Below are 115,343 nucleotides of genomic sequence, written 5' to 3'. Positions count from 1 at the left end.
TTGCCACCAGCTCGTCGTCGTCGAATACGTCACGCAACACGTCGGTCAACTTGGCATAGACGGCAGATTGGCTCACGGCGAAGGCATCCTTTGACGTAGGGAAAAATGAACGATGCGATGTGCTCGGTCGAGGTTGTTCGCGTGCAGGTCATCGCATTGCATCGGTCAGCGGTCCGTGGTCCGCAGCGGCACGACAACCTCGACCATCGTGCAAATGCTAGCCCGGCGATCGAATCATTAACGTGCGAAAAGCTACTTTTCCGGGAGGTGACCTGGCTGGAACGCAGGTTTCGACTCGCGAACGCGATGTCGAACGGGCACGCGGCTGCCCGCCGTTTCGCGCACGACAGGCACCGCGACGCGAGGCCGAACGTCGACTGGTCATCGGCGGCATTCGTGCTGCGATACGCTGCGAACCAGGCCGTCGATCGACACGTCAGCGCGCCCGCGTGCGCCTCACGGTGCGGCAGGATGGGTGGCCGGCGGGACCGATGCCGGTCGCTTGACGAAATAGCGGAACACGGCGATCAGCAAGACAATCGGCACGAAATTCCGTCCGCTGAACAAATTCGGAATTCGAAGAATCTCCATGATCGAAACGTAGAGCACGGCATGCGCGCAACACCAGAACCCGGCTCCGCTCCGCCAGCCTGCGTAGCTCCGTCCGAACACCCAGCCGAGGACAACCGCATCGAGCAGCCCGAACCAGCCCCATTCGTAAAAGTGAACGAAGATCCCGGAGGGATTGTTGAATTCCGGGTCGGCGTAGCTGTTCAGGAACACGGTGATGCTGTCGGTCGAGTCGAGCCACGGCTGCAACGGTGCGCCGATGATCGGAAAATGCAGCAGCCAGTCGAAAGTGAACATCGGATGGCCGCGGTCCCAGCCGAGCACGCTCAGTATCCCCGCACCGTTGTTCAGCGCCGTCGAGTAATAGAGGCCGAGACGTTCGAGCGCGAAATCGAAAAGGTTGTCGTAGATGGTGACGTAATAGGCTTCCCACGACCGGTTGTACTCGTTCGCGATGAAGAGCCCGAACAGCAACGGAATCGCGGCGTACGGCCCGAGCGTCAGCAGTCGCGAGAACCGGCCGCCGAGCCGGAACCGCACGATCATGAGCGCGCATGGCAGCGCCACCTCGATCAACGCGAGCCGCTCGGCAAAGATGAAGCTGCGCAGCAGCGTCAGCACCGCGAGCACGCCCAGGTAAACCTTGTAGCGGTTCACCCCTTTGACCGACGTCTTGAACACGTAGAAATACAACGCGACGTACGGCGCGGCTGCCTGCGTGAACGAGCTCAGGCCCGTGAAGTGCCCTTTCTGCTCGAGCATGACATACGCATTCGCTTCGCCGTGCAGGAACGCCAGCAACAACGCCGGACGCGCGAGAATCCCGCCCAGCAGCATGAGATTGCCGAACAGCGCGAGCACGAACACGAAATCGAGTACGCCGGCGGGCAACTCGGCTGGCGCGGCCGGCGGCCCCCGGCGCGACTGCGCCTCGGTCGTCGCCAGCCACGCCGTCACCACGACGACCAGCAGGAACAACGCGCCGACCAATGCGTAATAGCCGTCGAAGTAGAGCCGCGCGATCGATTTCTGATTGACCAGCAGACTCAGCGACAACATCCCGTACAACGGCAGGATGAAGATCAGCACGAGGCGGGCGGGATCTTCCCACCAGTAACCTGTGTAAGCACCTGCCTCGCGACGGACACGCGCCGCCCTGCGCGCCGTCGCCCCGCTCTGTCGCGGACGGAGCCTGCCGTCGCCCGCACGCCGCCGTCTCATGAAGCCCGTTCCATCTGTTGTCGCGATACCGCCATTCCCTTGGCGACCGCCGCGGCCTGATGCGTGTTCGTATCCGCATAGCCGTAGTCGTACCGTCCCGGCGCGCCCTTGTAATCGTTCAGGACCACGCCGCGCACGTCGATATGCGCCTGTTCGAGCCGTCGTGCGCTTTCGTCGAGTTCCGCCAGTGTCGTCACGCCGCTGCGCGCGACGAGGAACACGGTTCCCGCGAGGCGGCCGAGCACCAGCGCATCGGCCACCGGCAGCAACGGCGGGCCGTCGATCACGACCATGTCGTAGCGCGATGCGACCTGCTCGATCAGTTCGGCGAGCGCGGGCTGCAGCAGCAGCTCGCCCGGATCGGGCACGACGCTGCCCATCGCGATGAAATCGAGGCCCGGCACGATGCCGCGCTTGATCGCCTCGTCGAGCCGATGGGTGCCAGCCACCACGTCCGACAGGCCCGGTGCGCGGCTGTAGCGGAATCGTTCGTGCAGCGACCCCTTGCGCAGGTCGGCATCGATCAGCAGGACTCGCCGCTTCGCCGCGCCGACGAGCGACGCGATATTCGCGGCGACGAACGACTTGCCGACACCGGTCGTCGGCCCGGAAATCAACACGACGGGATTCGACGCGTCCGGCATCGACAGTTGCAGTGCCGCACGGAAATTGCGCAGGCTTTCGAGCGCCGCGTCCTGCACGGCGACCGACGGCACCTGCGCGCGCGCGCCACGCCGTCCGGCCTTCGGGCGCAGCTCCGCTTGCGCCGCGCCCGGGCTGTGCGGCACGGTCGCGAACACGGGCAGTCCCGTCGTCCATTCGATTTCCTCGGCATCGCCGATCGTGCCGACGATGCGCTGCCGGACGATCACGATTGCCGCGCCTGCCAGCAGGCCCACCATCAGCAGGGCGATCACGGCGACCCCGCGATGCGGGCCGATCGGCTGCTCGGCGACCTTCGCCGTATCGACGATCCGCACGGTGCCGGTCTTGCTGGCCCGCGCGAGGATCATCTGCTGGCGCGTGTTGAGCAGGTTCGTGTACAGCGCCGTGTCGACGGCCACGTCGCGCTGCAACTGCAGCACGCCCTGTTCGACGGTCGGCAGTTGCTGGATCTGCTTGCGTGTCGTGTCGAGCGAACGCTGCGCGTCGGAGAGCTGAGCATCGACGGCCACCACGGCCGGATGCTTCGGCATGAAGCGCGTCAGCAATTCCTCGCGCCGCTGCTGCAGCGTCTGCACGCGCGTCTCGATGTCGACCGACTGCTGGCGCAACGCCAGCGCCTCGTCGCTCGTATTGACCGTCCCGTGCGAGGCCCGGAACGCGTTGAAGCGGCTTTCCGCCTTTTCGAGCTGCGCCTTGAGCTGCGGCAACTGGGCGTCCATGAAGCGGATCAGCTTGTCGGCCGCCTCGGACTTGCGCTGCGTGTTCTGCGCCAGGTATGCGTCGCCGATCGCGTTCAGCACGCGGCTGTCGTGCACGGGATCGGTGCCGTCAAGCGTCACGCCGACCATGTTCGACTGCTTGCCGCGCTCCGAGATCAGCGCGTTCTTCTGCAGCCAGGCCGTCGCCTCCTCGTCGCTGTAGCGCGTCAGGTCGAAGCGTGCGCCGGGCTTGCCGGCCACACCGCGTACGAATATGTCGAGCGGCCCCTGCGGCGTCTCGACATGTAGCGGCTGCCCGATGCGGCCCTGCCATGCGGGCCCCTTGCGGCCGAACCAGCCCGTACCCTGCAGCGTGTAGGCGCCGTCGTCGCCGACGGTCAGCGCGAACCGCTTGCCGAGCAGGCGCTTCGGCACGTCGAAGGTCGGCACGTCGATGCGCTCGGTGCCGTACACATAGCCGCCCGGCAGCGGCGACGACAGCCCGTCGGCCGCGTTCACGAACCGCCAGCCGATCAGCGGCAGGTAATGCGGCCTGGCGTCGACGGCCAGATTGGTGCTGTCGATCGCGCGATCGAGCACCGCGCGGGATTTCAACACTTCGATCTCGGTCGACGCATCCGTCTTCAGGTCGAATACCGACGACGGATCACCGGTCGGCGACGTCGATTTCGAGTCAGTCGGGCTTTGCTCGACCTGGAACAGGATGTCGGTCCGGTAGACGGGGGCCGCACACAGCGCATACACGGCGCCAACGAGTGCGCCCGCGAGCGCCGTGCCAAGGATCAGGCGCCGGCCGCCGTACAGCATGCCCCAGTAGCGGCGCACCGGATAGGACGGCCGCAGGGCGGGCCCGCTGTGCGGGTCGGGCAGGGTCGAGGAAGTCATACGGCATCAGTCCCGTAGGCGCGACGCGCGGTCGCGATGACGAAATGGGTCATGAGGGTCACGGCGAAATCGCCTTGGCCGTCAGCGCACCCTGCGCGGACGACGGAATCAGCAGGTTGACGACGCGGCTCCAGCGCACCAGCGACGACGCATCGACGAACACGACATCGCGACGCTCGAGCGGAAACTGATCGGCCAGCGCGAACGACGCGGGCGAACTGCCGTCGAGGTGGTACACCCGCGGGCGGTTGTCCGGGCCACGACGCACGACGAACACCTGGCGCGCGTCCGACGTGTACTGGCTCGCGCCGCCCGTGTCGCCGAGTGCTTCGCCGAGGCTCATCCGGCCGTCGGTCAGCGTCAGCGTCGCGGGCCGCGACACCTCGCCGAGCACGAACACCTTCGCGTCGCTCGCCGCGCGCACGCGCACGAGATCGCCGTCGCGCAGCAGGATGTTCGACGGGTTCACGCCCGCGGCGATCAGCGCCGGCAGGCTCACGTTCACGGTCTTGTCGCCGCGCGTCACCGAGACCTGCGAGCGATCGGCCGTCGGGGTAAAGCCGCCCGCGCGGTCGATCGCCTCGGGCAACGTCATCGGCATGTCGTTGACGATCTGCAGACCCGGCGTGCGCACCTCGCCATCGAGATAGACACGCTTGCTGCGATAGGTCTGCACGCGCAGCGCGATCTGCGGCTTGCGCACATATTCGCCGAGACGCTTCGTCAGCAGCGCGCGCGCCTGCGCCTCGGTCAGCCCCGCCACGTGCACGAGGCCGGCATACGCGAACTGCACGTTGCCGTTTGCGTCGACCGTGTAGCCGGTCGCGACCGAACTGGCACCGACACCGTCGCCGCCCGCCGTCGTCTGCGTCGTCGGCAGGTTCAGTTCGGGGTGGTCCCATACGACGATGCCGAGCACGTCGCCGGGGCCGATCGTGTACGGCTTCGGCTTGCCGAACAGCTGGCGGATTTCCGCATCGACATCGGCCGGCCGGCTCGCATGCTGCTGCGCGACGAACGCCGGCGTGATTTCGATCAGCTCCTCGCTCGACACGTTCTGCACACCGTCGAGGCCGCCCGCGCCCGATGCATCGGCGCTCACGCGCGCATTCGCGTCACGGTCGGCAGGCGCCCGGTACGTCATGCCCGGCGACAACGCACATGCGCTCAATGCGCACGCGGCCGCCACGATCGCCATGCGCGACAGCCACGGTGCGCGACGGGTGCCGGCCATGCGTGCCTGCAACGCTCCGTGCGTCGATTCGGGTTGCGTGGTGATTGACATCGTGCCCTTCCAAAACTGTGCGGTAACCCGCCGAACGCGGCGAATTCCGGCATTACGCTTGCCGGCGCGGCTCGCATCACGGTGCCACGCCTCCCTCTACACCGCACGTCAAACCGTACGATTCGTCATGAACTGCTCTTCGTCGCTTTCGTTACTCGTCTGCATCGCCTCGGCCGGCATCGTCCGCGCCGTCGATGCGCAGACGTTGCCCGCCGTCCCGGCCAACGCGCCAACGTTCGCATCGGCGGCGGCGCTCCCGCCCGTACCGCTGCAGCGATCGGCGCAAGCCGCCGCGACAAGCGACGCCGTCGAACCCGCTGCAGCCGCCTCCGGAGTCGCGATGTCCGCTTCCGCGCGTCCCGTCGCCAGCACCGCCGTCCAGCCCGAAACGCGCGCTCGCGGCGCGCTGCGCCGGCCGCTCGTGCCGGGGCGGCCGCATCGCCCGCAAGCGGCCAGTGCACCCGCCGACGACGTATGGCGCAGCGACAGGTTGTATGCGTCGCCCTACGCGAAGTCGCCCTATGAGCAACCGGACGATCCGGACTGAAGCATCCCGGCCGGTCATGCCTCGGCATGACCGGCGATGCACCGATACGGAATTGGACACCACGGCGAACGGCACGTCTGTGAGGGACCCCACCGAACGCCGATCTTCATGCGTAGAGGGGATCGCACCCCGATGCGCCGCCGCGTGCGACGCGGCGCGCATCACGACCGGCCGACGGACACGCTCGTGTACGATCGCGCGGCCGCTTCCGGTGCGGCCGGATCGGCGACGCGCGCGACCGGCCGGATCGCGTCGCGACCGAGCGCCTGCATGCACCGGTCGATCACGATGTCCGTGCCCACCGCGCCGTACACCGCATGGTCGACCTGCGGCTCGAGGTACAGACGCACGTGACGCGAGCACCGGAACGCGCGCTCGATTGCACCGAAGTGACGCCGGACATCGTCGATGCCGGGATCAAGCGCGCCGTACACCAGCGTCGTCCATACGTTGCGCTGCGCAAGCTCGTGCATCACGCCGCGCGGCGTGCCGATGCCCGGCTTCCAGCCGGCGCGCGCGACAAGCGCCTTCGCCGGCACGCTGACCCGCGCGATCGCATTCGCGGCCACCGCCCGCACGATCGGCCGCAGGTCGCGCCGATCCCGCACGAGGCGCTTCCATTTCTGCCAGTCGCGCACCGAAAGCCAGTAACCGCGCACCGAGTTGTTCCGCTGCTTCTGCACTGCCTCGAGCGAGAGTCCGGCCGGCCACACGAAGCGGGCGAGATTGATCGCGATCACGCCGCCGAGCGACGGCGTCTTCACGGCCGCATGCAACGCCGCATAGGCGCCGGAACAAATGCCCGCCGCGGCCACCTCCGGGTGACCGAGCGCGCGCAGCCAGTCCGCGGCAGCGGCCACGTCGTCGCTCGACCGCGCCGAATACACGACGCCCGACTGGTCGTCCAGCGCGGCGGGCCCGCTATCGCCGACGCCATGCACGTCGATCCGCAGTGTCGTCACGCCGGTGCGTGCCAGCGCGCGCGCGAGGCGCACGCTGAAGCGCCCTTCGCCGCTGCGCGGGTTCGTCGACGTGTTCGCGATCACGAGCGCCGGGCCGACCGGATTCGCCGGCCGCGTGTCGGCGGGACGGCACAGCACGCCGACGAGCCGGTCCGGACCGACCGCGACGACCTGCTCGGTCATGTCGTGTAGGTCCAGCGCGACGGCCGACTCGCCATTCCACGCCGAATCCGTTTGCATCGGGGTTTCGGCGCCAGCCGACATACGCGGCGCGCGTTCGGCGATCCAGTTCGCGAGCGTGTCGATCGCCGCGAGCGGCAAGCGCGAGCGCGTGCCGTCCAGCATCGTCGTCGGCCATTCGCGGAATTCATCGCTCGCCACGTCCACACCGCGCTCGAACAGCGCTTCGCGCAATGCCGGCCCGTCGCCCTGATCGGGCTGGATAAGCAGCATCGCGCCAGGCAATGTCGGCGCATCGCGCACGACGTCGCACAGATCGACCGCCTTCAGCGCATCGACGAAGTCGTCGGGAAACCGGTGTCCGAGCACGTTCATGCACGGTTCGTCGCGATGCGCGGCGCGGATCGCGGGCGACGTGATATCGAGCCACTGGCGATGCACGAACGACAGCTCGCGCAGGTAGGCGCGACCGCGCACGACCGGCGCCAGCGCCACCAGTGCGTCGACGCGCGGCGCCGGGCGCGGGCCCACGCCCGCGGCGGCCAGCATCGCGAACAACGCGCCCGCACGGATCCCGACGAGCGTCAGCGTGGTTACGCCAACCTGATCGCGCAACAGGTCGATCGCGTCGTGAATGCTGGCGATGCTCGCGACATACCGACCAGCGTCGCGATCGTCGCCCGCCGAGTCGCCGGTGCACGGGTAGTTGAATCGCAATACCGTGACACCCTCGCGGGCCAGCCGCTCTGCGATCGCCCGCATGAGCTTGTGCGTCCACGATGCCTCGTGACCCAGCGACTCGCACAGGATCACGCCTTGTGTCGTATGTCCTTCGTGCAGCCACCCCACGCAGCTGCCGAACGTTATCGGCTTCAATCGGTACTCCTCGGCTCGGTATTTGTTATCGGATGCGGACACGCGTCCGGCGGCACACCGGAATCGGCCACTCCACGGTCGTGTGACCGCTCTACGGCGCACGGCCTTCACGCAACGGACCTCCGCCGCGCCCCTGCGCAACCCGTCCCTTCGCGATGCGTTGCCCTGCCCCGTTGCCTGGCGGCGGCAGGTTGCCGGCCCGAGTCGTCGTCAAGCCATGTCTGCCGCGCACGCAAACAGTCGTTCGATTAGAGCACTCGGCCCGAGCGCCCTTCGGTGCGCCAGCTTACAAATGCATTCATTACCGTGGCGATACAACGAGGCGCCCGCTGTTCCGATTCGCGCCGCGCGTGTGCGCCGAATCCGCGAAAGGTAGGCTCGCGAACACAGTCGTCCCGCTCGCCCCGTATCATGACCGCCATGCGATGTGGCCGTGTCCGGCATCGCCGGACGAAACCGGCGCCAGCCGGAACGGGCCGCGAACCCACGCAGCCGGGTCAGCGCCGACCGGCCGCGCGAGCGCACGGCGGCCCGCACCTCGCCACCCTGCGACACCCACGGCGCCGACCAAGCGAATGTCAAACCTCAAGAAGAATTTCCTGCTGCTGCTGACGCTGCAGATTTCGATGTATGCGGTGCCGCTGCTGATCGCACCGTTGCTCACGCACGCGCTGGGCCCGGAAGGCTACGGGCAGCTCGCGTTCTCGCTCGCGGTCATCGCGTACCTCACCAACTGTACGAGCTACAGCTTCGACCTGACCGCCACGCCGCGCATCGCGCTCGCGCGCGACGACCGCGCCGAACGCTCCCGCATCTTCTGGGCGACGCTGTATGCGCAGATCGGCATCGCGGTGATCTGTTTCATCGTGCTGGTCGGGCTGATCGTGCTGGTCGGCCGCTTCGGCGAAGACCGCGACCTGCTGCTGATCGGCTTCGGGATGGTGGCCGGCGTGGCGTTCACGCCGGGCTGGTATTTCCAGGGCATGGAGAAGTTGCGCGCGCTGAGCGTGATCCTGTTCGTTGGCCGCATCCTGAGCCTGCCCGCGATGTTCGCGCTCGTGCACAGCCCGGCGGACATCGACCGCGCGATGATCGTCAACGCGGCCGTCCCGACGCTGTCAGCGCTCGTACTGGCCGTCTATCTGTATGCCCAGCGCGAAATCGACTTCGTTCGCGTAGGTTTCGCCGACATCGCCGAATCGCTGAAAGGCGGCTGGCAGGTGTTCCTCGCATCGACGTCGATCGCGTTCTATGCGTCGACCAACACCGTGCTGCTCGGCTTCGTGTCGGGCAACGTCGCGGCCGGCTACTTCGCCGCCGGCGACAAGCTGATCCGCGCGGCGCTCAGCATGCTCCAGCCGCTGAAGGCCGCCACCTATCCTCGCATCAGCTATCTGATGCGGCATGCGCGAAACGACGCGTTCTCGTTCCTGCGCAAGCTGTTCGTGGTGCAGGTCGCGATGGTGCTCGGCATCTCGCTCGCGATCTTCTTCGGCGCGCCGCTCGCCGTGCGCATCCTGTACGGCCCTTCGTACGAACCGACGGTCCAGGTGCTGCGCTGGATGGCCTTCATTCCATTCATGGCCGGGATGACCGACCTCTTCGGTGTGCAGACGATGCTGCCGCTCGGAATGAAGTCCGAATTCACGCGTGTCCTGATGTCATCGGGCATTCTGAACATCGTGCTCGTGCCGGTGCTCGCGAAGTACTTCGCCGAACTGGGCGCCGCCGCCGCCGTGCTGACGGCCGAGGCTGCGGTCGCAGCGGCGCTCGCGACCGTCGTCTATCGTGCCGGGATTCCGCTGCCGGGCAGTCCCGTCGCTCGGCGCGGTTAGCTGGCGCAGCGTCCGTGCTGCCGGTTTTCCCCGAGGCGACCGGAATTCGACGGGGTTCCATTCGATGCACACGCAACGAATCCCCCACAAGCCTCCCGTCGCCGCCCCCGATCCGCCTCCCCTCGAAACGACCGCCCGCGGGTACTTCTTACCCTGCTGCACACGCACAATCAGGAACGCTTACCGGCTTTTCCCCACATCGCACACCCGCATCGAAAAAAGATCATACGTATCAGTAGAAACACCGATGCTGTAGTCAAACTACATTCGTACGATTGGCCACTGCAGAGAATCGCTACATCCGATTCGGCAGTGTCGGACGGTCCGCGTCGCCGTCCGCGTTGTTCGATCGGGCCCAACCGGCCGTAACGATTCCCCGCCTGGCCTGGCATGCCGACGCGCAACTACCCTGCATCGCCAGCCGAATGCGTCCGGTGCGAATCCACCGGACGTGCGCAGCTCCAGACATCATCCGAACAACAACCGGCAATACGATCATGGAGAGCAACATGCGGGACAAACACTGGCCGGCCGTCGTGCTGGCAGCGACCCTCTGCACCACCGCCTACGCAGGCAACGCCGATTTCAATTCACAGGGCGACGCCGCCGACGCATTCGCGTCGTCCGCCGCGCAGCGGCGCGCCGACGTCCTCGTGCGCAAGATGACGCTCGACGAGAAACTGCAGTTCATCCATTCGCAATACGAAATGTCGAAGGTGCCGAACGGCGGTGCCGGCTACATCCAGGGCGTGCCGCGGCTCGGCATTCCCGATCTCAACATGGTCGACTCCGCGACCGGCTCCGGCAGCACGTCGCTCGCGAGCACGACCTTCCCCGCCACGATCGCCGTCGCCGCGAGCTGGGATCGCCGCCTGTCGTACGACTACGGCAAGCAGGTTGCGATCCAGTTGCGCGCGCAAGGGTTCGGCATGGGTCTCGGCGGCGGCACCAATCTCGCGCGCGAGCCGCGCGGCGGCCGGCTGTTCGAGTATCTCGGCGAGGATCCGTTGCTCGCAGGCGACCTGCTCGCGGAGCGCACGCTCGCCACGCAGCGGCAGAAGGTCATCGCGACCATCAAGCACTATGCCGGCAACGAACAGGAGCATGGCCGGATGGGCGGCAACACGCAGATCGACGAACGCACGCTGCGCGAGCTCTACCTGCTGCCGTTCGAGATCGCCGCGAAGCGCGGGCAGCCCGGCAGCGTGATGTGCAGCTACAACCGCCTGAACGGCGCATACGCGTGCGAGAACACGCATCTGCTGAACGACGTGCTGAAGAACGAATGGGGCTTCCAGGGCCAGGTGCAATCCGACTGGGGCGCGACGCACAGCACGGCCGCCGCGATCAACGCCGGGCTCGACGAGGAAGAAGACGTCGGCCCGTCGGTCTACCTGACGCCGGCGGCCGTCAAGCAGGCGATCGCGAACGGCTCGGTATCGACCGCGCGCCTCGACGACATGGTGCGCCGCAAGCTCGCGGTGATGATCCGCGTCGGCGTGATGGACGATCCGGCCAAGGGCGGCGGCACGATCGATTTCGCGGCCGCGAACCGGTTCGCGCAGAGCGTCGCCGAGCAGTCGATCGTACTGCTGAAGAACGACGGCAACCAGTTGCCCTTGGCGGCGGCGGCCTTGTCGCGCATCGCGGTGATCGGCGGCCACGCCGACGCGGCCGTGCTGTCGGGCGGCGGCTCGGGCAACACGCGCGATCCGGTCACCGGTTCGTTCGCGGGCTGCGGCGGCCTGACGTTCGGGGCGTCGACCGGCTGCAGCTGGTGGCGCAATCCGTGGCTCAAGGTCGACGTGCCGATCGTCGCGGCGATCCGCGCGCTCGCGCCGGCGGCACAAGTCACGTTCGCGGGCAACAGCGACCAGCAGTCGCCGTTCCGCGCGTACACGCAGCAGGAAATCGACCAGGCCGCGGCGCTCGCGGGCCGCTCGGACGTCGCGATCGTCGTGGTCGCGCAGCCGGCCGGCGAGGATTTCGGCGATCTGCAAAGCCTGAGCCTCGCGAATCCGTCGAATCAGGATGCGCTCGTCGAAGCGGTCGCGCGGGCGAACCCGCACACGATCGTCGTCGTCCAGAGCGGCAACCCGGTGCTGATGCCGTGGAAGGACAACGTGTCGGCAATCGTCGAGGCGTGGTATCCGGGCGAAGGCGGCGGCAAGGCCATCGCGAACGTGCTGTTCGGCGCGGTCAACCCGTCTGGCAAGCTGCCCGTCACGTTCCCGGCGCGCGACCAGGACACGCCGACGTGGGGGCAAGGCGGCGCATTCGACAACGACCCCGTCTACGCGGAGAAGCTGAACATGGGCTACCGCTGGTACGACGCTCGCAACATCAAGCCGATGTTCGAATTCGGCCACGGGCTGTCGTACACGCACTTCGCGTATTCCGGGTTGTCGGTGTCGCGGCAACGGGACGGCTCGCTGAGCGTCGCGTTTACCGTGCGCAACGACGGGCGTGTCGCCGGCGCGGAAACGCCGCAGGTCTATCTCGGCGTGCCGTACAAGGACGAGCCGCCGAAGCGGCTGGTCGGCTGGGAAAAGATCCGGCTGAACCCGGGCGAGGCACGGCATGTCCGCGTGACCGTGTCGCCGCGGATGCAGAGCGTGTGGGATACGTCGCGCAATGGCTGGAAGGTCGTGCCGGGCGGGACGGTGTATGTCGGCGCGTCGTCGCGCGATATCCGGCTGCAGGGTAGCTAGGCAGCCGGCCTGACGATGCCGGTGTCGGGTGGAACGCCGCCCGACACCCGCGCACAACGCGTCGATTCGTACGATTAAAGAGGCGCCACCGGCTGGCAAACGATGCACAATCGCCGCGTTTCGTTCACATTGTCGACCAGGTGTCGGCAATGCGTGCGCGATGCGCACATGAATGAAAACCGGGAATGCCATCCATGCCCGGATTGACTTGCTCGTGCGCCCCGTTCGGCTACGATGTGAACGTGCGATTTACCGGACTTCGTGCCGGCCGCCCACCGCACGAATGTGATAGCGTAGTGAAGCCGCAGCACGGTCTCGTCGCCGATGGTCGGAGAAGAACATGTCGGCAGGTCCGCGGGCGCGCTTCGTCGTCAGTCGTCATTGCAAAGGAGTTCTCCTATGTGGACCAAACCTGCCTACACTGATCTGCGACTCGGTTTCGAAGTCACGATGTACGTGTCGAATCGCTGATTCGGGCACGCCATCCGGAAAGGAAAGCCTCGGTCTGCCGAGGCTTTTTCTTTGCTTCGCACCCCGGCCCCTCGTCGCACCGACATGCTCATACACATCCTCGGATCCGCCGCGGGCGGCGGCTTTCCGCAATGGAACTGCAACTGTGCGAACTGCGCGGGTTTTCGCGCGGGCACGATCGACGCGCAGGCCCGCACCCAGTCGTCGATCGCGCTGTCCGACGACGGCACGAACTGGGTGTTGTGCAACGCGTCCCCCGACATTCGCGCGCAGCTGCAAGCCTTCCAGCCGTTGCAGCCGGGCCGCGCGCTGCGCGACACCGGCATCGCCGCCGTCGTGCTGATGGACAGCCAGATCGACCATACCGCCGGCCTGCTGAGCCTGCGCGAAGGCTGTCCGCTGCAGCTGTGGTGTACCGACATGGTCCACCATGACCTCGTCAGCGGCTTTCCGCTGTTCAACATGCTCGCGCACTGGAACGGCGGGCTGGTCTGGAACCGCATCGTGCTCGGCGACAGCTTCACCGTGCCGGCCTGCCCGAACCTGCGCTTCACGCCGCTGCCGCTGAGCAGTGCGGCGCCACCCTATTCGCCGCATCGCTTCGATCCGCATCCCGGCGACAACATCGGCCTGCTCGTCGAGGATCGCCGCACCGGCGGCACGTTGTTCCATGCACCCGGGCTCGGCACGGTGGACGACGCGCTGCTGCAACGGATGAACGACGCGGACTGCGTGCTCGTGGACGGCACGCTGTGGGACGACGATGAGATGCTGCGACGCGGCGTCGGTGTACGCACCGGCCGCGAAATGGGTCATCTCGCACTGAACGGTCCGGGCGGCATGCTCGACGTGCTGGCCCGGGTGCCGGGCCCGCGCAAGGTATTGATTCACGTCAATAACACCAATCCGATCCTCGACGAAGGTTCTCCCGAACGCGCGGAATTGCGGCAGCGCGGGATCGAGGTCGCCTTTGACGGGATGGACATCGTGCTATAAAAAACGCATGGTCCCGCTTCCGCGACGCACATCGTGACGCATACGACGTCGATTGCGGTACGACGCACGCCCTTCCAGTGTCCCCAACGTCATGGAACCGTCGATGAGCCAACCCGCTCTCACTCCCGCCCAGTTCGAGCAGGCGCTGCGTGCCAAGGGCGCCTTCTATCACATCCACCACCCGTACCACGTCGCGATGTTCGAAGGCCGCGCGACCCGGGAGCAGATCCAGGGCTGGGTCGCGAACCGCTTCTACTATCAGGTCAGCATTCCGCTGAAGGACGCGGCGATTCTCGCGAATTGCCCCGACCGCGAGGTTCGCCGCCAGTGGGTCCAGCGCCTGATCGATCACGACGGAACCGCCGGCGACGAAGGCGGTATCGAGGCGTGGCTGAGGCTCGGTGAAGCGGTCGGGTTGGACCGCGCGCAGTTGCGCTCGCAGGAACGCGTGCTGCCCGGCGTGCGTTTCGCCGTGGACGCCTACGTGAATTTCGCGCGCCGCGCGAACTGGCAGGAAGCTGCGAGCAGCTCGCTCACGGAACTGTTTGCGCCGCAGATCCACCAGTCGCGCCTCGACACCTGGCCGCGCCACTACCCGTGGATCGATCCGGACGGCTACGCGTATTTCCGCACGCGCCTCGGTCAGGCGCGCCGCGACGTCGAGCACGGGCTCGACATCACGCTGCGGCATTACACGACCTACGAGAGCCAGCAGCGGATGCTGGATATCCTGCAGTTCAAGCTCGACGTGCTGTGGACGATGCTTGACGCGATGTCGATGGCCTACGAACTGCACCGGCCGCCTTATCACACCGTCACCGACCAGCCGGTCTGGCACAAGGGAATCGCACCATGAATTTCGACAGGAATCGCGTGCCGCGCTGGCGGCCGGGTTTTCGCTTCCAGTTCGAGCCGGCCCAGCATGCGCACGTGCTGCTGTACCCCGAAGGCATGGTCAGATTCAACGAAAGCGCGAGTGCGATCGGCGGGCTGATCGATGGCACGCGCACCGTCGCGGACATCGTTGCGCATCTCGAACGGCAATTCCCCGACGTGCCCGAACTCGGTACCGACGTCGAGGATTTCATGGAGACCGCCCGTGCCCAACACTGGATCGAACTCGCGTGAGCCGGTGACGCCCGACGCCGCGCGGGCGGCAACCGGATTGCCGCTGTGGCTGCTGGCCGAACTGACGTACCGGTGCCCGCTGCAGTGCCCATACTGCTCGAATCCGCTCGATTTCTCGCGCCAGGGCGCGGAGCTCGACACGGCACAGTGGTTCAGGGTCATGGCCGAAGCGCGCGAGATGGGCGCCGTGCAGATCGGCTTCTCGGGCGGCGAACCGCTCGTCCGTCCGGATCTTGCCACACTGATCGGCGAGGCGCGCCGCCTCGGTTACTACACGAACCTGATCACGTCGGGTATCGGCCTGACCGAACAGAAGATCGATGCGTTTCGCCAAGCCGGCCTCGATCACATCCAGATCAGCTTCCAGGCGAGCGACGCGACGGTCAACGACATGCTGGCCGGATCGGAAAAGGCATTCGCCCACAAGCTCGCGATGGCCCGCGCGGTCAAGGCGCACGGCTATCCGATGGTGCTGAACTTCGTCACGCACCGCCACAACATCGACGACATCGACCGCATCATCGAGCTGTGCATCGCGCTCGACGCGGACTACGTCGAGCTCGCGACGTGCCAGTATTACGGATGGGCCTACCTGAACCGTCAGGCGCTGCTCCCCACCCGCGCACAGCTCGAGCGCGCGGAGCGCATCACGAACGCGTATCGGGCGAAGCTCGCCGCCGCGAACAACCCATGCAGGCTGATCTTCGTCACGCCCGACTATTACGAGGAGCGGCCGAAGCCCTGCATGAGCGGCTGGGGCAGCCTGTTCCTGATCGTCACGCCGGACGGCACCGCACTGCCGTGCCACGGCGCGCGGCAACTGCCGATCGCCTTTCCGAACGTGCGCGATCACGACCTGCGACACATCTGGTACGAATCGTTCGGCTTCAACCGCTTCCGCGGCGACGACTGGATGCCCGAACCCTGCAAGTCGTGCGACGAGAAGAAGAAGGACTTCGGCGGGTGCCGATGCCAGGCGTATCTGATGACGGGCGATGCAAGCCTCACCGATCCCGTCTGCGGCAAGTCGCCTCATCACGGCCTGATCGAGAAAGCACGCGAGGCCGCGCTCGCGCCGCTGCAACCCATGACGCAACTCGTGTTTCGCAACGTACGCAATTCGCGTGAATTGACGAAGACCTGAACGGCGCCGCGCGCTCGCCGCCGATCGCCGGTGTTTCCTGATTTGGAACGCAATGTTCGCGCATCGCGTCGGGCCGGCTCACTATAATTCGTTCGATCGAAAGCGATCGTCAGACCCATTACCGGAGCAGACCATGAACGACCTTCATATCGTCGCCGTGCTGTACGCCAAGGCGGGGCAGGAGGCGCAATTGCGCGAAGACCTGATCGCCCTTGCCGGTCCGTCGCAGAATGAAGAAGGCAATCTGCGCTACGAGGTGCATGTCGACAGCGAAGATCCGCGCCGGTTCGTTTTTGTCGAACATTGGGCAGATCCCGCCCTGCGCGAAAAGCATCACACGCAAGGCGCACACATCCTGAATTTCCACGCCAACGGCGTGAAGAATGTCGAGCGCTCGGAAGTCTTCAAACTGTCTCGCCTCGCCTGACCCTCCTTTCCCGCGCTGACCACCGTTTCATGCGCGTGCGCGCGACGCCGGACATCTCGCCGCGCGCCGCGTCGTCGCCCCGGATTCAGCGAGGAGCGACGCGGTGTCCGGCAACCCATCGAATCCGTTTTTGCAACGTTGCGCACCGACGGCCCGTCACGCGCCGGCTACCGCCCATGGCGCGGCAGCGAGGCGCTCCGCCAGATAGTCCAGGAACGCGGTCACGCGCAACGGCCGCAAGCTGCTCGGCGGCGTCACGAGATTCACGCCCACCGGATCGATCCGCCACTCGGGCAATACGTCCACCAGTTCGCCTCGCATCAACGCGTCCCTGACGACGAACTCGGGTTGCAACGCGACGCCCCGGCCAGCCAGCAGCGCGGGAACGATCACGTCGGCGCTGTTGCTGCGGATGATGCCGCGCACCGTGACTGCGAACGCGTCTCCGCACGTATGACGGAATTGCCATAGCTCGGGCGTCGCCAAGCCCGTGTAGACGAGACACGCATGCCGGGCCAGGTCGCGAGGATGCGTCGGTCGCCCCCATCGTTTCAGATAGGCCGGCGAAGCCACCAGCGGGTGATTCACCGCACAGAGCCGGCGCGCCCGCAGCGACGAATCGGCGAGTTCCGCGATGAGCACCGCCACGTCGAACCCGCCGCCGACCACATCGACGATGCGGTCGGTGACGCAAAGGTCGATCTCCACCTGCGGATAGCGTTCGAGAAAGGCGGGGATCAACGGCGCGACGTGGCGGCTCGCGAACGACATCGGCACGGCAACGCGCACCAGACCGCGCAGTTCCGTCGCGTGCGACGACGCCTCGGTCTCCGCCGCCGCGGCTTCGCTGAGAATGCGAATCGCTCGCGATTTGGCGATTTCGCCGGCGGCCGTCAGCGAAACCTGACGCGAGTTTCGATAAAAGAGCGCCGTGCCGAGCCGGCGTTCGAGTCGGGAAATGGCTTTCGACACGGTCGGCTGCGAGAGGTCGAGCGCCTCCGCGGCCCTGACGAAAGAGCCCGTTTCGAGCACGTGCGCGAAAATCGCCCACGCCTCGAGGTCAGGAAGTATCTGCATCAGACAGCAAGCCTCCGGTTGGCCGATCCGGCCGGTTTCCTGCCGATACCGGTGCCGCGCCCTGCAGCGTTCGCGCTGCATGAGCACCGCCGCCGACACCGGCTGCGCGATGTGCACACCGCTAGAAAAGCGTATGAAGGCCGATGCGGGCAATGGCCTGGTTCGCGCCGGACGACGCGCCATCCGGATCCATCACACCGTTGATTTGCGCCCGGGCACCGCTGCTTGCCCGCTGCCACACACCGGTCGCGTACACCATCGTTCGCTTCGACAGCGTGTACTGCACCGTCGCCGTGACCTGGTGAGCGTGGTCGTTGTCGAGCGCCGCATTGCCCTTCATGTACATGTAATCCGCGCCGATCCTGACCGGACCGGAGAGTTGCCAGGTACCGCCCGACTCGGCCATCCACACCGAGCCACCGGACGCAGCGTTATGAACGGTCGTCACCAGCGCGCTCAGGTTCGCCCGTCCGATCCGGTAGTGCGCCCCTGCGCCCCAGTTACGCACACTCGTCGCGACGGAGCCCGGCTGTGCGCCATATTTCTCGTTGGTGTACGCGGCGGCGGCGCCGAACGGTCCAGCCTCGTAGTCGAGACTGGCGCTCACCGTATTGCCCGCGCCGATCGAGCCCGGCACGCCGCCGAACGCATAAAGCGCACCCGCCTTCAGCCCATGGATGACCGGGCTCACGAACTTGACGGCGTTCGCTACACGCTGACTGCCCGCCATCCGGTCCCAGTCGAACGCGCCGGTCGGGTTGCCGGGCAGCGCGAGCTTGCGAAAGGGTCCGTTGCGCAGGTTGTACAGTCCGGCGACATCGGCCGCCGCGTCAGTGCCGCTGAAGAACAGCGTATCGGCCATGAATTCATACTGGTTGCCGAACGTCAGCGTGCCCAGCCGGTCGTTCTGCACACCGACGTACGCGGTACGCGCGAACAGGCCATTGCCGATCAGCGCGCCGGTACCCGGTGAAATCTGGCTGACCAGCTGGAAAATGACCTTTGAGCCACCGCCGACATCTTCGCTTCCGCGCAAGCCGAGCAGGCTCGGCGTAAAAATCCCGTCGTCGAATTTCGCATTGCCGTGGCCGCCTTCGTTACTGACGTAACTCAGTCCCACGTCGAGCGCGCCGAACAACGTGACACTGCTCTGCGCGCACGCGATCGGCACATGCGCAATCATCAACAGGGCCGGGGCATAGAGACGCTTTCCGAACATGAACCGCCTTCTTCATTGCTTCGCAATCCGAATCACAACGACCGGACCTTTCAATCATCCCGCGCAATGCAGGTAGGCACGCGCACGCCGCCGTCATGCCCGATCGCGCGACAGGCGGCACGCATCGACGGCACGAGTCTAGCGCACGGAATGACGCTTCGACGTTCGGCCCGCGAGAACACAATGTTCTGCATCTCCCGGCTACGCAACGCATCGCGGTTCGCCTACACTCGTTCGGTGCATCGGCAGATGCGCCGCGATTCGAGCCACGACCCGAGCCGCGATCCGTCGCCGACGAGAATCGATTGCGCATGCGATCGCGACACCCTCCGCCGCGCCCGATGCTTCGCGCTCAGGTCGAGCCGACCGGCGCACGCCAGGTCCCCACTTGCCAGGCCCGGAACTCCTTCCTCCGGCTTTCGTCCTCCGGAAAGTCCAGACCGCGCTTCACGTCCGATGTTTGAACCCGGGCGAAGCGCTCCATTAAGCGATCGTCACCCGGCGGTCGCGTTCGTCGCACGCGTTTTCACGCTCCGGAGCGGCCGGCGCGGCAACCGCGCCGAATCTCTCGACGCGCGCCACGGTAAAATTCCGTCGTGACCCGTTGCTCATCCCGTTCAGGCGCCCTGCCGGGCCTGCTGCGGCATGCATCGCCTGCCATCAGGAGCGCGCCGCACAGGAGCCCCTATCTCCTTGATTCCTATACATTCACCGTTTCCCGGAACATGACTTACTCGCTTGCCACCCTGTACACCCGGGAACTCGAGATCCGCAAGAGCCGCTTCATCGCGTTCGCGATCCCCGTCGAGGACCGCGATGCCGCGATGCAGGCGCTGCAGCGCCTGCGCGACGAACACCCGGCGGCCACCCACGTGTGCTGGGCCCTGCTCGCCGGCGGCCAGTCCGGCATGTCCGACGACGGCGAACCGTCGGGCACTGCCGGCCGACCGATCCTCGAAGTGCTGCGTCATCACGATCTCGACGGCGTGCTCGGCGCGGTAGTCCGCTACTACGGCGGCGTGAAGCTCGGCGCGGGCGGCCTGGTGCGCGCCTATACGGATGCGATCGCGTCGGCGCTGCTCGACGCCGAGCGCGTCGAACGCATTCGCCACACGCGGATCGCGATCGAAATCGGCTACCCGGACGAAGCGCGGGTGCGCCGCTGGATCGAGCAGGCGGGTTACGCGCTGGTGGACAGCGCGTACGGGATGACGGTGAAGCTCGTGATCAAGCTGCCGGAAACGGCCGAGGCAGCAGCGAAGACCGAACTGTTCGACCTGACGCAGGGGCGCTCGGGCTTCCCCGACCTGTGAGGATCGGGCAACCCGCCCGGCCTCGCCGCCACGGGTTTCACACAGATTCCCGTGAAAATTCAGATGCGTCCGATAGAAAACCCGCGCGCCGAAGCTTAATCTCCTCCGTGTTCCTCGCGACGCGTCCTGCAAACGCCTGGCCGGGCGTGCAGACATGCGGCACACCGCGCGTCGCCAACGATCGCCAACAATCAGAATTCAGCTACGGGGATATCGGACGCATGCAACTGCAAAAACTGCAAGCCCAGCTCGCGGAACTCGATCGACGCATCCGGGTGGCGCGCCGCCGCGAACGCCAAGCGGCACTGGTGCAGGTACGCCAGCTCGTGACGGACCATGCGCTGACCGCGCGGGAAATCTTCGGGCAGGGTTACAGCGATCGCGTAAAGCTGTTCACGATGGGCACGAAATATCGCGATCCGGCGACGGGCGCGACCTGGAGCGGCCGCGGTCGTGCGCCCGCCTGGATCGCCGGGCGCGACCGCGCCGCGTTCCTGATCCGGGATTAACGCGCGCCGCGTTGCACGGCGCGCCTCCGTGGTCGATGCAGTCGACCCGAACCGCTCAATAAACGTCCGGGACGATCATGCTGTCCGGCGTCGGACGGCGAATGTAGTCCTCGTGATGCTCGCGCTGAGGCAGATCGATCGTCGGCCGCGGCACCTCGTGATACGGCACCTGGGTCAGCAGGTGATGGATGCAGTTCAGGCGCGCGCGCTTCTTGTCGACCGCCTGCACGACCCACCACGGCGCCTCGGGGATGTGCGTGCGCAGCATCATCTCTTCCTTCGCGGCCGTATACGCTTCCCAGCGGCGGCGGCTCTCGAGATCCATCGGGCTCAGCTTCCACTGCTTCAACGGATCCTCGATCCGGCTCTGGAAGCGCAGCTCCTGCTCATGGTCGGTGATCGAGAACCAGTACTTGACGATCTGGATCCCGCTGCGCACGAGCATTTTCTCGAACTCGGGCACCGAGCGGAAAAACTCCTCGTATTCGTCGTCGGTGCAGAAATTCATCACGCGCTCGACGCCTGCGCGGTTGTACCAGCTGCGATCGAACAGCACGATCTCGCCGCCGGCGGGCAGATGCGCGACATAGCGCTGGAAATACCATTGCGTGCGTTCGCGATTGTTCGGAGCCGGCAGCGCCGCCACGCGGCACACGCGCGGATTCAGGCGCTGCGTGATGCGCTTGATCGCACCGCCCTTGCCTGCAGCGTCGCGCCCCTCGAAAATCACGACGAGCCGGTGCCCCGTGCTCACGACCCAGTCCTGCAGCTTCACGAGTTCGCCCTGCAGCCGGAACAGCTCGCGGAAATACTGCTTGCGCGCTTCGCGGCGCTCCGGCGAGAACAGCAGATCCTCGTCGTTGTCGAAGCGGCGGTCGTCGAGCTCCATTTCGAGTTCTTCGTCGTACGCGTCGACGAGGTCTTCCTCAAAACGGCGCTGGCGCGATTCGAGCGATGCCGTATCGGTGAAGTCGTCGGACTCGGTGCGGGTATCGTTATCGCCCATGGGGCCTCCTTCCTTCAATTGGCGCAGCCAAACACCACCATTATCCCAGCGTCTCGCGTCAAATTGATGAAAAAGGGGTCGATCCGCCCCTCAGAAGCGGAATCCGGGCCGCGCTCGCCGAGAGCGTACTTGAACGCGGTCTAACCGCTCCCGAGCAGAACGGGAGCGCACATGCGCCGCTGACGCGGTGACGCCCGCCCGCTGGCGATGCATCAACCGGGCGGCGGCAGCACGACCGTGTCCTCGGGCCCGAGCACGCGGCCGTCCTGCGAGCGAAGCTCCAGTTTCCTGACGGGCAAGCCGGTCTTGCGGTCGACGAGAAGCACGTGCGCCTCGTCCGGTTCGAAGAAGAAATCCTCGCCCCACTGCCGCAGCGCGACGAGCAGCGGAAACAGGCCTCGCCCCTTTTCGGTCAGTACGTATTCGTGATGTGCGCCGCCGTCCGCGGCCGGCACCATGTCCATGATTCCGTGCGCGACGAGGTTGCGCAAACGCGCGGCGAGGATGTTCTTCGCCAGGCCGAGATTTTTCTGGAATTCGCCGAAACGGCGCAGCCCGTCGAATGCATCGCGGACGATCAGCAGCGACCACCAGTCGCCAATCGCATCCAGCGGGCGGGCAACGCCGCAAGGGGAATCTTCGTGGGTGGTTCGTCTGGTCATCGATGGAAGTCGAACGGCGGATGGTGCCATGGGCAATGAAGGTTTCAATATAAAACCAACAATACTGAAAATCAATCGCCGTGCGTCCATTGTTCGAGGAGCACGAACGAAACCGGGTTCCTCATCGGAATTGGTTAGTCGGGGTTAGTCTGGTCATGCATTTCGATGCCAAAAATTGCCGAATTTTCGATTTTTCTTACCTGAAGTCATCCCGTCGTCGAGGCGTTCGACCGTGTCCTGATCATTCATTCAGTTGCAACTTGAAACCTCATGTCCTACGCTCCAAATGGTTTCAACATGAAACCACTATCCACGACCATACGAAGGAGCGCTCGATGATTTCATCCGATGCCACGTTCGACGGCACCTTTCCATTCGCTCCGCACTTCAGCGACGCGCCCGGTTTCCAGATGCACTACGTGGATGAAGGCCCGCGCGACGGCGAAACGGTTCTGTGCCTGCATGGCGAACCCACGTGGGGTTACTTGTTCCGCCACCTGATCGCGGCACTGAGCCCGACACACCGCATCGTCGTGCCCGACCACATGGGATTCGGCAAAAGCGCGACGCCGCAGGATCGCAACTACGGGTTGCAGGACCATATCGACAACCTGGAGCGCTTCGTTCTCGCGCTCGACCTCGAGCGCTTGACGCTCGTGATGCACGACTTCGGCGGCCCGGTCGGCATGGGGCTCGCCGCGCGGCACCCTGACCGGATCCGGCGCATCGTGTCGGCGAACGGGCCGACGCCGTTCGGCCAGCCCGATCTGGTCGAGCGCGTGACCGCGAACGGTCGCGACGCACCGTGGTTCCAGTGGATCGTGCGCGCGGCGGCAGACGACACACTCGAAACGGTGCTCGGGCAGCTAGGCTTCAACATCCTGAGTACGCTGAAGCTCAACGGTTTCGAGAATCATGCCGTCATCGACGATACCTGGATCGCCGCATACGGTGCGCCGTTCGCGCAACCGGCCGACTGTATCGGCGCGATCGGATGGGCGCGCGGATTTGCCGACGGCATGCACCGGTTCGAGGAGCCCGATGCTGCAGCGGTACGCGCGATACGCGACAAGCCCGCGCTCGCGATCTGGGGAGACGCCGATCGCACCCTCGGCGCCGAGCACTTCCTGCCGCTGTTCACTGCGCTGTTTCCGTCGGCGCCCGTCGAGCGGCTGGCCGGCGTCGGGCACTATTGCTTCGAGGATGCGCCCGACGCGGTGACCGACCGGATCGCCGGATTCATCCGCGCCACCGCCTGAGCGCGTTGCACCGCGCGTCCGAGCCATCCGACGCGGCTACCCGCCCGGCACCGGACTGCATGCCGGCCGCGGAACCGCGTGCGCGACCGCTTTCGCGCACGCGTCACTCACCCGCTACTCGACGTCACCGAATGATCCGCGTGACCCCGCGCCCACGCGGATCGGCCATCGCCTCCGGCGTCCTGCCGTCGATCTTGATCACCTGGATGTCGCCGCTGAAGTCCTGCCCCGTCAGCGTGTAGCCGCGGGCCTCGATCTGTTTCGCGAGTTCGCCTTCGATCGGGTGGTACGGCTCCCAGAAGATCGTGTTCGGCGGCAGCAGCTGATGGTGGAAACGCATCGCGCCGACGGCCTCCTTCAACGGCATCCTGAAGTCGTAGATGTTGTTGATCACCTGGAAGATCGACGTGAAGATCCGCGAGCCGCCCGGCGTGCCGATCACGAGCGACACCTTGCCGTCCTTCGTCATGATCGTCGGCGACATCGACGACAGCGGACGCTTCTTCGGCTCGATCGCGTTCGCGTCGCTGCCGACGACGCCGAACATGTTCGCGACACCCGGCTTCGCGGAGAAGTCGTCCATCTCGTCGTTCAGCACGATCCCGGTACCGTCGGCGACCACCCCCGAACCGAAATAGCCGTTGATCGTGTACGTGTTCGACACCGCGTTGCCCCACTTGTCGACGACCGAGAAGTGCGTCGTCTCCGCCTTCTCCGGCATCGACGTGCCGAGGCCCGGCTGCACGCTCTTCGTGTCCGACGGTTCCTTCGGATTGACCTCCGCCGCGCGCTTCGCGATATACGCGTCATCGGTCAGCTGCGCGACCGGCACCTTGTAGAAGTCGGGGTCACCGAGATACTGCGCGCGATCCGCGAACACGCGCTTCTCGATTTCCGCGACGAGGTGGATGTATTGCGGCGAGTTGAGCTTCACGCCCTCGAACTCCTGCTTGAGATCGGCCTTCATCTTCAGCAGCTGCACGAGGCCGATGCCGCCCGAGCTCGGCGGCGGCGCGGTGATCACGTCATAGCCGTTCCACTTCGCCTGCACCGGCTGGCGCCACACCGCGCGGTATTGCGCGAGATCCTCGGTGGTGATCAGCCCGTTGCCGTCGCCGGTCTTCATCGACGCGGCGATCAACTCGGCCGTCTTGCCCTTGTAGAATCCTTCCGCGCCGCCATCCGCAATGCGCGTGAGCACCGCCGCGAGATCGGGCTGCTTGAAGTTCGTGCCGGCCTTCATCGACGCGAAGTACTTGTCGAAGTTGGTCTTGCCGCCGAATTCCTTCGACGCGTCGACGCCGCGCTGCGCCAGCTGCTCGTCGACGACGAAGCCGTCGCGCGCATAGTGGATCGCCGGCGCGAGCACCTGCTTCCACTTCAGCTTGCCGAAACGCTTCTGCGCTTCCCACATGCCGGCGACCGTACCCGGCACGCCGGCCGCGCGCGGGCCGTACAGGCTCATGCCCTTGACGACGTTGCCGTCCTTGTCGAGATACATGTCCTTCGTCGCGGCGAGCGGCGCGCGCTCGCGATAGTCGATGAAATACGGCTTGCCGTCCTTGTAGATCGTCATGAAACCGCCGCCGCCGATGTTGCCGGCTTCCGGGTATGTAACCGCAAGCGTGAACGCGATCGCGACGGCCGCGTCGATCGCGTTGCCGCCTTCCTTGAAGATCCGCTCCGCGGCGTCCGCGCTGTACTTGTCGGCCACCGCAACCGCCGAGCTCGTCAGGACCGCCGGCTGCGGCCCTTTCGCGTAGGCCGGCGTGTTCGGCAGGAAGCCGATGCCGGCCATCGTCGCGAGCACGACGGCGGATGATTTGAAGCGATTCAGCATAGACATTGCATGTCCCCCATGTAGGTCTCCGGCGGGCTGGAAATAGCCCCTGATCCGCTTATAGCCGCTGGCGCACGGTCAGCCCTATGCCGGTTTCGTAGTGAATCGGGGAATGCGGCCGGAAAACTCGCGGCACACTACGAATTGCCGTGGATCGTGTACGGTCGGTCACACGGCGGAGCAAAAAATGAGCCGGCGGATCAGTCGAAATGGCATGCGGCGGATTCGCAGCGCACCCGCGCGATCGGAAATCACGGCACGCGCCGCATGCGCGGCTCCGGCACATGTAAAAAAATGCGATCGAACCGCCCGCTGAGCAGGCCGATCTGAGAAGATAGCGCCCCGCTTTCGCGCCCGATCGTTCGCGCTCGTCCGCGGCCGCTTCACGCTTCTTCGTCTCGTTTCCTATGGCATCACACAATGCGCATCACGCGTCCGGCTTCGCGGCCGGCGTCGCCGCCGCCGTCCTCGTCGCGCAAACCGGCGCGACCGGCCCCTGGCACGCGGGCCTGCTCGCCGCGTTCGCGGCCGGCGTCGCGGGCGGCACCGCGCCCGACTGGCTCGAAGTCGCGTGGTGGACCCGCAAGCGCCGCTTGTGGATCACGCACCGCACCATCACGCACTGGGGCATCGGCTGGATCGCGTTGCTCGCGCTCGGCTGGCACGGGCTCACGCATCATCCGCATCCGCTGTGGGCGGCGCCGCTGTTCGGCTTCGCGTGCGGCGGCGTGATGCACCTGCTCGCCGACTGGCCGAATCCGCTCGGCGTGCCGTGGATCTGGCGGCGCCATTCGCTGAACCTGTGGAACAGCGGACATTGCGACCTGATCGTCGTGGCCGCCGCCTGGGGCGGCACGCTGTGGCTCGCGCAATCGCTGTGGACGCGCGCGCCGTTCCTCGAACACTGGCTCGGCTGGCTGCATCGCGTGTAGTGACACGTCGTAGCGCATAGTCGCGCGCCGATACATGTCGTCACGACTCGTGCTCCGCACCCGCCCGGCGCGCGTCGAACCCGACTTCCTTCTCTCCTCGATCCAGCACCCGCGAACGAGCGGGTTCCGTTACGCACGCACGCCCGTTGAAATGCCGGCGCCGCGCCTCATCTGAATCTCCGGCGCGCGCATTCCCGCCGCGCGCGGTGCCCGGCACGCGCACGCGACGTCTGGCACACTGACGATTCGCACGCGGCCGCCCGCGCGCTCGCACCCCATTTCAACGCTCCGATGGACGTCACAGCCACCCGCCCCGCACACGCGCTCGACGTGTTCCACCCGGCCGTCGCCGCGTGGTTCCGCCGCACGTTTGCCGCGCCGACCGGCGCGCAGGCACTCGCATGGCCGCACATCAAGGCCGGCCGGTCGACGCTCGTCGCCGCGCCGACCGGCTCCGGCAAGACGCTCACCGCGTTCCTGTGCGCACTCGACGACCTCGTGCGCGATGCGCTCGCGCACGACGGCGCGCTGCCCGACGCGACGCTCGTCGTCTATGTGTCGCCGCTGAAGGCGCTGTCGAACGACATCCACGTGAACCTCGACGCGCCGCTCGCCGGCATCGCCGACTCGCTCGCGCAGCTCGGCCTGCCGGTGCCGGCGATCCGCACCGCCGTGCGCACCGGCGACACCACGCAGGCCGAACGCGCGGCGCTGCGCAAGCGCGCGCCGCACATCCTCGTGACGACGCCCGAATCGCTGTACGTGCTGCTGTCGTCCACGTCGGGGCGGCAAATGCTGTCGAGCGTGCGTTCGGTGATCGTCGACGAGATCCACGCGCTTGCGTCGTCCAAGCGCGGCAGCCACCTCGCGTTGTCGCTCGAACGCCTCGACGCGTTGACGGGCCGCGCGTTGCCGCGCATCGGGTTGTCGGCCACGCAGAAACCGATCGACGCGGTCGCGCGCTTCCTGGTCGGCGGCCCGGCCGATGCGCCGCGCGACTGCACGATCGTCGATACCGGTCACACCCGCGAACGCGACCTCGCGCTCGAACTGCCGAACGTGCCGCTCGAGCCGGTGATGGCGACCGACGTGTGGGAACAGGTGTACGACCGGATCGCCGCGCTTGCCGCCGCGCATCGCACGACGCTCGTGTTCGTGAACACGCGGCGCACCGCGGAACGCATGGCGCGCCATCTCGCCGACCGTCTCGGCAAGGACGCGATCGCCGCCCACCACGGCAGTCTCGCGAAGGAGCATCGCTTCGACGCCGAACAGCGGCTCAAGCGCGGCGAGCTGAAGCTGCTGGTCGCGACCGCGTCGCTCGAACTCGGCATCGACATCGGCGACGTCGATCTCGTGTGCCAGGTCGGTTCGCCGCGCGGGATCGCACCGTTCCTGCAGCGTGTCGGACGCTCGGGGCACCATGTCGGCGGCGTGCCGAAGGGCCGCCTGTTCCCGCTGTCGCGCGACGAGCTGGTCGAATGCGCGGCGCTGCTCGATTGCGTGCAACGCGGCGAGCTCGACACGTTGCGGATTCCCGAGGCACCGCTCGACGTGCTCGCGCAGCAGATCGTCGCCGAAGTCGCCTGCGCGGAATGGCAGGAGGACGCGCTGTACGCGAGCTTCACGCGCGCGGCGCCCTACGCACGCCTGTCGCGCGAACGCTTCGACGACGTGATGAAGATGCTCGCCGAAGGCTTCACTAGCCGCCGCGGCGTGCGTGGTGCGTACCTGCATCGCGACGTGGTCGGCGGCACGGTGCGCGGGCGCCGCAACGCGATGATGACCGCGACGACGTCGGGCGGCACGATTCCCGACATGGCCGACTACGCGGTGCTGCTCGAACCGCAGGGTATCCAGGTCGGCACCGTCAACGAGGATTTCGCGGTCGAGAGCCTCGCGGGCGACGTGTTCCAGCTCGGCAACCAGTCTTACCGGATCATTCGCGTGGAAACCGGCCGTGTGCGCGTCGAGGACGCGCAAGGTCAAGCGCCGGGCATTCCGTTCTGGCTCGGCGAGGGGCTCGGGCGCAGCGACGAGCTGTCGGCGGCGGTCGGCCGGCTGCGGGCGCGGCTCGACGGGCTGTTCGCCGAAGGCGATCGGCACTCCGAGGCCGGAGCACGCAAACGCGCGAGCGACGACGCAGCGGGCAAGACGGGCACGCGCGGCAAAACCGGCAAGGCGGCCGCCGAAGCCGACGCGTTGGCCGACTCGCGCAGCGATAACGGCGGCACCGCGATCGCCCCGCCCGCAAGCCGCCTCGCGCCGGCGCTGCGCTGGCTCGTCGACGATCTCCGCCTGTCGCCCGACGCGGCCCGCCAGATCGCCGACTACCTCGCGCGCACGCGCGCGGCGCTCGGCGCCCTGCCGACGCAGGACACGCTCGTGATGGAGCGCTTCTTCGACGAATCGGGCGGCACGCAGCTGGTGATCCATTCGCCGTTCGGCAGCCGTATCAACCGCGCGTGGGGGCTCGCGCTGCGCAAGCGCTTCTGCCGCACGTTCAATTTCGAGCTGCAGGCCGCCGCGACCGACGACGCGATCATTCTTTCGCTGTCGCTCGCGCACAGCTTCGCGCTCGACGAAGTGTGGCGCTACCTGCGCTCGGCGAGCGCCGAGCACGTGCTGGTGCAGGCGCTGCTCGACGCACCGATGTTCGGCGTGCGCTGGCGCTGGAACGCGACGACCTCGCTCGCGCTGCCGCGCTTCACCGGCGGCCGGCGCACCGCGCCGCAACTGCAGCGGATGAAGAGCGACGACCTGCTCGCGACCGTGTTCCCCGACCAGGTCGCGTGCGTGGAGAACGTCGTCGGCGAACGCGAGATCCCGCACCATCCGCTCGTCGACCAGACGCTCGACGATTGCCTGCACGACGCGATGGATACCGACGGCTGGCTCGCGCTGCTGCGCCGGATCGAAAGCGGCGCGATCGAACTGATCGCGCGCGACCTGCCCGCGCCGTCGCCGCTCGCGGCCGAGATCCTGAACGCGAAGCCCTATGCGTTCCTCGACGACGCGCCGCTCGAGGAGCGCCGCACGCAGGCCGTGCAGTCGCGCCGCTGGAGCGATCCCGAATCGGCCGACGATCTCGGCGCGCTCGACGCCGATGCCATCGATGCGGTGCGCGACGAAGCGTGGCCGCTCGTACGCGATGCCGACGAAATGCACGACGCCCTGCTCACGCTCGCGTGCGTCGCCGACGGCGAAGCGCACGCGCACGAAGGCTGGCCCGAACGGCTCGCGGAACTGGCCGAGCGCCGTCGTGCGACGCAACTCGTCACGCCGGACGGCGCCGTGCTGTGGGTGCCGGTCGAACGGCTGGTCTGCATGCGCGCGCTGCATCCCAATGCACGCGTCGTGCCCGCGCTGAAGGTGCCGGCCGCCTGCGCGCAACCCTGGGAAGCCGATGCCGCGCTCGTCGACGTGATCCGCGCGCGGCTCACCGGCTTCGGGCCATCGACGCTCGACGCCATCGCGCAGCCGCTCGGCCTGCCGTCCGCGGCGATCGCGACCGCGCTCGCCGCACTGGAGCGCGAAGGCTACGTGATGCATGGCCGCTTCACGCCGGGCGCCACGACCGACGAATGGTGCGAACGCCACCTGCTCGCGCGCATTCATCGCTACACGGTCAAGCGGCTGCGCCGCGAGATCGAGCCGGTCGAGCGCGCCGATTTCATGCGCTTCCTGTTCCACTGGCAGCACCTGACGCCCGACACGCGCGGCACGGGCCGCGACGCGCTCGCGGCCGTCGTCGAGCAGCTCGAAGGCTACGAAGCCGCGGCGAGCGCATGGGAAGACGCGCTGCTGCCCGCGCGCCTGACCGACTACACGGCCGGCGGCCTCGACGAGCTGTGCCGCTCGGGCAAACTCGTGTGGACCCGCATCGGCGCGCCGGCGCGCGCGGCCGGCACGCCCGTGAAAACGACGCCGATCGTGCTGCTGCCGCGCCGCCACCTCGGCGCATGGCAGGCGCTGCGCGACCCGGACGCGCAGCCGGCGCTATCCGCGCGTGCGACGCAGGTGCGCGATGCACTTGCCGCACACGGCGCGATGTTCTTCGACGCGCTGCTCGACGAACTGCACATGCTGCCGGTCGAACTCGAGCAGGCGCTCGGCGAACTCGTGTCGGCCGGCCTCGTGAATGCAGACAGCTTCGCCGGGTTGCGCGCGCTGTTGAAGCCCGCGGTCAAGCGCAGCGCGACCTATGCGCCGCGCACGCGGCGCGGTGGCGCGCTGATCGGCGGGATGGACGACGCCGGCCGCTGGGCGCTCGTGCAACGCATGTCGGCGCCGGACGATGCGCCAACCCCGGCACCGAAGCGCGGTGCGCCCGCGATCGATCCCGATGCGCTCGAACACATCGCGTGGACGCTGCTGCGCCGCTATGGCGTGGTGTTCTGGCGGCTGCTCGAACGCGAAGCCGACTGGCTGCCGAGCTGGCGCGAACTCGTGCGGGTGCTGCAACGCCTCGAAGCGCGCGGCGAGATTCGCGGCGGCCGCTTCGTCGCGGGGCTCGCGGGCGAGCAGTTCGCGCTGCCGGAAGCGATCCCGGTCCTGCGCGAGCTGCGTCGCCAACCGGGCGACGGCCAGTACGTGTGCGTGACGGGCGCCGATCCGCTGAACCTTGCCGGCACGCTGTTGCCCGGCGACAAGGTGCCCGCGCTGGCCGGCAATCGCGTGCTGTTCCGCGACGGCGTGCCGGTCGCGTCGCTCGTGGCGGGCACGTTCCATTACGCGCCCGAGCTGCCGCCTGCCGCGCGCGAGGATGCGCGCCTGCGGCTCGCACGCCGCCACTGACTCCTGACATCGGCTGACACACGGCACATCGCGGACTACTAAACGCCGCGCGGCAGCACCGCGTACGTTCGGGTAGCATCGAACGATTCATTGCGCGCCCGAGCGTGCCCATAACGAGCCTTCAGGAGACTGCCTTTCATGCCCTCGCATGCCGATTCGCCCGCCGTTCATCACGCGGGCTCGCTGACGATTTTCCAGGGCGCCGCGCTGTATATCGGCGCGGTGCTCGGCACCGGCGTCATTGCGTTGCCCGCGCTCGCGGCCGAGGTTGCAGGCCCTGCATCGCTGCTGGCGTGGGCCGCGCTCGTCGTGCTGTCGGGGCCGCTTGCCGCCACCTTCGCCGCACTCGGCGCGCGCTATCCGGACGCGGGCGGCGTATCGACCTACGCGCGACGCGCATTCGGGCCGAAGGCCGCGGCAATCGTCGGCTGGTGTTTCTATTTCGCGGTGCCGGCCGGTGCGCCGGCCGCCGCGATGTTCGGCGGCGCGTACGTCGCCGCCGTCACGGGCGGCGGACACGTCACGGTGATCGTCACGGCTGCCGCGCTGATCGCTACGGTGTCGGCCGCGAATGCGTTCGGCGTCACGGTGTCGGGCCGCATGCAGCTCGTGCTGTCGGCGCTGCTCGTCACGCTGCTGCTGGCCGCCGTGCTCGCGTCCGCGCCGCATGCAAGCACGGTGAACCTGCATCCGTTCGCGCCGCATGGCTGGCTCGCGGTCGGCCAGGCTGCCGCACTGCTCGTGTGGAGCTTCGCGGGCTGGGAAGCGATCACGCACCTCGCGGCAGAGTTCCGACGGCCCGCGCACGACATGCCGCGCTCGGCCGGGATCGCGGTCGTGGTCGTCGGCTTTCTGTATCTGTCGGTCGCGGCCGCGAGCGTCACGGTGCTCGGGCCGTCGGCCGGCGCGTCGGGTGCGCCGCTCGCGGAACTGATCGCGGGCGGCATCGGCGGTCACGCGCAGGTGCTGGCGGCAGCGGCCGCGCTGCTGCTCACGCTCGGCACGATGAATGCGTATTTCGCGGGCGCGGCGAAGCTCGGCGCAGCGCTCGGGCGCGACGGCGCACTGCCTGCGTGGCTCGCACAAGGCAGCCAGGTCGGCGGCGTGCCGCGCCGAAGTCTTGGCGTGATCGCGGTGCTGGCCGTCGTCGCGCTGGCCGCGACGACGCTCTCGGACGTCGGGCCGAAGCCGCTCGTGCTCGTCACGTCCGGATGCTTCGTGATGGTGTACGGGCTCGGCGCGGCGGCCGCGCTGAAACTGCTGCCGCGCGGCGGCATCGCATATCGCTGCGCGTGGATTTCGCTGGTCGCCGTCGCCGGGCTGTTCCTGACGACGGGGTGGTTCATCTTGTGCCCGCTGCTGCTTGCGGGCGGTGCGCTGCTTTATCTGCGGATGGCCGGGCGACGCACGTGATCGCGTGCCGGCGCCCGTGTGCGGACGAGCAAACGGGCGCTCGCCGCGCTGCGCCGGCACACCGCGAACCGGCCGCGCACCGCTGCGCCGCGGGCGTCAGGCCGGCACCAGTTCGAAGCTGAGCCGCTTGCCGAGTGCGGTGGCCGCGCTCGCGAGCGTCGCGAGCGTGAGGCTCGTGTCGGTTTCGTCGAGCAGCCGGTTGAGCGCGGCGCGGCTGGTCTTCATCCGCGCGGCCATCGCGGTCTTCGTGATGTGCTGCGCCTTCATTTCCTGGCCGATCTGCCACGCGATCACGCGCTTGATCGCGGTGGCGGTGGCCGCTTCGAGATGGCCTTCGTCCTCGAGGAAGCTGTCGAAATCGCTGCCGATATGCGGGTTGTTCGTGGTCGTCATGGGTACTCCAGTGCATGGCGTGGCCGGCCGGCACATCGCCGATCGCATGTGCCGGCGCAGCCGGAGGAATTCAGATGGCGCGCGTCAGCGCTTTCAGCCGCGCGACGGTCACGTCGAGATCGTCGGACGGCGTGGCCTGCGACTGCTTGAAGAACGCGTGCAGCAGCACCATCGTGTCGCCGACGACCGTGAACAGCGCGCGCGCTTCGCTGCGGCAACATCACGCGGATTTCCCACAGATCCTGCGACATCTTCCGGACCAGCGGCATGCCGAGCGGCCAGCCGAGTTGAACGGTCTTGATCTCTTCGCCGATCACCCTGCGCTCGACCTGCCCGAGCGCCGTGAGCCATTCGCGCACCGGCTCGTTGCCACGCGCGGTGCGGGAGAACCGCACGTCGAGCGTGATCTGAATCTGCTGTCTCGCCATCGTCGTGTCATCGAGTGTATCAAAAAAGGTACGATACGCCAAGCACGACGACACCCGCTACTGACCGGATGGCTAACGAATGACGGTGAGTGAGCGGCAGCCGGACGTCATCCATCCACGCCCTGCCCGGCGTCTCGACGCTGGCGGCGAGCCGGCTTGCGCGCGCTACGGGGGGCGCGATGGGTGTGCGCATCGGCGAACCGCGCCTGCGCGATGTCGCGCACGGCGTCGATCAGCGTCCGGGCGACGGGAGACGGTTGCGCATCGGTGCGCAGCACGAGCCCGACCGGCTCGTCGGTGCCCGCGGAAGGCAGCGGCAGCCGCGCGAGCGCGCCGGCCGACAAGTCGTATTCGGCCGCATAGAGCGGCACGAACCAGACCGCGTCGTTCTCGAGCGTGAGCGCACGCGCGACCGACACCGACAGCACCTCGATGAACGAATCAAGCGGCGGCGCGCCGCACGCGCCGAGCAGTTGCTCGGCCGACTGGCGGATCAGCGTGCCGAACGGCGGCAGCACGACCGGATAGCGCGCGAGCTCGGCGGCCGGCGCGGCACTCGCCAGCAGCGGATGGCCGGCGCGCACGACCGCGACGAGCGGTTCGTTGTACAGCTGCTCGAACGCGAGCCCGATCATCCGTTCCGGCTCCGACAGGCGCCCGATCGCGCATTCGATCGCCCCTGCCTTCAGACGCTCCAGCAGCTCGGTATTGGCAGCCGTCGCGATCCGCACCACGATGCGCGGCCAGCGTGCGGTCAGCGCCTTCATCAGCGCGGGCGCGAGCGATGCCGCGACCGTCGGCAGCATGCCGATTTCGAGCGTCGCCGCGGCCGCGCCGCCTTCGCGCGCGAGCAGCCCGACACCCTGCCGCAGCGCCAGCACGCACGCGTTCGCGTGCGGGATGAACAGTTGGGCTTCGCGGGTCGGCTGCGCGCCGTGCCGCCCGCGTTCGAACAACTTCACGCCGAGGATCGACTCCAGTTCGGCGATCGTCTTCGACACGGCCGGCTGCGTGATCGACAGGCTTTCGGCCGCCTTCTGCACGCCGCCCAACTGCGCGACCGCGAGAAAACACTGCAGGTGCCGGAATTTGACGCGGCCGTCGGCGATACGGTTATTCATAACGGGCGGTTATGCGAATGGTGATATCACGCCATTTTGCATAACTTTCCGGAAACGCCCAAGCATTCGGCGCGGCGTCACGCATGACGCCGCCGCGCATGGACTCCGGTCGCCGGGCAGCAACGCGATCACGCCGCTGTCCGGCGGATTTCCATGGGCGCCGCCGAACATAACGAACGGTTATGCGATTCGCGAAAAAAGGTCATTTTGCATAACTTTCCGGATTGGCTAAAGTCTTGCCATCCACTTCGCGAAATACCTGACAGGAGACGCCCGATGGATTCCCCCACGATCCTCACGCCGCGCGACTGGCCGTCGCATCCCGCGTATATCCACCCCGAGTACCGTTCGTCGGTCAAGCGCGGCCCGACCCGCCCGCTGATCCCGTTGAAGGAAAAGCTGCGCGACCAGTACGTGCCCGTCTACGGCACCGACGATCTCGGCGCGCTCGACCACGACCTGACGAAGAACGCCGTGAAGAACGGCGAACCGCTCGGCGAGCGCATCGTCGTCACCGGCCGCGTGCTCGACGAAGGCGGCAAGCCCGTGCGCAACACGCTCGTCGAGGTATGGCAGGCGAACGCGGCCGGCCGCTACGTGCACAAGGTCGACCAGCACGACGCGCCGCTCGACCCGAACTTCCTCGGCGCAGGCCGCTGCATGACCGACGCCGAAGGCCGCTACCGCTTCCTGACGATCAAGCCCGGCGCGTATCCGTGGGGCAACCATCCGAACGCATGGCGCCCGAATCACATCCACTTCTCGCTGTTCGGCGACTACTTCGGCTCGCGCCTCGTCACGCAGATGTACTTCCCCGGCGATCCGCTGCTCGCGTACGACCCGATCTTCCAGGGCACGCCGGAAGCGGCGCGTGACCGCCTGATCTCGCGCTTCTCGATGGACATCACCGAAGAAGGCTATGCGCTCGGCTACGAATTCGACATCGTGCTGCGCGGCCGCGACGCCACCCCGATGGAGCGCTGAACCATGACGACGCTGAAGCAAACCCCTTCGCAGACGGTCGGCCCGTACTTCGCGTACGGCCTGTGCCCGCAGCAATACGACTACGACCTGAAGAGCCTGTTCACGCCGGTGATCGCCACGCCCGACGCCGAAGGCGAGCACGTGCTGCTGGTCGGACAGGTGTTCGACGGCGACGGCAACGTCGTCAGCGACGCGGTGCTCGAATTCACGCAGGTGGACGGCGCGGGCCGCTATCCCGCGTCGCGCGACGACATCGCGAAGTCCGGCTTCACGGGCTTCGCACGCGTCGGCACGGGCACCGATGCGCAGCACCGCTTCGTTATCCAGACGGTCAAGCCGGGCCGCGCCGCCGCCGACGAAGCGCCGCACATCAACGTGACCGTGATGATGCGCGGGATCCTGACCCACGCGTTCACCCGCGTGTATTTCGACGACGAAGCCGCGGCGAACGCGGCCGATCCGGTGCTGAACCTCGTGCCGGCCGAACGCCGCGCGACGCTCGTCGCGAAGCGCGACGCGCCACCGGGCCGGCCCGTCGTGTACCGCTTCGATATCCGCATGCAGGGGCCGGACGAGACCGTGTTCTTCGACGTGTGACGCGTGAGCCGGCGCACGCCGGCTGCCCGCACCGAACCGCCGTGTGGCGCGATACCGACAGGCATCGCGTCGTGCGGCGGTTTTCGCTTTCGGGCCCCCACATTCGATGCCGTGCCGCAGCACGCCCGATCGGGACGGCCGACGCCCTTGGTTGACTGCTCCCGCCTCCGGCATCAAACGCGCGATTGAAACGCATGCTGCGACAGCACATGAATCGTCGGGCCCGCACGATATCGTTTGCGCGTTACACGGCGTATGCTTTGCTATCCGCCCGACACCGACGGGATTGAATCGGAACAGGCAACAATTTCACCCGCAATGCGCGAACACTGCCCCGCTGCCTGAGCGCGGATTTTTCTGACCGAGTGCCTTCAAGCGCGTCTGACCGAAACCTGGCAGACGCGTTTTTTTCGTCCGCGACCGGAGCACGCCGCCGCACTCGCCGCCGCCTCCGCTCCGGCTAGCGGCGAACCTCCAGATACCGGCTCGGCGTTTCGCCGAGGATGCGGCGAAACGCCGACGTAAAGGCGCTCGCGCTCGCATAGCCCAGATCGAACGCGACCCGCGTCACCGGCTGACCGTCGCTCAGGCGGGTAATCGCCGCCAGCATGCAGACCTGCTGACGCCAGGCGGCGAAACTCACGCCGGTCTGCGCGCGGAACAGCCGCGTAAACGTGCGCCGGCTCACGCCCGCGTCGGTCGCCACCTGGTCGAGATCGGCCGCGATCGACGGCGACGCGAACAGATGCCGGCAGATCTTCGCGAGGCGCGCGTCGGCCGGCAGCGGCGCGTGCAGCGACAGCCGCGGCATCGTCGCGATTTCCGCGACCAGCAGCGCCATCAGCTTGCCCGCCCGGCCGTCGACGTCATACATCGCCGGCAGGTCGATCGCATCGTCGATCAGTTGCCGCAGGAGCGGCGACACGCCGTACACGCCGCACTGGTCCGGCAGCCCCGCGGCCTCGGCCGTGTCGTCCGACACGAACGTGTTGAGCATCGTGACCGGCCCGGTCATCGTCATTTCGTGCCGCACGCCGGCCGGCACCCAGCACGCGCGCTGCGGCGGCACCAGCCAGCGGCCGTGCGGCGTCGACACGCTGATCGTGCCGCGCGACGCGAACGCGAACTGCCCGCGCCGGTGCGCGTGCTCCGGAAACGTCGTGCCCGCCGCGTAGTCGTTGGCGGTCACCACGACGCTACGGGGAATGTCTTCGTAGGGATCCAGCAGCGTATTTCTCAAGGCCCGAATTCCATCATGAATGACCCGATATCGAAGGCGGGTCACCTTCGATCGGTCTACGATCCGCTCCACGCTTGCGCGACCGGATGGCCGCAAGACCCGACGGCCGAATCGGCCGGATAGCGACTTCTTCGGAGCGGAGATGCCCAATACGTTTCATCGCGTGGGGGACGGCCCCCACCCTGTTCTCGTGCTGCACGGCTGGTTCGGCGACGCGCGTGCGTTCGAGCCCGTCGAGACGTGGCTGTCGCACGAACGCTTCACCTATGTGTTCATGGACTACCGCGGCTACGGCGGCATGCGCGGCGCGCACGGCGCGTACTCGATCGCCGAAATCGCCGCCGACACGCTCGCCCTCGCCGACGCGCTCGGCTGGCGCACGTTCAGCCTCGTCGGCCACTCGATGGGCGGCATGGCGATCGAGAAGGTCGCCGCCATGGCGCCCGACCGGGTACGCGCGCTGGTGCCGATCGCGCCGGTGCCGTGCGGCGGCCTGCCGTTCGACGCCGCGCGACGCGCGCTATTCGAACGCGCCGCCGACCAGCTCGCCGATCGCCGCACCATCATCGATCGCAGCACCGGCGGCCGGTTGCCCGCCGCCTGGGTCGAGTGGAAAGCCGCGTATTCGGCATCCTGTTCGTCGCCGCACGCGTTCGGCGCGTACTTCCGCGCGTGGGCCGACACGGATTTCACCGACGAGATCACGGGCCGCCATCCGGTGAAGGTGCTGATCGGCGAACACGATCCGGCGTTCGACGCGGCGCTGATGGCGCGCACCTATCTGCGGCGCTATCCGCACGCGACCGTCGACGTGCTGCGCAATGCCGGTCATTACCCGATGAACGAAACCCCGCTCGCGCTGGTCGCCGCGATGGAAGCGTTCCTGCTCGACACGGCGGCAGACCGCGCGCCCGGTGCGTGACGCGCCGCGCATCGGCGGCCTCCGGTCGGCACGCATCACCGCAGCATGAACGACATGGCCGACAGGCTGTTCAGCGTGCGCACCACGTGCTCGACCGACGGCCCGTCGAAGCGCAGCGTCACCGCATCGACCCGCTCGAGCGACGGCAGCACGCAGAACAGATCGGCGAGCGCGGCCGTCTGCACGCGCAGCGTGCAAGCGGCCGGCGCGGGCCGGTGCGCGCCCGCACGCCAGCCGGACGACAGCGCATGCGCGACCGTTTCGCGTGCGGCGGTCGCGATGCGCGCGCAGGACGCGGCCGGCGTGAGCGTGTCGCCGCTCGATGCGCCGCCGGCCGTCTTGACCGTCTCGAAACGCGCGTCCGGAAACAGCGGCCGGGTTTCCTCGGCGAATACGTCGTCGCCCGACGCCAGCGCGACGTGCGCGCCGTATTCGCGCGCCAGCGCGCCGTACAGCCCGGCTTCGCCGAGTTCGACGCCGTTCAGCCACACCTGCGTGAACGCGAAGCTGTTGATGGTGTGCGCAAGCACGCCGCGCGTCTGCGACTTCGCATGAAAGCCGATCATGAACACGAGGTCGGGCTGCTGCTCGAGGCCTGCCATCATCCCCAGCGTGCGCGGCTTGCCGAGCACGACGCGGGCGCGGGCATCGAGCCCGTCGGGCAGCAGATTGCGGAAGCTGCCGTGCGAATCGTTGACCCAGACGGCCTGCGCGCCGCCGGCGAACGCGCCTTCGATCGCCGCGTTCGCCTCGGCGGTCATCCAGCGGCGCGCACGTTCGTATTCCGGATTGCCGGCACGCGTCTGCTCGAGGGCGAACACGCCGGCGACACCCTCGATGTCGGTCGAGATCAGAATCTTCATGAATGGCTCGGACGTCCTTCGTTGCCTGCGTTGAATAACCGCTCGAGCTCGGGCACCGCATCGCGCAGCGATTGCCGTACGTGGCCGTCGCGGCCGGTCACGGTCACGGCCTGCAGCAGCGCGTCGGCGATCGCGTGCTCGACGCTTTCGGCCGCGGCCATGAACAGCGGATCGAGCGCCGCATCGGCCACGAGGGCCGGCAGCGCGACGGTCGACGCATCGTGCGCGATCGTGTACGCGGTGGAAAAGGCGAGCGCGATGTCGCCGCTGCCATGCCCGTAGACCGAGCCGGTGCGGGCGAGCCCCGCGCCCGCGCGGCGCGCGAGCCGCGACAGTTGCCGCGCGTCGAGCGGCGCATCGGTCGCGAGCAGCAGGATGATCGAGCCTTGCTCGGGCGGCGCCGCGTGCGTCGGCTGAGCGTCCGCTGCGGCACGCCGCTGCGCGACGATCCGTCCGACCGGCACGCCACCGAGCATCAGCATCGGCAGCCGGCCGAAATTCGCGAGCACCAGCGCGCCGACCGTATACGGCCTGCCGGCCGCGACGGCCACGCGCGACGCGGAGCCGATCCCGCCCTTCAGGTCGAAACACGACATCCCGCGCCCGGCGCCTGCCGCGCCACGTGCGAAATCTCGCGCCGCGGTATTGCAGGCTTCGTCGTGATGCGCGGCCGTCACCGCGAACGCCTGGATGTCGTTCAGATAGCCGTCGTTGCACTCGAACACGAGCGGGTTGACGGTCGGCCAGTCGCGGCCGATTTGCGGGTTCTCCGCGACCGCCGCGCGAATCTGCGCCTGCGCCACCGCGCCGACGCCGAACGTGTTGGTCAGCGCGATCGGCGTTTCGAGCGTGCCCAGTTCGTCGACCTGCACGAGCCCGACGCTCTTGCCGAAGCCGTTGATCACGGCCGCGCCGGCCGGCACCTTGCTGCGGTACAGGTCGCCCGGGTGCGGCTTCACGACGGTGACGCCCGTCTGCACGTCGCCCGCATCGAGCGTCGCATGGCCGACCGTCACGCCCGGCACGTCGGCGATCGTGCCGCGCGGCCCGGCCGGCAGCGTCGCGGCCCACATGGGCACGGCTCGCATCAGCGCCGCTCCAGCTTCGGGTCGAGCGCGTCGCGCAGCCCGTCGCCGAGCAGGTTGAACGCGAGCACGGTCAGGAAGATCGCGAGGCTCGGGAAGATCGCGACGTGCGGCGCGGTCACCATGTCCGCGCGCGCCTCGTTGAGCATCGCGCCCCACTCCGGCGTCGGCGGCTGCGCGCCGAGCCCGAGGAACGACAGGCTCGCGGCCGTGATGATCGACGTGCCGATCCGCATCGTGAAGTAGACGACGACCGACGACACGGTGCCCGGGAGGATGTGCCGCATGATGATCGTCCAGTCGGACGCGCCGATGCTGCGCGCGGCTTCCACGTAGGTCATGTGCTTGAGCATCAGCGTGTTGCCGCGCACGAGCCGCGCGAACGCCGGAATGCTGAAGATCGCGACCGCGCAGATCACGTTGACCATCCCGTTGCCGAGGATCGCGACCACGCCGATCGCGAGCAGGATCCCCGGGAACGCGAACAGCACGTCGGCCACGCGCATCGTGATGCGGTCCCACCAGCCTTCGTAGTAGCCGGCGAGCAGCCCGAAGAACGTGCCGATGAGCGCGCCGAGCGCGACCGAGAAGAAGCCGGCCGCGAGCGAGATGCGCGTGCCGGTGACGATCCGGCTGAAGATGTCGCGGCCAAGCGAGTCGACGCCGAACCAGTGCACGGCCGACGGCCCCGCATTCAGCGCGTCGTAGTCGAAGTAGTTCTCCGGATCGAACGGCACGATGTGCGGGCCGACGAAGGCCAGCACGACGAGCGCGAGCACGAAGCCGCCGGCGACCAGCGCGACAGTCTGCTTGCGGAACTTGCGCCAGAATTCACGCCACGGCGTGCGGATCGTGTTCGATGCGGCCGGCGCCGCGGGCTGGACAGTCGCGTTCATGCTGGCCTCACGCTCACTTGAACCGGATGGTCGGGTTGATGACCGCGTACAGCACGTCGACGGTCAGGTTGATCAGGATGAATTCGAGCGAGAACAGCAGCACGATCGCCTGGATCACCGGGTAATCGCGCATCGTGACCGCATCGACCAGCAGGCGCCCGAGCCCCGGCCAGTTGAACACGGCCTCGACGACGATCGAGCCGCCGAGCAGGAAGCCGAACTGCAGCCCCATCATCGTGACGACCGGGATCATCGCGTTGCGCAGGCAATGCTTGAGCACCACCAGCGGCTCGTGCACGCCCTTCGCGCGCGCGGTGCGCACGTAGTCCTCGTTGAGCACCTCGACGAACGACGCGCGCGTGAAGCGCGCCATCACGGCCGCGACCGCGGCGCCGAGCGTCAGCGACGGCAGCACGTAGCTCTTCCACGTGCCGTCCGGCACGACCGGCAGCCAGCCGAGCTTCACCGAGAAGATCTCCATCAGCAGCATGCCGAGCGCGAACGCCGGAAACGAGATGCCCGACACCGCGATCGTCATCCCGAGGCGGTCGGGCCAGCGGTTGCGCCATACCGCCGACGCGATCCCGATCGCCATCCCGAACGCCGTCGCCCACACCATGCTGACGAGCGTGAGCAGCAGCGTCGGCATGAAGCGCTCGCCGATCTCGGTCGACACCGGCCGCTTGCTGCGCGTCGACGTGCCGAAATCGCCGTGCGCGATCTTCACGAAGAAGTTCGCGAACTGCGCGGGCAGCGGCCGGTCGAGCCCGAGATCGGCGCGCACCAGCGCGACCGTCGCGTCGTCGGCTTCGGGCCCGGCCGCGAGCCGCGCCGGGTCGCCCGGCAGCAGGTGCACGAACAGGAACACCAGCACCGCGACGATCGCGAGCGTGGGCAGCAGGCCGAACAGGCGTTTGACGAGAAAATTCAGCATGGGGCACCGATCGAATCAGCGCGCCGGCAGCTTGCGCCGCCGGCGCCGGACAGCGGGCGAGCTGCCGTCATTTCACCGAGATTTCGTCGAAGTTGAACGAACCGTCCGGCATTACGTACATGCCGTGCAGGCGCTTGCTGCGCGCGTAGACGATCTTCTCCTGCACCAGGAAGATCCACGGCGCGTCGGCCCACACCAGCTTCTGCGCGTCGGCGTACAGCGCGGCCTTCTTCGCGTTGTCGGTCGTCTCGAGCGCCTTCGCGAGATCGTCGTCGACGGCACCGTTCTTGTAGTACGCGGTGTTGTAGAGCTTCGGCGGCGCCGACGTGGACGCGAGCAGCGGCGACAGCGCCCAGTTCGCCTCGCCCGTCGAGGCCGACCAGCCGCTGTAGTACATCCGCACCGGCGCCGCCGCCGGATCCTGCGCGCTCTCGACCTTCGCGACCCGCTCGCCGGCCTCGAGCGCCTGCACCTGCACCTTCACGCCGACCTGCGCGAGCTGCTGCTGGACGAACTGGATCAGCTTCTGCGCCGTCGAATGGTTGTACGCGGACCAGAGCGTCGACTCGAAGCCGTTCGGATAACCGGCCTCCTTCAGCAGCGCGCGCGCCTTCGCCGGATCGTACGGCCAGGGCCCGAGCTTGGTCGCGTATTCGACGCCGACCGGGGCGACGCCCGTCTGCGGGGTCGCGTAGCCGGCGAACACGACCTTCGCGAGCGCCTCCTTGTTGACCGCGTAGTTCAGCGCTTCACGCACCTTCGGATTGTCGAACGGCTTCTTCTGCGTGTTCAGCGAGATGTAGCGCTGGATGATCGACGGCCGCTCGATCAGCTCGACCTTCGGATTGCTCTTCAGGTCGGCCGCCTGCTCGAACGGAATCGTGAACGCGAAATCCGCCTCGCCGGTCTTGAGCAGCGCGGCGCGCGTGTTGTTGTCGACCACCGGCTTCCAGTCGATCGAATCGACCTTCGGATAGCCCTTCTTCCAGTAACCGGCAAACTTCTTCACCTTCATGTCGTCGGTCTGCTTCCATTCGACGAACTCGAACGGGCCCGTGCCGACCGGATGCAGCGACACGTCGCGCCCCCACTTCTTCAGCGCGGCCGGCGAGATCATCACCGCCGACGGGTGCGCGAGCGTGTTGATGAACGCGGAGAACGGCTCGCGCAGCGTGAAGCGCACCGTCATCGGATCGACCACCTCGGTCTTCTCGATCACGCGGAACAGCCCGTAGCGCTTCAGCTTGTTCGCCGGATCGGTCACGCGGTCGAAGTTCGCCTTCACCGCGTCGGCGTTGAAGTCGGTGCCGTCGTGGAACTTCACGCCCGGGCGCAGCTTGACCGTGTAGACCTTCGCATCGGGCGACGCCTGGTAGCTCGTCGCGAGCACGTTCACGAGCTTCATGTCCTTGTCGAAGCCGAACAGCCCTTCGTAGAACGACTTCACGACGGCCTGCGACACCGTGTCGTTCGCGTCGTACGGGTCCATCGTCGTGAACGTCGAGTACACGGCGACCACGACGTTCTGCTGCGCGAACGCGGGCGCGGCGACCGACAGCGCGAGCGCGCCTGCCCCCGCGGCGAACAGCGCGCGCGGGCGGAACATCGGGAACGAATGCGGCTTGTTCATTTTGTCTGGCTCCTGTGGATGATTCGGTAACGCGTGGTGGAAATCGCGGCGTGACTGCATCCGCTCCGGGAAGTGACGCCGTTGCCTGGCGCGTGCGCAGCTACGGTCCATATGCGCCTCGCCGCGCAATCAATACGCGCCGCCGACGCGATGCGTCGCGACGTAGTGATCGGGGCCGACCGCGACGAGCGGTGCGACGATCGGCTCGTCGCCGACCGCGCGGATCGGGCTCGGAATCTCGTCCGCCGCGAGCTGGCGCGGCGCATGCCGGCGTGCCGGGTCGGCCACCGGCACCGCGCTCATCAGCTTCCTCGTGTACGGATGCTGCGGCGCCTCGAACACCGCGCGGCGCGGGCCGATCTCGACGATCTGGCCGAGATACATCACCGCGACCCGATGGCTGACGCGCTCGACGACGGCCATGTCGTGCGAGATGAACAGATACGCGACGCCGAGCTCGCGCTGCAGGTCGAGCATCAGGTTCACGATCTGCGCCTGCACCGACACGTCGAGCGCGGACACCGATTCGTCGGCGATCACGACCTTCGGATTCAGCGCGAGCGCGCGCGCGATGGCGATCCGCTGGCGCTGGCCGCCCGAGAATTCGTGCGGATAGCGGCGCGCGGCCTCCGGCGGCAGGCCGACCTTGTCGAGCAGCCAGTCGACGCGCGCCTGCGCTTCGCGGCCGCTCGCGACACCGTGCACGAGCAGCGGCTCCATGATCGAGAAACCGACCGTCAGGCGCGGGTTCAGCGACGCGAACGGATCCTGGAAGATGAACTGGATGTTCCGGCGCAGCGCCTGCAGGTCCTGGCCCTTCAGCGCGCTGATGTCGCGGCCGTCGAATTCGATCGAGCCGCTCTGCGATTCGACGAGGCGCAGCAGCGAGCGGCCGGTGGTCGACTTGCCGCAGCCCGATTCGCCGACGAGCGCCAGCGTCTCGCCCGCGCGCAGCTCGAAGCTCACGCGCTCGACCGCATGCACGTACTGCGACACGCGGCCGAACACGCCGCTCTTCACCGGAAACCGCGTGACGAGATCGCGCACGCGCAGGATCGGCGGCGCGGCCGGATCGACGCGCGGCTGCCCGGCGGCGGGGACCGCGGCGGCATCGTTCGCATCGTTCGCATCGGCCGCATCATTCACGTCGTTCGCGGCAGGCGCCGGCGCGGCCGCGCTCGCGCCGTCCACCTTCAGCAGCGGAAATTTCTCGGGGATATCGGTGCCGTGCATCGAGCCGAGCCGCGGCACGGCCGCGAGCAGCGCACGCGTGTAGCGATGCGCGGGCGTCGCGAAAATGCGCTCGGACTCGCCCTCCTCGACCTTCTCGCCGCGATACATCACCAGCACACGATCGGCCACTTCGGCCACCACGCCCATGTCGTGCGTGATGAAGATCACGCCCATGTTCATTTCGTCCTGCAGGCCGCGGATCAGTTGCAGGATCTGCGCCTGGATCGTCACGTCGAGCGCGGTCGTCGGTTCGTCGGCGATCAGGAGCGCGGGCCGACACGACAGCGCCATCGCGATCATCACGCGCTGCCGCATCCCGCCGGACAACTGGTGCGGATAGCGCGCGAACACGCGGCGCGCCTCCGGAATGCGCACGAGATCGAGCAGCCGCAACGCTTCCGCGCGCGCTTCGGTCGCGCTCTTCGACTGGTGCAGCGCGATCGCCTCGCTGATCTGGTCGCCGACCGTAAACACCGGGTTCAGCGACGTCATCGGCTCCTGGAAGATCATCGCGATGTCGGCGCCGCGGATCCCGCGCATCGTCGCCGCACTCGCCTGCGCGAGGTCGACGAGCGCGCCGCCGCGGCGCCGCAACGCGATCCGGCCGCTCGTGATCTCGCCGCCGCCGTGCTCGACGAGCCGCATCAGCGCGAGCGACGTGACCGACTTGCCGGAGCCCGATTCGCCGACGATCGCGAGCGTCTCGCCGCGATCGACGTGAAACGACACGTTGCGTACCGCATCGAACGTCGCGTTCTCTCGTCGGAACATCACCGACAGGTCGTCGACGGCGACCACGCGCTGTTCCGGCAGCACCAGCGCGGACGGGGTTCGGCTCGAAGTCATGCGAAGGTCTCCTCGTACGATCCGGAATCAGGCCGCATCGTCGCGATAGATGCCGACCACGGGCGTCTCGCCGACGCGTGCGTAGCCGCGATACATCCCTTCCGTGTTGAACGGCATCGCGACGTTGCCGTGCGCGTCGACCGCGACGATCCCGCCGCGCCCGGCCAGGCGCGGCAGCTTGTTCATCACGACGTCGTGCGCGGCGTCGGCAAGCGACGCGCCGCGATAGGCCATCTGCGCGGCCACGTCGTGCGCGGTCGCGAGCCGGATGAACATCTCGCCGGTGCCCGTCGCGGAGACCGCGCAGGTCGCGTCGTCCGCGTAGCAGCCGGCACCGATGATCGGCGAATCGCCGACGCGTCCGGGCTGCTTGTTGGTGATGCCGCCGGTCGACGTCGCCGCCGCGATATGGCCGCGCAGGTCGCACGCGACCGCGCCGACCGTGCCGTGCTTGCGGTCGGGATCGAGCGGCTCGGCCGGCTGCCCGGCGCCGAACGCGAAGGTCGCCGCGTCGTGGTCGAGCATCATGCCGGCCGCCTCGCGCGCCTTGAGCCACTGCGCACGACGCGCTTCCGTGTCGAAGTAACCGGGCTCGGCGAGTTCGAGGCCCTGTGCGGCCGCGAACGCATCGGCGCCCGCGCCCGCGAACAGCACGTGCTCGCTTGCCTCCATCACGCGCCGCGCGGCGAGGACCGGATTGCGCACGCGGGTCGCGCAGCAGATCGCGCCGGCCGCGAGCGTCGTGCCGTCCATCACCGCCGCGTCGAGCTCGTGCTTGCCTTCGGCCGTATAGACGGCGCCGCGCCCGGCGTTGAACAACGGACAGTCCTCGAGCATCCGCACGGCGACGGTGACGGCGTCGAGCGCGCTGCCGCCGTCGGCGAGCACCTTCTGCGCGGCCTGCAGGATCGCGGTGAGTTCGGCGCGGTAACGGCGTTCGGTGTCGGTGTCCATCGCCTCGCGCAGGATCGTGCCTGCACCGCCATGAATCGCGACGATCGCGGATGAAGTCATGATTTTTTCGGACCGGAAGAAGAAGGGTTGGCGGCCGGCAGCGCCGCTTGCGGCTGGACCAGCCACGGCAACAGGAATTCGGTCATTTCGGCGGCGGACTTCGCGGAGCGGTGCGTGCGCAGCGCGACCGCGTCGATCAGTGCCTCGATCATCGTCAGCACGGCCGCTTCCGACGTGGCCGCGAAACGCCGCTCGGCCTTCACGTACAGGTTCAGCGACGCGATCGGTGCCAGCGGCGAACCGGGCCCGTCGGAAATGCCGAGCACGCGCGCGCCGCGCGCCGCCGCGCGGCGGGCCAGCTCGATCGTGTCCTTCACGTAGCGGGGAAACGCGAGCGCGATCACGAGATCGCGCGAGTCGGCCGTGTACAGGCGCCGCGCCGCATGCGACGGGCCGCCGAGCAGCGCGAGCGACTGCACGTTGTCGTGACACACCGACAGGCCGTGTTCCATCAGCCCGGTCAGAAACGCGCTCGAACCGGCGCCGAGGATCAGCACGCGCCGCGCGCCGACGATCGCCTCGACGGCCGCTTCGACGTCGGCCGCATCCAGCTGCGCGCGCGTGTTCTCGATGTTCGTGACGGCCTGGTCGAACACCGCGTCGATCCACGCGGCGCCGCGCACGCCCTGCTCCTGCTCTTGCTCCTGCGCGGAACGCAGCCGTTCGACCGGGCCGAGCGTCGCCTCGAAGCCGCGCACGAGCGCCGCGCGCATCGCCGGATAGCCGTCGAAGCCGAGCGCCTTCGCGAAGCGGTTCGCGGTCGCGATCGATGCGTTCACGGCCTGCGCCAGCTCGTCGATCCGCATCGTCGCCGCGCGGAACGGATTCGCGAGCACGAACTCGCCCATCCGGCGGTGGATCGGCGTCATCCGCGGCATGGCCGAGGCGATGCGCTCCGCGATCGCGGATTCCTCGTGACTGACATCGTGCGGAAGGAGCGGCGTCATGCGAATGGTTTTGCAAGGTGGATGAAAATCAATTTACACAATCTGCCGACAGGAAAAAAATAAATTTTCATCAGGGTTGTCACGCCCATTGCCGGGCCCGGCTGATGCAGTCGGCCCGTCGACGGCCGCTCGGCCCCGGCAAGCGGGCGTTCGGCGCTCGGTCGTCACGCAACGCGCCGGACACCCGATCTGCACGCCTATCGGGAATACCCCAAGCATGTTCGTTCGAATGCAGATTCACGTTGACCTGATTCGAATTCGAACATAGGATGCTCGAAAATGATCAGTCGTCCGATAACATCAGCTTTCGACAACATCGAAATGTTCGATTGAATGTGGTCATTTCGAGAAAAACCGGGCGAATCGGCGCCCACCAAGATCGGACATCGTACAAATAAGACTGAACGAGACGCCCTAGCCGGGCGACTTGCATGGATCAGGAGACAGCAGTGAAAACAGTCAAGGCGTTGCGCTGGTGGATCATCGTGCTGGTATGCCTCGGCACGATCCTCAACTACCTCGCTCGAAACTCCCTCGCGGTGCTCGCACCGGAACTGAAGCAGGTGTTCGCGATCTCGACGCAGCAGTACTCGTATATCGTCGGCGCATTCCAGATCGGCTACACGATCATGCAGCCGGTGTGCGGGTTCATCGTCGACCTGATCGGGCTGCGGCTCGGGTTCGCGCTTTTCGCGATGCTTTGGTCGGTGGTCGGCGTCGCGCACGGCTTCGCGTCGGGCTGGCTGTCGCTCGGCATCCTGCGCGGCTTGCTCGGGCTGTTCGAGGCCGCCGCGATTCCGTCGGGGATGAAGGCCGTCGCCGAATGGTTTCCCGATCGCGAGAAATCCGTCGCGGTCGGCTACTTCAACGCCGGCACGTCGCTCGGCGCCGCGATCGCGCCGCCGCTCGTCGTGTTCCTGTCGATGCGGTTCGGCTGGCAATCCGCGTTCATGGTCACCGGCGCCCTCGGCTTCCTGTGGGCCGCGCTCTGGTACACGCAGTACCGCTCGCCGGCCTATCATCCGCGCCTCACGTCGCAGGAGCGCACGCTGATCCGCGACGGCCAGGCCACGATGCCGGCCGTGTCGAAGCGCCGGATTCGCGACGTCGTCACCGCGCGCCGCTTCTGGGCCATCGCGCTGCCGCGCTTCTTCGCGGAACCCGCATGGCAGACCTTCAGCTTCTGGATTCCGCTGTACCTCGCCACCGAGCGCCACATGGCGCTCACGCAGATCGCCGTCTTCGCGTGGATGCCGTTTCTCGCGGCCGACCTCGGCGGCATCGCGGGCGGCTACCTGTCGCCCTACCTCGCGAACCGGTTCAAACTGCCGCTCGTGTGGTCCCGCGTCGCCGGCGTCGCGCTCGGTTCGGTGCTGATGCTCGGGCCGGCGATGATCGGGCTCGTGTCGTCGCCGTATACGGCCATTGCCCTGTTCTGCGTCGGCGGCTTCGCGCACCAGATGATCTCCGCACTCGTCAACACGCTGTCGGCCGACGTGTTCGATCCCGAGGAAGTCGGCACCGCCAGCGGCTTCGCGGGCATGGCCGCGTGGATCGGCGGGCTCGGCTTCTCGCTGCTGGTCGGCGCGCTCGCCGACAAGATCGGCTACGCGCCGCTGTTCGCGTGCCTCGGCCTGTTCGACATCATCGGCGTCACGCTGCTCGCGGTGCTGATCCGCGGGCAGTCGAAGCAGGAACGCCTGCTCGCGCAACACGCCTGACCTTCGTTTTCATCAGGAATCGCCTTCATGACTTCGCTTCTTCATCCGCCCGTGTTCCGCGTCGCCGCCCGGCAGGCGAACCGTGTGCTGCTCGCGTCCGACGCGGGCGCGACCCTCGAGATCTTCGTGCTCGAGGACGACATCGTGCGCGTGCGCGTGCTGCCCGACGCAACGGCGCGCAACCCGCGCACCTGGACGATCGCACCGGGCCTCGACGACGTGCCGCTCGAGGGCCGCGACCGTCTCGACCTCGGCGGGTTCGCGCTGCCCGACTACGACTTCGGCGAGGACGACGGCGGCGTGCGCATCGAAACCGCGCAGGTCCGTCTCACGGTAAGCCGGCAGGGCGGCCATTGCACGTGGTCGATGCGTGGTGCCGACGGCGCGTGGCGCGTCGTGCTCGCCGACCGCGCGACGCAGGCGTACAACTTCGGCTGGTGGGACGACCGCGCCTATCACTACGTCGCCCGCGAGCGCGGCGACAAGGTGTTCGGCCTCGGCGAACGCGCGGGCGACCTCGACCGTACCGGCGCGCGCTTCGAGATGCGCAACATCGACGCGATGGGCTACAGCGCGAAGCACACGGACCCGCTCTACAAGCACATCCCGTTCTACGTCACCTGGTCGCCCGACGCGTGCCAGGGCTTCGGGCTGTTCTACGACACGCTGTCGGATTGCGCGTTCGACATGGGCCGCGAGCTCGACAACTACCACGGTCTGTACCGCTACTTCGTCGCCGAGCACGGCGATCTCGACTACTACTTCATCGCATCGCCCGACACGCCGCTCACGGCCGCACGGCGCTTCACGTGGCTCACCGGGCGCCCGGCGCGCACGCCGAAATGGGGGCTCGGCTATTCGGGCTCGACGATGAGCTACACCGACGCGCCGGACGCGCAGCGTCAGATGAGCCAGTTCGTCGAGCAGTGTGAATCGCACGACATCCTGTGCGATTCGTTCCACCTGTCGTCGGGCTATACGTCGATCGGCGCGAAGCGCTACGTGTTCAACTGGAACCGCGAGAAGTTTCCCGACGCGAAGGGATTCGTGAAGCACTACCGCGACCACGGCATCCGCCTGTGCGCGAACATCAAGCCGTGCCTGCTGCGCGATCATCCCGCGTTCGACGACGCTGCACGGCGCGGGCTGCTGATCCGCTCGGCGTCCGGCGAGCCGGCGTGGGTGCAGTTCTGGGACGAGGTCGGCGCATATATCGACTTCACGCAACCGGACGCTTGCCGCTGGTGGCGCGAGCAGGTCACGTCGGCGCTGCTCGACTACGGGATCGAGTCGACCTGGAACGACAACAACGAATACGAGATCTGGTCGCCCGACGCGATCGCGCACGGCTTCGGCCAGCCATTTCCCGCGCGCGAGGCGAAAGTGCTGCAGACGATGCTGATGATGCGTGCGTCGCGCGACGCGCAGCGCGCGCATGCGCCGGCGCAGCGGCCGTTCCTCGTGTCACGCTCCGGCGGCGCCGGCATGCAGCGTTATGTGCAGACCTGGTCCGGCGACAACTACACGTCATGGGAAACGCTGCGCTACAACCTGAAGATGGGCCTCGGGCTCGCGCTGTCGGGCGTGTCGAACATCGGTCACGACATCGGCGGCTTCTCCGGTCCCGCACCGTCGCCCGAGCTGCTGCTGCGCTGGGTCCAGTTCGGCATCTTCATGCCGCGCTTCAGCATCCATTCGTGGAATGACGACGGCACCGTCAATGAACCGTGGATGTATCCGGAGATCACCGCGCGGATCGCGTCGCTGATCAAGCAGCGCTACCGGCTGCTGCCTTATCTCTATCACCTGTTGTGGCTGTCGACCACGCGCTACGAGCCCGTGCTGCGGCCGACCTTCGGCGACTTCCCCCGCGACCCGCGCTGCTACGACGAATGCGACGACATGATGCTCGGCGACGCGCTGCTCGTCGCGCCGGTGGTCGACCCGGGCCGCACGGAACGCACGGTCTACCTGCCGTCGGGCGCGCGCTGGCTGTGCTGCGCGAGCGCGCGATCGTTCGACGGCGGCGCGAGCGTGACGCTGCCCGCGCCGCTCGACACGCCGGTGATGCTGTTGCGCGAAGGCCGTGTGCTGCCGCTGAACGTCGCCGAGCAACGCTTCGGCGCGTGCGCGGACACGCGCGGCTTCCTCGTCGCGCCACGCATCGAGGACGGTGTCGCATACGGCGAATGCGTCGAGGACGACGGCGAAACGGAAGCGTGGCGCGACGGCGAATACGGGCTGTGGCGCATCGAGACCGGCCGCCAGGCGTCGGGCGAACTCGGCGTGTCGGTCCGCTGGGACGGCCGCATGCATCGCCCCGCCGAGCGCCTCGAGATCCTGCTGCCGGCGTCGCTGCAAGGCGCGCTTGCGGTGCACGGCGCGCGCGTCGAGCACGATGCGCGGGACGGCGCGTGGCGTCGCCTCGTCGTGGCGCTCGACGACTGACCGCGCACGCTCGGGCAAGCGCCGAGCCATGTTCGGGCGGACCGCGCACGCGGCCCGCCCCGCCATCCAAGAGGAGGCCGTCCAGCCTCCCGCCCCCTGAAGAGACCTGGAGATCGACAATGAAGGCACCGCATCATCATTATGCAATCCTGATTTTATCCGCCGCGTCGCTCGGCGCTTCCACCGCCCATGCGCAGAGCAGCGTGACGCTGTACGGCGTGGTCGACGATTCGCTCGCGTACGTGAACAACCAGCAAGGCCACTCGAACGTGTACATGCGCGACGGCAACCTGTATGCGTCGAAGTTCGGGCTGCGCGGCGACGAGGATCTCGGCGGCGGCACGCACGCGATCTTCGACCTGCAATCCGGCTTCAACCTGAACACCGGCGCGCAAGCCGCCGCCGGCACGATTTTCAACCGCCAGGCCTTCGTCGGGCTGCGCAACGACCATTACGGCACGGTGACGGCCGGCCGCCAGTACACGCCGTACTTCCTGCTGGTCGGCCCCTACGCGTCGAGCAGCTGGCTGACCGGTGCGACCGGCGCGCATCCGGGCGACATCGACGGCCTCGACACGACCATCCGCGTGAACAACTCGGTCACCTATACGTCGCCGACCTTGTCCGGGCTGACCGCGAGCGCGATGTACGCGTTCGGCGGCATCGCCGGCGCGACCGGCAAGGGCAATACGTTCAGCGCCGCGCTGCGCTATGCGAACGGGCCGGTCGGGATCGCGGCCGGCTACCTGCGCATCAACAGCTCGGGTTCGTCGGCGGGGTTCCTGAATCCGGCGACCGCGGCGTCGGGCAGCTTCGCCGTGTCCGTGCTGAACCAGGGCTACCTGACCGCGAAGGCTGTCGAGCAGGTCGCGACGGCCGGCAACTACACGCTCGGCAACCTGACGATGGGCCTCAACTACTCGAACGTGAAGTACCTGCCCGGCAACGGCTCCGCGTTCGCGAACACGGCCGTGTTCAACACCTACGGCGCGCTCGCCGCGTACCGCTTCACGCCGACCTTCTCGGTGGCCGGCGCGTTCGCGTACACGCTCGCGTCGAAGGCGAACGGCGTGTCGAACGCGGCCCGCTACCAGCAGTATTCGCTGAAGGAGTCGTACAGCCTGTCGAAGCGCACGACGCTCTATGCGCTGCAGGCGTACACGCATTCGAGCGGGCGCACGCTCGGCGCGCAAGGTGCCGGCCATATCGTCGACGCGGCGCCGATCGTCGGCGACTCGCAGCAGCTCATGCCGTCGACGACGCACGGCCAGTTCGTCGGCATGGCCGGGATCGCCGTGACGTTCTGAAATCGCGGCAGCGCATCGCCCGCCGGCGCCCCGGACGGTCCGCATCATCCGGGGCGCCGGATTCCGCGCCTCGTCTGCGCTCGGTCTGGGCTCCGTCGCACGCGCCGGCTCAGTGCGAGGGTGTTCGCGATCGGCCCGATACCCTACAATTCGTCAGGTTAACCCCTGCTGCTTGCCCCTTCTTGCAGTCCCGACACCGCGCTACACTCGACGCACGCCGTATCAGGGTCCGACGTGCGACGCGCGCGCCGGGCGGCGTCGCGCCTCGTTGCGCCCACAACTGGATGCCAGCCATGCCAGGTTCCCGTCCCTCGACCCGCACGGCGTTAGAGCCGCAGGCCGTCGCCCCCAGCACGCCCGCCACCGCGCGCGAGGCCATGCTGATGCCCTTCTTCCACTGGGGCTTCCATGCGTGGGCGATCTACGGGCTGACGGGGCTCGTGCTCGCGCACTTCGGTTTCCGCTACAACCTGCCGCTGACGCTGCGGTCCGGGCTGTATCCGATGCTGCGGGAGCGCGTGAACGGCCGGATCGGCCACGCGGTCGACGCGTTCATCGCATCGTGCGGACGCGTGGCCTCCGACGGAGTCGCACGATGAGCGGCCTGCTGCACGATCGCACCGGCGACTTCATCGCGCTCGCGACGCTCGCGGTGCTTTACCTCGGTGGCGTCGGCCTCGCGCTGTGGCGAATCCGCACCGCCGCGCCGCGCGGCAAGGTCTACTGGATCGTCTGCATCGCGTTGCTGGCCGGCGGTGCGATCGCGATCACCGCCAACCTGTCGCCCGTGCCGAACAGCGGCGAGATGCCGCCCGGTTTCGCGCTCGGCGTCGAGGCGGTGCTGCTCGGGCTCGCGCTCGTCGCGGCGGGCTGCGCGTGGCTGATGTTGCGTGCGAGGCGCGGCTGATATCTGTCGCTTGCGCGGCGGCGCAGCCTTGCCTTGTCATGCGCGAACGGCAGCGTGCATGCCGAACGTCGGTCGTCCTCGTAGCCTCACGCGTCATGCAGACGGCGCCCGCGCCGTGACGAGCCAGCACGCCGCGTCGAACCGCACGTCAGCGCCCTGCACGTAAGGCTCGAACGCAGCGCGCACCGTTTCGACCACGCGCCGCCGCGTCGCGTCGTCCGCGTCCTGAAGCGCGAGCCCGACCGGGCCCAGCCGCGCGATGTAGTCGTTCAACGCCGCCTCGGGCAACGCGCACGCCTGGTCGATCGGCTCGATCGCGATGTCGGCCCAGCCGCTGTCCGACAGCACCGACGCGATCCGCTGCCGGTCGCCGAACGCGAATTGCCCCGGCGCCCCCGGCTGCCGCGCCGGCAGGTCCGGCAGCAACGTTGCCGCGACACGCTCGGCCGTCGTCATGAACGGATTGTCGGCGGCGCCGCGCCATGCAACGAATCGCAGTTGCGCGTTCGCGCGCGCCGCGTGCCGCAGGTTCGCGAAGGCGCGCACCGGATCGTCGAAGAACATCACGCCGAAGCGCGACACGATCAGGTCGAACCGACCCGGCGCGAATGCATGCGTCTGCGCATCGGCATGCACGAAGCCGGCGCCCAGGCCGGCGCGTTCGGCACGCGCCCGTGCGGCGGCAATCATCCGCGCCGAAATATCGACGCCGGTACAGTGCGCGTGCGCACCAAGCCGCCGTGCGATCGCGAGCGTCACCGCGCCGGTGCCGCAGCCGACGTCGAGCACGCAGCGCGCGGATGCCGCGGCCGCCGCGTCCGCGAGCAGCGTCTCGAACGGCTCGAACATCCGGTCGAGCGAGCGCTGCGCGTCGACCCATGCCAGCCCCGACGGACCATTCCACAGCGCAGACTGCGCTTCGTTTGCCCGGCTGTCTTTCATCGTCGATTCTCCTTTTTCGTCCGTATCGTTGACCGTGATCCGGACTATGCTGCTTCAAGCCGGCTTGAGGTCAAGGCAGCGACCGCGGCACGACTCGCGCGCCGGCCGGCCGTCGGACTCCGCCCTTCACATTTCTTACACTCGCGCTGCGTATCGTTGACGACTTTCCTACGGTGCCTCTCATGCGACGACTCCTCCCGCGCGCACTGCTCGCGCGCTGCGCTCCGCTTGTTGCCCTCGCGGCGCTGTCCGCGTGTTCGAATCACATCGATACGCCCGCCGATCCGGCCAGTGCCGCGATCAACCTCCAGGCCGCGTGGGTCGAGATCGGCGACGCGAACCAGGCGATCGCACGCGTGATCACGAGCTACAGCCCTGCATCCGCGAGCGATCCGCTGTGCCCGCAACTGTCCGTCGACGGCAAGCTGTCGCGCATGACGCTGCGCGCCGGCGCCGCGACCGTTGCGCAGCGTCCGACGGCGAGCGCCGCGGCCGACTCGAAACCGTCGAGCTTCCCGGTGTCCGTCTGCGAAGCGGCGCTGCCGGCCGATGCGCAAACGGCGAGCGTCGCGGGCCGCGCACTGCCGCTGCCGAAAGCGCAGCCGCAGCGCATCGCGATCATCGCCGACACCGGCTGCCGGATGAAGAAGGCCGACAACGCATGGCAGGCGTGCAACGACGCGACGGTCTGGCCGTTCGACACGATCGCGGCGAGCGTCGCGAAGCTGTCGCCGGACCTCGTGCTGCACGTCGGCGACTATCACTACCGCGAAAACGCGTGCCCGCCCGACATCGCCGGCTGCAAGGACAGCCCGTGGGGCTATGGCTGGGATGCGTGGCAGGCCGACCTGTTCCGCCCGGCCGCGCCGCTGTTCGCGAAGGCGCCGTGGGTCGTCGTGCGCGGCAACCACGAGGAATGCGCACGGGCCGGCCAGGGCTGGTACCGCTTCCTCGATCCGCGCCCGTATTCGGCGGCCCGTTCGTGCGACGATCCGGCCAACGACGACGACGCGAACTACTCGGATCCCTATGCGGTGTCGCTCGGCGGCGGCACGCAGGTGATCGTGTTCGACACCGCGAAGGTCGGCCGCAATCCGCTGAAGACGACCGACGCGCAATTCCGCATCTACCAGAAGCAGTTCCAGACGGTCGCGTCGCTCGCGTCGAAGGCCGGCATGTCGACGACGATCTTCACGAACCACCATCCGATCCTCGCGTTCGCGCCGATCGCCGGCAGCACGCCCGCGCCGGGCAACCTCGCGCTGCAGTCGGTGATGGCGAGCCTGAACGCGCAGGCGTACTACCCGCCCGGCATCCACGTCGCGCTGCACGGGCACGTGCACGACTTCCAGGCGATCAACTTCTCGTCCGGGCATCCGGCGACGATCGTGTCCGGCAACGGCGGCGACAACCTCGACGTCGCGCTGCCCGACCCGTTCCCCGCCGGCCTGACGCCGGCGCCGGGCGCCGTGATCGAACGGCTGTCGCACAACAACAGCTTCGGGTTCCTGATCATGGAGCGACGCGGGGCGCCGGCGACGGGCTGGGTGTTCCATGCGTATTCGGCGGCGGGCAAGCTGCTCGCGTCGTGCGACCAGTCGGGCAACACGCTCGCATGCGACAAGACGGGGTTCATCGCGCCGTGAGGGACGAAGTTCGATTGCATGGCGGTTTGATGGATTCTGCGGATTCGGCGGATTCGGCGGATTCGGCGGATGCGGCGTGTTCGGCGTGTTCGGCGGATGCGGCCGGCTGCCGGGAAGGAATGGCTGGATCGCGAAGGCGGCCGATTCCTTCGGTCGCCCTCGCCGGGCGTCCGGCGTCCGCCGCGGTTCCGGCCGCCGGCGGACGGGCGGTACGCGCCCTTGCCGCCGCCGTGCTCGCCGGAGCGGCGCTCGCGGCCCACGGCGCACCTGCCGAAACGACCCTGCTCCCCGGCGCGCCGCCGGCGCGCGTCGTCGGTACGATCGGCAACGGCACGCCGCAGGTGACCGACAAGGTCGACGCGGCCACCGCCCGTTTCGCGCCCGACCCGACGCTCGTCGCGCTGGGCCGCCGGATCTTCTTCGATCCGCGGCTGTCCGAGCCGCGCGGCATGTCGTGCGCGGGCTGCCACGATCCGGGGCGCGCGTTCGCGCCGACCTTGTCGGCCGCTTCGCTCGCGGGGCCGGGCGTGCCGGAAGGCAGCCGCCACGGGCGCTTCAGCCAGCGCAACGCGCCATCGCTGCTCTACGTGCGCTACGTGCCGCGCCGCCACTTCTACCAGGACGACGACGCGCCCGCGCCGTCGCCGTTCGGCGGCCTGTTCAGCGACGGCCGCGCGGACACGCTCGCCGAACAGATCCGCGGGCCGCTGTTCGACCCGAACGAGATGAACAACCGGTCGCCGGCCGCGCTGCTGCGCAAGGTCGACGGCACCGAACTGGCGGGCGATCTCGCCGCGCGCTTCGGCACGTCGGCGCGGCGCGATCCCGAGCAACTGGTGCGGGCGCTCGGCTCGGCCGTCGAGGCCTATCTGCAGAGCGACGAGATGGCGCCGTTCACGTCGCGCTTCGACGCATTCCTGCGCACGCGCAAGCCGCTCGCGCCGGCCGAGATGCGCGGCCTGGCGCTGTTCCGCAATCCCGACAAGGGCAATTGCATGAGCTGCCATACGCTGTCGGAAACGTCGAGCCGGCCGGAGCGCTCGCTCTTCACCGATTTCGGCTACGACGCGATCGCGGTGCCGCGCAACCACGCACTGCCCGCGAACCGCGATCCGCGCCATTTCGACAACGGTCTGTGCGATACGGCTGCGCGGCTGCGCTGGCCCGAGCCGACGCAATGGTGCGGCTACCTGCGCACGCCGGGACTGCGCAACGTCGCGGTCAAGCAGACGTTCATGCACAACGGCGTGTTCACGACGCTGCGCGACGCGGTCGCGTTCTACAACACCCGCTCGACCGACCCTGGCCGCTGGTATCACGGCGCCCGGACGTTCGACGACGTGCCGGCCGCCTATCGCGGCAACATCAACGTCAATTCGACGCCGATGAACCGCCGGCCCGGCACGCCGCCCGCGCTGACCGACGCGGAAATCGACGACATCGTCGCGTTCCTCGGCACGCTGACCGACGCACGCTACGCGAATCCCGTCCCGGCCGCCGCCCGCATCGCCCGCGCCGCCGCGCCGGCGCGTTGACCCTGGCCGAACGGCCAGGCGCGTGCGCATCCGCTTGCGGTCGCCGCAAACACTGGTTATATTTACAGTACTGTATTTATGAACAGTGAGGTGCGCGATGGAACATCTGGTCCGTATCGTCAACGACACCGATCGCCAAGTGCTGGCATGGCTGCGTGCGCAGGTCGGCGACGCCCGCGTCGAGCGTGCGGCGCGCCAGCTCGGGCATACGCGAAAGCCCTTTCCGTCGGCGGTATGCCGGTATCTGGGCATGAGCGCGCCGGCCACGCTGCGCCCGGCGGAGCGGCCGCGTGCCGCACGCGACTTCTCGGTCGGAGATCGCTATCTGTCGCTGATCCGTCAGCACCTCGCCGCGCATGCGGTCAGCCGATGAAATCGCCGAAATCGTATCGTCGGCGCGTCGCCGCGCGGCGGCCGGCCGCGGAGAATGCGGCGAGCCGGATCGGCCGGCCCGTGCTCTCGTCACGACCGCCGAGCCCGGTAGCCAACGCGCCAGCCCGGCCGACACCCGCCCTGCTCACGCAGCGGCCGCCGCGTCGCGTATCAACTGGCCGAGCGTTTCGATTGCCGCTTCATGTGCCGTGTCGAACACCCGCGTGCAGGCAAGCCGGATATACGCGTCAAAGCGGTCGGAATTCGAGAAGATCGCGCCTGGCGCGATCCTTACCCCGCGTGCGAGCGCGGCATCGAACAAGGCTTCGGAACGCACGCCGTCGGGCAGCGCGATCCACAGCAGCATGCCGCCGGGCGGCCGGTTCATCCGCGTGCCGGCGGGAAAATGGCGCGCGATCGCATCGATCGTCACATCGCGCTGCACGCGAAGCTGTTCGCGAAACCGGTGCAGGTGGCGGTCGAACGCACCCGAGCCGACGAATTCGGCCGCGACGGCCTGCAGCAACGCGGCGTTGTGCCGGCTTTGCGCGAACTTGAGCATCTTCACGCGCGCGTGCCAGCGGCCCGCGCTCATCCAGCCGAGCCGCATTCCGGGCGCCAGCACCTTGTTGAGCGACGGGCAATAGATCACCGTGCCGTCGCGGTCCCATGCCTTCACGGGTTTCACCGCGTGCGGCGCTTCCACGAGTTCGCGATACGGCTCGTCCTCGATCACGGCCACGCCGCGACGCGAGCACAGCGCGACCAGCGCAGCCTTGCGTTCGTCGGGCATCACGCTGCCGAGCGGGTTCTGCAGATTCGGCACGACGACCACGGCCCGAATATCCGGGTACGCGGTCAGCGCCACGTCGAGCGCTTCGATCGACAACCCGGTCGTCGGGCTGGCCGGAATCTCGAGTGCACGCAGGCCGAGGCTTTCGAGCAGCTGGATCAAGCCGAAAAAGGCCGGCGATTCGATCGCGATCGTGTCGCCGGGGCGTGCCACCGCGCGCAACGCGAGATTCACGGCATCGACGCCGCCGCTCGTCGACATCACGTCGTCCGGCGACACGGTCACGCCGTACGACAGCGCGCGTTTGGCCATCGTCTGCCGGAATTCGGCCGAGCCGCCAACCGGCCCCGCGTCGGTCAGCAGCGTCGGCTTGCGCCGTAGCAGCCGGATCGCCAGCGCCTGCAGGCGCTCGGCCGGGTACAGCGTCGCCAGCGCGGATGCGCCACCGAGATTCAGCGCGTCGGGCCTCGCGTTCGCACGATCGATCACGCGCGACACGCGTTCGTGCAGCCCCGCGAACGGCGGCTCGACGCTCAGCGGCTGCCCGTCGCTTTCCGGCAGCGTGTCGAGCGCGGCCACCGCGCGCCGGCGCACGAAGTAGCCCGAGCGCGGTCTGGCTTCGCACCAGCCCGTATCCTCGAGCCGCCGGAAGGCCTGGGTCGCGGTAGACAGGCTCACGCCGTGCTGCGCCATGAACGCACGCACGGACGGCATCCGGTCGCCGGGCGACAGCGTGCCGGCCGCGATGATGCGGCGGTAATGCTCGGCGAGCCGTTCGTAAAGCGGCTCGCCGGCCATCGGCAAAGTCATGCGGGATGGATCGGTGATGGGCGTCATGCGGGTCATCCTGCCCGCGCGCCCGGGCGCACGCCAGATACAGATTCCGGGGAAACTCACCGATACAGCAACATGAAATCGCCGTCTGCACCGTAACAGATACCCGTCCCCTGAATCTGTCCTGTCCGCACGCGTTTCCTTAACCTGATTGCACGCTGTCGCCCTGCCATCGCCGGGCCGCGCAACCGGGAAAAGGACACGCCATGCGGACGCACGACATCCGGCTCGACGCCGGGCAAAGCCACTTTGCGTGGTTCGACAAGGGCAGCCGCGTCATCGTGCTCGACGGCGCGCTCGCGGTCACGTTACGTCACGGCGGGCTCGACTGGCTGCCCGATGCGCCGCAATACGTTCGCCGCGTGCTCGACGAAGGCGAATGCCTGACGATCGAGACGGCCGGTCACGTGGCATTGTCCGCCGGCGGCGCCGGGCCGGTTGCCGCGACCGTCGCGGCGCCCGTGGCCAGGCCCGGCGTATTCGCGGTGTGGCGTGCGTGGCTGCAGCGGGCGTCCGCGCGGCTGCTCGGCGAGCGGCATGTGCGCGAGCAGTCCTGACGCGACGGCTACAACACCGTCGCCGGTGTCGCCACGCGATCACCGTGTCGCTCCATCCGGCGACGAATTCGAGCCCGGCCGCGCGACGCCTACACACCGTCGCCGTTGTCGCCGCACGATCACCGTGTCGCTCCCCCGGCGACGAATTCGAGCCCGTCCGTCGCCCTCGCCGGGCCGGGCCGCTTCGGCCACGCCGACAACCTCGGCCGCAGCAGCCGCGCGTTGCTACCGCACCTTCCGCGCGCGCTCGATCCATTCGAACAATGCCATCCCGGCCAGCATCGCGCCGACGAACGCGATGCCCTTCACCGACCCGAGCCCGATCGACACGATCGCCGGCCCCGGGCAGAACCCGGCAAGCCCCCAGCCGATGCCGAACACGGCGCTGCCGGCGACGAGGCGCACGGTAATCGTCCGCACGGCCGGCCACTGGATCGGCAGGCCGAGCAACGACCGCGACCGGTGCTTCGCCCATGCGAACGCGAACACGGCGACGCCGATCGCGCCGGCCATCACGAATGCGAGCGACGGATCCCAGCGGCCGGCCAGGTCGAGAAAACCGAGCACCTTCTGCGGGTTGGCCATCCCCGACACGATGAGGCCGACGCCGAACATCAGCCCCGCCAGAAACGCGAATCCTGCCTGCATGTCAGCCCCCGAGCACGTGCCGTTGCACGAATACGGTCGCGAAGCCCGCGACCATGAAGACCGCCGTCGCGACGATCGAGCGCGTCGCGCCGCGCGACAGCCCGCAGACGCCGTGACCGCTCGTGCATCCGCCCGCATAGCGCGTGCCGATCCCGACCAGCAGGCCGGCCGCCAGCAACTCGCCCCAGCCTGCATCGACCTGCGGCGTCACGGCGGCACCGGCGACACGCATCAGCAGCGGCGCGGCGATCAGCCCGGCGACGAACGCGGCACGCCAGCCGCGCTCCGCCGCACCGGCCGTAAACAGGCTGCCGACGATACCGCTGATTCCGGCGATCCGCCCGTTGAACGCCATGAGCCACGCGGCCGCAAGCCCGATCAGCACGCCGCCGGCAAGCGACAGCCACGGCGTGAAATGAAGCGCATCAAGCTGCATCGCGCGTCCCCTTCGCGGCCGGGCCGCAGAACTGTTCGTACAGCACGCCCATCACCGCGATCGCAGCCAGGCTGTCGAGCGAGTAGTGGATGTTCTTGCCTTCGCGGCGCGTGCGGACGAGCGCGTTGTCCCGCAACACACCCAGCTGCTGCGACAGTGTCGGCTGGCGAATATCCAGCCGCGCCTCGAGATCGCTCACGCAGCGTTCGCCCTGCGACAGTTCGCACAGCAGCAGCAACCGGTCGGGATTGGACAGCACCTTGAGCAGCGCGCACGCCGATTCGGCGGCGGCGCGCATCTGATCGGGCTCGGGCAGCCCGGTGGAAGGGTCGGCGTTCATGAGAGCGATCGCATTCGATTAACGAATCAATATTATATATATTTATATATCGTTGATTCGTACTTTCGGTCGGCGCCATCGGAAGAAAAAGGAAAGCGCCGTCTGCGACGCCCACCCCTGCCTCCGCTACGCCTGCTCGCCGGCAAGCGCATCGGCTGCCGCCGCGCGCTTCTCGCCGGCCCGTACCGCGCCCAGCACCAGCACCGCGATCCCGGCGATCACGCACGGCACCGCGACGAATGCGAAGGCGATCGGCAACGGCAGCCCCATCGCGAGCATCGCCCCGCCCGCCATCGAACCGACGACCGACCCGCCGCGGCCGATTCCGTTCGCCCAGCTCACGCCCGTGGTCCGGCACTCGGTCGGGTAGAACGCGGCCGACAGCGCGTTCGCGCCGACCTGCGAGCCCGACACGCAAAAGCCCGCGGCGAACACGACCAGCGCGGCGCCCGCCGGCGACGCGGCCAGCACGCCGATCGCCGCGACGAACACGCCGGCCGCCGCATAGCTGCATGCCAACACGCGATGCGGATCGAAGCGGTCCATCAGCCCGCCGAGCACGATCGCGCCGAGCGTGCCGCCGACCTGGAACATCGCGGTCACGCGCGCGGCCGTCTGCAACGTCGCGCCGGTCGTGCGCAACAGCGTCGGCAGCCAGCTCGACAACAGGTAGATGACGAGCAGGCTCATGAAGAACGTGAGCCACAGCAGCAGCGTGCCGCGCAGCAGGTCGGCGCCGAACAGGCGGCCGAGCGGCGAAGCGGCCGGCTTGCCGCGCGGTGCGATGAACGACGCGTGCGCGAGATGCGGGTCCGGTGCGATGCGTGCGAGCATCGCCGCGATCCGTTCACGCGCCGCGCCGGTGTTGACGAGGTAGCGCACCGATTCGGGCAAGCGCCATGCGAGCACCGGCAGAAGCAGCAGCGGCGCGGCACCGCCGACGACGAGCACCGCGCGCCAGCCGTCGCGTTCGATCAGCGACGCGGCCGCGAGTCCGCCGAGCGCGGAGCCGATCGTGAAGCCGCAGAACATCGTCGTCACGAGCAGCGAGCGCCGCCGCGCGGGGCAATACTCGGACGTCAGCGTGATCGCGTTCGGCATCGCGCCGCCGAGCCCGAGGCCCGTCACGAAGCGCCACGCGATCAGTTCGGTCAAACCGCCCGCGCTCGCCGACGCCGCACTCGCGATGCCGAAACACGCGACACAGGCGAGCAGCAGGCGCTTGCGGCCGAACCGGTCGCCGAACGGCCCGAACACGAGCGCGCCGGCCATCAGCCCGGCGAGCCCGGCGCCGAACACCGGCGCGAGCTGCGCGGGCGACAGGCCCCATTCCGCACGAATGACGGGGGCGATGAACCCGATCGATGCCGTGTCGAAACCGTCGATCGCGACGATCAGGAAGCACAACACGACGATCGCGGCCTGAAACGGCGCAACGCGATGTCGGTCGATCCATTCGCTGACGTCGATGGACAGCGTATCGGCCATGATGATGTCTCCTCCATGAAGGCGGTCGCGCGCGATGTCGTTGAAATGCGCGCCGCCGGATGCAAACCGAAAGGCGTCAGGCAACGGACTTCAGGCAGTTCTCCGCGCGCCAGCCGTGCAGCCAGTCGAGCGCGTCGTAGAACTGCGCCTGCGTGCGTCCGACCCACAGCGCGTTGCGCACCTGCCGCTCGACGCCCTTCGCGTGATAGATCCGCCCCATCTCGCGCGCCGAATACAGCACGCGTGCGGTGCGCGGAATCCGCACGCGCTCGTACAGCGCAAACGCGGCCTCGAAGTCGCCGTCGGTCTGCGCGACGGCCGCGCCGAGCGTCACCGCATCCTCGAGCGCCTGGCACGCGCCCTGCGCGAGGTATTGCGTCATCGGATGGGCAGCGTCGCCGAGCACCGTCGCGCGGCCCGCACTCCAGCGCTCGACCGGGTCGCGGTCGGCGGTCGCCCAGCGCTTCCACGACGTCGGCCGGTCGAGCATCTGCTTCGGCAGCGGATGGATGCCGTCGAAGTACGACAGCACTTCCTCCTTGCTGCCGTCGCGCACGCCCCAGGTTTCCTGCTCGCGGCTGTGGAACGTGACGACGAGGTTGTACTGCCGGCCGCCGCGCAGCGGATAGTGGACGAGATGGCAATGCGGGCCGGCCCAGACGACCGGCGCATTGATCTGCAGATCCTTCGGCATGTTGTCGACGTCGACGACCGCGCGATACACGACGTGCCCCGTCACGCGATGCGCGTCGCCGATCAACGCGTGACGGATCGCGGACTTCACGCCGTCGCAGCCGATCACCGCATCGGCGCGATAACGCTCGCCGTGCTGATCGATCACGGTCACGCCGTGGTCATCCTGCTCGAACCCGCACACCTGCGTGCTGGTCCGGAACTCGATCAGCGGATGATCCTTGACCGCCTCGTAGATCGACAGGTGGATGTCCGCGCGATGGATCACCGCATACGGGTTACCGAAGCGTTCGCGATACGCGGCGCCCGTGTCGACGCACGCGACTTCCCGCGCATCGACCGCATCCATCAGTTGCAGCCGGTCGGTAAACACCGCCCGGCCGCGCGCGGCCTCGCCGACGCCCAGCGCGTCGAGCGCGTTGAACGCGTTCGCGGCGAGCTGGATGCCCGCGCCGATCTCGCCGATTTGCGCGGCCTGCTCGAGCAGCGTCACGCGAATGCCCTGGCGCGCGAGCGCCAGCGCCGTCGCGAGCCCGCCGATGCCGCCGCCGATCACGAGTACGCGTCGGCCTGTGTTGTGTGTCTCGCCCATGTCTGTCTCCTGCTTCGTGTTACGCGATGTAGTCCGGTTGCCGCTGCGGCTGCGCTGCGTCGAATGCCGGCTCGCGCCGCGCGTGTTCGTGAATCGCCAGGCTGCGCGGATACGCGCTCAGGTCGCAATCCATCCGCAGCGCGTTCGCGACCTGCGGCACGAGGCATACGTCGGCGAGTGTCGGCGCCTCGCCGAAACACCACGGACCCGTGTCCGCACGCGCGAGCAGACGCTCGACGCCGGCCATCCCTTCCGCGACCCAGTGCCGGTACCACGCGCTCTTCTGCTGCGGCGTGACCTGCAGTTCGCTGTCGAGGTAGCGCAGCACCCGCAGGTTGTTGACCGGGTGGATGTCGCATGCGATCAGCGTCGCGAGTTCCAGCACGCGTGCGCGCTGCCGCGGTTCGAGCGGAATCAGCCGCGGCGCCGGACGAATCCGGTCGAGGTAGTCGATGATCGCGAGCGACTGGCCGAGACGGAAATCGCCGTCGACGAGCGCCGGCACCGACGCCGACGGATTCACCTGCGCGACGTAGCCGGCCTCGCGGTGCTCGCCCGTGCGGATGTTCACGGGCAGCGTGTCGTACGACAGTCCTTTCAGCGCGAGCGCGATGCGCACCCGATAGGACGTCGAACTGTTGAAGAAGCTATGCAGTTGCACGATGTGACCTTTCGAGGAAAGCGAGGCGCGCGTCAGACCACGTGCACGGCCAGTTCGCCGAGCCGCTCGACGCCGACCTGCATCACGTCGCCCTTGACCACCGCGCCGACGCCTTCCGGCGTGCCGGTGAAGATCACGTCGCCCGGTTCGAGGCGGAAGAATTTCGACAGGTCGGCGACCGTTTCCGCGACCGACCAGATCAGGTGCGACACGTCGCTCTTCTGCTTCGTCGCGCCGTTGACCGTCAGCCACAGGCCGGCCTGCTCGAAATGACCGACCTCGCTCGCCGGATGCACGGGGCCGATCGGCGCGGAACGGTCGAACGCCTTGCCGATTTCCCACGGCCGGCCCATCTCGCGCATCTTCATCTGCAGGTCGCGGCGCGTCATGTCGAGGCCGACCGCATAACCCCACACGTGCTCGAGCGCACGCTCGAGCGGAATGTCGGCGCCGCCCTTGCCGATCACCGCGACGAGCTCGGCTTCGTAGTGATAGTTCTGCGTCTGCGACGGATACGCGAGATCGAGCGTTTCGCCGTAGGCGACCGGCACGACCGAATCGGCCGGCTTGCAGAAGAAGAACGGCGGTTCGCGATCGGGATCGAAGCCCATTTCGCGCGCATGCGCCGCGTAGTTGCGGCCGACGCAGTACACGCGGCGCACCGCGAAGCGGGCGTCGCTGCCGGCGACGGGAAGCGCCACCGGCGCTTCGGGCGGGAAAACATAAGTCATGAACGGCTCCAGCGTAGGCATGAAGGAAGGAACGCGCGCCGCGTCGGCGACGCACGCAACGAAGCGGGGAAAACGGGCGTCAGTCGCGCGCTTCGCGCAGCAGGTTCAGCGCGGACAGCACCGGCCGGTCGGAATAGCTGAACAGCACGCTGTCGGACGACGCAGACAGCCGCACCGGCGCCCACGACGGCGCGACGAAGATGTCGTGCGGCTCGAACGCGAACGCGTCGCCGCCGATGTGCGCGGTGCCGCTGCCTTCGACGACGCAGTAGATCGTCGCGTCGGTGCTGCGATACGTGCGGCCGTCGAAGCCGGCCGGCAGGAACTGCATGAAGGTCGCGATCGTCGGCATCGGCCAGCCGCCCGTCGCGGGGTTCACGTAGCGCAGCTTCACGCCGTCCCACGCGTCGAGTTCGCCGTTGCGGTACAGCGCGTCGAGCGCGTCGCGGGTGCGCGCATACGGATAGCTGAACACCGGCGACGTCGGATCGCTCGCGCGATGCCGCACCGGCGCCATGTTGTGGCCGAAGCGCGCGAAGCTGTCGCCTTCCGCGCGGCTCACCGGCTGCTCGGCCATCGGATGGTTTTCGGCGAAACCCGCGTCGAGGTTCGCGACGAGCGGAATGTCGAGCCCGTCGAGCCACACGACCGGCTCGCCGCCGTCTTCCACCGCCGGATTGCCGTGGTCGTGCCACGCCCAAGACGGCGTGATGATGAAGTCGCCCGGATGCATCGTCGTGCGCTCGCCGTTCACCGCGGTCCATGCGCCCTTGCCTTCGACGATGAAGCGCAGCGCCGACTGCGTATGCCGGTGGCTCGGCGCGATCTCGCCGGGCAGGATCAGCTGCATGCCTGCGTACAGGGTCGGCGTCATGCTCGACTTGCCGGGCAGGCCCGGGTTCTCCAGCACCAGCACGCGGCGCACGGCTTCTTCCGCGCTGATCACGCTGCCGGCCTGCATCACCAGGTCGCGCACCCGTGCGTACTTCCAGATCGCGGCCTGCGCGGCCGGCTGCGGCGTCTTCGGCACGAGGTTGTGCAGCGATTCCCACAACGGGGCGAGGCGCTGCTCGGCGATCCGGGCGTAGTAATCAGCGCGCGACGTATCCGGGTGTCGGCTGGTCATGATGTCTCCTTGGGGCGGCCGATCGCGGTCGGCGCTGTGTCGGGTCGGGGACCGCGTGCCGCAGTCCGTTAGCGCATTTATATTCGACGCAGACATACCCGGTAAAATGGTGAAATCATCTAATCCATATTGATTCGGATATACCTTCCGATACGGAGCGTGCGATGGACTGGACCCACCGGCTGCGCTTGCGGCACCTGCAGGTCCTGCTGAGCCTGGCCAGCACGGGCAACCTGAGCCAGTCGGCGGCTGCGCTCGCGACCACCCAGCCGGCGCTGTCGAAATGGCTGAAGGAACTCGAGGAGGATGTCGGCCTGCCGCTGTTCGAGCGGCATGCGCGCGGCTTGCGGCCGACGGCCTACGGCGACGCGCTGATCGAGCATGCGCGCCGCGTGGAGGCGCAGCTCGACGTCGCGCGCGACGACATGGCCGCGCTGCGCGAAGGCGGCAGCGGCCTGGTCACGATCGGCACGTCGGGCGTCGCGGCCGCCGATACGGTGCCGCTCGCGGTATCGCAGTTGCTGAAGCGGATGCCGCGCGCGCAGGTGCGGCTCGCGGAGAGCACGATGAACCAGCTGATGCCGCAGCTCGCGCGCGGCGAGCTGGACATCGTCGTCGGCCGTTCCGGGTCCGCATCCGTCGATCCGCACCTTCACGCAGAAGCGCTGTACGTCGATCCGGTGGTGTTCGTCGCGCGGCCCGATCACCCGCTCGTCGGCACGGCATCCGTCGGCTGGGACGAGGTGCTGGCCTGCTCGTGGATCGTCTGGCCGCCCGGCACCCCCGTGCACAACGCGCTACAGGTCGCGCTGACGGCCGCCGGGCGCGTGCAGCCGCCGCATTGCGTCGAATCGAATTCGTCGATCCTGAACCTCACGCTGCTGAACAACACCGACCTGCTCGGCGTCGCATCGCATCGTGCCGCGCGGCGCTTCGAGCAATTGAACGCGATCCGCATCCTGCCGATGCGGCTCGAGGGCCAGGGCGCGGTGTCGATCTACTGGCATCCGGACAGCGCGAAGCGCGCGGCCGTGGCCGCCGCGATCGAGTGCCTGCGTGCCTGTGCGGCGCCGCAGGTGGGCGGATGGGAGAAAGTGAAGGCGGAGTGAGCGACGCAGCGACCCGGCGCGAACCGGGCGCTGCGCCGTGGCGCATCAGCCGCCGTCGCAGGACGCGATGTCGTCCAGCATCAGCGTGCCGACTCGCGCGGGCACGAGCGGCGTGCGCGGCACCGGCGGCGTCCAGCCGAACAGCGCCTGCGCGGCCGCGCCGCACACGCGGCCCTGGCATGCGCCCATCCCGCAGCGCGTCTGCAGCTTCGCGGCCGTCCAGCCCGGCGCAGGCGCGGCCGCGTCTGCGACCGCGTCGAAGCGCACGTCCTCGCAACGGCACAGCAGCGTGTCGGGCCGCGCGAGCTTGCGGATCGGCTCGCGTATCGCGAAGCGCTCGCGCACCGCATCCGCGAACGCCTGCCAGTGCGCACGCCGCGCAACCAGCGCGGCCAGCGGCGCCGTCTGTCCGGTGGCCGCATAGCCGGCGATCTCGCCTTCGACGATCGCCAGTTCGCTGCCGCCGACACCCGTGCACTCGCCCGCCGCGAAACAGCCGTCGCGGCTCGTGCGCTGATGCGCGTCGACCACCACCGCGCCGTTTTCTATCCGGCAGCCGAGGTGGCTCGGCAGCACGGTGTTCGGCACGAGGCCGAAGCCGCACGCGAGCCTGTCGCAGTCGACCTCGAACTCTCGCTCGCCCTGCCGGATCCGCACGCGTTCGAGCCGCTTGTCGCCGAACGCCTCGACGACGTAGGCATTGGGCCGGTAGGCTGCCGTGACGAGCTTCGCCGCCTGCGTGAGTTTCGACGGCCAGCGCCAAAGCCCCGCGCCGAAACCGGCCACGTCGCTCCACGCCGCCTGTTCGAGCACGTGCGACACCTGCGCGCCGGCCTGACGGGCCGTCGCCGCGCTCGCGAGCAGCAGCGGGCCGCTGCCGGCGATCACCGTGCGCTGCCCGCGCACGTCGAGGCCGTACTTGATCAGGGCCTGCAGGCCGCCCGCGCCGGTCACGCCCGGCAGCGTCCAGCCCGGGAACGGCAGCAGCAGCTCGCGCGCACCGCAACACACGATCAGCGTGTGGAATTCGAGCAGGAAGCCGCGCTCGTCGTCCTCGAGCAGCAGCGTGCCCGGCTGCGTTTCGGCCACGATGCGCGTGGCCGCAAGATGCGTGACGTTCGGCTGACGCAGCACGGCCAGGCGTTCCGCCGCGGCCGGCACCGGCATCGCGGCCGCCGCCTGGCGCCAGATCTGCCCGCCCGCGCGCGGATTGTCGTCGACGATCGCGACCGTCGCACCGCTTCGTGCGGCGGCCTGCGCCGCCGACAGCCCGGCCGGGCCCGCGCCGACGATCGCGACGTCGACGCTCAGTCTTTCCTGTTTCGCCGTGCTCATCGCGTGCGCTCCACCCGCATCCCGTCGCGGCACAGCGTCTGGCAGGCCAGGCGGCGGCGGCCGTCGATCGTCATCCTGCACTCCTGGCAGATGCCCATACCGCAAAACGGCGCGCGCGCCGCACCCGTGCACGACACGCGCGTCGTGTCGTCACCGCTCGCCGCGACGGCGGCCGCGACGGTCGCACCGTCGGCCACCGTCAGCGCGCGGCCGTCCAGATGAATGATCATGTGAGCCTCCGGCGGGCCGCCCCCGCGGGGGGCGCCTTGCATGGGACCGGGGCAAGCGCTGAAGCGCCAACTCCGGTCGATGGCGAACGAAGTGTGCGTGGGGGTCGTTTCATGTCAGCGCTCCAGCTACGGGGGACGTCGTCAGGAAACGTCCCGGCAAATACGGTTCGATGTCGATGGGCGGCCGCTCGCCGGTCATCAATGCGGCGACGAGCCGCGCGCTGCCCGGCGCGGTCGTCACGCCCAGCCCTTCGTGCCCGACCGCGAGCCATACGCCCGGCCGCGCCGGATGTTCGCCGAGCAGCGGCAGGCCGTCGGGGCTCGCGGAACGGAAACCCGTCCATGCGCGAATCCCGTTCAGATCGGCCAGGTCGGGCAAATAGCCGGCCGCGCGGCGCAGCATCCGCGCGAGCACCGGCGGCTCGATGCGCGCGTCCTCGGTATCGAACTGGCGCGACGAGCCGATCAGCAGCTGGCCGGTCGGCCGCGGCTGCACGTTGAACGCGACCGACGTGCCGTCGCTCGCATGCGCGCTCGCCGCATAGCCTAGTTCGACGAGCTGATGCGACACCCGGCCCGGATAACGATCGGTGATCAGCAGATGCCCCTTCTTCGGGCGCAGCGGCAACTCGGGCAACAGCGTGCGCGCGGCGACGCCGTTCGCGACGACCACGCGTTCCGCGTGCAGCGTGTCACCGCTCGCGAGCGTCACGCTCGGACCATCGACCGCCACCGCGCGCTCGCGCCGCAACGTGATGCCCGGCGCGCGCTGCAGCAGCCAGCTCGCGGCGACGGGCGCATAGAGAATCGCGTCGCCGGGGATCTTCAGCGCGCCGCCGAGGCCCGCGCGCAGCATCGGCTCGAGTTGCGCGAGCGTCGCCGCATCGATCAGTTCGCCCGCGACGCCATGTGCGGCGAGCGTCGCCTGCTTGGTGCGCGCGAGGTCCATCTCGCTGGAATCGGCCGCGAGCCACAGCGTGCCGCAGTTGCGGTACGCGCAGCCTTCCGGCATCTCGCCGGCGAGCGCGCGCCACAGCTCGATCGAGTAATGGCTCAGCGCGAGCTCCGCCGCGTTGTCGTCCATCGCGACGAGGTGCCCCATGCCGGCGCCGGTTGCGCCGCCGCTCGCGTCATCGACGACGAGCACGCGCAGCCCGCGCTGCGCGAGTTCGTGCGCACACGCCGCGCCGACGATGCCGGCGCCGATCACGACGACGTCGGTCCTGATTTCGCTCACGACACGATGCCCCAGCCGAACGGATCGTCTTCCTCGATCAGCAGCGTCGCTTCCGCGCTGAGGTGCGCGCTGCCGCGGATCGTCGGCACGATGCCGCCGTCGGCCTGCGCATAGCTCGCCTGGAACACGCTGCCGATCACGCTCGCCTGCCGCCACACGACGCCCGGCTCGAGCTTGCCGTCGGCCGCGAGGCACGCGAGCTTCGCGCTCGTGCCGGTGCCGCACGGCGAACGGTCGTACGCGTGGCCCGGGCACAGCACGAAGCTGCGGCTGTCGTGCTCGGGATCGTCAGCGAACAGTTCGATATGGTCGATCTCGCCGCCGTTCGCGCCGGTGATGCCCGCGCGCTCGAGCCCCGCGCGCACCGCGGACGAATAGGCGGTAAGCGCCGCAACGTTGTCGCCGGCCACGCGCTGGCCGTGATCGCTGATCAGGAAGAACCAGTTGCCGCCCCACGCGATGTCGCCCTTCACGGGGCCGTAGCCCGGCACGTCGACATCGACGGCCTTCGCATGGCGATACGCGAGCACGTTGCGCACGCTGACCGACAGGTCGTCGTGCAGCGTCGCCTCGACGGTGCCGACCGGCGTTTCGATCCGGTGCACACCCGGCTCGATGCGGCCCATGTGATGCAGCGTGCGCACGACGCCGATCGTGCCGTGCCCGCACATTCCGAGATAGCCGCTGTTGTTGAAGAAGATCACGCCGGCCGCCGCCTCCGGCGACACGGGCTCGCACAGCAGCGCGCCGACCAGCACGTCGCTGCCGCGCGGCTCGAGAATGCACGCGGTGCGATAGCGATCATGCTCGCGCGCGAGCACGTCGCGGCGCTCGGCCATCGTGCCGTTGCCGAGCGAGGGGAAACCGGACACGACGAGCCGCGTGGGTTCGCCGCCCGTGTGCGAATCGATGATCTGGATGCGCTTCATCATGAGCCGTCCGATGTGGGGAAAAGAGCATAGCTTCCTCCGTCGCGCGTCCGTCCGCTTGTGGCTTTTCGATAAGGACGGCGACGAAATCGGCATAGTGCGAAGCACCCTTCGCGGCCCTTCCGGCCACTATGCCGATTTCGTCATTTTGCTCCGCGATCCGGCTCAAGCGTGATGGGTGTTTGCACGGCGATACTGGTTGCACGTCGACACGCCTGTCGTCGACCGATACGAAGCAGGAGATTGCAGTGAGCCGAAACGCCATCCAGCGGACCGGAGTTTTCCCCGCCCTCAGCAACCGGTTCGCACCGGGCGCTTCCATCGCTTTCGACGCCGCGCGCCGCGCCGATCGGAATCGGGCGAACCGCTGACCGCGCCGACCGATTTCCCCCCCGGCGGTGCAACGGCATCCCCCGTCGCATCGCCGCTTCCGGTCCGGCATGGCTCGCGCGGGCCGTTCGCTGCGGCGCCAACCCGCGCCGCGCATGAACGGCCCCCGGCCCGCGCCGGTCGCTCGAACCGGTCGCACGCCGGCCGGCAGGTGTTGCGCCGCTGCCCCGTCGGAGCGCAGCGCAAGCCACACCTGCACCGATATTTCCCAGGAGACAAACCCATGCCAGGCCAAGGCAACACACACCCGTCCGTCCCGCTTTCCCGTTCCGTGCCCGCCGACGGCGGTCACGGCAAATTCAAGAAGCAGTTGTCGCTGACCGACCTGACGTTCATCGGCCTCGGCGCGATTTTCGGTTCGGGGTGGCTGTTCGCCGCGAGTCACGTGTCGACGATCGCCGGCCCGGCCGGCATCTTCTCGTGGCTGCTCGGCGGCTTCGCGGTGCTGCTGCTCGGTATCGTCTACTGCGAGCTCGGCGCCGCGCTGCCGCGCGCGGGCGGCGTGGTCCGCTACCCGGTGTTCTCGCACGGCCCGCTGCTCGGCTACCTGATGGGCTTCATCACGCTGATCGCGTTCTCGAGCCTGATCGCGATCGAAGTGGTCGCCGCGCGCCAATATGCGGCCGCGTGGTTTCCCGGTCTCACCAAGGCCGGCTCGAGCGACCCGACCACGCTCGGCTGGCTCGTGCAGGCCGCGCTGCTGTGCTTGTTCTTTTACCTGAACTATTCGAGCGTGAAGACGTTCGCGAAGGCGAACAACATCATCAGCATCTTCAAGTTCATCGTGCCGCTGTCGGTGATCGCGGTGCTGTTCACGTTCTTCAAGCCCGCCAACCTGACCATGCACGGCTTCGCGCCGTTCGGCATGCCGGGCATCGAGATGGCCGTGTCGGCCGGCGGCATCATCTTCGCGTACCTCGGCCTCACGCCGATCGTGTCGGTCGCGAGCGAAGTGCGCAATCCGCAGCGCACGATCCCGATCGCGCTGATCCTGTCGATCCTGCTGTCCACGCTGATCTACGTGCTGCTGCAGCTCGCCTTCATCGGCAGCATCCCGACCGACATGCTCGCCGCCGGCTGGCACGACGTGAGCAAGGCCTTCTCGCTGCCGTACCGCGACATCGCGCTCGCACTCGGCGTGGGCTGGCTCGCGGTGATGGTGGTGGCCGACGCGATGATCTCGCCGAGCGGCTGCGGCAACATCTACATGAACGCGACGCCGCGCGTCGTCTACGGCTGGGCGAAGACGGGCACGTTCTTCAAGGTGTTCACGCGTGTCGACGAAGCGTCGGGCATCCCGCGCGCGGGCCTGTGGCTCACGTTCGGCCTCGCGATCTTCTGGACCATGCCGTTCCCGTCGTGGGAAGCGCTGATCAACATCGTGTCGGCCGCGCTCGTGCTGAGCTACGCGGTCGCGCCCGTGTCGGTCGCCGCGCTGCGCCGCACCGCGCCCGGCCTGCCGCGGCCGTTCCGCGCGGTGGCGTTCGGCATCACCGGCCCCGCGTCGTTCGTGATCGCCGCGCTGATCGTCTACTGGTCGGGCTGGAGCACGGTGTCCTGGCTGCTCGGCCTGCAGATCGTGATGTTCGTGATCTATCTCGCGTGCCGCCGCTGGGTGCCGACCGCGCACCTGAGCATCGCCGAACAGGTGCGCTCGTCCGCGTGGCTGATCGCGTTCTACGCGGCCATGATCGTGCTGTCGTACTTCGGCGGCTTCGGCGGCACGGGCCAGCTCGCGCATCCGTACGACACGGTCGTCGTCGCGGCCGTCGCGCTCGTGATCTTCTACTGGGGCGCCAACACCGGCATCCGTTCCGACAAGCTGCAGCTCGAAGACGACGAAGACTGACGCACCCGCTTTCCCCTTTCCACTCCGGCCGGGCGCATCACGTCCGGCCCCGCATTTTCCGAGGAAGAACCATGCAACTCACAGGTCAGCTCCTGATCGGCCAGTCGGCCGTCGCCGGACAGAACGGCACCCTTCACGCGATCGCCGCCGCGACCGGCGAACCGCTCGAGCCCGCGTTCGGCGGCGCGAGCCTGCACGACCTGGAGACGGCCTGCGCGCTCGCAGACGAAGCCTTCGACACGTATCGCGAAACGGGCCCCGAGCAACGCGCCGCGTTTCTCGACGCGATCGGCCGCAACATCATGGCGCTCGGCGACGACCTGATCGAGCGCTGCGTCACCGAAACGGGGCTGCCGCGCGCACGCATCGAAGGCGAACGCGGCCGCACGGTTGGCCAGCTCGCGCTGTTCGCGTCGCTCGTGCGCGACGGCGGCTACGTCGATGCGCGCATCGACCCGGCCCGCCCCGACCGCAAGCCGCTGCCGCGCGTCGACCTGCGCCTGCGCAACGTCGCGATCGGGCCGGTCGCCGTGTTCGGCGCGTCGAACTTCCCGCTCGCGTTCTCGGTCGCGGGCGGCGATACGGCATCGGCACTCGCGGCCGGCTGCCCGGTGATTGTCAAGGCGCACTCCGCGCACCCGGGCACGTCCGAGCTCGTCGGCCGTGCGATCCAGCAGGCCGTGCGCGAATGCGGGCTGCCGGCCGGCGTGTTCTCGCTGCTGTTCGATGCGTCGCGTGAAATCGGCCAGGCGCTCGTCGCCGATCCGCGCATCAAGGCCGTCGGTTTCACCGGCTCGCGCCGCGGCGGCGTCGCGCTGATGAACATCGCGGCCGCGCGCCACGAGCCGATTCCGGTCTATGCGGAAATGAGCTCGATCAACCCGGTGCTGCTGTTCCCGGCCGCGCTCGACGCGCGCCACGACACGATCGCGCCGCAGTTCGTCGCGTCGCTCGCCCTCGGCGCCGGCCAGTTCTGCACGAACCCGGGCCTCGTGCTCGCGGTCGACGGCCCCGCGCTGCGCGCGTTCGAAGCCGCGGCGGCCACCGCCGTGCAGGCGACCGCCGCGCAGACGATGCTGACGCCGCACATCCACGCGAGCTATGCGCAAGGCGTGGCCACCCTGCGCGCGCACGACGCGGTCGAGTTGCTCGCGGAAGGCGTGGAAGGCGGCCGCTACCAGGCGCGCGCGGCGCTGTTCGCGACGTCGGCGGACGCGTTCATCGCCCACCCCGAACTGCGCGACGAAGTGTTCGGCCCCGCGTCGCTGATCGTGCGCTGCCCGGATGCCGACACGCTGCATCACGTGCTGAAGTCGCTCGAAGGCCAGCTGACCATCGCCGCGCATCTCGCCGACGGCGACGCCGCGCTGTTCGCCGCGCTGCGCCCGACGCTCGAGCGCAAGGCCGGCCGCATTCTCGTCAACGGCTTCGGCACGGGCGTCGAGGTCGGTCATGCGATGGTGCACGGCGGCCCGTTCCCGGCCACGTCCGACACGCGCACGACGTCGGTCGGCGCACGCGCGATCGAGCGGTTCCTGCGCCCCGTGTCGTACCAGGACGTGCCGGACGCGCTGCTGCCGGACGCCATCCGCAACGGCAACCCGCTGAACGTGCCGCAACGCATCGACGGCGTGCCCGCGCCGCGGGAAGCGCGCGATGTCTGAGCCGCTCGCCGAAGTCGTCCTGTCGCTCGACGAGGTGTACGCACTCGCGCTACGGGTGCTGACGCACCACGGGATGTCCGCTGCGCACGCGCAGGCGATCGCCAGCGTGATCACGCAGGGCCAGCGCGACGAGTGCCACTCGCACGGCGTGTACCGGCTGCTCGTGTGCGTGCGCTCGCTGAAGAAAGGCAAGGTCGATCCGCAGGCGGTGCCGACGCTGCGCCGGCTGTCGTCGTCGATCGTCTCGGTCGACGCGCATCGCGGCTTCTCGTTGCTGAGCTTCGAGACCGGCCTGCCGGTGCTCGTCGAGATGGCGAAGCAGCACGGGATCGCCGCGATGACGATCAACCGCTGCTACCACTTCTCGGCGCTGTGGCCCGAGGTCGAGGCGATCGCCGCCGAGGGGCTGGCCGGCATCGCGATGAACCCGAGCCACAGCTGGGTCGCGCCGGAAGGCGGCCGCGAACCGGTGTTCGGCACCAACCCGATCGCATTCGCGTGGCCGCGCCCGGACGGCGTGCCGTTCGTGTTCGATTTCGCGACCAGCGCGATCGCGCGCGGCGACATCGAGCTGCATGCGAAACAGGGGAAGGCGATCCCGCCGCACTGGGCGATCGACGCCGATGGCCAGCCGACCACCGACCCGAAGGCCGCGCTGCAGGGTGCGATGCGCACCTTCGGCGGGCACAAGGGTTCGGCGCTCGCGGCGATGGTCGAACTGCTCGGCGGCGCGCTGATCGGCGACATGACGAGCCAGGAGTCGATGGATTTCGACGAAGGCGTCGGCGCGACGCCGTGCCACGGCGAACTCGTGATCGCGTTCGACCCGAAGGTGTTCCTCGGCGACGAGCTCGACGCGGGCCTCGCGCGCGGAGAGCGGATGTTCGCGTCGATCACCGGGCAAGGCGCGCGGCTGCCGTCGCAACGGCGCTTCGATGCCCGCGCGCGCAGCATCGCGCACGGCGTGCGGATTCCGCAGGCGCTGTACGACGAAATCCTGACGCTGCTCGACTGACGCGCGATCGGCGGGTACGGCGCACGGCTTCATCGTCGGCAGAACGGGCGATGACGCCGCCGCCCGGCTCCGCCGGCGATGGCCGGCGTCCGCCTTCGTGCCTGGTGCGCCCGGTTCGCCTTCACGCTCGGCGCACCGAAGCGCTGTCCGGCGCACCACGCCACCCGCGCCCTCGCCCGCGGGCGCCGCACGCCCGGCGGCTGTGGGATAATCGCCGAGTTTGCCCAGGGCGCAGCTCAAGAGGTTGTTCGCACGGGCGCGCGAGAGGCCTTTATTCCCGTGCCTCCACCCTTTTCCGCGATATTTCTTCAGCCATACCATGCCCACATACCGTTCCAAAACTTCCACCGCCGGCCGCAACATGGCAGGTGCGCGCTCGCTGTGGCGCGCCACCGGCATGAAAGACGACGATTTCTCGAAGCCGATCATCGCGGTCGTCAACTCGTTCACGCAGTTCGTGCCCGGGCACGTGCACCTGAAGGATCTCGGCCAGCTCGTCGCGCGCGAGATCGAGGCCGCCGGCGGCGTCGCGAAGGAATTCAACACGATCGCGGTCGACGACGGCATCGCGATGGGCCATGACGGCATGCTCTACTCGCTGCCGAGCCGCGACATCATCGCCGACTCGGTCGAGTACATGGTGAACGCGCACTGCGCGGACGCGATGGTCTGCATCTCGAACTGCGACAAGATCACGCCGGGGATGCTGATGGCCGCGATGCGCCTGAACATCCCGGTGATCTTCGTGTCGGGCGGCCCGATGGAAGCCGGCAAGACGCGACTCGCGAACCCGGTCACCAAGGCCATCGAACTGAAGAAGCTCGACCTCGTCGACGCGATGGTGATCGCGGCCGACCAGTCGTATTCGGATGCCGACGTCGCCGAAGTCGAACGTTCGGCGTGCCCGACCTGCGGTTCGTGCTCGGGCATGTTCACCGCGAACTCGATGAACTGCCTGACCGAAGCGCTCGGCCTGTCGCTGCCCGGCAACGGCACGGTCGTCGCGACGCACGCCGATCGCGAGCAGCTGTTCAAGCGCGCCGGCCGCCGCATCGTCGAGCTGACCCGCCAGCACTACGAGCAGGACGACCTGCGCGTGCTGCCGCGCTCGGTCGGCTTCAAGGCGTTCGAGAACGCGATGACGCTCGACATCGCGATGGGTGGTTCGACCAACACGATCCTGCACCTGCTGGCGATCGCGCAGGAAGCCGGCATCGACTTCACGATGAAGGACATCGATCGCCTGTCGCGCAGCGTGCCGCAGCTGTGCAAGGTCGCGCCGAACACGAACAAGTACCACATCGAGGACGTGCACCGTGCCGGCGGCATCATGGCGATCCTCGGCGAGCTCGACCGCGCCGGCAAGCTGCACACCGACGTGCCGACCGTGCACGCGCCGTCGCTGAAGGACGCGCTCGACCAGTGGGACATCGTCCGCACCGAAGACGAAGCGGTCCGCACGTTCTACCTGGCCGGCCCGGCCGGGATCCCGACGCAGGTCGCGTTCAGCCAGGACACGCGCTGGCCGAGCCTCGACCTCGACCGCGCCGAAGGCTGCATCCGCTCGTACGAGCATGCGTTCTCGAAGGAAGGCGGCCTCGCCGTGCTGACCGGCAACATCGCGCTCGACGGCTGCGTGGTGAAGACGGCCGGCGTCGATGAAAGCATCCTCGTGTTCGAGGGCTCGGCCCACGTGACCGAGTCGCAGGACGAAGCGGTCGAGAACATCCTGAACGACAAGGTCAAGGCCGGCGACGTCGTGATTGTCCGCTACGAAGGCCCGAAGGGCGGCCCCGGCATGCAGGAAATGCTGTACCCGACGAGCTACATCAAGTCGAAGGGCCTCGGCAAGGCATGCGCGCTGCTGACCGACGGCCGCTTCTCGGGCGGCACGTCGGGCCTGTCGATCGGTCACTGCTCGCCGGAAGCGGCGGCGGGCGGCGCGATCGGCCTCGTGCGCGACGGCGACAAGATCCGCATCGACATCCCGAACCGCACGATCGACGTGCTCGTTTCGGACGAGGAGCTCGCACGGCGCCGCGAGGAGCAGAACGCGAAGGGCTGGAAACCGGCGCAACCGCGCCCGCGCAAGGTGTCCGCCGCGCTGAAGGCCTATGCGAAGCTGGTGATGTCGGCCGACAAGGGCGCCGTGCGCGACCTGTCGCTGCTCGACGACTGACGCGCGGCGGCGGGCCGCACGACGGGCCCGCCCGCCTCGATCGGGAGCCGCTCTCCGGAGCGGCATCGGACTGCTGACGAACCCCACGTTTTTCGGAGCGTGGGGTTTCGTTTTTCCAGGAACAGGCTTGCAGGGGCGTGGTGAGCGGGCCGGCCGATCCGTTTTTCGTCCGGCGCAGGCCAAGGGCCGCGGCACCGCTGCCGTCGGCCGGTCAACGGCGAAACTCGTCGCTGCTCCCCCCACCGCCGCCACCGCCGTGGTTCCCGCCGCCGTTTCCGCCGCCCTGCGGCCGTGCGCCGCCGTAACCCCCACCACCCTGATGCGTCGGCGGCACCATCATCCGGGCCGCGCCACCGCCCGGTGCGGGCGGTGACGATGGCGGCGGTGGCGCCGGCTGACGGGCAGCCGCGCCAGGCATCTGCGCGGGCGCGGCCTGCGGCGCCGGCGCGCGGTTCGGGCCGTTCCAGCCGCCGCGCGTGGCCGACGGCCGTGCATCATGCCGCTCGGGCGGCTCGCCGCCCGGCGCGCGCTGAACCGGCCCGCCCGGCTGCGGGCGCCCGTAGGCCGGCGGCATCCCGCCGGGGCCGATGCGCGGCTCGGCACGATGCTCCCAGCGGTCGCGATCGTGAAACCACGGCCGGTGGCGGTAGTAGCGATCCCAGTACGCGCCGATCGCGAACCCGGTCACCGGCACGCCGATGATCGCGCCGTATTCGAGCAACGGCACGTAATTGCCCTGATACGGATAGTCGAGCTGCTCCGCGTCGATCCAGCCGCGCACGCCCGGCAGCGCGACGTCGCACCATGAGTAATCGCTCAGGCAGCCGAACACGTCCAGCGCGGTGCCGGGCGGGACCTCCGCGACGACCGGATAATCGGGCGCCGGCCCCGCATAGATTTCGGCCCCGGAATTCGTATAGGCGCTGCTTTGCGCGTCGGCGAGGCCCGGTATCGCGGCGAGACCGAACAGGACGACGCACAGTCTTCGGATGATCGTGTTGCTCATGTTGCTCTCCCGCGCGGTGCCGCCGCGCGTCGGTCAATGTCGATGGCCCCCGCCCCAATGCCCGCCTCCCCAGTGGCCGCCGCCCCAGGGACGGCGCCAGTACCCGCCGCGGTAGCCGCCGCCCCAATGCCCCCAGAAGCCGAGGCCGATCGTGACGGGCGGCCCGTACCAGCCCGGGTAATACGCGGGATAGTAGGCCGGGTAAGGCACATAGACCGGCGCGGCATATACCGGAGCCGGCGCGTCGGCGTAATCGTCCGCCGGCGGCGGCACGGCCGGCACCGCGGGTGTCGACGGGGCAACCGGCCCGGCATTTGCCGGCGCTGCCGGGAGTTCGCGCTGCGAAACCGTGGCAGGCGCGGGTGCGTAATACGGCGCATAGCCGTACGGGCTCGTGTAATAACAACCGCTCAGCGCGAGCATGGCCAGTGCCATGACGGCAGGCCTCGCGGCGGAAATCGGGTTCATTTCATGCTCCGAAGGAATCCGCGCGTCGCTGCGTGGCGCGCGCCTGACTCTAGCTTACGTCCCCCGCATATTTCTGCGGGTTTGATCCGTTACTTTTTGTTTCCACGGGTCGAATCCGGGTCGCAACCGGGCGGGCATGCCGCATGCTCGCGCGTCAGCCGCGCCGACGTTGAAGTTGACGCAAATGCCCTCAACTTGAATATCGAGTCAGGCTGGCCGGCGCGGACGGGCGTTCGCGGCCTCCGGGAGCCTGAAACCCGCGGACTTCGGCCCGCCCAGACAGGAACGCGGCTCACGCCGTCATCGACATGACTACGCCACGCCCCACGCTTCGGGCGGACACGCCCCTCGATCCGATCATCCAGCTGCTGGCGCTCGCCGGCGAACAGGGTTATCTGACGCACGCCGACCTCGTCGACGCGCTGCCGCCGGAAAGCGACAGCCCCGACGCGCTGGACGTCGTGCGCGCCGCGCTCGCAGACATCGGCATCGCCGTGCTCGACGAGCCGGCCGCGCCGGTGCCGTTCGCGGGCGCGGCGCCGGTCGACGTCGATCGCGACGCGCTCGACGAGGGCCGTGCGCTGCTCGGCGATCTGGCCCGCGGCACGAGCGCATCGACCGATCCGCTCGCGCTCTACATGCGGCGCATCCATGCGGTGCCCCTGCTCAAGCGCGAGGACGAAATCGTGCTGGCCCGCGAGATCGAAACGGGCCGCCATCAGATCCTGCACGCGCTCGCCGGCTGTCCGGCGGCCGTCGAGGCGCTGCTCGCGCGCCACGGCGCGACGGGCGCAACCGGCGCGGCCGCCAACGAAGGCGATGACATCGGCGACGGCGAAGGCAACGCACCGGTGCCTGCACGCTACGACACGCTGCAGGACGCGGTGACGGCCGTGCGCCGCGCATTGCACGCGCAGGGCTGCCGCTCGGCCGAATACCGCGACGCGCGCAACCGCCTGGCCGCGCTGCTCGGTTCGCTCGCGTGGGTGGCACCGGCCGTCGACGACGCAAGCCGCGTCGTGCGCGCACTGGCCGCCGCGCCGGTCGACGCCGCGACGGACGCCGCCGCGGGCACCGACGCCGCGTGCTTCGACACGGTCGCGCGGCGTGCGCTCGGCGCCGCGCTGAGCGACGGCCAGCAGAAGGTGCGCGACGGTACGCGCGCGATGCTCGAGGCGAACCTGCGGCTCGTGCTGTCGATCGCGCGCAAGTACATGAACCGCGGCGTCGACCTGCCCGACCTCGTGCAGGACGGCTGCCTCGGCCTGATGCGCGCGATCGAGAAGTTCGAATACCGGCGCGGCTTCAAGTTCTCGACCTACGCGACCTGGTGGATCCGGCAGGCGGTCGCGCGCGCGGTGGCCGATCGCGCGCGCACGATCCGCGTACCGGTGCACGTCGGCGACCAGTACCAGCGCGTGCATCGGCACGCACTGCGCTTCCGCCAGCGCACCGGCCGGCGCGCGACGCCGGCCGAACTCGCGGCCGAAACCGGGCTCGCCGAGGACAAGCTGCGCGCGGTGCTCACGCTCCCTGCCGAGCCGGTGTCGCTCGACACGCCGCTGCCCGACGCGGACGCCGGCCTCGTCGACCTGATAGAGGACCAGGCATCGGCGAGCCCGTTCGAGCAGCTGGCCGACACGCGGATGCGCGAATGCGTGACGTCGCTGCTGCGCTCGGTCACGCCGGCCGAGGCCGACGTGCTGCGCCGCCGGTTCGGCCTCGGCGGCGCCGAGCCCGACACCTACGACGCGATCGCGCAGGACGCGGGCATGTCGCGCGAACGCGTGCGGCAGATCGAGAAGCGCGCGCTCGCCGCGCTGCGCACGGCCGCGGAGGCGGAAGGCGCGCAGACGTTCCTCGAAGCGTGACGCATCGCACGTTCGTGCCGCGACCCGGCACGAACGTGCGCGGCCCGCTTCCGCCTGTGCAACGTTTGCTATTGATGCACATCAAGTTTTGTTCGTCGCCGGCCCTGACAATGTGTTGAAATAAAAAAATGCGACCGGCGCGTTATCCGCCGTGTCCATTCCGTTTGCACATCCCCGGGCTCCGCACATGCAAACGACCATCGGCCAGACACACGAGGAAAACCGGCAAATCGCGGCCTGCCTGCGCGAAGCCGCGCAGTTGCTTGCCGAACAGGGGGCGAATCCTTATCGGGTTGCCGCCTACCGCGCGTCGGCCGACACGATCGCCTCGCTCGAAGACGGCATCCGCACCCGCTTCGACGCGGGCGGCGTCGATTCGCTCGCCGCACTGCCGGAGATCGGCACGGGCGTCGCCCAGGCGATCGCCGAACTGCTGGTGACCGGACGCTGGCGCCTGCTCGACCGGCTGCGCGGCGACGCGGAGCGCGCGTCCGCATTCGAAGCCGTGCCGGGCATCGGCCACGCGCTCGCGCTGCGGATTCACGACCAGTTGCACATCGATACGCTCGAGGATCTCGAACGCGCGGCCCGCAGCGGCCAGCTCGAAGCGATCGCGGGCGTCGGCCCGCGTCGCGCGGCCGGCATCCGCGCGGCGCTCGACGACGTGCTGACCCGGCGCCGGCGCTGGCAAGGCCACGCGCGCAACGCCGATCTCGGCACGGAGCCGCCGGTCGAGCTGCTGCTGTATATCGACCGCCTGTACCGCAACAAGGCCGCCGCCGGCATCCTGCCCACGCTCGTGTCGCGTCGGCTGAACGCGGACCTGAGCGTTCAGCCGCCCGTGATGCACATGACGAAAGGCGGCTGGCATTTCACCGCGCTGTGCCCGTATCCCGTTCGCCCGCAGGAGTCCACCCGCACCGCCGACTGGGTCGCGCTCTACTTCTACGATGCGCTGCAATGCGAGTACCAGAGGACGGTCGTCACCGAAACGCTCGGCTCGCTCGTCGGCAAGCGCATCGTGCGCGGACGCGAGATGGAGTGTCGTGTGTATTACGCGGGATGATCCGCTCGGGGGCGCCGGCCGCCGCGGTACGGCCGCCCCGCCGCCCGCCCGCGCGCGCCGTTCCGGCAAACCGGACCGCTTGACCGCTTACGTGCCGTCCGTCTTCGTGCGGCGCACCGGATGACGATGCGCGGCGATGCGCAGCAGCTTGCGGAACGACGGACACTCGAGATGACTCGGCGCCGGGCACACGGCCGCATGTCGCAACGCATCGCGCACCGCGCCGAGACGGCGGATCGTGCGGTCGAGCTCGTCGGCCTTGTCGTCGAGTTTCGCGCGATCGAGCGCGAGCCGGCCGTCCGCGCCGAACATCGCGACGATGTCGTCCAGCGAAAAGCCGGCCTCGCGGCCGAGCGCGATCAACGCCAGGCGCTCCAGCACCGATTCGTCATACTGGCGCCGCAGCCCGTGACGGCCGGTCGGCACGATCAATCCCTTTTCCTCGTAGTAGCGCAGCGTCGACGCGGGCAATCCCGAGCGGCGCGCGACATCGGCGATGTCCAGACGGCTCATGCTTGATCTCAAGTGAACTTGAGGTTGCAAGATAGCGGCCCGCCCCCTCCGACACAAGCCCGGACCGCCCCGCCGTTGTCGCAGCCGCCCCGCCGTTGCCGGCCGATTCGGCGGCGCCGCGCCCGCGCCCGCGTCATTCGCCGCCGCTGTCGATCAGGTTGTGACGCACGCGCCCGAGCAGGCGCACGAGCGTGTCGCGCTCGTCGCGCGTGAAACCGCGCAGCCCGTCGTCGGTGACGGTGTCGCCCACTTCCAGCATCTGCGGAAAGATCTCGCGCGACTTGTCGGTCAGCCGGATCACGAACGCGCGGCGATCGTCGTCGTTCGCGATGCGTTCGATCCACCCGCAGCTTTCCATCCGGTCGAGCAGCCGCGTCAACGAGATCGGCGTGATCTCGAGCCATTCCGCGAGCCGCGCCTGATTCATCTCGCCCTTCCATGTCAGGTACGCGAGCACGCGGCTTTGCGCGCGCGTCAGCCCGATGCGCTTCGCGCGCCGGTCGAACAGGCGTCCTTGCAGGCGGGCCACGTCGGAAATCAGGTAACCGATCCGGTTCTCGTAGGTCTTGTCCATGCGGCGATTATAGGGGCAGGCCGCGAATGACCCCCGGCTCGGATCAAGCGATGAGCACAAACATAATAAGCATGCTTATAATTCGAGCCATACCGGATCGCCGCCCACGGCGACCGCCCCACGGAGACACCCGCTTGAATCCCGCCGCCGACGCCCCCGCCTCGCCGCCCGCCCTCAATCGGCCGATGCTGACCCTGTCGATCATGCTCGCGACGCTGATCCAGACGCTCGACAGCACGATCGCGAACGTCGCGCTGCCGCACATGCAGGGCACGCTGTCCGCGTCGCAGGACGAAATCACCTGGGTACTGACTTCCTACATCGTCGCCGCGGCGATCGCGACGCCGCTGACCGGCTGGCTGTCCGACCGGCTCAGCATGAAACGGCTGCTGACGATCTCGATCGCGGGCTTCACGATCGCGTCCGCGCTGTGCGGGCTGTCCGAGTCGCTCGTGCAGATCGTCGGCGCGCGGCTGCTGCAAGGCGTGTTCGGCGCTGCGCTGGTGCCGCTGTCGCAGTCGATCCTGCTCGACATCAACCCGCGCGAGAAACAGGGCCAGGCGATGGCGATCTGGGGGATGGGCGTGATGGTCGGCCCGATCCTCGGTCCGACGCTCGGCGGCTGGCTCACCGACAGCTACAACTGGCGCTGGGTGTTCTTCATCAACGTGCCGATCGGCGCGTTCGCACTGGCGGGCGTGCTGACCTTCCTGCCCGCGCGCGCGCCGCGCCCGCACGTGAAATTCGACGCGTTCGGCTTCGCGACGCTCGCGCTCGCGATCGGTGCGTTCCAGGCGATGCTCGACCGCGGCGAACAGCTCGACTGGTTCGGTTCGTACGAGATCCGCATCGAGGCGCTCGTCGCGGCGCTGAGCTTCGCGTTCTTCCTCGTGCATACGGCGACCGTCGGCAAGGCCTCGTTCTTCAAGTCGGAATTGCTGCGCGACCCGAACTTCGCGACCGGCACGCTGTTCATCTTCGTCGTCGGCGCGGTGCTGTACGCAACGCGCGCGCTGCTGCCGCCGATGCTGCAGAACCTGATGGGCTATCCGGTCGCGACGACGGGGCTCGTCACCGCGCCGAGCGGCGCGGGCACGATGATCGCGATGCTGTTCGTCGGACGATTGCTGAAATACGTGGACGCGCGGGCGCTGCTGCTCGCCGGGCTGGCGATTTCCGCGCTCGCGCTGTGGCAGATGATGCAGTACACGATCGTGCTGTCCGAGGCGGACATCGTGTGGCCCGGGGTGGTCCAGGGCTTCGGCCTGGGGCTCGTGTTCGTGCCGCTGAGCGCGCTGTCGTTCTCGACGCTGCAGCCCGAGCTGCGCGCGGACGGCACGGCCACCTACAGCCTGATGCGCAACATCGGCAGCAGTATCGGCATCTCGATCGTCCAGACGCTGATGACGCGCAACACGCAGGTCGCGCATGCCGACCTCGCGACCCACATCACGCCGTTCGACCCGGCCGTGCAGGCGATGGCCGGCAGCCACGTCGACATCGCGCTGCTCGACCGCACGATCAACCAGCAGGCCGCGATGATCGCCTACCTGAACGACTTCAAGCTGATGTTCGTCGCGACGCTGCTGATGATCCCGCTGTTGCTGCTGATCCGGCCGCCGCAGAAAACGGCGAGCGTCGACGTCGCGCACGCGGCGATGGATTGACTCAGTGCGGCGGGCACCTGCCCGCCGCGGGCCGCGACGTCAGGCCTTCATCGTCCCGGTGCGCACATAGCGCTCGTGCCACGACAGCGCCTCGGCGAGCAGATGCGGCGTGTGCTTGCCGAAGCTCTCGCGCGACGCGCGCTCGAAGTAGTCCTCGAGCATCGGCCGGTAGTCGGGATGCGCGCAGGTCGCGATGATCTTGCGCGCGCGCTGCTTCGGCGACAGGCCGCGCAGGTCGGCGAGCCCCTGCTCGGTGACGACCACCGCGACGTCGTGCTCCGTATGGTCCACGTGGCTCGCCATCGGCACGATCCGCGAGATCGCGCCGCCCTTCGCGGTACTCGCCGACATGAAGCACGACAGGTAGCCGTTGCGCGCGAAGTCGCCCGAGCCGCCGATGCCGTTCTGGATCTTCGTGCCCATCACGTGCGTCGAGTTCACGTTGCCGTAGATGTCGGCCTCGATCATCCCGTTCATCGCGATGCAGCCGAGGCGGCGCACGAGTTCCGGATGGTTGCTGATCTCCTGCGGGCGCAGCAGGATCTTTTCGCGGAACGTCGCGATCTCGTCCGCGAAGCGCTGCACCGCGGCCGGGCTCAGCGACAACGCCGTGGCCGACGCGAAGCTCAACGTGCCGTCGTCGAGCAGGTCGAGCATGCCGTCCTGGATCACTTCGGTGTACGCGGTCAGGTTCGAGAAGCCGGCGGAGCTGAGTTCCGCGAGCACCGCGTTCGTGATGTTGCCGACGCCCGACTGCAGCGGCAGCAGGTTTTCAGGCAGGCGGCCGCGCTTCACCTCGTGGCGCAGGAAGTCGATCAGTTGCAGCGCGATCTGCTTCGACGTGGCGTCCGGCGCAGAGAATGCGTTGCTGCGGTCCGGCGCGTCGGTCTCGACGATCGCGACGATCTTCTCGGCCGGGCAGCGCAGGTACGGCTCGCCGATCCGGTCGTCGCTTTTCGTCAGCGGAATCGGCTTGCGGTGCGGCGGCAGCGCGGTGCCGTAATAGACGTCGTGCATCCCGTCGAGGCCGAGCGGCTGACGCGCGTTGACTTCGAGGATCACGTGCTTCGCCTGCTCGAGCCACGTCTTGTTGTTGCCGATCGACGCGGACGGAATCAGCAGCCCGTCCTCGCGGATACCCGCGACTTCGACGATCGCGACGTCGAGGTCGCCGTACAGCCCGAACCATGCGTATTGCGCGACGTGGCTCAGGTGGACGTCCTGGTAGTCGACTTCGCCGTTGTTGATCTTGTCGCGCAGCGTCGGGTCGGACTGGTACGGCAGGCGCATCGAGATGCCGTTGGTGCGGGCGAGCGCGCCGTCGAGTTCCGGCGCGGTCGATGCGCCGGTCAGCACGTTGATCCGGAAGTCCTCGCCGCGCGCGTGGGCCGCGTCGATGTGGGCGGCGAGCGCGGCGGGCACGGCCTTCGGATAGCCGGAACCGGTGAAGCCGCTCATGGCGACGGTCATGCCGGGGCGGATCAGCGCGGCGGCTTCGTCGGCGGTGCGGACGAGCGAACGCAGGGCGGGAGCGAGGATGCGTGAAGAAGACATGGCTGTATATCTGACGCTTTTGGTCTGTCGTTGACGTCGCGGGGGGTGTCTCCTGGGCGACGCGAAGCCCTTGGGGCCGCGAGGGGCGGCCCGGCACCACGGGCACGGTCGGAGTATCGCAGAGGCCATCGCCGCGAAATGTCCGTTGAATGCAAAAGATACTTGCCGAATGCGCCGGGTATCGAACGGCCGTTCTGTGACAGGGCGCGGCCGCGCATCGAATCCGCTCGAAAGGTACGCGAAAGCGGACCGCCAGTTTGCCGCGCCCGGATTGCAAGCTGCTGAACGGCAATCGATCGATATCTTCCCGGATTGATCGCGTAAACGCGGGGAATCCGCACGCGACGGCCGATCGGCGACCGCCGCGGCCGATTGTCGCCCGACGCGGCTTTCGCGGGCCTGATGCACATCAACGCGACGACGCGCGCGGAGCGCCGCCGCGCCCGCGCGCAAGGCCCGTCCGCCCTTGACAGCCGCGCGACGCGAACCACACTGAAGCTGGTAAGGCCCGCCTGTGCGAACGCCGTTTCGCGCATCCGGTTCGCAACCGGGCGATGTCCGGAATACGCGGTAACACTCCCGTATGTCAGGACATTGATCGAATAAAAAGCAACAAATTACAATTCCGTATATATTTCGCCGATGGACCAAAGAAAAACCGCCACACGTTCCGAACCGCCCCTGCCACGCACCTGGGATGCGCGGCTCGCGCGCTCGCTCGTACGCCCGCTGATCGACACGCCCGTCACCCCGAATCACCTCACTACCCTTCGTCTGCTGATCGGCCTCGCCGGTGCCTGGTGCCTCGCGCAAGGCGGCTTCGGCTGGATCAACGCGGGGGCATTCCTGATCGTGCTGTCGAACTTCGTCGACCACACCGACGGCGAACTCGCGCGCATCAGCGGCAAGTCCAGCAAGATCGGTCACTTTTACGACCTCGCGGCCGACGCGCTCGTGACGGTCGCGCTGTTCGTCAGCATGGGCCTCGGCATCGTCGCCCAGGGCGGCCAGATGGCCGCGTCGCCGGTGCTGCTCGGCGCGGTGGCCGGCGCGGCCGTCGCGCTGATCTTCTTCCTGCGCATGCGGATCGAATCGATCGCCGGCAAGGCCGGCACCAAGCAGGCGTTCGCCGGCGGCTTCGAGACGGAAGACGTGCTCTACCTGCTGCCGATCGTGACGCTCGTCGACGGCGTGCAGCCGTTCCTGCTCGCGGCATCGATCGGCGCCCCGCTGTTCGCCGCGTGGGTCGTGATCGACTGGTGGCGCATCGTCCGCCGCGGCAATCTCCCGCAGAACCCTACCGAAATCCAGGTTTCCAAATGACTCCTAGCACGCGCGACGACTCCGTGCTGAGCCCGGCACGCCCCGCGCCTGCGCGCGCGGCAGCGGCCGATCCCGATCGCACCGTGGCCGACTGCGTCGGCCGTCTCGACCTCGACCGCCTGCGCGGCGACTACACGCGCCAGGGCTCGTTCCTGTACCTCGACGCATTCCTGCCGGCCGACGCACACGCGAAGCTCGCGGCCGCCGCCCGCGCGATGCAGGCCGGCCTGAACCGCAATTACCTGCCCGGCCACAAGCAGGGCGGCAGCGTGAGCCGGCACACGATCGACGAGCAGGCGCCGTACATCGCGGAGCTGTACCGCTCGAAGGCGCTGATCGGCTTCCTCGAGAAGGTCACCGGCGACAAGCTGATGCTGTCGCCGGACGACGATCCGCATGCGTATGCGCTGTATTACTACACGAAGCCGGGCGACCACATCGGCTGGCACTACGACACGTCGTATTACGACGGCCGCCGCTACACGCTGCTGATCGGCGTGATCGACGAGTCGTCGTGCCGGCTCGACTACGAGCTGCATACGCGCAATCCCGACGTGCCCGACGAACCGGGTTCCGTGCAGATCGCCGACGGCGGCATCGTGCTGTTCGACGGCGACAAGCTGCGCCATCGCGTCACGCCGCTCGGCCAGAACGAGACGCGCGTGTCGCTCACGTTCGAATACGTGACCAACCCCGGCATGCGGCCGTGGAAGCGCTTCATCTCGAACATGAAGGACGCGATCGCATATTTCGGTTTCCGCCAGGTGTTCAAGCAGCTGGCTACGCGCCGGTCGAGCGGGTCATGACACGCGCCGGCCTGATCCTGCTGTCCCTCGGAACGGCACTGTTCGTCGCCCTGCTCGCGTGGCAGGGCGTCGGCGCGGTCGCGTCGACGTTCCTCGCGGCCGGCTGGGGCCTCGCGCTCGTCGCGGCATTCCACGTCGTCCCGCTCGTGATCGACGCGCTGGCGATCTCGGTGATGTTCCGCCGCGGCCAGCCGGGCGCCGAGCTCGGCAACGCGCTGCGCGCGCGCTGGGTCGGCGAATCGGTGAACAGCCTGCTGCCCGCCGGGCAGATCGGCGGCCCGGTGCTGATGGTGCGCCACCTCGCGCAGCGCGGCACGCGGATGGCCGATGCGGCCGCCGCGGTCACCGTCAGCACGACGATGCAGGCGCTCGCGCAGATGGCGTTCGCGCTGATCGGCATCGCCACGTTCAGCGTGTATGCGACGCACGAGTCGGTCGCTCACCTGCGCACGCCGGCGCTGATCGCCACCGGCGTGCTCGGCGCGCTGGCCGTCGCGTTCTACGCGGCGCAGCGGCGCGGGCTGTTCGGCCGCGGGTTGCGTCTCGCGTCGAAGCTGCTCGGCCCGCGCGACTGGTCGTCGCTCGCGACCCGCGCGGACGCGATCGACGACGCGGTCGGCGCGCTGTACCGCGATCGCGCGAAGGTCGCGAAGACCTTCGCATTGAGCCTCGCCGGCTGGATCGTCGGCACCGCCGAAGTGTGGCTCGCGCTGCACTTCCTCGGGCACCCGGTCAGCTGGCTCGACGCGCTGCTGCTCGAGAGCGTCGGCCAGGCGATTCGCGGTGCGGCGTTCGCGATCCCGGGCTCGCTCGGTGCACAGGAAGGCGGTTACCTGCTGCTCGCCCCGCTGGTCGGCCTGCCGCCCGACGCGGCGCTCGCGCTGTCGCTCGCGAAGCGCGCGCGCGAACTCGCGCTCGGCCTGCCCGGCCTGCTCTATCTGCATTTCAGTGAAAGAAACTGGCAGCGGCGCCGTGCGCCGCAGCCCATCGCCGACTGATCGTTCAGATCCGCCGGCTTTTTGGTTGGAGAACCCATGCGAGCCATCATTCTTGCGGCAGGCCTCGGCTTGCGCCTGCAACAACCGCCCGAGGCGCAATTCCCGAAGTGCCTGCTGCGCTTCGACGACGTGTCGCTGCTCGAGCGCCATCTGCGTGTGCTCGACGCCGCGGGCGTCGATGAAATCGTGCTCGGGCTCGGCTTTCAGCACGAGAAGGTCGAGCAGGAACTGAAGCGCCTCGGCCGCACCGCCGAGATCGTGATCAACGAGCGCTATGACCTCGGCAGCGTGCTGACCGTGCACACCGTCGCCGACGCGATGACGCGCGGCGGCGACGTGCTGCTGATGGACGCCGACGTGCTGTACGACGAGAACATCCTGCACGCGCTGGTCGCCGATGCCGACAAGTCGGTCGACCGCCTGCTGATCGATCGCGACTTCGAGGCCGGCGACGAGCCCGTCAAGCTGTGCCTGAAGAACGGCGTGCCGGTCGAGCTGCGCAAGCAGCTCGCGGTCGACCTCGACTACGACACGATCGGCGAGTCGGTCGGCTTCTTCCGCTTCACCGAAGGCACCGCGCGCCGCCTCGCGAAAATCGTCGCGGGCTACGTCGACAGCGGCCGCGCGAACATGCCGCACGAGGAAGCCGTGCGCGACCTGCTGCTCGAAGGCGGCCACGCGTTCGACGTCGCCGACGTCACGGGTTCGCCGTGGATCGAGATCGACTTCCCGAACGACGTCGCACGCGCGACACAAGAAATTCTCCCCCTGATTCAACGCACGACCGCCGGAGCCGCACGATGAACGCACGCGAACCCAACTTCTCCGAATCGCGCAGCGCACGCCTGCGCCGCATGCTCGTCAGCAGCGAACTCGAATTCCTGATGGAAGCGCACAACGGCCTGTCCGCGCGCATCGTCCGCGAAGCGGGCTTCAAGGGGATCTGGGCATCGGGCCTCGCGATCTCCGCGCAGTTCGGCGTGCGCGACAACAACGAGGCAAGCTGGACGCAGGTCGTCGACGTGCTCGAGTTCATGGCCGACGCGAGCGACCTGCCGATCCTGCTCGACGGCGACACCGGCTACGGCAACTTCAACAACGTGCGCCGCCTCGTGAAGAAGCTCGAGCAGCGCGGCATCGCCGGCGTCTGTATCGAGGACAAGCAGTTCCCGAAGACCAACAGCTTCATCGGCGGCGAGCGCCAGCCGCTCGCGGAAATCGACGAGTTCTGCGGCAAGATCAAGGCCGGCAAGGATTCGCAGACCGATCCCGACTTCTCGATCGTCGCGCGTGTCGAAGCGCTGATCGCAGGCTGGGGGATGGACGAGGCGCTGCGTCGCGCGAACGCGTACGCGGAAGCCGGCGCCGACGCAATCCTGATCCACAGCAAGCTGTCGCGCCCGGACGAGATCCTGCAGTTCGCGCGCGAATGGAGCGGCAAGGCGCCGCTCGTGATCGTACCGACCAAGTACTACAGCACGCCGACCGACGTGTTCCGCCAGGCCGGCATCAGCACCGTGATCTGGGCGAACCACCTGATCCGCGCGTCGGCATCCGCGATGCAGGCGACCGCGCGCGAGATCCACGAGAGCGAAACGCTGATCAACGTCGAGGACCGCGTTGCATCGGTCAACGAGATCTTCCGCCTGCAGGACGCCGACGAGTACTCGGCCGCCGAGCGCATCTACCTGTCGTCGTCGTCGCGCGCGTCGAACGCCGCGATCGTGCTCGCCGCGAGCCGCGGCAAGGGCCTCGAAGCCGTCACCGAAGACAAGCCGAAGGTCATGCTGCCGGTCGCCGGCAAGCCGTTGCTGCGCTGGCTCGTCGACGGCTTCAAGACGCACGGCGTGAACGACATCACCGTGGTCGGCGGCTATCGCGCCGACGCGATCGACACGTCGGGCATCAAGCTCGTGGTCAACGAACGCCATGCGCAGACGGGCGAACTCGTGTCGCTCGCATGTGCGGCCGAACGCCTGACCGGCGACACCGTGATCTCGTACGGCGACCTGCTGTTCCGCAGCTACATCGTGCGCGACCTCGCGGAGAGCGAGGCCGAGTTCAGCGTCGTCGTCGATTCGTCGCTCACGGAAACCAACCAGAGCGTGCGCGACTTCGCGCTGTGCTCGGCGGCGGACGACCGCGGCCTGTTCGGCCAGAAGACGTATCTGCAACGTGTGTCGAGCGACGTCGCCGCCGGCACGCCGCACGGCCGCTGGATCGGTCTCCTGAACGTGCGCGGCGCGGGCGTCGACCGCCTGAAGGCGATGCTCGCGACGCTGCAGGCACGCCCCGATTTCGACACGCTCGACATCCCGTCGCTGCTCAACGAGCTGATCGCCGCCGGCGAGAAGATCGAGGTGCAGTACGTGCACGGCCACTGGCGCGGCGTCAACGATCTGGAAGACTTCCGCCGCGCGGGCGACTTCGCGCACGGCCAGACGCCGCTGTCCGAGCCGGGCGCCGGCAACGGGAGCGCGCAATGATCGAAGCGGCCCAGTTCGTCGAGGTCGCGCGCGAACGCGGTTTCGACTGGTACGCGGGCGTGCCCTGCTCGTACCTGACGCCGTTCATCAACTACGTGCTGCAGGACCCGACGCTGCACTACGTGTCGGCCGCGAACGAAGGCGACGCGGTCGCGCTGATCGCGGGCGCCACGCTCGGCGGCAAGCGCGGGATCGCGATGATGCAGAACTCAGGGCTCGGCAACGCGGTGAGCCCGCTCACGTCGCTGACCTGGACGTTCCGGCTGCCGCAGCTGCTGATCGTCACGTGGCGCGGCCAGCCGGGTGTCGCCGACGAGCCGCAGCACGCGCTGATGGGGCCGATCACGCCGGCGATGCTCGACACGATGGAGATCCCGTGGGAGACGTTCCCGACCGACCCCGAACAGGTCGGCCCGGCGCTCGACCGCGCGATCGCGCACATGGACGCGACGGGCCGCCCGTACGCGCTCGTGATGCAGAAAGGCAGCGTCGCGCCTTATGAGCTGAAGGCGAACCCGGCGGCAGCGCCGCGCGCGCATGTCGCCGCGCAAGCGTCGTCGCGTGCCGCGTCGGCCGACGCGTGGCCGACCCGCCACGACGCGCTGCAGCGCGTGATCGCGCACACGCCGGTCGATTCGACCGTCGTGCTCGCGTCGACCGGCTTCTGCGGCCGCGAGCTCTATGCGATCGACGACCGCCCGAACCAGCTGTACATGGTCGGCTCGATGGGCTGCGTGACGCCGCTCGCGCTGGGTCTCGCGCTCGCGCGCCCCGACCTGCGCGTGGTGGCCGTCGACGGCGACGGCGCCGCGCTGATGCGCATGGGCGTGTTCGCGACGCTCGGCACCTACGGCCCGGCCAACCTCACGCACGTGCTGCTCGACAACGGCGCACACGAATCGACGGGCGGCCAGGCGACCGTGTCGCAGCATGTGTCGTTCGCGGGTGTCGCGGCCGCATGCGGCTATGCGTCGGCCGTCGAAGGCGACACGCTCGACGTGCTCGATGCAACGCTCGCCGCGCGGGCCGACGGTGCGCAGTTCGTGCGCGTGGCGATCCGCACGGGCGTGCCCGACGGCCTGCCCCGCCCGACCGTCACGCCGGTCGAGGTCAAGACCCGCCTGATGCGGCATATCGGCGCCGCACAGGCTGAAGCCCACGCCGAAGGAGCTCATTGATGCTGCTGCTGAATCCCGGCCCGGTCACGCTCACCGAACGCGTGCGCCGCAGCCTGCTGCAACCCGACCTGTGCCATCGCGAAAGCGAATTCTTCGATCTGCAGGATGAAGCGCGTGCGCGCCTCGTCGCCGCGTACGAGCTCGATCCGGCCGAGTGGGCCGCCGTGCTGATGACCGGCTCGGGCACCGCCGCCGTCGAGAGCATGATCGCGGCGCTCGTGCCGCAGGACGGCAAGCTGCTCGTGATCGAGAACGGCGTGTACGGCGAGCGCATCACGCAGATCGCGACGCAGTACGGAATCGCGCACGAGGTGGTGAAGCACGAATGGATGCAGGCGCCCGATCTCGCGCAGATCGCCGCGCGTCTCGACGCGGGCGGTTATTCGCACGTCGCGGTGATTCATCACGAAACGACGACGGGCCGGCTGAACGACCTCGGCGCGATCGCCGACGTGTGCCGTGCGCGCGGCGTGAAGATGCTCGTCGACGGCGTCAGCAGCTTCGGCGCCGAAGCGATCGACTTCGCCGGCGGCGTGATCGACGCGGTCGCCGCGACCGCGAACAAGTGCCTGCACGGCGTGCCGGGCGCCGCGTTCGTGATCGTGCGCCGCAGCGCGCTCGCGAAGGCGGCGAGCCGCACGTATTACCTTGATCTCGGCCGGCTCGCGAAGCTGCAGGATCAGCGCAATACGCCGTTCACGCCGTCCGTGCACGCGTACTACGCGCTCGTCGAGGCGCTGCGCGAGTTCGATGAGGCCGGCGGCTGGCGTGCGCGGCATGCGCACTACAAGGCGCTCGCCGATCAGGCGCAGGCCGGGCTCGCGGCGCGCGGGATGTCGCTCGTGCTGCCGGAAGGCGCGTCGTCGGTCGTGCTGCGTGCGTACCGGCTGCCGCAAGGCGTCACGTACGAGACGCTGCACGACGGGCTGAAGGCGCGCGGCTTCGTGATTTATGCGGGGCAAGGCGGGTTGTCGAAGGAACTGTTCCGGATCTCGACGATGGGCGCGATTCAATCGGCTGATGTCGAGCGGTTGCTGGAGGGGTTTGCCGCGTTGACGCAATGAACGTTGCTCACCCCTTCATCCGTAAGAGGCCCGCAAGGGCCTTTTTTGTTGTTCGGGAAGTAGCGTGAGCATCGACGTGTCACCCCTGCCCGCAGCCGTTCGACTTGCCGCCACGCAGCCCCGATGCCGTCATGGCACTCAACTCTTTTCCGAACCTGTCGTTAACGCAGGATGGCCGCTCTTGAGAAGGCGATGCTCCGGCGTTTGGGTGCGCTGGACATCGGATCGTCGAATGGGGTGCCGGGGGTCACGGCACCGCGCTCGCCGCCACGATGCCTCGAGCGACGGGGCAATACCCCGCTTGCGAATTCGATGAGTACGCAACCATTCGAGGCGAGCGGAATCAGGTCTTGCCGGCCGCCGCAGACGAGCCCGCAGGTTGCCGGATCACCATGCGCCGGCAAGGTTTTTTCGTGTTGGTTAGAAAATGTATCCGAACAGCTACGATGTTCCGATCGCGCGCCTGATCGCGCGTCAGATTCTATCTTGCGCACCCGCCACACCGGTGCGGGAGGTCGCGCGACGCATGTTCGCCGAGCACTGCAGCTCGATCGTCGTGATGCAGGATGACCAGGTCGTCGGGATCTGGACCGAGCATGATGCACTGTCGGCCAGCGACAATCCGCGCGGGCTCGATCGGCCGGTCAGCGAGGTGATGAGCCATCCGGTGCTGACGCTCGAGGCCGATACGCCGCTGGGTGAAGCTGCGATGAAGTTCACGCAGTCGGGCGTGCGGCACTTCGTGGTGGTCCGGGATGGCGTCGCGATCGGTGTGCTGACGCAGACCGACGTCGTCGTGAACCAGGGGCCGGAATTTTTCCTCCACCTGAAGCCGATCGAATCGATCTCCGTCCATCCGCCCGTCGTAGTGCCCGAGCATGCCGCGCTGCACGCAGTCATCGCGCAGATGCGCGCGCAACGGCTCGATGCGATCCTCGTCGGCTACGACGACGGCGAGCGCGGCATCCTGACCGAACGGGACGTCGTCCGGCTCCTGGCGGACGGCGGAACCCAAGGCGCGGTCGGCGCCTTCGCCAGCAAGCCGCTGCAGATGCTGTCCGCCCGGCAGAGTCTGTATGCCGCGCAGCGCTTCATGACCGAGCACAATATGCGACACGTCGGCATCCAGGACGAGGACGGCAGGCTCACCGGGCTGCTCTGTTTCGCGGACGTGCTGCAGAGCATAGAGCACGAATACGCGAACGAGCTGCGCAGCGCCCTGCGCGAGCGCGACGAAGCACTGGGTCTCGCCCGCTTCAACCTGCGCATGGCGGATCGGGTGTTCGAATCGGCGCTCGAAGGCATCATGGTGACCGACCGGCACGCGAAGATCGAGCGCGTCAACCGGGCCTTCACGCGCCTGACCGGGTACACCGAGGACGAAGTGATCGGGCGCAACCCAAGCATGCTGAGTTCAGGGCGCCAGACGCCCGAGTTCTACAAGCAGCTGTGGCATTCGCTAACGACCGATGGCCACTGGCAAGGCGAAATCTGGAATCGCCGCAAGACCGGCGAGCTGTTTCTCGAATATCTGACGATCACCAGCATTCGCGACAACGCAGGCGGGATCTCCCACTACGCGGCGATCTTTTCCGACATCACGCAGCGGCGCCAGGCGGAAGAGCGGCTGGGCTATCTCGCCACGCACGACGTGCTAACCAATCTCGCGAACCGGGCGCTGTTCGAGGAGCGGCTCGCGCACGCGATCGTCCAGGCGAAGCGGCTCGGTCGCAAGGTCGCGGTGATGTACCTCGATCTCGACCGCTTCAAGCTGGTCAACGATACGCTCGGCCACAACGCCGGCGACGAGGTGTTGAAGATCGTCGCGGGACGCATCGTCGCCGAAGTGCTCGCGAACGACACTGTGGCACGCATGGGCGGTGACGAATTCGCGCTCGTGCTGGAGGAGTTCGACGACGTCCGCGACGTCGGGCGCATTGCGCGCACGCTGCTCGACGAAGTGGCGCGGCCCATCGATATCGGTGGCCACGAAATCTTCGTGACACCGAGCATCGGCATCAGCATCTATCCTGACGACGGGATCGAGGCGGAGCACTTGATCCTGCTTGCGGACCAGGCGATGTACGGCGCGAAGAGTCGCGGCAGGAACGTGTTCCAGTTCTTCGAGAGCAAGATGACGTCGTCGGCGATCGAGCAGCTGGATATGCTCGGTGAATTGCACCGCGCGCTCGAGCAGAATGAATTCCGCCTGTTCTACCAGCCGCAATACGATCTGACCAGCGGCCGGATCGTCGGCGTGGAGGCGTTGCTGCGCTGGTTGCATCCACGCAGGGGGCTCGTACCGCCGGGCGACTTCATCGGGCTCGCGGAGCGGTCCGCGCTGATCGTCCCGATCGGCCGATGGGTGCTCCATGAAGCCTGCCGCCAGGCGTGCCGATGGCTCGACGCGGGCTTCGAGTTCGGGCGTGTGGCGGTGAACGTGTCGGCACGGCAATGCCTTACCGACCATTTCCTCAGCGACCTGACGACCATCCTCAGCGAAACCGCGTTGCCGACCGAATGCTTACAGCTCGAGTTGCTCGAAAGCATGGCGATGAACACCCGCGAGGAAATCGGCATCCTGCTGCGCGAACTGGCGATCCGGGGGATCAGCCTGGCGATCGACGATTTCGGTACGGGATATTCGTCGCTGGTGTATCTGAAGGATCTGCCCGTCGATACGCTGAAGATCGATCGGTCGTTCCTCACGGACTGCGGTTCGGGCAGCACGGACGATGCGATCGTGCGCGCGATCGTTGCAATGGGCCGCGCGCTCGGGCTCGATGTCGTGATGGAGGGCGTAGAGACGGAAAAACAACTGGCCTTCCTGCAGGAGATCGGTTGCCATCAGGGGCAAGGTTTCCTGTTCGCGCGGCCACAGCCCGCCGACCAGTTCGTCGGGATCTTGTCGCGCCACAGCGCGAAATTGCTGGTGGAGTGAGCCTTTCCGGCAGCGGGCACATGCGACTGCAAGCAATGATCAGAGATCTCCACGCACTTCGCCGGTTCCCAACCCGCTGCGCTGCCGGTTGACTTCCGCCCACTGCTCATCGCTGTCGTCATTGCGCAGCACGACCTTCCAGTCCGGTTGATTGTCGGTCACGTCGAAGTATTCCAGGATTTCCCGGCGAACCGCGTCGACGAACTGCGCGCATTCCGCTTTGGCCCGTGCAAAGGCCCCATGATTGGATTGAACAGCGGCAATTGGCCGACGCTCGCCTGACGTCAACAGCGCGTCAATACCGGCGGCGTCAAGCCAGCGCAGTCTCCACGGGACGGCGGGGCGAGAATGGCAGGGTCGGTCCATAGCCGAAGCGCATGACGATATCAGGCCGTCGCCGGCTGGTATCGCCGACGATGCCTGCCAGATGCGGACGAAGGCGAGCGACCTCGACGGGCTGATTGACGAAGGCGACCTTGATCCCAAGGTTTGTCGCTGTCAGCGCGAAGCGCTGACAGGCCTGGCCGACCCTGATCCAATGCGTCTTGTCTTCCCGATCGCCAACAAACACGGCAATGCCTGCCGACGAATCGATTTGGCGGGCATATTTGTCGTTCTCGGTTCGGGTGTCAAAGAACCGTTCGAACGCAAAGCGTCCAAGGGAGCTCGGCAGCACTGGATTCCCGCTTGCAGCGGAGAACAGGCCATCGCCCGACGACATGGCGCTGCGTGGGTTGAACCGGATCCATCGCTTCAGTTCGCTCATGAAAGCCGAATCCGCCATTTGAATGTCGTTGGCGGCTACCACCAGATCTCTGACCTTGTCGATCCCCATTCGGTCGGTGATGAGGGTCAAGTGAACGCCGGGCGTGGCAGCCGTCCGCTCGAGGAACGCGAGATCGGCGGCAGGAACGGCACGCCCGTCATATTCCGCGCGCGTCGATTGTCGTTTGGCAATTGCGGCAAAAAGCGAACTCGCCCTCATCGATCCGCGTACGAATGCATAACGTGCGCCGTCTCCGCCGGAAGCCATCTGAACCTCTCCAGGCCAGCCCGTTGCTGCAGCCGAGATGGCGAGGTTTTCCGCCGCGCATCCAAGGCTCACAAACAGATGATGGTCGTCCGGGTCGACAGCGGGTGTGCGGCGCGAGAGGTCCGGCAGAATGTCGATGAACCCGTCGCCGACATGAAACCGCCAAGGCTGCGTGTTGTGGCTGTTGGCGGCAAGTGTCGCATAGCGGATGAGGCCGCCAAGGCTCGGCGGCATTGTCAGAGCCGCACGCAGGCGCTTTGCATAGGCCTGATAGTCGGCCATCGATCCCACGGACGACATCCAGGCAGTCGCGCCGCCTGCCAGCATCAAGGCGCCGCCGGCGCCGACGAAGAAAGTTCGCCTGTCCATGCCAAATTCCCGTAAGTTGTCGCGGCTGCCGTGCCAGAGTGCGGCGCGCATGCAGTGACTTGACGCGCAATGTTGCTCGCGTGCAGCGCCAATGGAAAATTCGCAACGCCCCTTTGGACTGCGATTCCGAGCCCCCAGCGCAGCCCCAAATCCTCCACAGCGAGACTTACTGAAAACCGCCACGGCGACACGCGACTCGGCACGCATCCAGACGCAAAGGCAATTCCCTTCATCGCTTGAATTCTCAACACCCGTATCTCCGCACCGGGCCGTTTTCGGCGCGCGTTGTCGACTATCTAGCCTGCCACGTCAACCTGTGTCAGGCAAATGCCGGCTCCGTTGATCTGAGTCAATTGCGGTCGGCGTGAATCGCGGCCTGCGCGGCAGGTCGTGCAGGCGGGCCGCTCACGCTTGCGCGCCGTGCGTCTCGAAGTCGGTCATCTTCGGTATTTGATTTGCATCAAGCGCCGGATGACCCGGTGGGACAGGATAGGATTTCACGAACTGGAAGGTGATCCATGGACGAGCAGATCAAGGAAAAGATCCTGTCATTGCTGGATCAGCACCGAATCATGACGATCGCCACGCTAAGGCCGGACGGCTGGCCGCAGGCGACCACCGTCGGATACGTGAGCCAGGGACTGACGCTTTACTTCCTTTGCGGCCTGGAAAGCCAGAAGGCGGCCAATCTGGCCCGCGACGACCGGGTATCGCTCACGATCGACCACGACACATCGGATCTGATGGCGATTACCGGTTTGTCGATGGCGGCACGTGCACAACCGGTAACTGATCGTGCCGAAGCAGAGAAGGTCTTGCACATGCTTCCACTGAAGTATCCGGACATGCACGCGCTGCCAATGCCGATGCCGTCTCCTGACGAGGTCCGGATATTTCGCGTGATTCCGATAGTCATTTCGGTGCTCGATTATTCACAAGGCTTCGGGCACACCGATCTTTGCATTTGCTGATCTCCTTCCATATCAAAAACGCAAGACGCCGTGACGCGGTGCTCACATCGTAGCCCCCGATGGGCAACCTGCGCGGAAGCGGGCTGCCTTTATGCATTGATCGTTTTTGCGATCGGCTTCGCCTTCGGGGCGATGCGCGTCCTGCTGCTTGTGCGGCTGCTGGGAGAGACGGCAGCCGTATCGCTCGAAGCGCCGTTCATGCTGGCCGCGAGTTGGTACGTGTCGCACTGGAGCACGAAAAAACACGACCTCCTGACGGATACCAACGAGGCGTTGCTGATGGGCGCGATCGCCCTGGCCACATTGACGATTGCGGAGTTGTGCACCAAAGGACTCCTGTTTGGAAGGACCGTGCTCGAGTACTTTGCCGGCTTTTGGTCTGTGCCCGGCGCGATCGGCCTCGCAAGCCAACTTTGCTTTGCAAGCTTTCCATTTCTGCAGGCGCGCGGTAATCGAATGGGCGCGAGCAGGTGAGCGCAATTGCAGGCGGCCAGGATCGCAACGCCGAAGCGCCCCCTCGGCAAAACCGTGTGACCTGCGATCGGATCCGCTGAACTGCCCTGCTCACGAAGGCTGGTCAGCCAGGAATATATGCAGTTGACGCGTACATGTCGGTGCCCGGAGTCGATGCGATACTCGGACGTTCGCGGTAGTCTACGTGCGAATGGCCGCTTCTGGCGGCGGATTCAACCGGTCGATGCTGACCGACGAGGCAACCAGTTGAATCGGCAACCAAGAGCAGCCGCCGATTTTGCGGTCTTTACGCGTTCTTGGAGGGACTAAAGTTTGCGGTGTCGGAGCGACGGTCGCTTGCCGTCATCGTCGGTATGCAGTTACAGTCGAGTCCCATGTTTGAAGACCTACTAGACCTTCTAAAGAACGCCGGTGTCGATCCAGCCGCACAGCAAATCACTCTGATGCGCCACAAGGATAAGCGGTATCCCCTCGTGAAATATATCGGCACGCGCGCACTGAATCTGTATCAGGCGATGCAGCCCAGAGAGATGCCCGTGGGAAGCCTGCTCGTAGCGTTTTACGGCAATCGGCCCGGCCATGCCCTGCTTCTGGGCGTCTGGCGTGTCGACGGTGTGCTGTCGCCCGGCGAGGCGATTCGTCGGGGACTACTTGAGGGAAGCTTTGAGCCGTTGCACGAGAACTGGGGCGGCTACTACCACGATTTGCGCGAACTCGATCTGCTTGCCGATCTGCGTTTGAAGCTCGAAATCGAGTGGACCGGAAAGGAAGTGGCCTGGCGGCGTGTCCTGCGACCGGAGAAAACCCAGCGAGTACGCCGGACAACCAACTCACCAATCGAGCAAATTGCGCACGAGGCAAAGCCAGGCTCCTGCAGTCAATTTCCTATGCGGATGGGCCGCCGGTACAGCGTCACCGCACAGCTCGAATCGGCGGTGCCGTTCCAGGGACTCACTGGTGTCTCACTCGTTATGGCGGAACTGCGGATCGCACTGCGTGACGCAGCCTGGCAACAGGGGTTGGCTGGCGTGTCCGGAATCTATCTGATCACGGACGAGCGCGGCGGCCAACACTATGTGGGTTCGGCCTCCGGCGCACAAGGGGTGCTACAGCGTTGGAGCAACTATGCGACCACAGGACACGGAGGCAACAAGCTGCTTGCGCAGTTGCTCGCCGCTACGCCTGGACGCGAACTGGATCTCCGGTTCACGCTGCTCGAAGTGTTGCCGGCAGATACATCCCGCCAGGAGGTGATCCGGCGCGAATCGTATTGGAAAGTCGCGCTGGGTTCGCGCACATTCGGTCTGAATCTGAACTGATGCAATCAGCCGGAAACAGCCTCTACGGAACGCTGACCGCAGCGAGACGTGCACCCAAATGGCGTACTACTCTCTAATTTCAGGCGGCAAGCCCCACTCCGCGATGTCGCCCCGGAAGCGTTGCTGACCTCTGACCGTCAGCTTCGGGTAGGAATGCAGCCGCGCCAACGGCATGTTTCCCTGATAGCGCGACGACGACAGCTACTCGGATACGGGCAAGCGAACCGCGCGCACGGTCGTCAAATACGACGGCAAATCGTACGGGATCGACATGTTCAGTACCTTTTGGTATTCGCCCGAGGCGCTGAAGCGTTTCAAGTGAGGCCGCAAGCGGGTCACGCCAGGCCCGCCTACTCCGCCACCTTCGGCCCGATCGGATCTGCCGGCGGCGCCGGCATCCGCAACGCGTCGCCACGCATGCGTCGCGCCTCGCGCGCCGTATAGCGATCCTTCAACCGCAGGAACGGCTTCTCGACGAGGAAGTAGCTGGCCATCGCGGCCAGCAGCGCCCACACGATGCCGAGCGGGAACGCGTGCGGAACCGCCAGATCCGGGTTCGCGAACGGCTGCTGCCACAGATACAGGCTGAACGAGATCGAGCCGACGAACACGATCGGCGCGGCCCGCAGCCACCGCGCGCACCAGAACTCGCTGCGGAAATTCAGCACGACGATCACGATCGCGATCAGCGCGGCCTCGAGCGTCACGCCGTAGGTCGCATTCCAGAAGCCGCCGAGCCGATGTTCGGCAAGCGGCATCCCGAACAGCACGATGAAGACGAGCGCCGTCACGATGCGCGTCTCGCCGCGCCACGAGCCGATCCATGCTTCGAGCCGTTCGCGTTCGAGCGCCGCGTAGCAGCCGATCAGGATCGGATCGACGCCCGTATGCAGCATCATCCCGAGTTGCCCGCGCAGCGCCGGCGCGACGAAATACGTGAGCGCGCGCACCAGCGGCACGGCCAGGATCAGCGCGGCCAGCCAGCGCGTGCCGCGACGGCGGGCGCCAAACACGAACAGCAGCGGCCAAAACCAGTAGAACTGCTCTTCGAGCGCGAGCGACCAGAAATGCCCGAGATACCACGCGCCGTCCGGGTGCAGCACGTTGTCGCCGCTCAGCCCGAACCATGCCGAGTAATTCCACAGATGCAGCGCCGCATACAGCCACTGGCGGCGCCCGACGTCGAGCCAGCCGACGGCGGCGAGCACGCCGACGGTCGCGAGATACACGTAGCACGCCGGCCAGATCCGCAGTGCGCGGCGCACATAGAACGACGTCAGCGCGACCCCGCCGGTGCGCGCGCACTCCGCGCGCAGCACGTTGGTGATCAGGAAGCCGCTGAGGACGAAGAAGATCAGCACGCCGAGCCGGCCGTCGGCGACGAGCCGCAGCGGCGCGAGCCAGCCGGTATAGCCGCCCGGCAGCACGCGTTCCGCATGGCCGACGACGACCATCGTGACCGCGACGGCGCGCAACCCGGTCAGTTGCTTGACGCGATGGTTCATCGGTTCGTTTCCCGTTGGCACGGCGGAGGAACGGAATGAAGGTCGGCGCCCGCGATCGGTGCGCCGATATGCCGCCGGGATTTTGTCTGAAAAATATCCGAATGAAATTGCTCAAAAAATTCCGCCGAGCATGCCGGCCGCAATGCCGCGCCGTGCAACCGGCATCGCCATCGCCATCGCACGCAGCGGCCGCAATGAATGGGCATAATGACAAGCCTTGCCCGGCGGCCGCCGGGCCGATGCCGACACAACGAATCTGCGGCGCCGCAATATCCGCGATACCGGCGCCGCCGTATTCCGATCGCCCACCGGCCCGTGCCTCGTCCGCCGCCCTGCCGACCCTCACCCGGAGCCTGCCTGTGTACCCACCGATCGAACCCTACGCCCACGGCCACCTCGACACCGGCGACGGCCACCGCATCTACTGGGAGCGCTGCGGCAACCCGTCCGGCAAGCCCGCGGTGTTCCTGCACGGCGGCCCGGGCGCGGGCTGCAGCCCCGACCATCGCCGCCTGTTCGATCCCGAGCGCTACGACATCCTGCTGTTCGACCAGCGCGGCTGCGGGCGCTCCACACCGCATGCGAGCCTCGACAACAACACGACCTGGGACCTGGTGGCCGACATCGAGCGGTTGCGCGAGATGGTCGGCGCGCAACAGTGGCTCGTGTTCGGCGGCTCATGGGGCAGCGCGCTCGCCCTCGCCTACGCGCAAACGCATCCGCAACGCGTCAGCGCACTCGTCGTGCGCGGCATCTTCACGATGCGTCGCGCGGAGTTGCTGTGGTACTACCAGGAAGGCGCGTCGTGGCTGTTCCCGGACCTGTGGGAAGAATTCCTCGCGCCGATTCCGCAAGCCGAGCGCGATGACCTGATGGCCGCGTACCATCGCCGGCTGACGGGCGACGACGAAGCCGCGAAGCTCGAAGCCGCGCGCGCATGGAGCCTCTGGGAAGGCCGCACGATCACGCTGCTGCCCGACCCGGCGCTGGCCGCGCACTTCGCGGACGGCCACTACGCGCTCGCGTTCGCGCGGATCGAAAACCACTACTTCGTGAATCGCGGGTTCGTCGAGGAAGGCCAGTTGCTGCGCGACGCGCATCGCCTCGCCGGGATTCCGGGCGTGATCGTGCAAGGCCGCTACGATATCGCGACGCCCGCACGCACCGCATGGGATCTCGCGAAGGCATGGCCCGACGCGAGGTTCGAGATCGTGCCGGATGCCGGACACGCATACAACGAACCGGGCATCCTGAAGGCGCTGCTCGCGGCGACGGACCGGTTCGCGGCGTAAGCGCAAGCAACGCAGCACATACCGCGCAATACCACGCGGCGCGCGGCAGCCGGCCATGCCGGCCGGCGCGCGCCGCCCCGCTCAGAGCGCCGCTTCGACGATCGTGCGGCCGCTGATCGCCCGCTCGACGAGTCGTTCATCGCCAACCTTGCGGATCGCATCGTCGAGCAACCCTTCCGGCTCCTCGGTCGCGACCTTCAGCAGGCCCGACAGGCCACGCGCGTCGAGCACCACGAGCGTTTCCATCGAATCCGCACGGCTCACGAGCACGCGGCGGAACGCCGGGCCCGCGCCGAAGCTCGCGCAAAGCTCGATCGTCTCGTTGCCGAGCGTGTAGTCGAAGTTCTTGATCATGTCTGCCGCCGTTGCAAGGGAATGGCGACGCGCGACGGCGCGGCGCCGTGACGTCGACGCACCCGTGCGTGCCGCCGGCGCCGGATCGGGTCCGATCCGTTCGCCGGCAACACCATGCTAGGCGGGCAGTATTAACGACGACTTAAACGTCCGGCGACCGGCGCGTCAGGCCTTAGAGCGCCTCATCGAGCGGCTCGACCGTCACACCGACCTTCAGCTCCTGATCCGCGCCGCCGCCGCGAATCACGCCGCGCAGCGGCGTCACGTCCGCGTAGTCGCGGCCGATCGACAGCATCACGTAGTCGTCGCCCGGCGCGCGGTCGTTGGTCGGGTCGAGCTGCAGCCAGCCGCCGTCTTCTGGCCACGCCGGGTCGTACACGTCGACCCATGCATGCGATGCGTCCGCGCCGATCAGCCGCGGCTGCCCGGGCGGCGGCTGCGTCAGCAGATACCCGCTCACGTAGCGCGCGGCGAGCCCGAGCGAGCGCAGCGCGCCGATCATCACGTGCGCGAAATCCTGGCAGACGCCCTTGCGCAATCGCAATGCATCGAGCGCCGTCGTCGTGATGTCGGTGCTGTTCGGCGTATACGCGAAGTCGGCGTGAATCCGCCGCATCAGGTCCCATGCGGCCTGCACGAGCGGCCGCTGCGGCGTGAAGCTGGCGGCCGCATACGCAGCCAGTTCGGGATCGCACGCCACGTGCGGCGACGCGAACACGAACTCGCTCGCCGCGTCGTACGGCTGCCCCGCGCGAAACCGCAGGCGGTCACGCACGGCTTCCCATGCGGTTGCGTGCTCGGGGTCGGGATGCGCGATCGCGGGCGGCGGCGCGCCGCGTGCGCCCTGCGACCAGACGGGCGGGCTCACGCGCACCGTGCTGCGGCTGCGCACGAGCAGCGCATCGTGCGGCTGGTTCAGCGCGAACGATGCGCGCGCGTTGCCGAACGCGTCGATCTCGGTGCCGACCGTTTCCGGTCCGGGTTCGATGTCGAGCGCGAACGACAGCACCTGCTGGCGCGGCGTCGCGAGCGGCTGCAGCCGCGCCTGGTGCTGGGCCGATTCGACGCGCGCCGCGTAGCGATATTCGGTGTCGTGCGTGACGCGCAGGACACGACCGGCCGACGTCGTCGGCGTGGCCGACGTGGCCGATGCATTCGAGGCCGCGGGCACGACCGCCGCCGCTGTCTGCTTCGCACTGCCGGGGGCGGCCGCGGGCGGCGTCTTCGCCGCGTGTTTCGGCGTCACCATAGCGTCCTGCCCGCCTCGCGAACGTGGCTGAAATACCGCTCGCCGATCCGGTTCGACAGATCCCACACGGCCTTCACCGTCGTGTCGAGCGCATCGAGCAGCGCGTCGTGCCGACCATCATCTCCGGTTTCACACAGTTCGTGCAGCGACCACGCGGGCACGTCCGGAATCGTCTCGGCCAGTTCGGACAGCGCATAGCCCTCGCTGCGCTCGACCTTCGTCAGCCGGCCGCGCAACGCCTGCACGACCCAGCCGAGCGAGCGCGGATTGTCGGTGTCGAGCACGACGAGCGACAGCAACGGCGCGACGTCGAAGCCGCGCTGGAAGCGCGAGCGGAACGTGATCGTGCTGTCGAACAGCTCCAGCACGAGTTCGAAGCCGTCCTGCCGGTGCACCGCGCCTTCGTCGAACGCGAACTTCAGCACGCTGCACAGGAAGTCCAGCCGGTCGATCTGCCGCCCGATCGACAACAGCCGCCAGCCGTCGTCGCGCGTCATGTTGTCGGTCTGCGCGCCGGTGATCGCGCCGAGCAGCAGCCCGAGGCGCTCCAGCAACTGCAGCGCCTCGTTGCCGATCTGCTCCTCGGCTTCCGGATGATCGGCGCTGTCGGCGAACAGTTGCGTCGCGTCGTCGATCAGCCGCCACTGATCGCTCGACAGCCGTTCGCGGATCGCCGCAGCCGCGCCGCGCATCCCGAACAGGCAGGACGCGATGCCCGACGTGCGGTCCGCGCCGCGCGTCAGCGACGTCGCGAGCGCGTACTGGAACGCACGCGGCGCATCGACGGCGTTCGGCGCGTCGGGCGCGATCAGGCCGGTGTCGCGGCACAACGTGTCGATCAACTCGAGATGCGCGGGACTGTCGACGTCGTCCTCGCCGCGCAGCCGTTCGAGCGCGGCGCGCGCGAGACGCATCAGGTTGGTCGCGCGCTCGGTATAGCGGCCGAGCCAGAACAGGTTCTCCGCCGCGCGGCTCGCGATCGCGCGCGGACGCTCGACCAGATCGTCGGGGCCGAGACGCGTCTGCAGCAGCGTCGTCGAATCGACGATGCCTTCGGTCATCACCCACGTATCGACCGTGCTGCCGCCGCGCGGCATCGGCGCGTTGAACAGCGTATCGCGCGTGCCGACCCGCGATAGTCCGCCCGGCAGCAGCCGCCAGCGCTGCGCGCCGTCGGCGAGCGCGAACACGCGCAGCAGCAGCGGCTTCGGCACGATGCGCGCGCCACCGCTGCCGTCGGACGCGTCGTGCCCCGGCCAGGTCGGCGCCTGCGACAACGGCAGGTCGGCCTGCACCGTGTAATGCTCGGGCCGGGCCAGGATCCGCGCACGCCATTCGGCCAGCTGCGCCGGCGTGAGCCGCGCGCCGATCACCGGGTCGAACGCGTCGCCGGCCTGCACCTCGGGCGGATACGACGGCTTCACGATGCTGCGCGCAAGCTGCGGCAGCGCATCGCCGCACGCGGCCGCCTCGCCGCACCACCACGAATGCACGGCCGGCAGCGTCAGCGTTTCGCCGAGCAGCGCTTCCGCGAGGCGCGGCATGAAGCCGAGCATGCCCGGCGACTCGAGGAAGCCCGAACCCGGCGCATTCGCGAGCAGCACGTTGCCCGCCCGCACGGCCTGCAGCAGGCCCGGCACGCCGAGCATCGAATCGGGACGCAGTTCGAGCGGATCGAGCCACGCGTCGTCGACGCGCCGCAGGATCCCGTGCACGGGTTCGAGCCCGCGCAGCGTCTTCAGGAAGACGCGGTTGTCGCGCGCGGTCAGGTCGCCGCCCTCGACGAGGGTGAGGCCGAGGTAGCGCGCGAGATACGCATGCTCGAAGTAGGTCGCGCTGTGCGGCCCGGGCGTCAGCAGCACGATCCGCGAATTCTTTCTGGCGGGACTGAGCGCCTGCATGCTCTGCAGCAGCGACCGGTACGCGGAAGCGAGCCGCTGCACGCGCAGCCCGCGGAAACCGCGCGGAAAGAGCCGCGACACGATCAGCCGGTTCTCGAGCAGATAGCCGAGGCCGGACGGTCCCTGCGTGTGCTGCGCGACGATCCGCCATTGGCCGTCGGGGCCGCGCGCGAGATCGAACGCGACGACGTGCAGCCACGTGTCGCCCGGCACGCGTGCGCCGCGCATCGCGCGCAGGTAGCCCGGGTGGCCGGTCACGAGCGCGGGCGGCAGCAGCCCGCGCTGCAGGATCGTCTGCGGTCCGTACAAATCGGCCATCGTCGCGTTCAGCAGCCGCACGCGCTGCAGCACGCCGCGCTCGATCGCGACCCAGTCCTCGGGCGTGACGATCAGCGGCAGCAGGTCGAGCGACCACGGGCCGGCCGCGCCGTCGCCCGCGCGTTGTTCGTGGAGCTGGTAGAACAGGCCGTTCTCGCGCATGCGGCGCTGCAGCGCGTCGGCGCGGCGGTCGAGGTCGGCCACGCCGTCGCTGCCGATCGACGTGAAGAAGCTGCGCCATGCGGGGGCGAGCAGCGGCGCGGTGAGGCCGGCGGCACTGCCGCGCAGTTCGTCGTAGCGGCCGGCCGCGGCCGGCGCCGCGAGCGCGGCGGCCAGTTCCGCGGCGTCCGGCTGCGCGCCGGTATCGAAAAGCGTGGGCATCGCGTCGGCGTCGGCGAGATCGTCGGGGTGAATGGGCGGCACGGTCGGTATCGTTCCGTCGTCAGGGGGCAGCGGTGCCCGCGCGCCGCCGCACCGTCGTCCGGGCACGGCAGACGCGGCGGGCGGCCGCAGTCTGCCCGCATCCTAGCACTCCTCCCGGCGCGCCGGGAGGTCGGAAACCGCGCATCGTCGTGCGTCCTTTCATCCGACGATCAGGGCCGTCGCAGGTCGAGCGTGAACGGGAATTCACGGCTCGGCGCGGCGGCCGCCACGTCCATCCGCCCCGGCGTGTGCCCCATCGCGACGAAACGCGCGAGCCGGCGGCTCTCGGCCTCGTACGCGTTGACCGGGAACGTCGCATAGTTGCGCCCGCCCGGGTGCGCGACGTGATACCGGCAGCCGCCCAGCGAGCGCTGCAGCCACGTATCGACGATGTCGAACGTGAGCGGCGCATGCACGCCGATGGTCGGATGCAGCGCCGACGGCGGCGCCCACGCCTTGTAGCGCACGCCCGCGACGTATTCGCTGACGGTGCCGGTCGGCTGTAGCGGCAGCGCGCGGCCGTTGACGGTCACGACGTGACGGTTGTCGTTCAGCCCGGTCACGCGCACTTCGAGCCGTTCGACCGACGAATCGACGTAGCGCACCGTGCCGCCGTGCGCGCCCTCCTCGCCCATCACGTGCCACGGCTCGAGCGCGCCGCGCAGCGACAGCTGCATCCCGTTCACCGCGATCTGGCCGAACAGCGGGAAGCGGAATTCGAAATGCGGCGCGAACCACGCGGAATCGAACGCGAAACCGGCGTCGCGCAGCTCGGCCAGCACGTCGTCGAAATCCATCTTCAGGAACGCGGGCAGCATGAAGCGATCGTGCAGCGCGGTGCCCCAGCGCGTGAGCGGCGTCGTATACGGCGCGGCCCAGAAGCGCGCGACCAGCGCGCGCAGCAGCAGTTGCTGGACGATGCTCATCCGCGCATGCGGCGGCATCTCGAACGCGCGCAGTTCGAGCAGGCCGAGCCGCCCGGTCGACGAATCCGGCGAATACAGCTTGTCGATGCAGAATTCGCTGCGGTGCGTGTTGCCGGTCACGTCGATCAGCAGGTTGCGCAGCACGCGGTCGACGAGCCACGGCGGCATGTCCTGCCCGTACAGCAGCTTGTTGCGCTGGATTTCCGCGAATGCGATGTCGAGCTCGTAGACCTGGTCGTTGCGCGCCTCGTCGACGCGCGGCGCCTGGCTCGTCGGACCGATGAACAGCCCCGAGAACAGGTACGACAGCGACGGATGGTTGTGCCAGTAGGCGATCAGGCTCGCGAGCAGGTCCGGGCGGCGCAGGAACGGGCTGTCGGCCGGCGTCGCGCCGCCGAGCACGAAATGGTTGCCGCCGCCCGTGCCGACATGCCGGCCGTCGACCATGAACTTCTCGCTGGACAGCCGCGACTGCCAGGCGGCGTCGTACAGGAATTCGGTCTGGCCGACGAGTTCGTCGAAGCTCTTCGCCGGATGGATGTTCACCTCGATCACGCCGGGATCGGGCGTGACCTGCAGCAGCTTGAGCCGCGCATCGCGCGGCGGCGGATAGCCTTCGAGCACGAGCTTCACGCCGAGGGCCTGCGCGGTCAGCTCGATCGCCGCGAGCAGGTCGAGATAATCCTCGAGCGCGGCGAGCGGCGGCATGAACAGGTACAGGATGCCGTTGCGCACTTCTGCGCACATCGCGGTACGCGTGATCCACGCGGCCGATTCGAAGCGCTCGGGGTGGCGCTGCGGGTCCTGCGCGGCATGCGCGTGCCGGTCGCCGGCGGCGCTGCCGGCGCTGCCGGCGCTGCGCAACTGCATGACCGTTTGCGCGGACGCTTCGCGATGCACGCCGGCCAGGTAACGCGGCGCGTCGGCCGCACCCGCATGACGCGCACGGAACGCGGCCGCGTCCGGCAGCGCGTCGCGCGGCGCGAACGGATCGCGTTCGACCAGGTACGGATAGTCGGCACCGGCGACCCACGGCAGCGAATCGAGCGGCAGCCGATAGCCCATCGGCGAATCGCCGGGCACGAGGTACATCCGTTCGTCGCGGAAGAACCACGGGCCGGTCTGCCAGCGCGGGCCGTCGAGACCCGGCGCGTCGTCCGTGCGCTTGATCGGCAGCACGTAGCCGACCACGCTGTCGAGATGCTGGTCGAACACCTTGCGCAACCGCGCGCGCTCGAGCTCGTCGTCGAGGCGCGAGTCGAACGGATCGACGTTGACGGGCAGCCGGCGCTCGCGCCACAGGTAGTACCAGACATCCTCGTAGCCGGGCCGCACGAATTCGTCGGTCAGTCCGAGGCGCGCGGCCAGCGCGTCGATGAAGCGCTTCGCGTCCTCGGTCGTGCACGCGGACGGCTCGCGCTCGTCGGCGAACAGCGACGGGTCGTGCCACACGGGCTGGCCGTCGGCGCGCCAGAAGATCGACAGCGCCCAGCGCGGCAGCTGCTCGCCCGGATACCACTTGCCCTGCCCGAAATGCAGGAAGCCGCCTTCGCCGTATTCGGCGCGCAGCCGCTGCACGAGTTCGGTCGCATAGCCGCGCTTGGTCGGGCCGAGCGCATCGGTGTTCCATTCGGCGCCGTCGCGATCGTCGATCGACACGAAGGTCGGCTCGCCGCCCTGCGTCAGCCGCACGTCGCCGGCCGTCAGCGCGCCGTCGACCTGCGCGCCGAGCGTGCGCACGGCGTCCCATTGCTGCTCGGTATACGGCTTCGTCACGCGCGGCGATTCGTACACGCGCGTCACCACCATCTCGTGCTCGAACGACACTTCGCATTCGTCGATCAGCCCCTCCACCGGCGCGGCGCTGGTCGGCTGCGGCGTGCATGCGAGCGGGATGTGCCCTTCGCCGGCGAGCAGGCCCGAGGTCGGATCGAAACCGATCCAGCCCGCGCCCGGCAGGTAGACCTCGCACCACGCGTGCAGGTCGGTGAAGTCGACCGACGTGCCGCTCGGGCCGTCGAGCGCCTTCACGTCGGGCGTGAGCTGGATCAGGTAGCCGGACACGAAACGCGCGGCGATGCCGAGATGCCGGCACAGCTGCACGAGCAGCCACGCGCTGTCGCGGCACGACCCGGACGCGAGCTCGAGCGTCTGCTCGGGCGTCTGCACGCCCGGCTCCATCCGCACCAGATAGCCGATGTCGTGCTGCAACTGCTGGTTCAGCGCGACGAGGAAGTTCACGGTGCCGGCCGGCGTGCGGTCGACGCCGTCGAGATACGCGCGGAACAGCGGCGCCGCGCTCGTCTGCGGATCGCAAGCGAGGTACGGCGCGAGTTCGGTCTTCAGCGCATCGTCATAGCTGAACGGGTATTGCTCCGCGCTGGCTTCCAGGAAGAAGTCGAACGGGTTGTACACCGACATCTCGGCAACCAGGTCGATCGTGATCTCGAAGTGTTCGGTGCGCTCCGGAAACACGAGCCGCGCGAGATAGTTCGAGAACGGGTCCTGCTGCCAGTTGATGAAGTGCTGCGCGGGCTCGACGGTCATCGAATACGCGACGATCGGCGTCCGGCAGTGCGGCGCGGGCCGCAGCCGCACGATCTGCGGCCCGAGGTTGACGGGCCGGTCGTAGCGGTAGCGGGTGGTGTGATGCAGCGCGACGTGAATGGGCATGGGAGAGGCCGCTCGGTTCGGGTTGGACCGGCCGCGCGCGCCGCGTCGCCGTCGCTGCGGCGGCACGGCACGGCGGGTTCGGAGAAGGTATGCGTCAGACCAGTTCGGGCGACTGCACGACGCTGATCTCGATGCCGACGGCGCTCGCGCCAATCCCCGTCACCGGTTGCGCGTCGCGATAGTCGAGGCCCACGGCGATGCGCACGTAGCGCTCGTCCGGGCAGCGGTTCATGAACGGATCGAAGCCGACCCAGCCGAGCCCTTCGACGTACGCCTCGGCCCACGCGTGACCGGCCGGCTGCTGCATCAGCGCGACGGCCTGCGGCTGCGCGCCGAGTGCCGCCTGCGGCAAGCCCTGCGACTGTGCGGCATGCGATGCTCCGAGCACCTGCTGCATGCCGTCGCCCGTCTGCAGCGCGAGCGCTTCCTCGGCATCCTCGTCGCTCGCGCTCTGCTTCGCGTCGGCGATGCGCTGCATCGCGCTGTCGGCGAGCACGTAGCCCGAGATGTAGCGCGCGGGCACCTTCAGCGCGCGAGCGGCCGCGATGAACGCGTGCGCATGGTCGCGGCTGGTGCCCTCGCCGCTTTGCAGCGCGGTTTCGGCATCGACCGGCGCGTCGGCCAGGTTCGGCGCGTATGCGATGCGGTCGTGCACTTCCGTCATCAGCCAGTGCAGCGCATCGAGGCTGTGCGGCTCGATCGGCAGCGCCTGCGTGAGCTCGCGCACGGTGTCGCCGGCCTTCGTGAGCGCGGTCTCGCGCTCGAAGATCCACGGCGGCGCATAGCCCTCGGGGTGGCCGAGAATGCCCGCGCGGTCCTGCGTCTCGACGACGCCGGCCGCGACCACGACGACCTCGTTCTTCGCGCCGCGGTCGTGGCGCACGAGGTCGATCCGGTTGCCGAATCCGTCCGCATAGGAAAGCGTCGGCTCGACGCCGTCGATCGTGACCTGCCACGCGCGCACCGTCTGCCCGGGCCCCGATTGCGGGCGCAGCCGCAGCCGTTGCAGCGCATGGGTGGCTTGATCGTCGAACTGATAACGCGAGATGTGTCGGATGGCGAGTCGCATGGCAAGTCTCAGTCGAAGTTGTAGGCCTGGGCGATATCGATCCCCAGGCTGTTGTTGCGGCCGATGAAGTCGGTCAGGAACTCGTGCAGGCCGCTCTTGAAGATCCGCTCGACCGAGGTGTCGGACAGCATCTGCAGAATCTTCGTGGCCGTGTCGTGACACGGGTGTGTCACGCCGTAATCCTTCGCGAGCAGGTTCAGGCTCGACACCACGCGCCCGTAGCAATAGCGCAGCGAGCGCGGCATGCGGCCGTTCAGGATCAGATAGTCGGCGATGTTCATCGGCTTGTACTGCACGTCGTACACCCAGCGATACGACCGGTGAGCGGCCACGCAGCGCAGGATCGTCTCCCACTGGTAGTTGTCGAGGATCGTGCCCACGTGCGACACCGACGGCAGCAGCAGGTGGTATTTCACGTCGAGGATCCGCGCGGTGTTGTCGGCCCGCTCGACGAA

General features: G+C 68.2%; 95 protein-coding genes and 4 pseudogenes (1 of these 99 running past the window's edge). 49 read left to right on the top strand and 50 right to left on the bottom strand.

The window, feature by feature from the left end; all coding sequences use genetic code 11:
* The 4 genes from DIE04_RS00505 to DIE04_RS00490 form a co-directional block, all read right to left on the bottom strand.
* A protein-coding gene (locus tag DIE04_RS00505) for an acyl carrier protein (RefSeq protein ID WP_059666713.1) crosses the window boundary here: on the bottom strand, positions 1-76 show its start. The gene continues 170 nt to the left of window position 1, outside the view; only the first 76 of its 246 coding nucleotides appear in the window; it begins with the start codon at positions 74-76; the stop codon falls past the left edge of the window.
* Between the two features lie 380 nt (positions 77-456).
* Positions 457-1,791, bottom strand: a complete 1,335-nt coding sequence (locus DIE04_RS00500; RefSeq protein ID WP_124519634.1) for an oligosaccharide repeat unit polymerase — start codon at positions 1,789-1,791, stop codon at positions 457-459.
* Positions 1,788-4,061, bottom strand: a complete 2,274-nt coding sequence (locus DIE04_RS00495) for a polysaccharide biosynthesis tyrosine autokinase (protein ID WP_124519636.1) — start codon at positions 4,059-4,061, stop codon at positions 1,788-1,790. Before DIE04_RS00495 ends, DIE04_RS00500 begins: the two co-directional genes overlap by 4 nt.
* 58 nt (positions 4,062-4,119) lie before the next feature.
* Positions 4,120-5,346 (bottom strand): polysaccharide biosynthesis/export family protein, encoded by a 1,227-nt coding sequence (locus DIE04_RS00490; protein WP_124519638.1) that lies wholly within the window; start codon positions 5,344-5,346, stop codon positions 4,120-4,122.
* A gap of 127 nt (positions 5,347-5,473) precedes the next feature.
* Here DIE04_RS00490 and DIE04_RS00485 point away from each other — a divergent pair, with 127 nt between their 5' ends.
* Complete coding sequence (locus DIE04_RS00485; RefSeq protein WP_124519701.1) at positions 5,474-5,893, top strand: hypothetical protein; 420 nt, start codon at positions 5,474-5,476, stop codon at positions 5,891-5,893.
* Between the two features lie 161 nt (positions 5,894-6,054).
* Here DIE04_RS00485 and DIE04_RS00480 read toward each other — a convergent pair whose 3' ends face one another.
* Positions 6,055-7,911, bottom strand: coding sequence for a serine aminopeptidase domain-containing protein (locus DIE04_RS00480; RefSeq protein WP_124519640.1), 1,857 nt, complete (start codon positions 7,909-7,911; stop codon positions 6,055-6,057).
* Positions 7,912-8,486: 575 nt separating this feature from the next.
* On the opposite strand from DIE04_RS00480, the gene DIE04_RS00475 reads away from it, so the two are divergent.
* From DIE04_RS00475 to DIE04_RS00440, 8 genes are all read left to right on the top strand, one after another.
* Positions 8,487-9,746, top strand: coding sequence for an oligosaccharide flippase family protein (locus tag DIE04_RS00475; RefSeq protein WP_124484981.1), 1,260 nt, complete (start codon positions 8,487-8,489; stop codon positions 9,744-9,746).
* Positions 9,747-10,255: 509 nt separating this feature from the next.
* Positions 10,256-12,457, top strand: coding sequence for a glycoside hydrolase family 3 C-terminal domain-containing protein (locus DIE04_RS00470; RefSeq protein WP_124519642.1), 2,202 nt, complete (start codon positions 10,256-10,258; stop codon positions 12,455-12,457).
* Positions 12,458-12,856: 399 nt separating this feature from the next.
* A complete protein-coding gene (gene pqqA / locus DIE04_RS00465; protein WP_124485082.1) occupies positions 12,857-12,928 on the top strand; it encodes a pyrroloquinoline quinone precursor peptide PqqA in 72 nt (23 codons plus the stop codon).
* Positions 12,929-13,012: 84 nt separating this feature from the next.
* Complete coding sequence (gene pqqB, locus DIE04_RS00460; protein ID WP_124519643.1) at positions 13,013-13,924, top strand: pyrroloquinoline quinone biosynthesis protein PqqB; 912 nt, start codon at positions 13,013-13,015, stop codon at positions 13,922-13,924.
* A gap of 103 nt (positions 13,925-14,027) precedes the next feature.
* Positions 14,028-14,780 (top strand): pyrroloquinoline-quinone synthase PqqC, encoded by a 753-nt coding sequence (gene pqqC / locus DIE04_RS00455; RefSeq protein WP_044843142.1) that lies wholly within the window; start codon positions 14,028-14,030, stop codon positions 14,778-14,780.
* Positions 14,777-15,052, top strand: coding sequence for a pyrroloquinoline quinone biosynthesis peptide chaperone PqqD (gene pqqD, locus DIE04_RS00450; protein ID WP_044842933.1), 276 nt, complete (start codon positions 14,777-14,779; stop codon positions 15,050-15,052). The genes pqqC and pqqD overlap by 4 nt, the downstream gene beginning before the upstream one ends.
* Complete coding sequence (gene pqqE, locus DIE04_RS00445; RefSeq protein ID WP_185500276.1) at positions 15,024-16,196, top strand: pyrroloquinoline quinone biosynthesis protein PqqE; 1,173 nt, start codon at positions 15,024-15,026, stop codon at positions 16,194-16,196. Before pqqD ends, pqqE begins: the two co-directional genes overlap by 29 nt.
* A 133-nt stretch (positions 16,197-16,329) precedes the next feature.
* Positions 16,330-16,623 carry a putative quinol monooxygenase gene (locus DIE04_RS00440; RefSeq protein WP_124484984.1) on the top strand — a complete coding sequence of 98 codons (294 nt, stop codon included), beginning with the start codon at positions 16,330-16,332 and terminating at the stop codon, positions 16,621-16,623.
* A gap of 156 nt (positions 16,624-16,779) precedes the next feature.
* On the opposite strand, the gene DIE04_RS00435 is transcribed toward DIE04_RS00440, so the two are convergent.
* Positions 16,780-17,700, bottom strand: a complete 921-nt coding sequence (locus tag DIE04_RS00435; RefSeq protein ID WP_124519703.1) for a LysR family transcriptional regulator — start codon at positions 17,698-17,700, stop codon at positions 16,780-16,782.
* Between the two features lie 121 nt (positions 17,701-17,821).
* Positions 17,822-18,883 (bottom strand): porin, encoded by a 1,062-nt coding sequence (locus tag DIE04_RS00430; RefSeq protein ID WP_409333434.1) that lies wholly within the window; start codon positions 18,881-18,883, stop codon positions 17,822-17,824.
* Positions 18,884-19,644: 761 nt separating this feature from the next.
* On the opposite strand from DIE04_RS00430, the gene DIE04_RS00425 reads away from it, so the two are divergent.
* Together DIE04_RS00425 and DIE04_RS00420 are read left to right on the top strand one after the other, a co-directional pair.
* Positions 19,645-20,232 (top strand): YigZ family protein, encoded by a 588-nt coding sequence (locus tag DIE04_RS00425; protein ID WP_124484987.1) that lies wholly within the window; start codon positions 19,645-19,647, stop codon positions 20,230-20,232.
* Positions 20,233-20,453: 221 nt separating this feature from the next.
* The gene (locus DIE04_RS00420) at positions 20,454-20,741 is read left to right on the top strand and encodes an H-NS family nucleoid-associated regulatory protein (RefSeq protein ID WP_124485084.1); all 288 of its coding nucleotides are present in this window, start codon (positions 20,454-20,456) and stop codon (positions 20,739-20,741) included.
* A gap of 55 nt (positions 20,742-20,796) precedes the next feature.
* Here the strand turns inward: DIE04_RS00420 and ppk2 are convergent, their stop codons facing one another.
* Entirely contained in the window at positions 20,797-21,747 is a 951-nt protein-coding gene (gene ppk2 / locus DIE04_RS00415; protein ID WP_124484988.1) for a polyphosphate kinase 2, read from the bottom strand.
* 212 nt (positions 21,748-21,959) lie between these two features.
* The gene (locus tag DIE04_RS00410) at positions 21,960-22,409 is read right to left on the bottom strand and encodes a helix-turn-helix domain-containing protein (RefSeq protein WP_124519704.1); all 450 of its coding nucleotides are present in this window, start codon (positions 22,407-22,409) and stop codon (positions 21,960-21,962) included.
* A 335-nt stretch (positions 22,410-22,744) separates the two neighbouring features.
* On the opposite strand from DIE04_RS00410, the gene DIE04_RS00405 reads away from it, so the two are divergent.
* The gene (locus tag DIE04_RS00405; protein ID WP_124519705.1) at positions 22,745-23,668 is read left to right on the top strand and encodes an alpha/beta fold hydrolase; all 924 of its coding nucleotides are present in this window, start codon (positions 22,745-22,747) and stop codon (positions 23,666-23,668) included.
* A gap of 124 nt (positions 23,669-23,792) precedes the next feature.
* On the opposite strand, the gene ggt is transcribed toward DIE04_RS00405, so the two are convergent.
* Positions 23,793-25,514, bottom strand: coding sequence for a gamma-glutamyltransferase (gene ggt, locus DIE04_RS00400; protein ID WP_124519647.1), 1,722 nt, complete (start codon positions 25,512-25,514; stop codon positions 23,793-23,795).
* 401 nt (positions 25,515-25,915) lie between these two features.
* Between ggt and DIE04_RS00395 the strand changes: the two genes are divergently transcribed.
* From DIE04_RS00395 to DIE04_RS00380, 3 genes are all read left to right on the top strand, one after another.
* Entirely contained in the window at positions 25,916-26,440 is a 525-nt protein-coding gene (locus tag DIE04_RS00395) for a metal-dependent hydrolase (protein ID WP_044842922.1), read from the top strand.
* A gap of 291 nt (positions 26,441-26,731) precedes the next feature.
* The gene (locus DIE04_RS00385) at positions 26,732-31,237 is read left to right on the top strand and encodes a DEAD/DEAH box helicase (protein ID WP_124519650.1); all 4,506 of its coding nucleotides are present in this window, start codon (positions 26,732-26,734) and stop codon (positions 31,235-31,237) included.
* Between the two features lie 138 nt (positions 31,238-31,375).
* On the top strand, positions 31,376-32,650 hold the full coding sequence (locus DIE04_RS00380; RefSeq protein ID WP_124484993.1) for an APC family permease: 1,275 nt from the start codon (positions 31,376-31,378) through the stop codon (positions 32,648-32,650).
* A 96-nt stretch (positions 32,651-32,746) separates the two neighbouring features.
* On the opposite strand, the gene DIE04_RS00375 is transcribed toward DIE04_RS00380, so the two are convergent.
* The 3 genes and pseudogenes from DIE04_RS00375 to pcaQ form a co-directional block, all read right to left on the bottom strand.
* Complete coding sequence (locus DIE04_RS00375) at positions 32,747-33,043, bottom strand: XRE family transcriptional regulator (protein ID WP_044842919.1); 297 nt, start codon at positions 33,041-33,043, stop codon at positions 32,747-32,749.
* A gap of 70 nt (positions 33,044-33,113) precedes the next feature.
* Positions 33,114-33,471: pseudogene (locus DIE04_RS00370) on the bottom strand (type II toxin-antitoxin system RelE/ParE family toxin).
* A gap of 107 nt (positions 33,472-33,578) precedes the next feature.
* Complete coding sequence (pcaQ, locus tag DIE04_RS00365) at positions 33,579-34,592, bottom strand: pca operon transcription factor PcaQ (protein ID WP_124519651.1); 1,014 nt, start codon at positions 34,590-34,592, stop codon at positions 33,579-33,581.
* Between the two features lie 276 nt (positions 34,593-34,868).
* On the opposite strand from pcaQ, the gene pcaH reads away from it, so the two are divergent.
* On the top strand, positions 34,869-35,576 hold the full coding sequence (gene pcaH / locus DIE04_RS00355) for a protocatechuate 3,4-dioxygenase subunit beta (protein WP_124484995.1): 708 nt from the start codon (positions 34,869-34,871) through the stop codon (positions 35,574-35,576).
* A gap of 3 nt (positions 35,577-35,579) precedes the next feature.
* Positions 35,580-36,173 (top strand): protocatechuate 3,4-dioxygenase subunit alpha, encoded by a 594-nt coding sequence (pcaG, locus tag DIE04_RS00350; RefSeq protein ID WP_124519653.1) that lies wholly within the window; start codon positions 35,580-35,582, stop codon positions 36,171-36,173.
* A gap of 460 nt (positions 36,174-36,633) precedes the next feature.
* Here the strand turns inward: pcaG and DIE04_RS00345 are convergent, their stop codons facing one another.
* Positions 36,634-37,413, bottom strand: coding sequence for a helix-turn-helix domain-containing protein (locus tag DIE04_RS00345; RefSeq protein WP_044842914.1), 780 nt, complete (start codon positions 37,411-37,413; stop codon positions 36,634-36,636).
* A 142-nt stretch (positions 37,414-37,555) separates the two neighbouring features.
* Between DIE04_RS00345 and DIE04_RS00340 the strand changes: the two genes are divergently transcribed.
* Positions 37,556-38,335, top strand: coding sequence for an alpha/beta fold hydrolase (locus tag DIE04_RS00340; protein ID WP_124519654.1), 780 nt, complete (start codon positions 37,556-37,558; stop codon positions 38,333-38,335).
* A gap of 35 nt (positions 38,336-38,370) precedes the next feature.
* Here DIE04_RS00340 and DIE04_RS00335 read toward each other — a convergent pair whose 3' ends face one another.
* The 8 genes from DIE04_RS00335 to DIE04_RS00300 form a co-directional block, all read right to left on the bottom strand.
* The gene (locus DIE04_RS00335) at positions 38,371-39,198 is read right to left on the bottom strand and encodes a M55 family metallopeptidase (RefSeq protein ID WP_124519655.1); all 828 of its coding nucleotides are present in this window, start codon (positions 39,196-39,198) and stop codon (positions 38,371-38,373) included.
* Positions 39,195-40,286 (bottom strand): P1 family peptidase, encoded by a 1,092-nt coding sequence (locus DIE04_RS00330; protein ID WP_124519656.1) that lies wholly within the window; start codon positions 40,284-40,286, stop codon positions 39,195-39,197. The genes DIE04_RS00335 and DIE04_RS00330 overlap by 4 nt, the downstream gene beginning before the upstream one ends.
* A complete protein-coding gene (gsiD, locus tag DIE04_RS00325) occupies positions 40,286-41,179 on the bottom strand; it encodes a glutathione ABC transporter permease GsiD (protein WP_044842910.1) in 894 nt (297 codons plus the stop codon). Before gsiD ends, DIE04_RS00330 begins: the two co-directional genes overlap by 1 nt.
* A 13-nt stretch (positions 41,180-41,192) precedes the next feature.
* Positions 41,193-42,113, bottom strand: coding sequence for a glutathione ABC transporter permease GsiC (gene gsiC, locus DIE04_RS00320; protein ID WP_044842909.1), 921 nt, complete (start codon positions 42,111-42,113; stop codon positions 41,193-41,195).
* 67 nt (positions 42,114-42,180) lie between these two features.
* On the bottom strand, positions 42,181-43,743 hold the full coding sequence (gene gsiB / locus DIE04_RS00315) for a glutathione ABC transporter substrate-binding protein GsiB (RefSeq protein ID WP_044842908.1): 1,563 nt from the start codon (positions 43,741-43,743) through the stop codon (positions 42,181-42,183).
* 129 nt (positions 43,744-43,872) lie between these two features.
* Complete coding sequence (locus DIE04_RS00310; protein ID WP_124519657.1) at positions 43,873-45,822, bottom strand: dipeptide ABC transporter ATP-binding protein; 1,950 nt, start codon at positions 45,820-45,822, stop codon at positions 43,873-43,875.
* Between the two features lie 27 nt (positions 45,823-45,849).
* A complete protein-coding gene (locus tag DIE04_RS00305) occupies positions 45,850-46,836 on the bottom strand; it encodes an isoaspartyl peptidase/L-asparaginase family protein (protein ID WP_124485004.1) in 987 nt (328 codons plus the stop codon).
* On the bottom strand, positions 46,833-47,783 hold the full coding sequence (locus DIE04_RS00300; protein WP_124485005.1) for a MurR/RpiR family transcriptional regulator: 951 nt from the start codon (positions 47,781-47,783) through the stop codon (positions 46,833-46,835). Before DIE04_RS00300 ends, DIE04_RS00305 begins: the two co-directional genes overlap by 4 nt.
* 449 nt (positions 47,784-48,232) lie before the next feature.
* Here DIE04_RS00300 and DIE04_RS00295 point away from each other — a divergent pair, with 449 nt between their 5' ends.
* The 5 genes and pseudogenes from DIE04_RS00295 (at position 48,233) to DIE04_RS00275 (ending at position 54,166) form a co-directional block, all read left to right on the top strand.
* A complete protein-coding gene (locus DIE04_RS00295) occupies positions 48,233-49,504 on the top strand; it encodes an MFS transporter (RefSeq protein ID WP_124519659.1) in 1,272 nt (423 codons plus the stop codon).
* A 27-nt stretch (positions 49,505-49,531) separates the two neighbouring features.
* Positions 49,532-51,952 carry a glycoside hydrolase family 31 protein gene (locus DIE04_RS00290; protein ID WP_124519660.1) on the top strand — a complete coding sequence of 807 codons (2,421 nt, stop codon included), beginning with the start codon at positions 49,532-49,534 and terminating at the stop codon, positions 51,950-51,952.
* Positions 51,953-52,071: 119 nt separating this feature from the next.
* Complete coding sequence (locus tag DIE04_RS00285; RefSeq protein ID WP_124519661.1) at positions 52,072-53,259, top strand: porin; 1,188 nt, start codon at positions 52,072-52,074, stop codon at positions 53,257-53,259.
* A 326-nt stretch (positions 53,260-53,585) separates the two neighbouring features.
* A pseudogene (locus tag DIE04_RS00280) lies at positions 53,586-53,849 on the top strand (BCCT family transporter); the annotation flags it as partial.
* 5 nt (positions 53,850-53,854) lie between these two features.
* On the top strand, positions 53,855-54,166 hold the full coding sequence (locus tag DIE04_RS00275) for a hypothetical protein (RefSeq protein ID WP_044843140.1): 312 nt from the start codon (positions 53,855-53,857) through the stop codon (positions 54,164-54,166).
* 93 nt (positions 54,167-54,259) lie between these two features.
* Here DIE04_RS00275 and DIE04_RS00270 read toward each other — a convergent pair whose 3' ends face one another.
* Positions 54,260-55,108: a class I SAM-dependent methyltransferase gene (locus tag DIE04_RS00270; protein ID WP_124519662.1), complete on the bottom strand. Its 849-nt coding sequence runs from the start codon at positions 55,106-55,108 to the stop codon at positions 54,260-54,262.
* 182 nt (positions 55,109-55,290) lie between these two features.
* Between DIE04_RS00270 and DIE04_RS00265 the strand changes: the two genes are divergently transcribed.
* The 3 genes from DIE04_RS00265 to DIE04_RS00255 all read left to right on the top strand — a co-directional run bounded on the left by DIE04_RS00265 (position 55,291) and on the right by DIE04_RS00255 (position 58,662).
* Complete coding sequence (locus DIE04_RS00265) at positions 55,291-56,754, top strand: metallophosphoesterase (RefSeq protein WP_124519663.1); 1,464 nt, start codon at positions 55,291-55,293, stop codon at positions 56,752-56,754.
* A 230-nt stretch (positions 56,755-56,984) separates the two neighbouring features.
* Positions 56,985-58,289 carry a cytochrome-c peroxidase gene (locus DIE04_RS00260; protein WP_124519664.1) on the top strand — a complete coding sequence of 435 codons (1,305 nt, stop codon included), beginning with the start codon at positions 56,985-56,987 and terminating at the stop codon, positions 58,287-58,289.
* Between the two features lie 97 nt (positions 58,290-58,386).
* Complete coding sequence (locus tag DIE04_RS00255; RefSeq protein WP_044842898.1) at positions 58,387-58,662, top strand: hypothetical protein; 276 nt, start codon at positions 58,387-58,389, stop codon at positions 58,660-58,662.
* A 144-nt stretch (positions 58,663-58,806) separates the two neighbouring features.
* On the opposite strand, the gene DIE04_RS00250 is transcribed toward DIE04_RS00255, so the two are convergent.
* Complete coding sequence (locus tag DIE04_RS00250) at positions 58,807-60,291, bottom strand: PLP-dependent aminotransferase family protein (RefSeq protein WP_185500275.1); 1,485 nt, start codon at positions 60,289-60,291, stop codon at positions 58,807-58,809.
* A 203-nt stretch (positions 60,292-60,494) separates the two neighbouring features.
* On the opposite strand from DIE04_RS00250, the gene DIE04_RS00245 reads away from it, so the two are divergent.
* Positions 60,495-60,845 carry a hypothetical protein gene (locus DIE04_RS00245; protein ID WP_124485012.1) on the top strand — a complete coding sequence of 117 codons (351 nt, stop codon included), beginning with the start codon at positions 60,495-60,497 and terminating at the stop codon, positions 60,843-60,845.
* Between the two features lie 225 nt (positions 60,846-61,070).
* On the opposite strand, the gene DIE04_RS00240 is transcribed toward DIE04_RS00245, so the two are convergent.
* The 8 genes from DIE04_RS00240 to gtdA all read right to left on the bottom strand — a co-directional run bounded on the left by DIE04_RS00240 (position 61,071) and on the right by gtdA (position 67,560).
* Positions 61,071-61,493 carry a DUF6691 family protein gene (locus DIE04_RS00240; protein ID WP_124485013.1) on the bottom strand — a complete coding sequence of 141 codons (423 nt, stop codon included), beginning with the start codon at positions 61,491-61,493 and terminating at the stop codon, positions 61,071-61,073.
* Position 61,494: 1 nt separating this feature from the next.
* The gene (locus tag DIE04_RS00235) at positions 61,495-61,929 is read right to left on the bottom strand and encodes a YeeE/YedE family protein (protein ID WP_044842894.1); all 435 of its coding nucleotides are present in this window, start codon (positions 61,927-61,929) and stop codon (positions 61,495-61,497) included.
* Entirely contained in the window at positions 61,919-62,269 is a 351-nt protein-coding gene (locus tag DIE04_RS00230) for a helix-turn-helix transcriptional regulator (RefSeq protein ID WP_124519666.1), read from the bottom strand. Before DIE04_RS00230 ends, DIE04_RS00235 begins: the two co-directional genes overlap by 11 nt.
* A gap of 126 nt (positions 62,270-62,395) precedes the next feature.
* Entirely contained in the window at positions 62,396-63,757 is a 1,362-nt protein-coding gene (locus DIE04_RS00225; RefSeq protein WP_124519667.1) for an aromatic acid/H+ symport family MFS transporter, read from the bottom strand.
* 76 nt (positions 63,758-63,833) lie between these two features.
* Positions 63,834-65,042, bottom strand: a complete 1,209-nt coding sequence (locus tag DIE04_RS00220) for a 3-hydroxybenzoate 6-monooxygenase (RefSeq protein WP_124519668.1) — start codon at positions 65,040-65,042, stop codon at positions 63,834-63,836.
* A gap of 19 nt (positions 65,043-65,061) precedes the next feature.
* The gene (gene maiA, locus DIE04_RS00215; RefSeq protein WP_124519669.1) at positions 65,062-65,703 is read right to left on the bottom strand and encodes a maleylacetoacetate isomerase; all 642 of its coding nucleotides are present in this window, start codon (positions 65,701-65,703) and stop codon (positions 65,062-65,064) included.
* A 32-nt stretch (positions 65,704-65,735) separates the two neighbouring features.
* On the bottom strand, positions 65,736-66,434 hold the full coding sequence (locus DIE04_RS00210; RefSeq protein WP_124485018.1) for a fumarylacetoacetate hydrolase family protein: 699 nt from the start codon (positions 66,432-66,434) through the stop codon (positions 65,736-65,738).
* A gap of 79 nt (positions 66,435-66,513) precedes the next feature.
* On the bottom strand, positions 66,514-67,560 hold the full coding sequence (gtdA, locus tag DIE04_RS00205) for a gentisate 1,2-dioxygenase (RefSeq protein ID WP_124519670.1): 1,047 nt from the start codon (positions 67,558-67,560) through the stop codon (positions 66,514-66,516).
* A gap of 164 nt (positions 67,561-67,724) precedes the next feature.
* Between gtdA and DIE04_RS00200 the strand changes: the two genes are divergently transcribed.
* On the top strand, positions 67,725-68,669 hold the full coding sequence (locus DIE04_RS00200; protein ID WP_124485020.1) for a LysR family transcriptional regulator: 945 nt from the start codon (positions 67,725-67,727) through the stop codon (positions 68,667-68,669).
* Between the two features lie 45 nt (positions 68,670-68,714).
* Here DIE04_RS00200 and DIE04_RS00195 read toward each other — a convergent pair whose 3' ends face one another.
* The 4 genes from DIE04_RS00195 to DIE04_RS00180 all read right to left on the bottom strand — a co-directional run bounded on the left by DIE04_RS00195 (position 68,715) and on the right by DIE04_RS00180 (position 72,400).
* Positions 68,715-70,004, bottom strand: a complete 1,290-nt coding sequence (locus DIE04_RS00195; protein WP_124519671.1) for an FAD/NAD(P)-binding oxidoreductase — start codon at positions 70,002-70,004, stop codon at positions 68,715-68,717.
* Positions 70,001-70,234, bottom strand: a complete 234-nt coding sequence (locus tag DIE04_RS00190) for a 2Fe-2S iron-sulfur cluster-binding protein (RefSeq protein ID WP_011658575.1) — start codon at positions 70,232-70,234, stop codon at positions 70,001-70,003. Before DIE04_RS00190 ends, DIE04_RS00195 begins: the two co-directional genes overlap by 4 nt.
* A gap of 109 nt (positions 70,235-70,343) precedes the next feature.
* Positions 70,344-71,471, bottom strand: coding sequence for an FAD-binding oxidoreductase (locus DIE04_RS00185; RefSeq protein ID WP_124519672.1), 1,128 nt, complete (start codon positions 71,469-71,471; stop codon positions 70,344-70,346).
* Positions 71,468-72,400 (bottom strand): 4-hydroxyproline epimerase, encoded by a 933-nt coding sequence (locus DIE04_RS00180; protein ID WP_124485087.1) that lies wholly within the window; start codon positions 72,398-72,400, stop codon positions 71,468-71,470. Before DIE04_RS00180 ends, DIE04_RS00185 begins: the two co-directional genes overlap by 4 nt.
* Before the next feature lie 613 nt (positions 72,401-73,013).
* Between DIE04_RS00180 and DIE04_RS00175 the strand changes: the two genes are divergently transcribed.
* The 4 genes from DIE04_RS00175 (at position 73,014) to ilvD (ending at position 79,497) form a co-directional block, all read left to right on the top strand.
* Positions 73,014-74,639: an APC family permease gene (locus DIE04_RS00175; RefSeq protein WP_044842883.1), complete on the top strand. Its 1,626-nt coding sequence runs from the start codon at positions 73,014-73,016 to the stop codon at positions 74,637-74,639.
* A gap of 71 nt (positions 74,640-74,710) precedes the next feature.
* The gene (locus tag DIE04_RS00170) at positions 74,711-76,303 is read left to right on the top strand and encodes an aldehyde dehydrogenase (NADP(+)) (RefSeq protein ID WP_124519673.1); all 1,593 of its coding nucleotides are present in this window, start codon (positions 74,711-74,713) and stop codon (positions 76,301-76,303) included.
* On the top strand, positions 76,296-77,318 hold the full coding sequence (locus tag DIE04_RS00165) for an Ldh family oxidoreductase (protein WP_124519674.1): 1,023 nt from the start codon (positions 76,296-76,298) through the stop codon (positions 77,316-77,318). The genes DIE04_RS00170 and DIE04_RS00165 overlap by 8 nt, the downstream gene beginning before the upstream one ends.
* Before the next feature lie 319 nt (positions 77,319-77,637).
* The gene (gene ilvD / locus DIE04_RS00160; RefSeq protein WP_044842880.1) at positions 77,638-79,497 is read left to right on the top strand and encodes a dihydroxy-acid dehydratase; all 1,860 of its coding nucleotides are present in this window, start codon (positions 77,638-77,640) and stop codon (positions 79,495-79,497) included.
* A gap of 211 nt (positions 79,498-79,708) precedes the next feature.
* On the opposite strand, the gene DIE04_RS00155 is transcribed toward ilvD, so the two are convergent.
* Complete coding sequence (locus tag DIE04_RS00155; RefSeq protein WP_124519675.1) at positions 79,709-80,503, bottom strand: SH3 domain-containing protein; 795 nt, start codon at positions 80,501-80,503, stop codon at positions 79,709-79,711.
* Positions 80,504-80,536: 33 nt separating this feature from the next.
* Entirely contained in the window at positions 80,537-80,971 is a 435-nt protein-coding gene (locus tag DIE04_RS00150; protein WP_124519889.1) for a hypothetical protein, read from the bottom strand.
* A gap of 308 nt (positions 80,972-81,279) precedes the next feature.
* On the opposite strand from DIE04_RS00150, the gene DIE04_RS00145 reads away from it, so the two are divergent.
* A complete protein-coding gene (locus tag DIE04_RS00145; RefSeq protein ID WP_124519677.1) occupies positions 81,280-82,842 on the top strand; it encodes a sigma-70 family RNA polymerase sigma factor in 1,563 nt (520 codons plus the stop codon).
* Positions 82,843-83,029: 187 nt separating this feature from the next.
* The gene (locus DIE04_RS00140) at positions 83,030-83,908 is read left to right on the top strand and encodes a helix-hairpin-helix domain-containing protein (protein ID WP_124519678.1); all 879 of its coding nucleotides are present in this window, start codon (positions 83,030-83,032) and stop codon (positions 83,906-83,908) included.
* 87 nt (positions 83,909-83,995) lie between these two features.
* On the opposite strand, the gene DIE04_RS00135 is transcribed toward DIE04_RS00140, so the two are convergent.
* Both DIE04_RS00135 and DIE04_RS00130 read right to left on the bottom strand, forming a co-directional pair.
* Positions 83,996-84,421, bottom strand: a complete 426-nt coding sequence (locus DIE04_RS00135; RefSeq protein ID WP_044843992.1) for a helix-turn-helix domain-containing protein — start codon at positions 84,419-84,421, stop codon at positions 83,996-83,998.
* Between the two features lie 133 nt (positions 84,422-84,554).
* A complete protein-coding gene (locus DIE04_RS00130; protein ID WP_124485029.1) occupies positions 84,555-84,995 on the bottom strand; it encodes a MarR family winged helix-turn-helix transcriptional regulator in 441 nt (146 codons plus the stop codon).
* Positions 84,996-85,129: 134 nt separating this feature from the next.
* On the opposite strand from DIE04_RS00130, the gene DIE04_RS00125 reads away from it, so the two are divergent.
* On the top strand, positions 85,130-86,662 hold the full coding sequence (locus DIE04_RS00125; protein ID WP_124485030.1) for a DHA2 family efflux MFS transporter permease subunit: 1,533 nt from the start codon (positions 85,130-85,132) through the stop codon (positions 86,660-86,662).
* A gap of 39 nt (positions 86,663-86,701) precedes the next feature.
* Here the strand turns inward: DIE04_RS00125 and DIE04_RS00120 are convergent, their stop codons facing one another.
* A complete protein-coding gene (locus DIE04_RS00120) occupies positions 86,702-88,216 on the bottom strand; it encodes an acetyl-CoA hydrolase/transferase family protein (RefSeq protein ID WP_044843989.1) in 1,515 nt (504 codons plus the stop codon).
* A 642-nt stretch (positions 88,217-88,858) separates the two neighbouring features.
* On the opposite strand from DIE04_RS00120, the gene DIE04_RS00115 reads away from it, so the two are divergent.
* From DIE04_RS00115 to DIE04_RS00080, 8 genes are all read left to right on the top strand, one after another.
* Positions 88,859-89,539, top strand: coding sequence for a CDP-alcohol phosphatidyltransferase family protein (locus tag DIE04_RS00115; RefSeq protein WP_124485032.1), 681 nt, complete (start codon positions 88,859-88,861; stop codon positions 89,537-89,539).
* Positions 89,536-90,345 carry a 2OG-Fe(II) oxygenase gene (locus DIE04_RS00110; protein ID WP_124485033.1) on the top strand — a complete coding sequence of 270 codons (810 nt, stop codon included), beginning with the start codon at positions 89,536-89,538 and terminating at the stop codon, positions 90,343-90,345. Before DIE04_RS00115 ends, DIE04_RS00110 begins: the two co-directional genes overlap by 4 nt.
* A complete protein-coding gene (locus tag DIE04_RS00105; RefSeq protein WP_044843986.1) occupies positions 90,342-91,343 on the top strand; it encodes an HpnL family protein in 1,002 nt (333 codons plus the stop codon). The genes DIE04_RS00110 and DIE04_RS00105 overlap by 4 nt, the downstream gene beginning before the upstream one ends.
* Positions 91,344-91,379: 36 nt before the next feature.
* Positions 91,380-92,147 carry an NTP transferase domain-containing protein gene (locus DIE04_RS00100; protein ID WP_044843985.1) on the top strand — a complete coding sequence of 256 codons (768 nt, stop codon included), beginning with the start codon at positions 91,380-91,382 and terminating at the stop codon, positions 92,145-92,147.
* Positions 92,144-93,829, top strand: a complete 1,686-nt coding sequence (gene aepX / locus DIE04_RS00095) for a phosphoenolpyruvate mutase (protein WP_124519680.1) — start codon at positions 92,144-92,146, stop codon at positions 93,827-93,829. Before DIE04_RS00100 ends, aepX begins: the two co-directional genes overlap by 4 nt.
* Complete coding sequence (gene aepY, locus DIE04_RS00090) at positions 93,826-95,007, top strand: phosphonopyruvate decarboxylase (RefSeq protein WP_124519681.1); 1,182 nt, start codon at positions 93,826-93,828, stop codon at positions 95,005-95,007. Before aepX ends, aepY begins: the two co-directional genes overlap by 4 nt.
* Positions 95,007-96,071: a 2-aminoethylphosphonate aminotransferase gene (locus DIE04_RS00085; RefSeq protein WP_124519682.1), complete on the top strand. Its 1,065-nt coding sequence runs from the start codon at positions 95,007-95,009 to the stop codon at positions 96,069-96,071. Before aepY ends, DIE04_RS00085 begins: the two co-directional genes overlap by 1 nt.
* Positions 96,072-96,498: 427 nt before the next feature.
* Complete coding sequence (locus DIE04_RS00080; protein WP_124519683.1) at positions 96,499-99,012, top strand: EAL domain-containing protein; 2,514 nt, start codon at positions 96,499-96,501, stop codon at positions 99,010-99,012.
* A gap of 39 nt (positions 99,013-99,051) precedes the next feature.
* Here DIE04_RS00080 and DIE04_RS00075 read toward each other — a convergent pair.
* Positions 99,052-99,249: pseudogene (locus DIE04_RS00075) on the bottom strand (ATP-dependent protease); the annotation flags it as partial.
* 73 nt (positions 99,250-99,322) lie between these two features.
* Entirely contained in the window at positions 99,323-100,465 is a 1,143-nt protein-coding gene (locus DIE04_RS00070) for an Acg family FMN-binding oxidoreductase (protein ID WP_260426172.1), read from the bottom strand.
* A 467-nt stretch (positions 100,466-100,932) separates the two neighbouring features.
* On the opposite strand from DIE04_RS00070, the gene DIE04_RS00065 reads away from it, so the two are divergent.
* The 4 genes and pseudogenes from DIE04_RS00065 to DIE04_RS29985 all read left to right on the top strand — a co-directional run.
* A complete protein-coding gene (locus DIE04_RS00065; RefSeq protein WP_124519684.1) occupies positions 100,933-101,385 on the top strand; it encodes a pyridoxamine 5'-phosphate oxidase family protein in 453 nt (150 codons plus the stop codon).
* A 96-nt stretch (positions 101,386-101,481) separates the two neighbouring features.
* Positions 101,482-101,859 carry a hypothetical protein gene (locus DIE04_RS00060; RefSeq protein ID WP_124519685.1) on the top strand — a complete coding sequence of 126 codons (378 nt, stop codon included), beginning with the start codon at positions 101,482-101,484 and terminating at the stop codon, positions 101,857-101,859.
* A gap of 374 nt (positions 101,860-102,233) precedes the next feature.
* On the top strand, positions 102,234-103,178 hold the full coding sequence (locus tag DIE04_RS00055) for a GIY-YIG nuclease family protein (protein WP_124519686.1): 945 nt from the start codon (positions 102,234-102,236) through the stop codon (positions 103,176-103,178).
* Positions 103,179-103,365: 187 nt separating this feature from the next.
* Positions 103,366-103,500: pseudogene (locus DIE04_RS29985) on the top strand (multidrug ABC transporter ATPase); the annotation flags it as partial.
* Between the two features lie 28 nt (positions 103,501-103,528).
* Here DIE04_RS29985 and DIE04_RS00045 read toward each other — a convergent pair.
* Complete coding sequence (locus DIE04_RS00045) at positions 103,529-104,683, bottom strand: acyltransferase (protein WP_124519687.1); 1,155 nt, start codon at positions 104,681-104,683, stop codon at positions 103,529-103,531.
* On the opposite strand from DIE04_RS00045, the gene DIE04_RS00040 reads away from it, so the two are divergent.
* Positions 104,667-104,891, top strand: coding sequence for a hypothetical protein (locus DIE04_RS00040; protein ID WP_124519688.1), 225 nt, complete (start codon positions 104,667-104,669; stop codon positions 104,889-104,891). The two genes, DIE04_RS00045 and DIE04_RS00040, sit on opposite strands and share 17 nt — an antisense overlap.
* Before the next feature lie 151 nt (positions 104,892-105,042).
* Positions 105,043-105,975, top strand: coding sequence for a prolyl aminopeptidase (gene pip / locus DIE04_RS00035; RefSeq protein ID WP_044843979.1), 933 nt, complete (start codon positions 105,043-105,045; stop codon positions 105,973-105,975).
* A gap of 81 nt (positions 105,976-106,056) precedes the next feature.
* On the opposite strand, the gene DIE04_RS00030 is transcribed toward pip, so the two are convergent.
* The 6 genes from DIE04_RS00030 to DIE04_RS00005 all read right to left on the bottom strand — a co-directional run.
* Entirely contained in the window at positions 106,057-106,329 is a 273-nt protein-coding gene (locus DIE04_RS00030) for a hypothetical protein (protein ID WP_124485046.1), read from the bottom strand.
* A 172-nt stretch (positions 106,330-106,501) separates the two neighbouring features.
* A complete protein-coding gene (locus tag DIE04_RS00025) occupies positions 106,502-107,578 on the bottom strand; it encodes a transglutaminase family protein (RefSeq protein WP_124519689.1) in 1,077 nt (358 codons plus the stop codon).
* Positions 107,572-110,178, bottom strand: coding sequence for a circularly permuted type 2 ATP-grasp protein (locus tag DIE04_RS00020; RefSeq protein WP_124519707.1), 2,607 nt, complete (start codon positions 110,176-110,178; stop codon positions 107,572-107,574). The genes DIE04_RS00025 and DIE04_RS00020 overlap by 7 nt, the downstream gene beginning before the upstream one ends.
* Before the next feature lie 212 nt (positions 110,179-110,390).
* Positions 110,391-113,819 carry a DUF2126 domain-containing protein gene (locus tag DIE04_RS00015; RefSeq protein WP_124519690.1) on the bottom strand — a complete coding sequence of 1,143 codons (3,429 nt, stop codon included), beginning with the start codon at positions 113,817-113,819 and terminating at the stop codon, positions 110,391-110,393.
* Between the two features lie 94 nt (positions 113,820-113,913).
* A complete protein-coding gene (locus DIE04_RS00010) occupies positions 113,914-114,888 on the bottom strand; it encodes a transglutaminase family protein (protein WP_124485049.1) in 975 nt (324 codons plus the stop codon).
* Between the two features lie 8 nt (positions 114,889-114,896).
* The coding region (locus tag DIE04_RS00005) for an alpha-E domain-containing protein (protein WP_148091644.1) at positions 114,897-115,343 on the bottom strand (447 nt) is incomplete at its 5' end.

Origin of the sequence: Burkholderia sp. Bp8994 (genome assembly GCF_003853805.1) — a bacterium.
Taxonomy (GTDB): Bacteria; Pseudomonadota; Gammaproteobacteria; order Burkholderiales; family Burkholderiaceae; genus Burkholderia.
The sequence above is the reverse complement of the archived record's forward strand: the minus strand, read 5'-3'. Positions and strand labels throughout refer to the sequence as shown.

Bases quoted from the DNA above. Each gene is read 5' to 3' on its own strand.
- DIE04_RS00500 (WP_124519634.1), bottom strand. From the start codon at position 1,791: ATGAGACGGCGGCGTGCGGGCGACGGCAGGCTCCGTCCGCGACAGAGC.
- DIE04_RS00495 (WP_124519636.1), bottom strand. From the start codon at position 4,061: ATGACTTCCTCGACCCTGCCCGACCCGCACAGCGGGCCCGCCCTGCGG.
- DIE04_RS00490 (WP_124519638.1), bottom strand. From the start codon at position 5,346: ATGTCAATCACCACGCAACCCGAATCGACGCACGGAGCGTTGCAGGCA.
- DIE04_RS00485 (WP_124519701.1), top strand. From the start codon at position 5,474: ATGAACTGCTCTTCGTCGCTTTCGTTACTCGTCTGCATCGCCTCGGCC.
- DIE04_RS00475 (WP_124484981.1), top strand. From the start codon at position 8,487: ATGTCAAACCTCAAGAAGAATTTCCTGCTGCTGCTGACGCTGCAGATT.
- DIE04_RS00470 (WP_124519642.1), top strand. From the start codon at position 10,256: ATGCGGGACAAACACTGGCCGGCCGTCGTGCTGGCAGCGACCCTCTGC.
- pqqB (WP_124519643.1), top strand. From the start codon at position 13,013: ATGCTCATACACATCCTCGGATCCGCCGCGGGCGGCGGCTTTCCGCAA.
- pqqC (WP_044843142.1), top strand. From the start codon at position 14,028: ATGAGCCAACCCGCTCTCACTCCCGCCCAGTTCGAGCAGGCGCTGCGT.
- pqqD (WP_044842933.1), top strand. From the start codon at position 14,777: ATGAATTTCGACAGGAATCGCGTGCCGCGCTGGCGGCCGGGTTTTCGC.
- DIE04_RS00440 (WP_124484984.1), top strand. From the start codon at position 16,330: ATGAACGACCTTCATATCGTCGCCGTGCTGTACGCCAAGGCGGGGCAG.
- DIE04_RS00435 (WP_124519703.1), bottom strand. From the start codon at position 17,700: ATGCAGATACTTCCTGACCTCGAGGCGTGGGCGATTTTCGCGCACGTG.
- DIE04_RS00430 (WP_409333434.1), bottom strand. From the start codon at position 18,883: ATGATTGCGCATGTGCCGATCGCGTGCGCGCAGAGCAGTGTCACGTTG.
- DIE04_RS00425 (WP_124484987.1), top strand. From the start codon at position 19,645: ATGACTTACTCGCTTGCCACCCTGTACACCCGGGAACTCGAGATCCGC.
- DIE04_RS00420 (WP_124485084.1), top strand. From the start codon at position 20,454: ATGCAACTGCAAAAACTGCAAGCCCAGCTCGCGGAACTCGATCGACGC.
- ppk2 (WP_124484988.1), bottom strand. From the start codon at position 21,747: ATGGGCGATAACGATACCCGCACCGAGTCCGACGACTTCACCGATACG.
- DIE04_RS00410 (WP_124519704.1), bottom strand. From the start codon at position 22,409: ATGACCAGACGAACCACCCACGAAGATTCCCCTTGCGGCGTTGCCCGC.
- DIE04_RS00405 (WP_124519705.1), top strand. From the start codon at position 22,745: ATGATTTCATCCGATGCCACGTTCGACGGCACCTTTCCATTCGCTCCG.
- ggt (WP_124519647.1), bottom strand. From the start codon at position 25,514: ATGTCTATGCTGAATCGCTTCAAATCATCCGCCGTCGTGCTCGCGACG.
- DIE04_RS00395 (WP_044842922.1), top strand. From the start codon at position 25,916: ATGGCATCACACAATGCGCATCACGCGTCCGGCTTCGCGGCCGGCGTC.
- DIE04_RS00385 (WP_124519650.1), top strand. From the start codon at position 26,732: ATGGACGTCACAGCCACCCGCCCCGCACACGCGCTCGACGTGTTCCAC.
- DIE04_RS00380 (WP_124484993.1), top strand. From the start codon at position 31,376: ATGCCCTCGCATGCCGATTCGCCCGCCGTTCATCACGCGGGCTCGCTG.
- DIE04_RS00375 (WP_044842919.1), bottom strand. From the start codon at position 33,043: ATGACGACCACGAACAACCCGCATATCGGCAGCGATTTCGACAGCTTC.
- pcaQ (WP_124519651.1), bottom strand. From the start codon at position 34,592: ATGAATAACCGTATCGCCGACGGCCGCGTCAAATTCCGGCACCTGCAG.
- pcaH (WP_124484995.1), top strand. From the start codon at position 34,869: ATGGATTCCCCCACGATCCTCACGCCGCGCGACTGGCCGTCGCATCCC.
- pcaG (WP_124519653.1), top strand. From the start codon at position 35,580: ATGACGACGCTGAAGCAAACCCCTTCGCAGACGGTCGGCCCGTACTTC.
- DIE04_RS00340 (WP_124519654.1), top strand. From the start codon at position 37,556: ATGCCCAATACGTTTCATCGCGTGGGGGACGGCCCCCACCCTGTTCTC.
- DIE04_RS00335 (WP_124519655.1), bottom strand. From the start codon at position 39,198: ATGAAGATTCTGATCTCGACCGACATCGAGGGTGTCGCCGGCGTGTTC.
- DIE04_RS00330 (WP_124519656.1), bottom strand. From the start codon at position 40,286: ATGCGAGCCGTGCCCATGTGGGCCGCGACGCTGCCGGCCGGGCCGCGC.
- gsiD (WP_044842910.1), bottom strand. From the start codon at position 41,179: ATGAACGCGACTGTCCAGCCCGCGGCGCCGGCCGCATCGAACACGATC.
- gsiC (WP_044842909.1), bottom strand. From the start codon at position 42,113: ATGCTGAATTTTCTCGTCAAACGCCTGTTCGGCCTGCTGCCCACGCTC.
- gsiB (WP_044842908.1), bottom strand. From the start codon at position 43,743: ATGAACAAGCCGCATTCGTTCCCGATGTTCCGCCCGCGCGCGCTGTTC.
- DIE04_RS00310 (WP_124519657.1), bottom strand. From the start codon at position 45,822: ATGACTTCGAGCCGAACCCCGTCCGCGCTGGTGCTGCCGGAACAGCGC.
- DIE04_RS00305 (WP_124485004.1), bottom strand. From the start codon at position 46,836: ATGACTTCATCCGCGATCGTCGCGATTCATGGCGGTGCAGGCACGATC.
- DIE04_RS00300 (WP_124485005.1), bottom strand. From the start codon at position 47,783: ATGACGCCGCTCCTTCCGCACGATGTCAGTCACGAGGAATCCGCGATC.
- DIE04_RS00290 (WP_124519660.1), top strand. From the start codon at position 49,532: ATGACTTCGCTTCTTCATCCGCCCGTGTTCCGCGTCGCCGCCCGGCAG.
- DIE04_RS00285 (WP_124519661.1), top strand. From the start codon at position 52,072: ATGAAGGCACCGCATCATCATTATGCAATCCTGATTTTATCCGCCGCG.
- DIE04_RS00275 (WP_044843140.1), top strand. From the start codon at position 53,855: ATGAGCGGCCTGCTGCACGATCGCACCGGCGACTTCATCGCGCTCGCG.
- DIE04_RS00270 (WP_124519662.1), bottom strand. From the start codon at position 55,108: ATGAAAGACAGCCGGGCAAACGAAGCGCAGTCTGCGCTGTGGAATGGT.
- DIE04_RS00265 (WP_124519663.1), top strand. From the start codon at position 55,291: ATGCGACGACTCCTCCCGCGCGCACTGCTCGCGCGCTGCGCTCCGCTT.
- DIE04_RS00255 (WP_044842898.1), top strand. From the start codon at position 58,387: ATGGAACATCTGGTCCGTATCGTCAACGACACCGATCGCCAAGTGCTG.
- DIE04_RS00250 (WP_185500275.1), bottom strand. From the start codon at position 60,291: ATGACGCCCATCACCGATCCATCCCGCATGACTTTGCCGATGGCCGGC.
- DIE04_RS00245 (WP_124485012.1), top strand. From the start codon at position 60,495: ATGCGGACGCACGACATCCGGCTCGACGCCGGGCAAAGCCACTTTGCG.
- DIE04_RS00240 (WP_124485013.1), bottom strand. From the start codon at position 61,493: ATGCAGGCAGGATTCGCGTTTCTGGCGGGGCTGATGTTCGGCGTCGGC.
- DIE04_RS00235 (WP_044842894.1), bottom strand. From the start codon at position 61,929: ATGCAGCTTGATGCGCTTCATTTCACGCCGTGGCTGTCGCTTGCCGGC.
- DIE04_RS00230 (WP_124519666.1), bottom strand. From the start codon at position 62,269: ATGAACGCCGACCCTTCCACCGGGCTGCCCGAGCCCGATCAGATGCGC.
- DIE04_RS00225 (WP_124519667.1), bottom strand. From the start codon at position 63,757: ATGGCCGATACGCTGTCCATCGACGTCAGCGAATGGATCGACCGACAT.
- DIE04_RS00220 (WP_124519668.1), bottom strand. From the start codon at position 65,042: ATGGGCGAGACACACAACACAGGCCGACGCGTACTCGTGATCGGCGGC.
- DIE04_RS00210 (WP_124485018.1), bottom strand. From the start codon at position 66,434: ATGACTTATGTTTTCCCGCCCGAAGCGCCGGTGGCGCTTCCCGTCGCC.
- gtdA (WP_124519670.1), bottom strand. From the start codon at position 67,560: ATGACCAGCCGACACCCGGATACGTCGCGCGCTGATTACTACGCCCGG.
- DIE04_RS00200 (WP_124485020.1), top strand. From the start codon at position 67,725: ATGGACTGGACCCACCGGCTGCGCTTGCGGCACCTGCAGGTCCTGCTG.
- DIE04_RS00195 (WP_124519671.1), bottom strand. From the start codon at position 70,004: ATGAGCACGGCGAAACAGGAAAGACTGAGCGTCGACGTCGCGATCGTC.
- DIE04_RS00190 (WP_011658575.1), bottom strand. From the start codon at position 70,234: ATGATCATTCATCTGGACGGCCGCGCGCTGACGGTGGCCGACGGTGCG.
- DIE04_RS00180 (WP_124485087.1), bottom strand. From the start codon at position 72,400: ATGAAGCGCATCCAGATCATCGATTCGCACACGGGCGGCGAACCCACG.
- DIE04_RS00175 (WP_044842883.1), top strand. From the start codon at position 73,014: ATGCCAGGCCAAGGCAACACACACCCGTCCGTCCCGCTTTCCCGTTCC.
- DIE04_RS00170 (WP_124519673.1), top strand. From the start codon at position 74,711: ATGCAACTCACAGGTCAGCTCCTGATCGGCCAGTCGGCCGTCGCCGGA.
- DIE04_RS00165 (WP_124519674.1), top strand. From the start codon at position 76,296: ATGTCTGAGCCGCTCGCCGAAGTCGTCCTGTCGCTCGACGAGGTGTAC.
- ilvD (WP_044842880.1), top strand. From the start codon at position 77,638: ATGCCCACATACCGTTCCAAAACTTCCACCGCCGGCCGCAACATGGCA.
- DIE04_RS00155 (WP_124519675.1), bottom strand. From the start codon at position 80,503: ATGAGCAACACGATCATCCGAAGACTGTGCGTCGTCCTGTTCGGTCTC.
- DIE04_RS00150 (WP_124519889.1), bottom strand. From the start codon at position 80,971: ATGAACCCGATTTCCGCCGCGAGGCCTGCCGTCATGGCACTGGCCATG.
- DIE04_RS00145 (WP_124519677.1), top strand. From the start codon at position 81,280: ATGACTACGCCACGCCCCACGCTTCGGGCGGACACGCCCCTCGATCCG.
- DIE04_RS00140 (WP_124519678.1), top strand. From the start codon at position 83,030: ATGCAAACGACCATCGGCCAGACACACGAGGAAAACCGGCAAATCGCG.
- DIE04_RS00135 (WP_044843992.1), bottom strand. From the start codon at position 84,421: ATGAGCCGTCTGGACATCGCCGATGTCGCGCGCCGCTCGGGATTGCCC.
- DIE04_RS00130 (WP_124485029.1), bottom strand. From the start codon at position 84,995: ATGGACAAGACCTACGAGAACCGGATCGGTTACCTGATTTCCGACGTG.
- DIE04_RS00120 (WP_044843989.1), bottom strand. From the start codon at position 88,216: ATGTCTTCTTCACGCATCCTCGCTCCCGCCCTGCGTTCGCTCGTCCGC.
- DIE04_RS00115 (WP_124485032.1), top strand. From the start codon at position 88,859: ATGGACCAAAGAAAAACCGCCACACGTTCCGAACCGCCCCTGCCACGC.
- DIE04_RS00110 (WP_124485033.1), top strand. From the start codon at position 89,536: ATGACTCCTAGCACGCGCGACGACTCCGTGCTGAGCCCGGCACGCCCC.
- DIE04_RS00105 (WP_044843986.1), top strand. From the start codon at position 90,342: ATGACACGCGCCGGCCTGATCCTGCTGTCCCTCGGAACGGCACTGTTC.
- DIE04_RS00100 (WP_044843985.1), top strand. From the start codon at position 91,380: ATGCGAGCCATCATTCTTGCGGCAGGCCTCGGCTTGCGCCTGCAACAA.
- aepX (WP_124519680.1), top strand. From the start codon at position 92,144: ATGAACGCACGCGAACCCAACTTCTCCGAATCGCGCAGCGCACGCCTG.
- aepY (WP_124519681.1), top strand. From the start codon at position 93,826: ATGATCGAAGCGGCCCAGTTCGTCGAGGTCGCGCGCGAACGCGGTTTC.
- DIE04_RS00085 (WP_124519682.1), top strand. From the start codon at position 95,007: ATGCTGCTGCTGAATCCCGGCCCGGTCACGCTCACCGAACGCGTGCGC.
- DIE04_RS00080 (WP_124519683.1), top strand. From the start codon at position 96,499: ATGTATCCGAACAGCTACGATGTTCCGATCGCGCGCCTGATCGCGCGT.
- DIE04_RS00070 (WP_260426172.1), bottom strand. From the start codon at position 100,465: ATGCGCGCCGCACTCTGGCACGGCAGCCGCGACAACTTACGGGAATTT.
- DIE04_RS00065 (WP_124519684.1), top strand. From the start codon at position 100,933: ATGGACGAGCAGATCAAGGAAAAGATCCTGTCATTGCTGGATCAGCAC.
- DIE04_RS00055 (WP_124519686.1), top strand. From the start codon at position 102,234: ATGTTTGAAGACCTACTAGACCTTCTAAAGAACGCCGGTGTCGATCCA.
- DIE04_RS00045 (WP_124519687.1), bottom strand. From the start codon at position 104,683: ATGAACCATCGCGTCAAGCAACTGACCGGGTTGCGCGCCGTCGCGGTC.
- DIE04_RS00030 (WP_124485046.1), bottom strand. From the start codon at position 106,329: ATGATCAAGAACTTCGACTACACGCTCGGCAACGAGACGATCGAGCTT.
- DIE04_RS00025 (WP_124519689.1), bottom strand. From the start codon at position 107,578: ATGGTGACGCCGAAACACGCGGCGAAGACGCCGCCCGCGGCCGCCCCC.
- DIE04_RS00020 (WP_124519707.1), bottom strand. From the start codon at position 110,178: ATGCCCACGCTTTTCGATACCGGCGCGCAGCCGGACGCCGCGGAACTG.
- DIE04_RS00015 (WP_124519690.1), bottom strand. From the start codon at position 113,819: ATGCCCATTCACGTCGCGCTGCATCACACCACCCGCTACCGCTACGAC.
- DIE04_RS00010 (WP_124485049.1), bottom strand. From the start codon at position 114,888: ATGCGACTCGCCATCCGACACATCTCGCGTTATCAGTTCGACGATCAA.